This is a genomic window from Acinetobacter wuhouensis (assembly GCF_001696605.3).
Taxonomy (GTDB): Bacteria; Pseudomonadota; Gammaproteobacteria; order Pseudomonadales; family Moraxellaceae; genus Acinetobacter; species Acinetobacter wuhouensis.
In genome coordinates, this window is sequence record NZ_CP031716.1 from 3,457,202 (window position 1) to 3,572,544 (window position 115,343).

103 protein-coding genes, 4 tRNA genes, 1 pseudogene and 1 riboswitch (1 of these 109 cut by a window edge) are annotated in these 115,343 nt (G+C 39.5%); of the genes and pseudogenes, 39 read left to right on the top strand and 69 right to left on the bottom strand.

All coding sequences use genetic code 11. The annotated features are described in order from the left end of the window. The first annotated feature begins 8 nt into the window (after positions 1–8). Entirely contained in the window at positions 9–641 is a 633-nt protein-coding gene (locus BEN71_RS17205; RefSeq protein ID WP_068975068.1) for a riboflavin synthase, read from the top strand. A 58-nt stretch (positions 642–699) separates the two neighbouring features. Here the strand turns inward: BEN71_RS17205 and BEN71_RS17210 are convergent, their stop codons facing one another. From BEN71_RS17210 to BEN71_RS17260, 11 genes are all read right to left on the bottom strand, one after another. Further along, complete coding sequence (locus BEN71_RS17210) at positions 700–1,593, bottom strand: metal-dependent hydrolase (RefSeq protein ID WP_068975067.1); 894 nt, start codon at positions 1,591–1,593, stop codon at positions 700–702. 303 nt (positions 1,594–1,896) lie between these two features. Continuing rightward, a complete protein-coding gene (locus BEN71_RS17215) occupies positions 1,897–3,318 on the bottom strand; it encodes an FAD-dependent oxidoreductase (protein ID WP_068975066.1) in 1,422 nt (473 codons plus the stop codon). 97 nt (positions 3,319–3,415) lie between these two features. Beyond that, positions 3,416–7,891 carry a glutamate synthase large subunit gene (gltB, locus tag BEN71_RS17220; RefSeq protein WP_171405002.1) on the bottom strand — a complete coding sequence of 1,492 codons (4,476 nt, stop codon included), beginning with the start codon at positions 7,889–7,891 and terminating at the stop codon, positions 3,416–3,418. 441 nt (positions 7,892–8,332) lie between these two features. After that, entirely contained in the window at positions 8,333–9,208 is an 876-nt protein-coding gene (locus tag BEN71_RS17225) for a hypothetical protein (protein ID WP_068975064.1), read from the bottom strand. 16 nt (positions 9,209–9,224) lie between these two features. Then, positions 9,225–10,304 carry a 3-dehydroquinate synthase gene (aroB, locus tag BEN71_RS17230; protein WP_068975063.1) on the bottom strand — a complete coding sequence of 360 codons (1,080 nt, stop codon included), beginning with the start codon at positions 10,302–10,304 and terminating at the stop codon, positions 9,225–9,227. 31 nt (positions 10,305–10,335) lie between these two features. Then, positions 10,336–10,878, bottom strand: coding sequence for a shikimate kinase AroK (aroK, locus tag BEN71_RS17235; protein ID WP_068975062.1), 543 nt, complete (start codon positions 10,876–10,878; stop codon positions 10,336–10,338). A gap of 36 nt (positions 10,879–10,914) precedes the next feature. Continuing rightward, complete coding sequence (gene pilQ / locus BEN71_RS17240) at positions 10,915–13,095, bottom strand: type IV pilus secretin PilQ (RefSeq protein WP_068975061.1); 2,181 nt, start codon at positions 13,093–13,095, stop codon at positions 10,915–10,917. 20 nt (positions 13,096–13,115) lie between these two features. After that, the gene (locus BEN71_RS17245; RefSeq protein WP_068975060.1) at positions 13,116–13,646 is read right to left on the bottom strand and encodes a pilus assembly protein PilP; all 531 of its coding nucleotides are present in this window, start codon (positions 13,644–13,646) and stop codon (positions 13,116–13,118) included. Continuing rightward, complete coding sequence (pilO, locus tag BEN71_RS17250; protein ID WP_068975059.1) at positions 13,643–14,374, bottom strand: type IV pilus inner membrane component PilO; 732 nt, start codon at positions 14,372–14,374, stop codon at positions 13,643–13,645. The genes BEN71_RS17245 and pilO overlap by 4 nt, the downstream gene beginning before the upstream one ends. Then, on the bottom strand, positions 14,371–15,006 hold the full coding sequence (locus BEN71_RS17255) for a PilN domain-containing protein (RefSeq protein WP_068975058.1): 636 nt from the start codon (positions 15,004–15,006) through the stop codon (positions 14,371–14,373). The genes pilO and BEN71_RS17255 overlap by 4 nt, the downstream gene beginning before the upstream one ends. Next, positions 15,006–16,064: a pilus assembly protein PilM gene (locus BEN71_RS17260; RefSeq protein WP_068975057.1), complete on the bottom strand. Its 1,059-nt coding sequence runs from the start codon at positions 16,062–16,064 to the stop codon at positions 15,006–15,008. Before BEN71_RS17260 ends, BEN71_RS17255 begins: the two co-directional genes overlap by 1 nt. Before the next feature lie 164 nt (positions 16,065–16,228). Here BEN71_RS17260 and ponA point away from each other — a divergent pair, with 164 nt between their 5' ends. Then, positions 16,229–18,784: a penicillin-binding protein PBP1a gene (gene ponA / locus BEN71_RS17265; protein ID WP_068975056.1), complete on the top strand. Its 2,556-nt coding sequence runs from the start codon at positions 16,229–16,231 to the stop codon at positions 18,782–18,784. A 68-nt stretch (positions 18,785–18,852) separates the two neighbouring features. On the opposite strand, the gene BEN71_RS17270 is transcribed toward ponA, so the two are convergent. From BEN71_RS17270 to BEN71_RS17315, 10 genes are all read right to left on the bottom strand, one after another. Next, positions 18,853–19,656, bottom strand: a complete 804-nt coding sequence (locus BEN71_RS17270; protein WP_068975055.1) for a putative RNA methyltransferase — start codon at positions 19,654–19,656, stop codon at positions 18,853–18,855. A gap of 70 nt (positions 19,657–19,726) precedes the next feature. Further along, positions 19,727–20,845, bottom strand: a complete 1,119-nt coding sequence (gene mraY / locus BEN71_RS17275) for a phospho-N-acetylmuramoyl-pentapeptide-transferase (RefSeq protein ID WP_068975054.1) — start codon at positions 20,843–20,845, stop codon at positions 19,727–19,729. Continuing rightward, positions 20,845–22,254 carry a UDP-N-acetylmuramoyl-tripeptide--D-alanyl-D-alanine ligase gene (locus tag BEN71_RS17280; protein WP_068975053.1) on the bottom strand — a complete coding sequence of 470 codons (1,410 nt, stop codon included), beginning with the start codon at positions 22,252–22,254 and terminating at the stop codon, positions 20,845–20,847. The genes mraY and BEN71_RS17280 overlap by 1 nt, the downstream gene beginning before the upstream one ends. Before the next feature lie 8 nt (positions 22,255–22,262). Then, positions 22,263–23,753: a UDP-N-acetylmuramoyl-L-alanyl-D-glutamate--2,6-diaminopimelate ligase gene (locus BEN71_RS17285; protein ID WP_068975052.1), complete on the bottom strand. Its 1,491-nt coding sequence runs from the start codon at positions 23,751–23,753 to the stop codon at positions 22,263–22,265. A gap of 7 nt (positions 23,754–23,760) precedes the next feature. After that, positions 23,761–25,596 carry a penicillin-binding protein PBP3 gene (gene ftsI, locus BEN71_RS17290; RefSeq protein WP_068975051.1) on the bottom strand — a complete coding sequence of 612 codons (1,836 nt, stop codon included), beginning with the start codon at positions 25,594–25,596 and terminating at the stop codon, positions 23,761–23,763. 9 nt (positions 25,597–25,605) lie between these two features. Continuing rightward, entirely contained in the window at positions 25,606–25,938 is a 333-nt protein-coding gene (gene ftsL, locus BEN71_RS17295) for a cell division protein FtsL (RefSeq protein WP_068975050.1), read from the bottom strand. Further along, the gene (gene rsmH / locus BEN71_RS17300; RefSeq protein ID WP_068975049.1) at positions 25,935–26,861 is read right to left on the bottom strand and encodes a 16S rRNA (cytosine(1402)-N(4))-methyltransferase RsmH; all 927 of its coding nucleotides are present in this window, start codon (positions 26,859–26,861) and stop codon (positions 25,935–25,937) included. Before rsmH ends, ftsL begins: the two co-directional genes overlap by 4 nt. A 153-nt stretch (positions 26,862–27,014) precedes the next feature. Continuing rightward, positions 27,015–27,476 (bottom strand): GNAT family N-acetyltransferase, encoded by a 462-nt coding sequence (locus tag BEN71_RS17305; protein ID WP_068975048.1) that lies wholly within the window; start codon positions 27,474–27,476, stop codon positions 27,015–27,017. A 99-nt stretch (positions 27,477–27,575) separates the two neighbouring features. After that, a complete protein-coding gene (locus BEN71_RS17310) occupies positions 27,576–28,592 on the bottom strand; it encodes a sulfate ABC transporter substrate-binding protein (RefSeq protein ID WP_068975047.1) in 1,017 nt (338 codons plus the stop codon). Positions 28,593–28,889: 297 nt separating this feature from the next. Then, positions 28,890–29,882, bottom strand: coding sequence for a sulfate ABC transporter substrate-binding protein (locus BEN71_RS17315; protein ID WP_068975046.1), 993 nt, complete (start codon positions 29,880–29,882; stop codon positions 28,890–28,892). Between the two features lie 364 nt (positions 29,883–30,246). Between BEN71_RS17315 and BEN71_RS17320 the strand changes: the two genes are divergently transcribed. The 5 genes from BEN71_RS17320 (at position 30,247) to BEN71_RS17340 (ending at position 32,978) form a co-directional block, all read left to right on the top strand. Continuing rightward, positions 30,247–30,555: a hypothetical protein gene (locus BEN71_RS17320; RefSeq protein WP_068975045.1), complete on the top strand. Its 309-nt coding sequence runs from the start codon at positions 30,247–30,249 to the stop codon at positions 30,553–30,555. Positions 30,556–30,721: 166 nt separating this feature from the next. Further along, on the top strand, positions 30,722–32,230 hold the full coding sequence (gene gltX / locus BEN71_RS17325) for a glutamate--tRNA ligase (RefSeq protein WP_068975044.1): 1,509 nt from the start codon (positions 30,722–30,724) through the stop codon (positions 32,228–32,230). A gap of 57 nt (positions 32,231–32,287) precedes the next feature. Further along, a tRNA-Ala gene (locus BEN71_RS17330) sits at positions 32,288–32,363 on the top strand. A 27-nt stretch (positions 32,364–32,390) separates the two neighbouring features. Next, positions 32,391–32,466, top strand: a tRNA-Glu gene (locus BEN71_RS17335). A gap of 170 nt (positions 32,467–32,636) precedes the next feature. Then, positions 32,637–32,978 carry a hypothetical protein gene (locus tag BEN71_RS17340; protein ID WP_068975043.1) on the top strand — a complete coding sequence of 114 codons (342 nt, stop codon included), beginning with the start codon at positions 32,637–32,639 and terminating at the stop codon, positions 32,976–32,978. 39 nt (positions 32,979–33,017) lie between these two features. On the opposite strand, the gene BEN71_RS17345 is transcribed toward BEN71_RS17340, so the two are convergent. After that, positions 33,018–33,986 (bottom strand): cation diffusion facilitator family transporter, encoded by a 969-nt coding sequence (locus BEN71_RS17345; RefSeq protein WP_068975042.1) that lies wholly within the window; start codon positions 33,984–33,986, stop codon positions 33,018–33,020. 370 nt (positions 33,987–34,356) lie between these two features. On the opposite strand from BEN71_RS17345, the gene BEN71_RS17350 reads away from it, so the two are divergent. After that, complete coding sequence (locus BEN71_RS17350) at positions 34,357–35,166, top strand: DUF4198 domain-containing protein (protein ID WP_068975041.1); 810 nt, start codon at positions 34,357–34,359, stop codon at positions 35,164–35,166. Between the two features lie 65 nt (positions 35,167–35,231). On the opposite strand, the gene BEN71_RS17355 is transcribed toward BEN71_RS17350, so the two are convergent. The 4 genes from BEN71_RS17355 to BEN71_RS17370 are packed head-to-tail and all read right to left on the bottom strand — an operon-like array spanning position 35,232 to position 41,613. After that, positions 35,232–38,411: an efflux RND transporter permease subunit gene (locus BEN71_RS17355; protein ID WP_068975040.1), complete on the bottom strand. Its 3,180-nt coding sequence runs from the start codon at positions 38,409–38,411 to the stop codon at positions 35,232–35,234. Beyond that, positions 38,401–39,699, bottom strand: a complete 1,299-nt coding sequence (locus BEN71_RS17360; protein ID WP_068975039.1) for an efflux RND transporter periplasmic adaptor subunit — start codon at positions 39,697–39,699, stop codon at positions 38,401–38,403. Before BEN71_RS17360 ends, BEN71_RS17355 begins: the two co-directional genes overlap by 11 nt. 1 nt (position 39,700) lies before the next feature. Further along, positions 39,701–41,098 carry a TolC family protein gene (locus tag BEN71_RS17365; RefSeq protein ID WP_068975038.1) on the bottom strand — a complete coding sequence of 466 codons (1,398 nt, stop codon included), beginning with the start codon at positions 41,096–41,098 and terminating at the stop codon, positions 39,701–39,703. Positions 41,099–41,157: 59 nt separating this feature from the next. Continuing rightward, positions 41,158–41,613, bottom strand: a complete 456-nt coding sequence (locus BEN71_RS17370; protein ID WP_068975122.1) for a cation efflux protein, CzcI-like — start codon at positions 41,611–41,613, stop codon at positions 41,158–41,160. A 249-nt stretch (positions 41,614–41,862) separates the two neighbouring features. Here BEN71_RS17370 and BEN71_RS17375 point away from each other — a divergent pair, with 249 nt between their 5' ends. Then, positions 41,863–42,216: an SEL1-like repeat protein gene (locus BEN71_RS17375; protein WP_068975037.1), complete on the top strand. Its 354-nt coding sequence runs from the start codon at positions 41,863–41,865 to the stop codon at positions 42,214–42,216. A 353-nt stretch (positions 42,217–42,569) separates the two neighbouring features. Next, positions 42,570–43,457, top strand: coding sequence for an SDR family NAD(P)-dependent oxidoreductase (locus tag BEN71_RS17380; protein ID WP_068975036.1), 888 nt, complete (start codon positions 42,570–42,572; stop codon positions 43,455–43,457). Positions 43,458–43,514: 57 nt separating this feature from the next. On the opposite strand, the gene BEN71_RS17385 is transcribed toward BEN71_RS17380, so the two are convergent. Beyond that, positions 43,515–45,902: a Tex family protein gene (locus BEN71_RS17385; protein WP_068975035.1), complete on the bottom strand. Its 2,388-nt coding sequence runs from the start codon at positions 45,900–45,902 to the stop codon at positions 43,515–43,517. 687 nt (positions 45,903–46,589) lie between these two features. On the opposite strand from BEN71_RS17385, the gene ompR reads away from it, so the two are divergent. From ompR to BEN71_RS17400, 3 genes are all read left to right on the top strand, one after another. Next, positions 46,590–47,354 (top strand): osmolarity response regulator transcription factor OmpR, encoded by a 765-nt coding sequence (gene ompR / locus BEN71_RS17390; RefSeq protein ID WP_068975034.1) that lies wholly within the window; start codon positions 46,590–46,592, stop codon positions 47,352–47,354. Between the two features lie 223 nt (positions 47,355–47,577). Beyond that, positions 47,578–49,038: an ATP-binding protein gene (locus BEN71_RS17395; protein WP_068975033.1), complete on the top strand. Its 1,461-nt coding sequence runs from the start codon at positions 47,578–47,580 to the stop codon at positions 49,036–49,038. A gap of 205 nt (positions 49,039–49,243) precedes the next feature. Continuing rightward, entirely contained in the window at positions 49,244–50,764 is a 1,521-nt protein-coding gene (locus BEN71_RS17400) for an acetyl-CoA hydrolase/transferase family protein (protein ID WP_068975032.1), read from the top strand. A gap of 636 nt (positions 50,765–51,400) precedes the next feature. Here the strand turns inward: BEN71_RS17400 and BEN71_RS17405 are convergent. Continuing rightward, positions 51,401–53,038, bottom strand: a complete 1,638-nt coding sequence (locus BEN71_RS17405; RefSeq protein ID WP_068975031.1) for a GMC family oxidoreductase — start codon at positions 53,036–53,038, stop codon at positions 51,401–51,403. 199 nt (positions 53,039–53,237) lie between these two features. Between BEN71_RS17405 and BEN71_RS17410 the strand changes: the two genes are divergently transcribed. Continuing rightward, the gene (locus BEN71_RS17410; RefSeq protein WP_068975030.1) at positions 53,238–53,657 is read left to right on the top strand and encodes a GNAT family acetyltransferase; all 420 of its coding nucleotides are present in this window, start codon (positions 53,238–53,240) and stop codon (positions 53,655–53,657) included. Positions 53,658–53,716: 59 nt separating this feature from the next. Here the strand turns inward: BEN71_RS17410 and BEN71_RS17415 are convergent, their stop codons facing one another. The 5 genes from BEN71_RS17415 to BEN71_RS17435 form a co-directional block, all read right to left on the bottom strand. Then, positions 53,717–54,988, bottom strand: a complete 1,272-nt coding sequence (locus tag BEN71_RS17415; protein ID WP_068975029.1) for an OmpP1/FadL family transporter — start codon at positions 54,986–54,988, stop codon at positions 53,717–53,719. An 85-nt stretch (positions 54,989–55,073) separates the two neighbouring features. Further along, the gene (locus BEN71_RS17420; protein ID WP_068975028.1) at positions 55,074–55,841 is read right to left on the bottom strand and encodes a class I SAM-dependent methyltransferase; all 768 of its coding nucleotides are present in this window, start codon (positions 55,839–55,841) and stop codon (positions 55,074–55,076) included. Positions 55,842–56,025: 184 nt separating this feature from the next. After that, positions 56,026–56,101, bottom strand: a tRNA-Phe gene (locus BEN71_RS17425). Positions 56,102–56,245: 144 nt separating this feature from the next. After that, positions 56,246–56,321 (bottom strand) — tRNA-Phe (locus tag BEN71_RS17430). A 205-nt stretch (positions 56,322–56,526) separates the two neighbouring features. Next, positions 56,527–56,904, bottom strand: coding sequence for a GNAT family N-acetyltransferase (locus tag BEN71_RS17435; RefSeq protein ID WP_068975027.1), 378 nt, complete (start codon positions 56,902–56,904; stop codon positions 56,527–56,529). 102 nt (positions 56,905–57,006) lie between these two features. On the opposite strand from BEN71_RS17435, the gene hisB reads away from it, so the two are divergent. From hisB to BEN71_RS17455, 4 genes and pseudogenes are all read left to right on the top strand, one after another. Then, entirely contained in the window at positions 57,007–57,600 is a 594-nt protein-coding gene (hisB, locus tag BEN71_RS17440; protein WP_068975026.1) for an imidazoleglycerol-phosphate dehydratase HisB, read from the top strand. Beyond that, positions 57,600–58,217 (top strand): imidazole glycerol phosphate synthase subunit HisH, encoded by a 618-nt coding sequence (gene hisH / locus BEN71_RS17445; protein WP_068975025.1) that lies wholly within the window; start codon positions 57,600–57,602, stop codon positions 58,215–58,217. Before hisB ends, hisH begins: the two co-directional genes overlap by 1 nt. Before the next feature lie 207 nt (positions 58,218–58,424). Then, positions 58,425–58,997 carry a DUF805 domain-containing protein gene (locus BEN71_RS17450; RefSeq protein WP_068975024.1) on the top strand — a complete coding sequence of 191 codons (573 nt, stop codon included), beginning with the start codon at positions 58,425–58,427 and terminating at the stop codon, positions 58,995–58,997. A 25-nt stretch (positions 58,998–59,022) separates the two neighbouring features. After that, positions 59,023–59,204: pseudogene (locus tag BEN71_RS17455) on the top strand (imidazole glycerol phosphate synthase subunit HisH); the annotation flags it as partial. A 42-nt stretch (positions 59,205–59,246) separates the two neighbouring features. Here BEN71_RS17455 and BEN71_RS17460 read toward each other — a convergent pair. Further along, a complete protein-coding gene (locus BEN71_RS17460) occupies positions 59,247–59,825 on the bottom strand; it encodes a hypothetical protein (protein WP_068975023.1) in 579 nt (192 codons plus the stop codon). A gap of 31 nt (positions 59,826–59,856) precedes the next feature. Continuing rightward, complete coding sequence (locus BEN71_RS17465; protein WP_068975121.1) at positions 59,857–60,267, bottom strand: helix-turn-helix transcriptional regulator; 411 nt, start codon at positions 60,265–60,267, stop codon at positions 59,857–59,859. Positions 60,268–60,436: 169 nt separating this feature from the next. Here BEN71_RS17465 and BEN71_RS17470 point away from each other — a divergent pair, with 169 nt between their 5' ends. Then, positions 60,437–61,093: a 3'-5' exonuclease gene (locus tag BEN71_RS17470; protein ID WP_068975022.1), complete on the top strand. Its 657-nt coding sequence runs from the start codon at positions 60,437–60,439 to the stop codon at positions 61,091–61,093. An 80-nt stretch (positions 61,094–61,173) separates the two neighbouring features. Next, a complete protein-coding gene (hisA, locus tag BEN71_RS17475) occupies positions 61,174–61,905 on the top strand; it encodes a 1-(5-phosphoribosyl)-5-[(5-phosphoribosylamino)methylideneamino]imidazole-4-carboxamide isomerase (protein WP_068975021.1) in 732 nt (243 codons plus the stop codon). A gap of 82 nt (positions 61,906–61,987) precedes the next feature. Here the strand turns inward: hisA and BEN71_RS17480 are convergent, their stop codons facing one another. Continuing rightward, a complete protein-coding gene (locus BEN71_RS17480; protein WP_068975020.1) occupies positions 61,988–62,281 on the bottom strand; it encodes an antibiotic biosynthesis monooxygenase family protein in 294 nt (97 codons plus the stop codon). Between the two features lie 139 nt (positions 62,282–62,420). Between BEN71_RS17480 and BEN71_RS17485 the strand changes: the two genes are divergently transcribed. Beyond that, positions 62,421–63,335 (top strand): DMT family transporter, encoded by a 915-nt coding sequence (locus BEN71_RS17485; RefSeq protein ID WP_068975019.1) that lies wholly within the window; start codon positions 62,421–62,423, stop codon positions 63,333–63,335. A gap of 14 nt (positions 63,336–63,349) precedes the next feature. Here BEN71_RS17485 and BEN71_RS17490 read toward each other — a convergent pair whose 3' ends face one another. From BEN71_RS17490 to BEN71_RS17505, 4 genes are read right to left on the bottom strand one after another with little or no spacing between them, the layout of a single operon-like run. Continuing rightward, positions 63,350–63,652 carry an antibiotic biosynthesis monooxygenase family protein gene (locus BEN71_RS17490; protein ID WP_068975018.1) on the bottom strand — a complete coding sequence of 101 codons (303 nt, stop codon included), beginning with the start codon at positions 63,650–63,652 and terminating at the stop codon, positions 63,350–63,352. 17 nt (positions 63,653–63,669) lie between these two features. Then, positions 63,670–64,062 carry a DUF4870 family protein gene (locus BEN71_RS17495; protein WP_068975017.1) on the bottom strand — a complete coding sequence of 131 codons (393 nt, stop codon included), beginning with the start codon at positions 64,060–64,062 and terminating at the stop codon, positions 63,670–63,672. Between the two features lie 33 nt (positions 64,063–64,095). Next, positions 64,096–64,725, bottom strand: a complete 630-nt coding sequence (locus BEN71_RS17500; RefSeq protein ID WP_068975016.1) for a DUF1294 domain-containing protein — start codon at positions 64,723–64,725, stop codon at positions 64,096–64,098. A gap of 40 nt (positions 64,726–64,765) precedes the next feature. After that, entirely contained in the window at positions 64,766–65,716 is a 951-nt protein-coding gene (locus BEN71_RS17505) for a homoserine kinase (RefSeq protein ID WP_068975015.1), read from the bottom strand. Positions 65,717–65,829: 113 nt separating this feature from the next. On the opposite strand from BEN71_RS17505, the gene hisF reads away from it, so the two are divergent. Next, positions 65,830–66,588 carry an imidazole glycerol phosphate synthase subunit HisF gene (gene hisF, locus BEN71_RS17510; RefSeq protein ID WP_068975014.1) on the top strand — a complete coding sequence of 253 codons (759 nt, stop codon included), beginning with the start codon at positions 65,830–65,832 and terminating at the stop codon, positions 66,586–66,588. A gap of 473 nt (positions 66,589–67,061) precedes the next feature. Further along, complete coding sequence (locus BEN71_RS17515) at positions 67,062–67,364, top strand: SEL1-like repeat protein (RefSeq protein ID WP_068975013.1); 303 nt, start codon at positions 67,062–67,064, stop codon at positions 67,362–67,364. Positions 67,365–67,402: 38 nt separating this feature from the next. On the opposite strand, the gene ettA is transcribed toward BEN71_RS17515, so the two are convergent. Continuing rightward, positions 67,403–69,064, bottom strand: a complete 1,662-nt coding sequence (gene ettA, locus BEN71_RS17520; RefSeq protein ID WP_068975012.1) for an energy-dependent translational throttle protein EttA — start codon at positions 69,062–69,064, stop codon at positions 67,403–67,405. A gap of 449 nt (positions 69,065–69,513) precedes the next feature. Between ettA and BEN71_RS17525 the strand changes: the two genes are divergently transcribed. Then, positions 69,514–70,791, top strand: a complete 1,278-nt coding sequence (locus BEN71_RS17525) for an O-acetylhomoserine aminocarboxypropyltransferase/cysteine synthase family protein (protein ID WP_068975011.1) — start codon at positions 69,514–69,516, stop codon at positions 70,789–70,791. A gap of 72 nt (positions 70,792–70,863) precedes the next feature. On the opposite strand, the gene BEN71_RS17530 is transcribed toward BEN71_RS17525, so the two are convergent. Next, on the bottom strand, positions 70,864–71,391 hold the full coding sequence (locus BEN71_RS17530; protein WP_068975010.1) for a hypothetical protein: 528 nt from the start codon (positions 71,389–71,391) through the stop codon (positions 70,864–70,866). Positions 71,392–71,626: 235 nt separating this feature from the next. Next, positions 71,627–72,349 (bottom strand): phosphate signaling complex protein PhoU, encoded by a 723-nt coding sequence (phoU, locus tag BEN71_RS17535; RefSeq protein WP_068975009.1) that lies wholly within the window; start codon positions 72,347–72,349, stop codon positions 71,627–71,629. A gap of 394 nt (positions 72,350–72,743) precedes the next feature. Between phoU and BEN71_RS17540 the strand changes: the two genes are divergently transcribed. The 7 genes from BEN71_RS17540 (at position 72,744) to gluQRS (ending at position 80,352) form a co-directional block, all read left to right on the top strand. Then, positions 72,744–73,817 (top strand): hypothetical protein, encoded by a 1,074-nt coding sequence (locus BEN71_RS17540; RefSeq protein ID WP_086322693.1) that lies wholly within the window; start codon positions 72,744–72,746, stop codon positions 73,815–73,817. 117 nt (positions 73,818–73,934) lie between these two features. Then, positions 73,935–74,945, top strand: a complete 1,011-nt coding sequence (locus tag BEN71_RS17545; protein ID WP_161553513.1) for a hypothetical protein — start codon at positions 73,935–73,937, stop codon at positions 74,943–74,945. A 59-nt stretch (positions 74,946–75,004) separates the two neighbouring features. Continuing rightward, positions 75,005–75,114: riboswitch (TPP riboswitch) on the top strand. A 144-nt stretch (positions 75,115–75,258) separates the two neighbouring features. After that, complete coding sequence (gene thiC / locus BEN71_RS17550; protein WP_068975007.1) at positions 75,259–77,154, top strand: phosphomethylpyrimidine synthase ThiC; 1,896 nt, start codon at positions 75,259–75,261, stop codon at positions 77,152–77,154. A 75-nt stretch (positions 77,155–77,229) separates the two neighbouring features. Beyond that, entirely contained in the window at positions 77,230–77,850 is a 621-nt protein-coding gene (locus tag BEN71_RS17555) for an NUDIX domain-containing protein (RefSeq protein WP_068975006.1), read from the top strand. A 9-nt stretch (positions 77,851–77,859) separates the two neighbouring features. Beyond that, complete coding sequence (gene cpdA, locus BEN71_RS17560) at positions 77,860–78,675, top strand: 3',5'-cyclic-AMP phosphodiesterase (RefSeq protein WP_068975005.1); 816 nt, start codon at positions 77,860–77,862, stop codon at positions 78,673–78,675. A 208-nt stretch (positions 78,676–78,883) separates the two neighbouring features. Next, positions 78,884–79,411: an RNA polymerase-binding protein DksA gene (gene dksA, locus BEN71_RS17565; protein ID WP_068975004.1), complete on the top strand. Its 528-nt coding sequence runs from the start codon at positions 78,884–78,886 to the stop codon at positions 79,409–79,411. Positions 79,412–79,413: 2 nt separating this feature from the next. Beyond that, positions 79,414–80,352: a tRNA glutamyl-Q(34) synthetase GluQRS gene (gene gluQRS, locus BEN71_RS17570; protein WP_086322692.1), complete on the top strand. Its 939-nt coding sequence runs from the start codon at positions 79,414–79,416 to the stop codon at positions 80,350–80,352. A 67-nt stretch (positions 80,353–80,419) separates the two neighbouring features. Here gluQRS and ftsW read toward each other — a convergent pair whose 3' ends face one another. The 9 genes from ftsW to glnK all read right to left on the bottom strand — a co-directional run bounded on the left by ftsW (position 80,420) and on the right by glnK (position 89,475). Beyond that, positions 80,420–81,616, bottom strand: a complete 1,197-nt coding sequence (gene ftsW / locus BEN71_RS17575; RefSeq protein WP_068975003.1) for a putative lipid II flippase FtsW — start codon at positions 81,614–81,616, stop codon at positions 80,420–80,422. A gap of 11 nt (positions 81,617–81,627) precedes the next feature. After that, entirely contained in the window at positions 81,628–82,986 is a 1,359-nt protein-coding gene (gene murD / locus BEN71_RS17580) for a UDP-N-acetylmuramoyl-L-alanine--D-glutamate ligase (protein WP_068975002.1), read from the bottom strand. A 158-nt stretch (positions 82,987–83,144) separates the two neighbouring features. Then, positions 83,145–83,690: a VTT domain-containing protein gene (locus tag BEN71_RS17585; RefSeq protein WP_068975118.1), complete on the bottom strand. Its 546-nt coding sequence runs from the start codon at positions 83,688–83,690 to the stop codon at positions 83,145–83,147. A gap of 119 nt (positions 83,691–83,809) precedes the next feature. Continuing rightward, complete coding sequence (locus BEN71_RS17590) at positions 83,810–84,469, bottom strand: riboflavin synthase (RefSeq protein ID WP_068975001.1); 660 nt, start codon at positions 84,467–84,469, stop codon at positions 83,810–83,812. A gap of 92 nt (positions 84,470–84,561) precedes the next feature. Next, positions 84,562–85,866 carry a DNA adenine methylase gene (locus tag BEN71_RS17595; RefSeq protein WP_068975000.1) on the bottom strand — a complete coding sequence of 435 codons (1,305 nt, stop codon included), beginning with the start codon at positions 85,864–85,866 and terminating at the stop codon, positions 84,562–84,564. Then, entirely contained in the window at positions 85,863–86,990 is a 1,128-nt protein-coding gene (gene ribD, locus BEN71_RS17600; RefSeq protein WP_068974999.1) for a bifunctional diaminohydroxyphosphoribosylaminopyrimidine deaminase/5-amino-6-(5-phosphoribosylamino)uracil reductase RibD, read from the bottom strand. The genes BEN71_RS17595 and ribD overlap by 4 nt, the downstream gene beginning before the upstream one ends. Positions 86,991–87,051: 61 nt before the next feature. Then, the gene (gene nrdR, locus BEN71_RS17605) at positions 87,052–87,516 is read right to left on the bottom strand and encodes a transcriptional regulator NrdR (protein WP_068974998.1); all 465 of its coding nucleotides are present in this window, start codon (positions 87,514–87,516) and stop codon (positions 87,052–87,054) included. Between the two features lie 159 nt (positions 87,517–87,675). Continuing rightward, complete coding sequence (locus BEN71_RS17610; RefSeq protein WP_068974997.1) at positions 87,676–89,070, bottom strand: ammonium transporter; 1,395 nt, start codon at positions 89,068–89,070, stop codon at positions 87,676–87,678. 66 nt (positions 89,071–89,136) lie between these two features. Continuing rightward, positions 89,137–89,475 (bottom strand): P-II family nitrogen regulator, encoded by a 339-nt coding sequence (gene glnK, locus BEN71_RS17615; protein WP_004725283.1) that lies wholly within the window; start codon positions 89,473–89,475, stop codon positions 89,137–89,139. A gap of 288 nt (positions 89,476–89,763) precedes the next feature. Here glnK and BEN71_RS17620 point away from each other — a divergent pair, with 288 nt between their 5' ends. The 3 genes from BEN71_RS17620 (at position 89,764) to BEN71_RS17630 (ending at position 92,085) form a co-directional block, all read left to right on the top strand. Further along, positions 89,764–89,991, top strand: a complete 228-nt coding sequence (locus BEN71_RS17620) for an accessory factor UbiK family protein (protein ID WP_068974996.1) — start codon at positions 89,764–89,766, stop codon at positions 89,989–89,991. A 72-nt stretch (positions 89,992–90,063) separates the two neighbouring features. After that, positions 90,064–91,554 (top strand): YifB family Mg chelatase-like AAA ATPase, encoded by a 1,491-nt coding sequence (locus tag BEN71_RS17625; protein WP_068974995.1) that lies wholly within the window; start codon positions 90,064–90,066, stop codon positions 91,552–91,554. A gap of 18 nt (positions 91,555–91,572) precedes the next feature. Further along, on the top strand, positions 91,573–92,085 hold the full coding sequence (locus BEN71_RS17630) for a GNAT family N-acetyltransferase (protein ID WP_227542629.1): 513 nt from the start codon (positions 91,573–91,575) through the stop codon (positions 92,083–92,085). 64 nt (positions 92,086–92,149) lie between these two features. Here BEN71_RS17630 and BEN71_RS17635 read toward each other — a convergent pair whose 3' ends face one another. Both BEN71_RS17635 and BEN71_RS17645 read right to left on the bottom strand, forming a co-directional pair. After that, on the bottom strand, positions 92,150–92,917 hold the full coding sequence (locus tag BEN71_RS17635) for a TorF family putative porin (RefSeq protein WP_068974994.1): 768 nt from the start codon (positions 92,915–92,917) through the stop codon (positions 92,150–92,152). Positions 92,918–93,393: 476 nt separating this feature from the next. Further along, positions 93,394–94,164: a TorF family putative porin gene (locus BEN71_RS17645; protein ID WP_068974992.1), complete on the bottom strand. Its 771-nt coding sequence runs from the start codon at positions 94,162–94,164 to the stop codon at positions 93,394–93,396. A 308-nt stretch (positions 94,165–94,472) separates the two neighbouring features. Here BEN71_RS17645 and BEN71_RS17650 point away from each other — a divergent pair, with 308 nt between their 5' ends. Next, on the top strand, positions 94,473–95,783 hold the full coding sequence (locus BEN71_RS17650; RefSeq protein WP_068975116.1) for an OprD family outer membrane porin: 1,311 nt from the start codon (positions 94,473–94,475) through the stop codon (positions 95,781–95,783). Between the two features lie 103 nt (positions 95,784–95,886). Here the strand turns inward: BEN71_RS17650 and ppa are convergent, their stop codons facing one another. Continuing rightward, positions 95,887–96,423 carry an inorganic diphosphatase gene (gene ppa / locus BEN71_RS17655; protein WP_068974991.1) on the bottom strand — a complete coding sequence of 179 codons (537 nt, stop codon included), beginning with the start codon at positions 96,421–96,423 and terminating at the stop codon, positions 95,887–95,889. Between the two features lie 96 nt (positions 96,424–96,519). Further along, entirely contained in the window at positions 96,520–96,918 is a 399-nt protein-coding gene (locus BEN71_RS17660; protein ID WP_068974990.1) for an MAPEG family protein, read from the bottom strand. 104 nt (positions 96,919–97,022) lie between these two features. Here BEN71_RS17660 and BEN71_RS17665 point away from each other — a divergent pair, with 104 nt between their 5' ends. Continuing rightward, on the top strand, positions 97,023–97,421 hold the full coding sequence (locus BEN71_RS17665) for a hypothetical protein (protein ID WP_068975115.1): 399 nt from the start codon (positions 97,023–97,025) through the stop codon (positions 97,419–97,421). Positions 97,422–97,528: 107 nt separating this feature from the next. Here BEN71_RS17665 and BEN71_RS17670 read toward each other — a convergent pair whose 3' ends face one another. The 7 genes from BEN71_RS17670 to BEN71_RS17705 all read right to left on the bottom strand — a co-directional run bounded on the left by BEN71_RS17670 (position 97,529) and on the right by BEN71_RS17705 (position 106,262). Further along, a complete protein-coding gene (locus BEN71_RS17670) occupies positions 97,529–99,202 on the bottom strand; it encodes a long-chain-fatty-acid--CoA ligase (RefSeq protein ID WP_068974989.1) in 1,674 nt (557 codons plus the stop codon). 149 nt (positions 99,203–99,351) lie between these two features. After that, entirely contained in the window at positions 99,352–101,571 is a 2,220-nt protein-coding gene (gene parC / locus BEN71_RS17675) for a DNA topoisomerase IV subunit A (protein ID WP_068974988.1), read from the bottom strand. Positions 101,572–101,894: 323 nt separating this feature from the next. Then, positions 101,895–102,272, bottom strand: coding sequence for a lysozyme inhibitor LprI family protein (locus tag BEN71_RS17680; RefSeq protein WP_227542630.1), 378 nt, complete (start codon positions 102,270–102,272; stop codon positions 101,895–101,897). Continuing rightward, a complete protein-coding gene (locus BEN71_RS19400) occupies positions 102,256–103,299 on the bottom strand; it encodes a PAAR domain-containing protein (protein WP_227542631.1) in 1,044 nt (347 codons plus the stop codon). The genes BEN71_RS17680 and BEN71_RS19400 overlap by 17 nt, the downstream gene beginning before the upstream one ends. Before the next feature lie 303 nt (positions 103,300–103,602). Further along, entirely contained in the window at positions 103,603–104,922 is a 1,320-nt protein-coding gene (gene niaP / locus BEN71_RS17695) for a niacin transporter NiaP (RefSeq protein WP_068974987.1), read from the bottom strand. 156 nt (positions 104,923–105,078) lie between these two features. Then, positions 105,079–105,723: a trimeric intracellular cation channel family protein gene (locus BEN71_RS17700; protein ID WP_068974986.1), complete on the bottom strand. Its 645-nt coding sequence runs from the start codon at positions 105,721–105,723 to the stop codon at positions 105,079–105,081. Positions 105,724–105,782: 59 nt separating this feature from the next. After that, the gene (locus BEN71_RS17705; RefSeq protein ID WP_068974985.1) at positions 105,783–106,262 is read right to left on the bottom strand and encodes a YchJ family protein; all 480 of its coding nucleotides are present in this window, start codon (positions 106,260–106,262) and stop codon (positions 105,783–105,785) included. Between the two features lie 131 nt (positions 106,263–106,393). On the opposite strand from BEN71_RS17705, the gene BEN71_RS17710 reads away from it, so the two are divergent. Continuing rightward, positions 106,394–107,152, top strand: a complete 759-nt coding sequence (locus BEN71_RS17710; protein WP_068974984.1) for an SIMPL domain-containing protein — start codon at positions 106,394–106,396, stop codon at positions 107,150–107,152. 122 nt (positions 107,153–107,274) lie between these two features. Here the strand turns inward: BEN71_RS17710 and BEN71_RS17715 are convergent, their stop codons facing one another. Both BEN71_RS17715 and BEN71_RS17720 read right to left on the bottom strand, forming a co-directional pair. Beyond that, complete coding sequence (locus tag BEN71_RS17715) at positions 107,275–107,700, bottom strand: hypothetical protein (RefSeq protein WP_068974983.1); 426 nt, start codon at positions 107,698–107,700, stop codon at positions 107,275–107,277. A gap of 150 nt (positions 107,701–107,850) precedes the next feature. Beyond that, a complete protein-coding gene (locus BEN71_RS17720) occupies positions 107,851–109,428 on the bottom strand; it encodes a TerC family protein (protein WP_068974982.1) in 1,578 nt (525 codons plus the stop codon). 373 nt (positions 109,429–109,801) lie between these two features. On the opposite strand from BEN71_RS17720, the gene BEN71_RS17725 reads away from it, so the two are divergent. Continuing rightward, entirely contained in the window at positions 109,802–110,434 is a 633-nt protein-coding gene (locus tag BEN71_RS17725) for an LOG family protein (protein WP_068975112.1), read from the top strand. A 31-nt stretch (positions 110,435–110,465) separates the two neighbouring features. Here BEN71_RS17725 and BEN71_RS17730 read toward each other — a convergent pair whose 3' ends face one another. From BEN71_RS17730 to BEN71_RS17745, 4 genes are all read right to left on the bottom strand, one after another. After that, complete coding sequence (locus tag BEN71_RS17730) at positions 110,466–110,777, bottom strand: hypothetical protein (RefSeq protein WP_068974981.1); 312 nt, start codon at positions 110,775–110,777, stop codon at positions 110,466–110,468. Between the two features lie 63 nt (positions 110,778–110,840). Next, entirely contained in the window at positions 110,841–111,182 is a 342-nt protein-coding gene (locus BEN71_RS17735) for a GlpM family protein (protein ID WP_068974980.1), read from the bottom strand. Between the two features lie 94 nt (positions 111,183–111,276). After that, positions 111,277–112,074, bottom strand: a complete 798-nt coding sequence (locus BEN71_RS17740; RefSeq protein WP_068974979.1) for a hypothetical protein — start codon at positions 112,072–112,074, stop codon at positions 111,277–111,279. Between the two features lie 231 nt (positions 112,075–112,305). Continuing rightward, positions 112,306–113,040 (bottom strand): hypothetical protein, encoded by a 735-nt coding sequence (locus BEN71_RS17745; RefSeq protein ID WP_068974978.1) that lies wholly within the window; start codon positions 113,038–113,040, stop codon positions 112,306–112,308. A gap of 266 nt (positions 113,041–113,306) precedes the next feature. Between BEN71_RS17745 and uvrA the strand changes: the two genes are divergently transcribed. Beyond that, a protein-coding gene (gene uvrA / locus BEN71_RS17750) for an excinuclease ABC subunit UvrA (protein WP_068974977.1) crosses the window boundary here: on the top strand, positions 113,307–115,343 show its 5' portion. It continues 795 nt past the right edge of the window; 2,037 of the gene's 2,832 nt are visible here — the first part of the coding sequence; its start codon is at positions 113,307–113,309; its stop codon lies off the right edge, out of view.

Sequence of the window (115,343 nt, forward strand, 5' to 3'; positions counted from 1 at the left end):
GTATCAATATGTACACAGGCATCGTTCAAGGCTTAGAAAAAGTTGTCAATATTCAACAAGGTGACAATTTCACGACCTTATACATCTCCAATGAAAATCATTTTTTTGATGATATTTTTATTGGTGCCAGCGTTGCTATTGATGGTACGTGTTTAACTGCGACAGGCTATGATCCTGTTTTAAATATGGTGTCTTTTGATGTGGGTGCATTTACCACTTCATTAACAACATTGGGTTTTTTAAACATTGGAGATGAAGTCAATATCGAGCGTTCCATTAAAGCGGGGATGGAAAATGGTGGACATAACCTATTTGGTCATATCGAAGGCATGGCAAGCATTAAAGATGTGGTACATACAGGTGAAACCGTGCATATCGATCTTGTAATCCCTGACGACAATATCAAATATTTCTTTAAAAAAGGTTTTATTGGCTTACAAGGCTGTAGTTTGACCGTCAACCGTGTTGATCGTAAGACCAATGAAATTTCAGTTGATCTAATACCCGAAACGCTTCGATTGACTACATTTAAAAATGCACAAATCGGCGGAAAGTTGAATTACGAAATTGATCAAATGACCCGTACGATGGTGGATACACTCGAAAGTATCCATGAACGATTAAACAATAAAATGGAATAAAATCTATTTCCCAATAAAAAAGCCAATGATCAACATTGGCTTTCTTTTATTAAATCAATCAACTATAAAGTTGCGGGTGGACTTCCTCCTGGAAGCTTTCCATCCCATATTCATCTGCTAAACGCTCTTTCCAATATGCCACAATTTTTGAATAATCAATTTCATCAGGATGAAAATCAGCTTTGTAATAAGATAGATATTCAGGAATCAGTGAAATCAACATTTTTGAAATCATATAAATTCCAAAAATATTTTGTGGAATTTTCGGTAAGCTTTTTTTCCAGTCCTGCATGAACAGACGTGATGCAGAATAGAAAGTTAAACTCGCAAAACCTGTGGTCACATTACGCATGACTGTACGGCGAGTACGATCATCTTTATACAACGCTTGATACACATCAAAAGCCACTGAACGATGCTCAATTTCTTCGATCGCATGCCAAACCCAGAGTTTAATTGCATCGTCGTCTAAGGTCTGCAACACTTCTGGATGACGCAGAATATAACCACCAAGCAAAGCCGTAAAATGTTCAAATGCTGCGGTTACTGCAAGCTGTAACTTTGGATGTACACTTTTAATAAATGCATCACGACGTCCCAACCATGCTTGGAAACTATCTAAATTATAATCATCACGACGCCAAGCATCATTAAACTCAGTATGAGCTTTGGAGTGCATCGCTTCTTGCCCAATAAAAGCCGCAATCTGAGCTTGCAATTTTTCATCGGTAATTTTATCACGTACATTTCTTACACTATGAACAAAGAATTGTTCGCCGATTGGAAATGTCGAAGACAGTGCTGTGAGTAAATGGGACATCACAGGTGAATTGGCAAAGAAATGTCTGCGAATTTTTTTAGGATTAAAGTCTGGTTTACGAACTTTAATGCCAATGGCTTTAGGACGGTTTAAATATGATTTTTTTTCTGCCGTCGCTTGAACTGTAGACATCGGTCTTATCCTACATTTGTCTGAAATCCATTCTATCTTGGCAGATTCATTTTTTTTGTATATTGCAGAATAAATCACAGAATGGCGAAAATGCTCACATTGTCAATTCAGCCACATCAATTATATCTCATTGTTGTCATTATTTTCATAATAATCATTATTTATTAATATCTTAGTAACTCATCCAAACAAGTAAAATAATTCACATTTTGTCACTAAAACCTACAAACATCCGATAAAACAAAACCCACATTGCTGCGGGTTTTGGAAATGGGTCTTTGGAGTTTAAACGTTATCGTCCAATCAAACGTCAAGGTAATCCAAAATACCTTCTGCTGCTTCACGCCCTTCCCAGATTGCTGTAACAACCAAGTCAGAACCACGAACCATGTCACCGCCCGCAAAGATTTTTGGATTCGAGGTTTGGAATTTATATTGTTGCTTTTCAGCAGCCAGTACACGACCAGAACCATCAAGGTTAATGTTCGCACCTGCAAACCAATCTGCTGGTGATGTGCGGAAACCAAATGCAAGCAATACTGAATCAGCAGGTAGAATTTCTTCAGAACCTGGAATTGGTTCAGGACTACGACGACCGCGGCTATCTGGCTCACTCAATTGAGTGGTCACAAATTTCACACCTGTAACTTTGCCGTTTTCACCCACGATTTCAATCGGTTGACGGTTGAATTGGAATTCAACGCCTTCTTCACGTGCATTTTTCACTTCACGACGTGAGCCTGGCATGTTTTCTTCATCACGACGATACGCACATGTTACAGACTCAGCGCCTTGACGAATCGAGGTACGGTTACAGTCCATTGCAGTATCACCACCACCTAACACGATGACTTTTTTACCTTCAACACTGATGTATTCTGATGGGTCTTTTTCCCATCCTTGAGTACGGTTGACATTGGCAATCAAGAAATCAAGTGCATCAACAACACCATCTAGATCTTCACCCGCAAAACCGCCTTTCATATAAGTGTATGTTCCCATACCCATGAACACAGCATCGTAGTCTGTAAGGAGTTGATCAATAGTGATATCTGTACCAATCTCAGTGTTTAAACGGAATTCAACGCCCATACCGGTGAAAATTTCACGGCGGCGTTTCATTACATCTTTTTCCATTTTAAATTCTGGAATACCGAATGTTAGAAGACCACCAATTTCAGGACGTTTATCAAATACAACCGGTTTCACACCATTACGCACAAGAATGTCTGCACAACCTAAGCCTGCAGGCCCTGCACCAATGATTGCAACTTTTTTATCTGTCCATTTGACATGTGACATGTCTGGACGCCAGCCAAGTGCAAATGCTGTATCGTTAATATATTTTTCAGCATTACCAATGGTCACTGCACCAAAGCCATCATTTAAGGTACAAGCGCCTTCACATAAACGGTCTTGTGGGCATACGCGACCACAGACTTCAGGCAAAGTATTGGTTTGGTGACAAAGTTCAGCTGCTTGAAAAATACGACCTTCTGCAATCAGCTTTAACCAGTTTGGAATATAGTTATGTACAGGACATTTCCATTCACAATACGGGTTACCACAACCTAAACAACGGTGGGTCTGATTTGCTGCCACTTCCGCTGTAAAAGGTTTATAAATTTCCACAAACTCTGCTTTGCGGACATTAATATCTTTTTTCTCTGGATCTTGGCGTGCTACATCCAGAAATTGAAAGTCATTATTTAGGCGCTCTGCCATGTCTCTCTCCGTGGGTGAGCGTGGATAACTTTTCATACACTTCTGTTGTGTATATCGTCTAAGTTATCCACACCTACCTAAAATTTGAGTAGTGGAATTATTGTGGATCTGCTTTAGTTGTTTTCAAAAGCGTTTGCAAATTGGCTGCTTTTGGTTTCACTAGCCAGAATTTACGGCTATAGAAATCAAACTCATTGCGGATCTTATACGCCCAAGCACTACCTGTTTCAGCAATATGTTCATCTAAGATACGAAGTAGGAACTCTTTGTGTTCTTCCATCGCTTCTGTAGAGATACGGTTTAATTCAATCAATTCGTGGTTATAGTAATCGACAAAGTCATTATCTAAGTCAAGAACATAGGCAAAACCACCTGTCATCCCTGCACCGAAGTTATGACCCACTTTACCCAGTACAGTCACGATACCACCTGTCATGTATTCACAACAATGATCGCCTGCACCCTCGATTACAGCAAATGCGCCTGAGTTACGCACTGCGAAACGTTCACCTGCCGTACCTGCCGCAAAGAGTTTACCACCAGTCGCACCATATAAACATGTGTTACCAATGATCGCAGTTTCTTGAGTTTGGAAAGGCGAACCTTTTGGAGGGAAGATCGATACGCGACCACCCGCCATACCTTTGCCCACGTAATCGTTAGCATCACCTTCGAGTTTGATATGCAAACCACCCGCATTCCAAACACCCAAGGATTGACCAGCTGTACCCGTCAAGTTCACCACAACTGGATGTTCTTCCATGCTGAGGTTGCCATAACGTTTTGCAATTTCACCCGAAACACGTGCACCAATTGAACGGTCACAGTTGCCAATAGTGAAGTAGAATTCACCACCCGTACTTGCTTCGATCGCAGGTAACATTTCCGCCACCATTTTCTCTGCAAGAATACCTTTATCGAATGGTTCATTACCTTGTACTTGGCAATATTGCGCCTTACCTTCAGCAGATGGATGCGACTGCAACAATGCACTTAAGTCTAAGTTTGCATGCTTATCTGTTTCACCAGGCAACATTTCAAGTAGATCAGTACGACCAATCAAGTCTTTTAATGATGACACACCCAATGCTGCTAACCATTCACGGGTTTCTTCTGCAATGAAATGGAAGAAGTTGATCAACATTTCAGGTTCACCAATATAGTGTTCCTGACGTAAATGATCTTGTTGCGTTGCAACACCTGTCGCACAGTTGTTTAAGTGGCAAATACGTAGATATTTACAACCTAAAGCAATCATTGGCGTAGAACCGAAACCAAAGCTTTCTGCACCAAGAATGGCTGCTTTAACAACGTCTAAACCTGTTTTTAAACCACCATCGGTTTGTACACGAACTTTACCACGAAGATCATTGACACGAAGTGCCTGATGCGCTTCTGAAAGACCTAATTCCCATGGAGAACCTGCATGGTGAATTGACGATAATGGCGAAGCTGCTGTACCACCGTCATAACCCGAAATGGTAATGAAGTCAGCATAGGCTTTGGCAACACCTGCGGCAATCGTTCCCACACCTGGCTCAGAAACCAGTTTCACAGAAACCATTGCTTGAGGATTGACTTGTTTTAAGTCAAAGATCAATTGTGATAAATCTTCGATTGAATAAATATCATGGTGCGGCGGTGGTGAAATCAAAGTCACACCTGGTACAGAGTAACGTAAACGAGCAATTAAGCCATTCACTTTACCGCCTGGTAACTGACCACCCTCACCAGGTTTTGCACCTTGCGCTACTTTAATCTGCAATACTTCAGCAGAAGTTAAATACGCAGGCGTTACACCGAAACGACCTGATGCAATTTGTTTGATTTTAGAGTTACGGATTGTGCCATAACGTGCAGGATCTTCACCGCCCTCACCAGAGTTTGAACGTCCGCCAATCGTGTTCATCGCAATCGCAATCGCTTCATGCGCTTCAGGTGATAATGCACCCAAAGACATACCCGCAGAGTCAAAACGCGGTAAGATTTCTTCAACTGATTCAACAGACTCTAATGGAATTGAGTTTTCAGTTTTCAATTTCAATAAGTCACGGATCGTTGCAATCGGACGAGTATTTACAAGCTGTGCATATTCTTTAAAGTCAGCATAGTTACCTGAACGTACTGCTTTATGTAAAGCATTAATTACGTCTGGGTTAAATGCATGGTATTCCTTATCAAATACGAATTTCAGCAAACCGCCTTGTTCGATTGGCTTACGAGATTTCCACGCAAGTTCAGCTAATTTTTTCTGATCATTTTCAAGGTCAGCGAATGTTGCACCTTTAATACGACTTGGCACACCTGTAAAGCATTTAGCAACCACTTCATCAGACAAACCGACAGCTTCGAATAACTGACCGCCACGGTATGAAGCAACCGTAGAAATACCCATTTTCGAAAGAACTTTGAGTAAGCCTTTATCAATCCCTTTACGGAAATTGGCCTGTGCATGAATTGGGTCGCCCAACAGCTCACCTTTCGCAATCAAATCATTGATCACATCATAAGCAAGGTATGGATAAATTGCAGTTGCACCAAAACCTAAGATCACAGCAAATTGGTGTGGATCACGAGCAAGTGCCGTTTCGACAATGATGTTAGCATCTGTACGTAAGCCAGCATTGATCAAGTGGTGGTGGATAGCGCCTGTCACCATAGCAGCATTAGCAGGTAAGAAGCCTTGGCGAATCTTACGATCAGAAATCACCAATAATGTTTTACCATCGCGTACCGCTTGTGCTGCTTCTTCACAAATACGTGCAATCGCAGCCTCAAGACCTTCCGCTTCAGGATAATTTAAATCAAGATCAGCAATTTCATACCCTTTACGACCACAGGTACGAATTTGATGCATTTTAGAATTTGACAATACAGGGCTTGAAACAATCAAACGATCGGCATGTTCAGGGCCTTGTTCAAATACATTTTGTTCACGACCAAAACAAGTTTCCAATGACATCACAATCGATTCACGTAATGGGTCAATTGGTGGATTGGTTACTTGCGCAAACTGTTGACGGAAATAATCAGTCACATGACGTACTTGACGCGACAATACCGCCATTGGCGTATCATCACCCATCGAACCTACCGCTTCTTGACCGCTTTCCGCGATTGGACGAAGCAGTTGATCACGCTCTTCAAATGTTACCATAAACATTTTTTGCGCAGCTTTTAGGTCATCACCTTTTAGGCCTTGTTCACATAGGTATTCTTCAAGTTCTGGGCTACCTTGAACACGTACTGAATTTTCACGTAACCATTCACGGTATGGACGCATTTTTTTCAGGTGATTACTCACATCTTTCGTGTCGAGCATTTTACCTGTGTGCGTATCAATCACGAGGATTTGCCCAGGTCCAACACGACCTTTAGAAACCACATCTTCAGGCTCATATCCCCATACACCAATTTCTGATGCAAGTGTGATGTAACCATTTTTAGTAATGACCCAACGTGCAGGACGTAAACCATTACGATCTAGCATACAGATTGCATGACGACCATCTTGGATCACAAGACCCGCTGGGCCATCCCATGCTTCCATATGTTTCGAGTTAAATTCATAGAATGCACGTAAGTCCGCATCTAAAGTCTCAACGTTTTGCCAAGCAGGCGGCACGAGCATACGCAAGGCACGGAATAAATCCATACCACCACATGCTAAAAGTTCAAGCATATTATCCATACTTGATGAATCCGAACCTGTACGGTTCACAATCGGATTCAGCTCAGTAATACCTGGCAATAATGGGTTTTCGAATTTTGGAGTACGTGCGACAGCCCAGTTACGGTTTGCAGTGATGGTGTTAATTTCACCATTGTGTGCCAAATAACGGAACGGTTGTGCTAATGGCCAACGTGGTAAAGTGTTGGTTGAGAAACGTTGATGGAACACCACAATATGTGAATCCAAACGTTCATCAGCAAGGTCTAAATAGAATTCTGCAATGTATGCAGGCATCATCAAACCTTTATAACTGATCACATTCGAAGACAATGTAGTGACATAGAAATATGGATCAGCTGTTAATTTTTCTTCTGCACGGCGACGCGCCATCAATAACTTACGGTTGAATTCAACCTCAGTCACGCCCATTGGACAGTTAACAAAAATTTGCTCAAATGCAGGCAAAGACTGCATTGCAATCGAACCCAATGCTCCATTATTGGTTGGGACAACACGCCAGCCAATCACACGACAACCTTCTTCTTCTATTTCTTTGGTCAACGTTTGTTTTGCATGTGCAGCTAAAGCAGGATCTAAATTTAAAAATACAGTACCGACAGCAAAAATTTCACTCAGCGTAATGTCACTAATTTTTTTTGCTTCTTCACGGAAAAATGCTTTTGGCATAGCCAAGAGTAGACCACAACCATCCCCGGTTTTGCCATCTGCAGCAATACCACCACGGTGCGTCATACAACTTAAACTATGAATCGCGGTCTTGACTAAGTCATGACTTGCATCACCCTGCATATGGGCGATCAAGCCGAAACCACAGTTATCTTTAAACTCATCCGGTTGGTATAAACCTTGAGCGGGAGCTACAGTGTTAGGCGATGGCATGTGCATAGCGTACCCTTCTTTTACATAGGCCCATAAGGGCGAAAAACATTCAAACTCTCAATTACGATTTATCAGTATTTCTAGACCAAGTAATACACTTAGTCAGCATCGTATACCAGTCTGTTTTTTACTTTAATTGCAAAATTGTTTTACCAGTTCCGCACTGAAATAAAGCATCTCAATAGACCAAAATCGCTCACTAACTAAATCAGTTCGCTCCAAAATAGGGACAATCAACTCAATTAGCGCAACAATAAAGCAAAAAATATGCCAACTTATATTTATCCTCACCAAATAACTAAAATATAGAGAATTTATGACATCAGTTTAAAATAGTGAAATTCTAACTCTTATAAAAAGCACTATTATTGTGCAATCTTATATTTATATAACTTATTTCGCTCCATTTTAGAACAAAGAACAACCCAAATCTGGACAAAATTAATTAAATGGATCACTGACCTCATGATCATTCGGTTTTTTCTCAGTAACTTTCTTATCTGATGAACTTTCTTTGGGCACATTTGGTGCTGTTGCCGTAGACTGAGAATTTTGCACATCCAAAACATTCCCAGAAGCATCACGTCGAGTAATCGTTGTTTTTGTCGTTGTCGTACCTGTCGTCGCTGAACCTGTTACAGCAGCCAATGCAGACTTCGCTTGCGCTAATAGTGTTTCATCTACTACAGGAAGTGGCGCAGATTTAAGTCTGACTTCATATAATTTATTGGCACTTGCCATTTCATCTGAACCCAAATCATTCACAAATGATAAATATTTTTCAAACTGTACAGGTTGCGGATGTATGGAAGCAGGTAAATTAAAACCTAACTGCTGTAATTGCGTTTTAGCTTGATCATTACCTTTAAACAAACCATAAGCCAAAACATATTGTTCTGTTTGGTGCTCACCACTTAAACGGAAATAAATAAATTTTTTACGATCGATTTGTTTCTGTAAGAAACTACGAATAACATCTTCATCGGAAGTTTTAAAAAGTTCTACAGTCCAATTTTTCTTATTGTCTTGAAAAAACTTAGTACCTCGAAACTCAGGATCGTGACTGCCTGCTGCAACCATACGTGTAGTCATTTCAAGTGGACGGACTTCATCCATCAAAGCCCCTAAATGTGCAGTTGCAGCGACTTTTTCAGGTTGAATCTGTACCTGTGATTCTTCAATCGGATTGGCAACTGTGACCAATTCTTTGGTATCTGTGGCAATCCAAAAAACAAATGCAACAACAAGGCACAGCAATCCACCAATCAACCAAATATATTGTCGAATATTTTGCCAATTTGTACGAATTGCTGTCATGTGAAACTAACCTTTACTATATTTGATTCGCTAAAATCGCTTGTTTCATCAACTCCACATCAAACTCTTTAGTAATGATGGCTTGTCCGAGTTGCTTCAATAAGATTAAACGTAATTGACCATTTAATACTTTTTTATCATGCGACATATAAGCTAAAAATTCATCCAGTGGAATTTTAGGACATGCTACAGGTAATTGTGCACGTTGTATGATTTTTTTTGTACGTTCTAGATCATTTTGTGAAATCCATCCCATACGTTGAGACAGATCAGCTGCCATCACCATACCCGTTGCAACAGCCTCACCATGAAGCCATTCTCCGTAGCCTAAATAAGACTCAATAGCATGTCCAAAGGTATGTCCTAAATTTAACAGTGCGCGTTCACCTTGCTCTTTTTCATCATTGGCGACGATTCGTGCTTTGTGCGCACACGAGCGATAAACTGCCTCTGCCAATAATTCAGGATCTTGAGCAACTAAGCCATCCATATTCTGCTCAAGCCAAACGAGGAATTCCTCATCACCCAACAAAGCATATTTAATGACTTCAGCTAAACCTGCCGATAATTCACGTGGAGGGAGTGTTTTGAGTTGCGCCATATCAGCTAAAACCACTTGAGGTTGCTGAAAAGCACCAATCATATTTTTACCTAAAGGATGATTAATCCCCGTTTTCCCTCCAACACTTGAATCGACTTGAGATAATAGTGTCGTAGGCACTTGGATAAAATAAACACCGCGTTGAAAACATGCTGAAGCAAACCCAGCCATATCGCCAATCACACCACCACCTAAAGCAAGAACAGTACAATCACGATTAAAGCCTGCCTCAAGGAGTGCATCAAAAATTAAATTGAGATGTTCAATATTTTTATATTTTTCACCATCTGGCAACACACAAACTGATACTTGCTTACCCAGTTGTTCTATCGCTTCAACATAATGTGATAAATACAAAGGCTGCACTGTTGTATTGGTCACAATCATCACTTGTCGCCCATGAATATAGGGTTCTAGCAATTGTTGTGGATTTAAATGACTACCGATAAAAATTGGATAACGACGTTCACCCAGTTCAACATGTAAAGTTTGCATGATCCTGCCAAATTACGATTTAAGTTATTGATTAAGCAATTTCTTTCGAAACGATAAGTTGCAATATTTTATTTGCGAGATCTCTAGCCGCACCTTGGTTGGTTTCAATAATATAGTGCGCCACTTCTCGATAAAGCGGATCTCGAGCTTTAAGTAAGTCTCTTAACTTTTGCTCTGGATTTTCCACTTGCAATAGAGGACGATTTTTATCGCGATGCGTACGTAATAATTGAATTTCAACAGGGGTATATAAATAAATCACGATACCTCTATTTTTTAGATATTCTCGATTCATGATTTGCGTAACTGCACCACCACCAGTGGCAACCACTAGGTTCTTTTGTGATGTTAAATCATCGATGACAATTGTTTCTCTTGTACGGAAACCTTGTTCGCCTTCTTTTTCAAAAATCCAAGGGATAGATGCGCCTGTTTTACGTTCTATTTCATGATCACTATCTAAAAACTCACGCCCTAACAGTTCAGCCAAATGCCGACCAACTGTGGTTTTTCCTGCTCCCATGGGCCCCACCAAATAAATATTTGGCAGGGTTTCAAACTCTTTGCTTGGCAAGGAGTCACCTATCGAATTGCTTTCATTAAAACTATATTAATGATTTCTCGTACGACTGTCATTAACAATTCTAGGTGTAACAAAGATTAATAACTCTTGCTTACTCTCTGTTTTCGCATCTCTACGGAATAAACGCCCTAGATAAGGAATATCACCTAAGAAAGGAACTTTGGTTTGTGTATTGGAAGTCGACTGTTCAAAAATACCACCAAGCACCACTGTTTCACCATTATCGACAAGCACATTGGTATTGATTTCATTTTTATTCAGAATTACTTCACCATTTGGGGCTGTTCCACCACGAGAGTCGCTGGTAATATTCAGTTGCATCTGCACCTTACCATCAGGCGTAATACTTGGTGTCACATCTAAACTCAACAGCGCTTCTTTAAAAGAGGTTGTTGCTGTCGCTGCTCCACCTGCAGTTGACGTAGTTTGATATGGAATTTCTTGACCTGAAGCTACTTTAGCTTTTTGCTTATCTGCTGTCAGTACTTTTGGCGTAGAAATCACTTCACCATAACCATCAGACTGTAATGCAGATAGTTCAAGATCTAACATAAAATCAGACATACTGATTAGACCGAAGGCAATTTTACTTGCGCCCTCAGAGGATACACCTAAATCAACATTAAGATTATCTGGACGAGAAATTGAGTATTTCCCACTGTCATCAGGATCACCCCTTAAATCCCACAACGTTGTTTCACTACCACCAACCAAGAGATCATTATTTCGGGCAGTACCTTGGGATAGAATACCCCATTTCACGCCCATTTCTTTGGTAAAATCAGTCGTCGCACGAACAATACGCGCTTCAACCATCACTTGCTTGACTGATACATCTAATAGATCAATCATTTTACGAATCTGATCAATTTTTTGTGCTGTATCATTAATAATCAGCATATTGGTACGTGGATCAGTTGAAATTGTTCCTCGCGGACTTAACAAAGAGCCGACACTATCACCTAAAGCATCTACACCAGAACCAGAACTTGAAGAAGATGTATTACTATTTTTCCCTTGGACAATCAGCTTTTCAATATCCGCTGCTTTCGCATAGTTCAGTTGCACATATTCTGTTTGTAATGGTGCAAGTTTGATACTTTGAGCATAAGCCTTAGCCTCATCTTCTTCTGCTTTAATCAGCTCAGCAACAGGTGCAATCCAAATCACACTACCATTACGACGTTTATCTAAATTCTTAGTTTTAAGAATAATATCAAGCGCTTGATCCCAAGGTACATCTTTTAAACGAAGTGTAATATTACCTTGTACTGAATCCGCAGCCACCATATTAATGCCTGTAAAATCAGCCAATAGCTGCAACACACGACGTACTTCAATATCTTGGAAATCTAAAGATATTTTCTTACCTGTATACGATTGGCTTGAATTCGGACGATTAATCTTATTTTCAGTAGGTCGCTTTAAACTTACAGTTAATTTATTCTCAGCCTGATATGCCATATATTCATAGCTACCAGAAGTCTGAATCGTGATCACACCATTCGAACCATCATTATAAGCATCAACCGTTGACGCTGGTGTCGCGAAATCATTGACATTTAAACGACGAATCAAATGTGCAGGAATTTTATTCCCTAAAGTACGAATAACAACTTTACTGCCTTGTTGCTGAACATCTACAGGCGTATTTGCCCCTGCCAGACTCACGACAACCTGACCTTCACCAGCATTACCACGCTGAAAACCAATATCAGAAATGCCTTGGCTTTGCTTGGTCACATTCGATGAAGGATAGTTTGGTAATGCTGTTGCTTGATTGGCATTGTTAATTTTTAAAATAAACGTATTGCCTTCAACGCGGGTTGTAAAATCACCACTTTTATTTAAATTCACCGTTAAACGCGAACGTTGATCATCTGCTGCAACATCAACACTTGAAGCTTCATCACTGGCTACAGGAATTGAGGGGTGTGCAATATTTTGTTTGGCACCATCAAAGTCTAAAATAAGACGTGAAGGATTATCCAGTTGATATGCTTGAGGCTGTGGAGGTAAGCCATTGAACATCACACGAATTTCTGTACCTTGCCCTGGTATTTTCATTGGCACGACATTGGTCATGGTTGTTTGTGCCGTCGCAACCTGCATCACTGCAATTGAAACAGCTGCCATAGTAAATTGGCGAAGCTGACTATTCATAAACTTACCATCCCCACAAAAGATACGTTTCAAACCGTTTTTCATTTTTATTCCTTTATTCCGTTTTAATCCACTGGACCAATTAGAACTAAACTGCGTGGTCGCTCAATATATCCATCTCGTCCATCTGGAACAATCTCCAACAAATCAATCCGAGTAGGGGTAATTTCGATAATACGACCCTGATTCATTCCCATATAATTGCCACGTTGTACACGCTCAATTTCCCCATCTGGAGTTTGAATCAAACCAACCGTTTGCCCAGAACCTCCCTTCATACTCCCTTTCAACGACAACGACTCTAGAGGATAACTTTCGAGTGGTTGCGGCTGTCTAGAAAAATTAGGATATACGCGCTTACCTGACATGATTTTTAGTTCATTCGCCAATGAACTTGGTAAAAAAGGGCTACGTAACTGTTGAGCTGAATAATTAAAGCTTGGTACTGGATTAAATGCAGGTGCTGGTTCAATCGGTAATGCGGGTTGATTACGAATATTTGCCATTTCTTGATTTACAGCATCTATACGTGAATCACATCCCACCAATAACATCGCAAATGAAGCACCACAAATTAGTTTAATGTGCTTTTTCATTGTGCCGCCCCTCCTTGCGGTGGTGTCGCTGAGGCATTGGTATTACCTGCCCCTTGTCCATCAGCACCAACATAACGGTAAGTTTTTGCTTTAATTGTATAATCTACAACAGGCACATCTGATTTTTTATCTTGGCTCGGCACACCTGAAATTGTGAAGTCATGCAAAGTTACAATACGAGGTAAAGCAGCAATACTACTGACAAAACTACCAAATGAATGATAATCACCAGTCGCATCAATCGAGATCGGTTGTTCAATAAAGAACTCTTGCTTAACTTCTTGTTCCAATCTAATATTTTTAAATTTCAGACCTGAACTGACACCTGTCACGTTAATATCTTCAACTAGACTTGGAATTTCTGTTTCTTTCGGCAATTGCTCTAGTTGCTGATTAAAATTCGCTTCCATTTGCTGTAGTTGCATTTGATATTGTTGCAAATTACGTAATTTAGAATCTTTTTCTTTAAATTCATTCAGCAAATTTTGTTCAACTGTACGGGCTTGATCAATCGCGTCAAGTTTCGGCTTTATTGCTAAAAAGTAACCTATTGCACAAACCACAAAAAATAAGAATAACCAGCAAGTAATCTTAACCGACCACGGCCAGCTACCATAATTATTCATATCCAGCGTATTAAACTGTTGAAAAAACTTCTCAACGGTCATTTTATTTTTCTTTGGAGCATCAACAGATGAATCTAATTGCTCAAAATCTTCACGACTCATTTTGCCCCCCCAGCAGCTTGTTCAGCTTTCGTTGCATCTCCATCTGCATTAGATGCGATTTCACCCAAATCAACAGTCACCACAAAAGATCCATATGATTCTTCTACTCGTGGAATCACAGAAGTTGGTGCCTTATTTTTATTTTCGTCCGCAGCTAAGAATGAATTCATAAATGCATTACGATACCATTCTGAAGCTTCTAATCCACGTAAAAACTCCGCTACCGTATTTGGACTTTCAGCTTTTCCTTCAATCGTGAACTTATCACCAGCACGACTAAATTTAGTGATATACATTTGTGCAGGGACAACACGTACTAATTCATCCACTAAACGAACAATGACTGGACGCTGACCTTGCAAACCTTGAATTAACTTCATGCGCTCAATAATCGCATTACGACGTTCTTGTAGGCCATCTAAGGTTTTTAATTGTGTATCCAAGTTTTGGTTGGTACTGGTCACCAATTGGTTGGCTTGTTCTTGATCTTCTAGTTTGTGATCAAAATAAAACCATGCCAATAACACTGAAACCAAAGCAACTAATGCAACCCCAACACAAACTGCGACAAATTGTTTCTTTTTCTGCTCTCTTAGCTCATCACGCCAAGGGAGTAAATTAATCTTTGCCATTAATCAAAACTCCTCAAAGCTAAGCCACACGCAACCATCAATGATGGCGCATCATTCTCAATTTTTTTCAAATCAATTTGTGGTGAGAATCCCATTTGCAAGAAAGGATTTGCAATCGTGACGCGGTAGCCTAATTTTTGTTGTAATAATTTAGATAAACCAGGAATATTGGCATTCCCCCCTGCCAATAAAATATGATCAATCTCATTGAATTGAGAAGATGAGAAGAAGAACTGTAGTGAACGCGCTGCTTGTTGAACCACAGCTTCTAAAAATGGCATTAACACTTCAGTTTCAAAGTCATCTGGCAATGTACGATCTTTCTTCGCACGCCCAGCTTCTTCATATGACAAACCATAACGGTTTTGTACGTCCTGCGTCAGTTGCTTTCCACCAAATACTTGTTCACGGGTATAGATAATTTTGCCATTTTGCATGACAGACAAAGTCGTCATGGTATGACCAATATCGAGGATACCCACAAGATTTGCACCAATTGGCAATGTATCTGAGAAAACTGCAAAAGCTCGTTCCATTGCATAACTTTCGACGTCTGCGATTTTTGGCGATAAACCTGCTATTTCTAAAACTTCAACGCGAGATTCAATATTCTCAGCGCGGGTTGCAACCAAGAGTACATTAACGCGGTTTGGATTTGCCAATTTATCATTGAGAACTTCAAAATCTAGGCTAACTTCATCGAGTGGGAATGGGATGTACTGCTCAGCATCCATTCGGATCTGAACTTCCCGTTCTTCATCAGACATGTCTGCATCCATCTCGATGACTTTGTGAATCACCATAGACGTAGGTACAGCAACCGCTACATTTTGCGATTGTGGATTGGCAAGATTCACTGCACGTTCCAATGCATCCGCAACTGCTTCAGGATTAAGAATATTTTTCTCGACCACACTCCCCTCAAGAAGCGGACTTAATCCGTAGCTTTCAACCCAATAACGACCGTTTTTAACAGAGAGCTCTAAAATCTTTACAGTAGTAGAACTAATATCTACTCCTATTAACCCCTTATTTGGCTTACGATATAGTCTAAGCACGATACATTTCCTATTATTTTTTTATCCCCAATAAATAACACAAACCGACTGCATTTGGTCTTAATTTTTTACAGATACAATATCCCATCTAACAATCCGTCAAATGAAAAGTTATACTGACCATCAATTAGTTTGCCATTAGCTATTATTAAAACTTACTTGTTATGAAAAAGCTATCTTGTTCAGGTCATATTCATCCCTTTTTTTTGCTGATTATTATTATCTTAGTCGCAATTCCGATGGGCTTTTATGGAATGTACCTATATATCGCCCCATCGTTACCAGAAATGAGCTCTTTAAAAAAGGCGCCATTGCTTAAACCTTTGCAAGTTTATTCTGCAGATAATCAACTGATTGCTGAATATGGTGGCAAACTTTCTGTGCCCGTTGAGTACAATCAGATTCCACCACATTTCATCCATGCCTTTCTAGCGGCTGAAGACTCCTCCTTTTTTGAACACAGTGGGATCAGCTTTAAGGGTTTAGGACGCGCAGTCAGTGAAACTGTGACAGGCTCAAATGTGCAAACAGGTGGTTCAACCATCACCATGCAAGTGGCAAAAAACTATTATTTATCTCCTGAACGTACTTTAAAACGAAAATTAACCGAAGTATTTTTGGCACGAAAAATAGAACAAAACTTATCAAAAGAAGATATTTTATCGTTATACGTCAATAAAATATTTTTAGGTAAAAATGCCTATGGTATTGCTGCTGCTGCAAAAATTTATTATGACAAAAACCTTGATCAACTCAGTGTTGCTCAAATGGCGATGATCGCGGGTCTACCTAAAGCGCCATCAAAATACAATCCAGTAGTCAATCCTGAACGTGCTTTAGAACGTCGTAATTGGATTCTAGGTCGTATGTTACAGCTCGGGTATTTAAAACAAAATGAATATCAAAAAGCAGTCGCTGAACCAATCAATCTCAGTATGCCTGACCGTGGACTCAGCAATAAATTTCCCTATGTAGGCGAAATGGTTCGTTCAGAGTTGGTTGAGAAATTTGGCGATCAAGCTGTTGATTCTGGTTATAAAGTTTATACAACAATCAATAGCCAACGTCAGCAATATGCAGAAGAATCTGTACAAAAAGGATTAGAGGATTATGACCGTCGTCATGGTTGGCGTGGTGCAGAAGCCCATGATAAACCTTTAAAAGAGTTTATAGCCTATGCTAATACTTTCCCTGCCGAAGTAATAAAAGTAAATAGCAACTCCTTTGAAGCAAAGATGCAAGATGGTTCAACAGTCACTGTGCCATGGTCTGGAATGTCATGGGCAAGAAAATATATTAATGCCAATGCTGTTGGTGGTGCGCCAAGTCGTGCTTCTCAAATTGTCAGCACCAAAGATATTGTGCGCTTACGCCCAAATGAAAATAAAACAGCATGGTCATTGGTACAAGTCCCTAAAGCACAGGGACAGCTCATTGCAATCAATCCTAATGATGGTTCGATTGTAGCCATCGTGGGTGGGTATAACTTCTATCACTCTAAATTTAACCGTGCCTTGCAGGGTTGGCGCCAACCCGGTTCGACCATCAAGCCTTTCATTTATGCACTCGCACTTGAACGAGGTATGACTCCTTATACAATGGTCAATGATAATCCGATCAGTATTGGCAGATGGTCACCTAAAAACTCGGATGGACGCTACTTAGGAATGATTCCCTTGCGTCGTGCATTATACCTCTCTCGTAATACCGTTTCTGTACGCTTATTACAAAGTGTTGGCGTGGAACGCGCTCGTCAATTATTGATGGATTTTGGCTTACAAGAAGACCAAATTCCACGCAACTTCACCATTGCACTCGGTACACCACAAGTACTTCCTGTGCAAATGGCAACAGGTTATGCCACCATTGCCAATGGTGGTTATCGTATTCAACCACACTTTATCAGTCGTATCGAAGATGCCTATGGCAAAGTCATTTACGAAGCAAATCCTGACTATGCCTGTATCCCATGTATCAATCAAAAAGAGCAAACTGTAAAAACAGAAGATGCAGAAGTCACTACTGACGATGAAGTGATTGCAGGTAATACCAATACGGATGATGTACAACCTATTTTAACAAAAGAAGAGCAAAGTAAATATCGCCAAGCTCAACGTATTTTAAAATCACAATCCGCTTTTGATATGGCGAATATCCTTCGTGACGTTATCGTACATGGTACTGGACGTGCCGCATTGAAAATTGGTCGTGATGATATTGGTGGTAAAACAGGAACAACCAATGATGCAAAAGATGCATGGTTTGCTGGTTTTAATGGAAAATTAGTGGCGATCGCATGGGTCGGTTTTGACCAACCTTCAACCTTAGGTCGTCGTGAATATGGTGGTATTGCCGCACTTCCAGTATGGACCAGCTTTATGGGTAAAGCGCTAAAAGGCACACCTTCGGCGTGGGTTCATTTTGATAAAGATGCTAAGGCACCACTTTCACGTGAGCAACGTGGGCAACAAACCCAAGTTGAAGGGCAAAGTAATGAAGCAAGTAAAGAAAGTGGCTCAACTCCACCTTTAGCTCGTCCTATTTACAAACCTGCTCCTGTGACACCATCACGTAATGCTTCAAATGACTTTGATGACCTACCTGACGAGAATGGCGAACAAAAACTAAAACCAACCACTTCAACGCCTCCGACCATGAATCAAGATCATGCAAAACGTGAAAACGACTCTCTAGAGAACTTAATCAATGAAGTTCAATAGTTAAAACTTGAAAATAAAAAACGCCATTTTTGAATGGCGTTTTTTATGACCCAAACAACCCAAAACGATTATCTCTTTTGAAAAATATACATTTGGAATACTGCTTTCAGTTCAGTTTTTTCTTGTTGTTCTAACTTTTTGCGTTTTTCAGGTTTGGCCTTATACGCGTATGGCGTCATTGCAATTAAGTTTTTCAATTGTTCTTGATTCAATTCAAAGACCGACTCAACAATCGGTTGCTCAATCAATTCAAAATGTGCTTTAAGCTGTTCTACGAACTTATGCGGTTCATGTGGCTTCACTTCATCAAATAAACCTTCACGCATGGTATAAAGATGCTCTGGTGCTGGTGTCACCACCATCAAATAGCCTTGAGGTTTCAAAACTCGTAAAATTTCTTCTTGTGGAATTGGACTAAACAAACTGGTGCATAAATCAATTGAATCATCAAGCACAGGCAAAGTTGCCCCCGTCCCCACGACCCAAGTCACATTCTTATTCAATTTTGCAGCAACTTGGACTGCATTTTTAGCAATATCCACCCCCACGCATTGCATCACTTCGCTTTGCATCGCATTGGTGTAATAGCCCTCACCACATCCAATATCGAGTAAATTTTCAATGCGTAGTTCACGGATTTTTTCAACTACTGCCTGTTGCAAGGGCGCATAAAAACCAGCACTTAGAAATGCGCGACGCGCTTGTACTGATTCAGGCGTATCACCTGGATTTTTACTATGTTTATGTTGTACTACATGTAAATTCACATAACCTTGTTTTGCCACATCATAGCTATGCTGATTGACACAGCGCCAAGTTTTATCCGATAAGCTCAACGCCTCACGACATACTGGGCACATTAACAAATTCATAGCATTCTCCACAGATCTTGCACAATAAAAAAAGTCGGCTGAGATGCCGACTTTCTTGTTTTAATTTGGCTTAACGTAATTTTAATGTCATTAGACCTAAAACTACCAGCATAATTGTGATAATCCAGAAACGAATCACCACTTGGGTTTCACGCCAACCTTTTTTCTCATAATGGTGGTGTAATGGTGCCATGAGGAACACACGTTTATTACGCATGCGCAATGAACCGATTTGTAAGAACACGGAAATTGCTTCAACTACAAATACTCCACCCATAATCGCAAAGACGATTTCTTGACGCACCATCACTGCGATTGTACCGAGCATTGCACCTAAAGATAATGCACCTACATCACCCATGAAGACTTGTGCAGGATGTGCGTTATACCAAAGGAATGCCAAGCCTGCACCAATCATTGCGGCACAGATAATGACCAACTCAGACGTATATTTCACATAAGGAATATGCAGATAAGTGGCAAAACGAATATCACCTGCCAAGTAAGCAAATACACCCAAACCTGCTGCAACCAGTACGATTGGCATGATTGCCAAACCATCCAAACCATCGGTTAAATTGACTGCATTCGAGCCACCATTAATCACCAAATAAGTGAAAATAATGAAGCCGATACCAAGTGGAATTGCTGACAATGGGATGCTGAGATTTTTAAAGAATGGAATCAACAAATCCAGCATATTGGCAGTATGTACAGGATTTTCCTGTTGTGTTGCGATGATATATAACGCAATACCTGCACCGAGTGAACCTACAGACGTCCAAAAGAATTTCTTCTTGGCAGGTAGACCCGCATTGTCTTTATAACGAACTTTGATCCAATCATCTGCCCAACCGACCGCACCAAAGATCACCATCACACCGAGTACGATCCACACATAAGGATTGGATAAATCTGCCCAAAGTAAGGTACTGATCCCAATTGAGAGGAGGATCAGAATTCCGCCCATGGTTGGTGTACCCATTTTTTTGGCATGATTTTCAGGAGCAAATGAACTAACTGCTTGACCATATTTTAAGGCTTGTAATTTACGAATCATTACAGGACCGAGCGCCCAACCAATTGCAAGTGCTGTTAAAACACTCAGCAAAGCACGTAATGATAAGTAGCGCACCACTTGGAACGCATTTTCATAGCCTGCTAGGTGTTGAAATAACCAAAACAGCATTAAACTTTCTCCATCAAATCAGCCATCAACGTTTCCATATGGGTATAACGAGAACCTTTAAATAGGAAACTCATGGACTGCGGTTGATGCGTTTCAATTAAACTTAACAACAATGGTAAAGCTTGTTCTTGGTTTAGAAAAGCTTGTAATTTTTTACCGTACTGTGTGCTTCTTGCACCCTCTTGAGTTGCAGGTGCAAATTCACCCACAGCAACCACAAAGTTAATTCCCTTCACCGAAACAAGGTCACGACCTAGCAAATAGTGTTGTTGCGCGGCGGTATCACCCAACTCACCAATATCACCAATCACCATCACTTTGATGCCATCTTGCTGTGCAAGCACTTCACCAGCAGCTCGCATTGAAGTTGGATTGGCATTATAAGTATCATCAATAAATAAATGATTGGCTTTTTGGATAAAGTTTAAACGACCTTTAGCACCTTGTGCAGATTCTAGACCAATCACAATATCATCTAAAGCAATACCAATTGCTAAAGCAAAAGCAGTTGCCGCTTCGGCATTATGAACATTGTGTTCACCTGCAAAAGGTAGATTTACAGTACGAATGCCTTGAGGAGTATTGAGGGTAAATGTTGCAGATTGCGCCTGAAGCTGAATATCTGTTGCAAAAACGTCACCACCTTGACCAAAACTCAATACATGCTCAGTTCTAACTGCTTGGCGAATCGTATCAGTGAAATCATCATGCGCAGGAACAATCGACGTTCCTGCTGGGTCAATATGACTGTAAATTTCTGACTTGGCACGACAAATGCCATCACGCCCACCAAATTCACCCAAATGTGCTGTGCCGATATTGAGAATCCCAGCGACATGCGGTTGCACTAAGTTTGAGGTGTAATCAATTTCACCTTGATGACTTGCACCTAATTCCATCACCGCATATTGATGTTCAGCACGGAGCTCCAATAACATCATCGGCACACCGAGGTCATTATTTAAATTACCACGCGTGATCAAAGTTGGTGCTAAACGTGACAGGATGCTACCAAGCATCTCTTTAGTGGTCGTTTTACCACTACTGCCTGTCAATGCAATCACTTTAAGTTGCGAGTTTTGCGCACGACGATAAGCACCTAAATGACCCAATGCTAACCTTGTATCTGCAACAACAAGCTGACAAATATCAACATCTACTGAATGACTCACGATGGCAATCTGACAGCCATTTTCAGCCACTTGAGCAATAAAATCATGGGCATCAAAGCGTTCGCCTTTGAGTGCTAAAAATGCATCACCCAATTCAGCATGACGTGAATCAGTCAGAATACGCTTAATTTCACCTTGTGGTGCTTTGTCTAAATACCATGAACCTTGAGTCGCTTCAGCAAGTTGTGCTGCTGACCATGGCTCTAAAGGCACAGTACTGGTGGTCGAGGTGTGCATCTCTATTCCTACTGAGCTGGAGAATTTGTTTTACGGGATAACATATTGACTGCGGATTGCACTTCGACCACATCATCAAACCAATGGCGTACACCATCAATTTCTTGATAATCTTCGTGCCCTTTACCTGCAATCACCACAATATCACCTGATTGTGCATGCTTAACTGCATATTTAATCGCTTCACGGCGGTCATGTATTTCATGCACATCGTGTTGACTAAAATCAATATCACGCTTCATATCAGCAAAAATCTGCTCAGGATTCTCTGTACGTGGATTATCCGAGGTGATGATAATTGGGTTGGCTTGTTCCAATGCTGCTTTGGTCATTAATGGACGTTTACCGCGATCGCGGTCTCCACCACAGCCAAATACTGCCCAAAGTTGATTTTCAACATGACGTTTAAGTGTTTTTAAGACTTGAGTGAGTGCATCGGGCGTATGCGCATAATCCACCACAAATAGACGATCTGCATCACGAATCACTTGCATACGACCTGGTGCACCTTTTAATTTAGGTACATCGGCGATCAATTGTTTTAAATCAAAGCCCGCTTGCTCAGCAACGATCAAACTCGCCACAAGATTTTCAATATTAAAATGTCCAAGTAATGGGCTTTGAACTGTAAATTCGCCTTGTTCCGTTTTTAAATGGAAAGTCGCGCCATTCAAACTATATTGAATACCAAACACCTGATAATCAGCTGCTTTAGATGTGGAGTAGGTCAATACTTTCGGATGTGATTGATTGCTACTGGCTGCATCCAACATGATATTGGCATGCGCATCATCAACATTAATCACTGCCACTTTTAAAGAGGCAAATTTAAATAAACGAGATTTGGCTTCTGCATAAGCCTCTAACGTCCCGTGATAATCCAAATGATCACGACTTAAATTACTATAAGCTGCAATTTCAATATCGCAACCATTTAAACGCCCTTGCTCTAAACCATGAGAACTGGCTTCAATCGAAGCAAACTCAGCACCTTGCTTGGCAAAAGCATGTAATAAATTTTGTAAATGCAAAGCATCCAAAGTAGTATGCGATGACGATTCAAGGTTCGGTAAAATACCGTTCCCTGTGGTGCCCATCACTGCACACTTCTTGCCTTGTAACATCACTAATTCAGCAACTAAACGAGAAATTGTGGTTTTCCCATTGGTACCTGTAACTGCAAGAATTCGTGCTGCTTTAACTGGATCAGTCACTTGTAAATATTGCTTTTGCCATTGCCCCATCAAATGACGAACATCTGGACAAACTAAAACAGAATCTAAGCCTAATTCTGTTTCACTGATCACCGCCAATGCGCCTTTATCCAATGCAGTTTGCGCAAATTGCACGGTTTTTTCAGGCTGTGAATAACTGGTCAGCGCAATAAAAATCTGACCCGTTTCAATACGGCGACTATCTAAATTAAATCCTTGAAAAGGTTCAGACATCCAAGCCTGTATATTTTCAACTGGATAAATATCCTGAAAACAAATTGTCATATTCTACCTATTTGGATGCTTTCGCTGTTTCAAGCGGTTTGTCTAAAGGTACGTTCATTAAACGTAAAGATTCTTGCATAATTTTTGCGAAGACTGGTGCGGCAACTAAACCACCGTAGTATTGCCCACGTGGATTTTCCACCACAACAATAATCGCTAAGCGTGGATCACTAATCGGCGCGACACCTGCAAACAAAGCACGGTATTCAGTACTCGAATAGCCTTTATGGTCAGGGCGAAGTTTATGTGCTGTTCCTGTTTTACCACCTACGCGATAGCCTGGGATATTGGCTTGTTTTGCTGTACCGCCTGGCATGGTGACTTGCTCTAACATCAACAAGACATCATCTGCAATTTTAGGTGCCAATACCTGCTTGCCTTTCGGTTGATCATTCAACTTATAAAGGCTTAGAGGATATTCAACACCATGATTCGCCAACATGGCATAACCTTGAGCCAACTGTAAAATGGTTGCGTTCAAACCATAACCATAAGCCATAGTTCCAATTTGAGAAGGATTCAGTTTTTCAGGTGAAACTACCAAACCACCACTTTCACCAGGGAATTTCACAGCCGAACGTTGACCAAAACCAACTCGTCTAAAGAAAGTAGGTAATGTTTCTTTTGGCAATGACAAAGCGATTTTCGCTGAGCCAATGTTCGAAGACTTAATAATCACACCTGTGACTGTTAATGCACCATAATTATGGGTATCACGAATAGTATGCGAACCTAAACGCATTGTGCCTGGTGCGGTACTAATGATCGAATTTGGTGTGTATTTTCCACTTTCTAAACCAGCAGCAATTGTAAATGGCTTCATGGTTGAACCTGGTTCAAACATATCAATTGCCCCACGGTTACGCATGGCATCCTTATTGCTCAAACCGTTCTTATCATTTGGGTTATAAGATGGCCAACTCGCCATTGCCAGAATCTCACCCGTTTTCACATCAACAGCAATTGAAGATGCTGAACGCGCACTATTCGCCACACCAACAGCGGTTAATTCACGATACATAATATATTGCAGACGAGAATCGATACTTAATGTAATGTTCTCCCCCGCTTTTACTTCTTTTACCACTTCAGGCGTATTAATACGGTTACCATGCTTATCCCGCGAAATCTTTTGCTCACCATCTTCACCTGCAAGACGTGTGTTCAACTGCATTTCTAAACCTTCAATCCCAGTGCCTTCACTATTGGTCAAGCCAATAATCTGTGCATTGGGTTGAGGTTGCGGATAATAGCGCTTATAGGTTTTTTCTGCATAAACGCCAGCAAACTTATGTTCTGTTAAAAAATCAGCTTGCGGTGGTGGTACTTCTTTTTTCAAGACTAAATAACGTGAACGCGGACGCTCATACAAACGCTTTTTCAAATCTGCACGATCAATACCAACGACATCAGCCAATTCATCTAAATTTAAATTTTCATCTGGCAACTGTCGTTTAAGTTTACGACTGTTTGGCGTTTTCTTTAATTCTTCAGTAATTTTTTCAAATTGCGCTTTGGTCTCAAAGTATTCACGCGGATCGATCACCACTTTCATAATCGGAGAACTAATCGCCAAAGGCACACCATGACGATCACTAATCACGCCACGCATCGCTTTTAATTTTTCAGAACGTAAAATATTGGCATTGGCTTTATTTTGTAAAAAGTCTTTATTAATCACTTGCACATAAAATGCACGACCAATCAGCCCTACAAAGCATAGCAATACTACGCCCCACATCAAATAAAAACGCCACATATCTAAAGATATTGGATTTTTCCCTGAGATAGACGGCTGTTTTTTACGTGATTGCCGAGTCTGTTTAGTTTGTTTATCTACCATACAGATGCCTTACTTGTTCTGCGCTGATTCAGTTGGTAATGAAATGACAACTGTTTGCGCAGCTGGCGGTGAATACATTCTAAGTTGAGTAACAGCACGTGTACCAATTTGAGCTGTGGCACCAAATGTTTGCTGTTCAATCAACAAACGTCCCCATTCCGCATTGATACTTTCACGTTCACGCATATAACTATTCAAATCACGAAAGTCATGACGATAGGTAAAAACTTGCAAAACCACCATAAATGCACTGATCAACACTGCACTGATCAAAATGCCATAAACAACCACTTTTTTGATTGCCAGTTTATGCTTTGATTCTTCTACAATCTCTTCTTTCATTCTGCGCCTTTTTGTTCTAAGCGTTCTGCTACTCTCAGCCACGCACTTCGTGAACGAGGATTGGCTTTTACTTCTTCCTCACTGGCACGAATTCGTTCTACTTTTTTCAGTCTACGATGATCAATAACCTTTTGTGGTAAACCCCATCCATTATCTTCTGGCAATGTTGATTCTTTTTGAATAAATTGCTTAATGATACGATCTTCTAAAGAATGAAAGCTAATCACTGCTAAACGTGCATTTGATTTTAGCAAATCTACAGCCTGCGGTAAAAAAACATGTACATCATCCAACTCTTTATTGATTTCAATGCGAATCGCTTGGAATGTACGTGTTGCCGCATGCTTATTTTTTTCCCACTTCGGATGAGCAACTTTCACAATTTCAGCCAATTCACCCGTGGTTTTGATATAACCCGCTTGCTTAATGGCTTTGGCAATGCGACGACTATAACGCTCTTCCCCATATTGGAAAATAACATTGGCTAAATGTTCTTCATCTACATCAACCAACCACTCCGCAGCAGTTTGACCTTGGGAATTATCCATACGCATATCAAGTGGTCCATCTTTCATAAAACTAAAACCACGATCTGCTTGATCTAGTTGTGGTGATGACACCCCTAAATCTGCCATGATTCCATCCACTTGATAAATATCTAATTGATTTAATTCTTGTTGTAAATCTGCAAAGCTCGCGTGAATAATTTTAAAACGCGGATCTTCTTTTTCTAACTGATACGCAAATTCTAAAGCTTGAGGGTCTTTATCAAATGCATAAACTTTTGAATTTTCATCCAATTTTGACAGCAACAAGCGTGTATGACCACCGCGCCCAAAAGTCCCATCTACATAAATTCCTGTATTGCGGTCAGCAAGTAAAGCATCGACTGTTTCGTGTAGTAATACAGAAATATGAGACATAAGTATGGTTTCAGTTCAAGCAAAAAAGTAACTGCACATTATTACCTTGTTTTGTCAAAGCTCCAAACGACTTTTTGTAGGAAAATATTACTTTTTATAGAGAAATCCGTTTTAAAAGACAATCCTTTACTATTTTCAGAAATTAAACCACTTTTATTCTGTTTCAAGCGCATGAGTAGATGGACGTCTTTTCAGCATTTTCACATCACCATCCATTAAATGCTCTTGAATATGCCAACCTTGACGAGAGTAGAACGCACAAGCTCGACTACGACCATCTGTCTCTAAGCAAATTTCTGAAAAATGTTGGAATAAAATGTGCTCAACTCTCTCAAGCAATGCTTTCCCAATCCCCTTACCCTCTGCATCAGGATAAACAAACATAGCAAAGACACTCCCCTCTTCTTGATCTGCAATCGCAAACCCACAAACCGATTGCTCAAACTCTGCGACCCAAACGGAAGACTTTTGTTCGATCAAAGCTAAAATCGCCAAATCGGTTATCCCTAATTCAGTTAACTGTTCTTTGGATAAATGATTTTCTTTCACAGCTGTACGAATATCAAAAATTAGCTCAATATCATTTGGTGTGGCTGCTCTGATTTGAATACTCATATTGATCTTATGTATTTAAAAATACACTTAATTTACATAAAAAAGCCTCCTAAATATAGGAGGCTTTCTCTTTGCTAATAAAATTTAGCATTTTGAATTTTAACGTTTTGAATTATAAATCTGGTCAAACACACCACCATTGGCGAAGTGAGTTTGTTGTGCTTTTGCCCAACCACCAAAAACTTCATCAATTGTAAATGTCTTCAATGCAGGGAATTGTTTTGAATATTTCGCCAAAACTTTTGCATTACGAGGACGATAGTAATGACGTGCAGCCATGTCCTGACCGATTGGAGAATATAGATAGTTGATATAGCCTGTTGCTAACCATTTATTACCATTCTTGTTCACTGTTTTATCCACGATTGCAACCGAAGGCTCAGTCAAAATCGACATTGAAGGATAAACAATGTCAAATTTACCACCTGATGCTTTTTTGCTGACCATAGCTTCATTTTCCCATGTCAACAACACATCACCCATACCGCGTTCAGCAAATGTCGTCATTGAAGCGCGAGCAGCTGGATCCATTACTTTCACGTTATGGTACATTTTAGACACAAACTCACGTGCTTTAGCATCATTCCCGCCTGGTTGTTTTAATGCATAACCCCATGCAGATAAATAAATCCAACGTGGTAATCCACCTGTTTTAGGGTTCGGGGTAATAATTTGAACACCTGGCTTCGTTAAATCAGTCCAATCCTTCAAGCCTTTTGGATTGCCTTTACGAACCAAGAACACGACTGTTGATGTATATGGTGCTGAGTTATGTGGAAATTCTTTTTCCCAACCTGCATCAATTTGTCCAGATTTGACGATTTCATTAATATCATTTGCCAAAGCCAAAGTGACCACATCACCTTTTAAACCATCAACCACTGAACGTGCTTGCTTACCTGAACCACCATGTGATTGTTTAAAATCAACAGTGATTCCTGTACGTGCTTTCCAATACGCACCAAATGATTTATTAAATTCGTCATAGAATTCACGTGTTGCATCATAAGATACATTCAAAAATTCACGATCTGCAGCATAAGTCGTTGTCGTTGCAAGATTTAATCCAGTTGCAACTAATGCAGCGCTCAATAAGGCTTTAAACTTAGTTTTCATAATCAAAAATTTAAACCATCTAAAATTATGCTAAATATATGAAATAAGCTGATAAACATCAATTCAAGAAAAAGCCTCGTTTTAACACTCACATTGGATTATTACGATTAATTAATTGTTTTAATTTACAAAAGTATTCAACACCTGATGTTTTTATATTTTATATGTTTTTATTCTTTCTATATGAAGCAATAGAATAAGAAAATTAAAAATTCAAGACTTCTTTAATAAAGAAGCCTTGGGATATTCAAAATGAGTAGAAGAATAGAGAGTAAAGTTTTCTAAAAGAACTCAAGCTTACTTCTCAGCTGTAAATTGATCATAAACCCCACCATTAGCAAAATGTGTTTTTTGCGCTTTCGCCCAACCGCCAAACACTTGATCAATGGTAAATAGCTTAATTTTAGGGAATTTAGCACCATATTTAGCCGTAGCTTTAGCATCACGAGGACGGAAATTATATTTAGCTGCAAGATCTTGCCCTACAGGTGAATATAGGTAATTTAAATAGCCTTTTGCTAAATTACGATTTCCATCTTTATCTACTACTTTATCTACGATTGCCACAGATGGCTCTGCCAAAATTGAAATAGAGGGATAAATGATTTGATATTTATCTTTATCTGCACCAGAAGTTGCAAGGATCGCTTCATTCTCCCAAGACAGCAATACATCACCAATGCCACGATCTGCAAAAGTTGTTAAAGAACCTCGTGCTCCAGAATCTAATACTTTTACATTTTTATAGATATGTTTTACCAGTTCTCTCGCTTTTGCATCATTCCCACCTGGTTGTTTCAGTGCATAACCCCATGCCGACAAATAAATCCAACGTGGTGCACCACCTGTTTTCGGATTCGGCGTAATGATTTCCACCCCTGGTTTGACTAAATCATTCCAATCTTTAATCCCTTTCGGATTACCTTTACGTACTAGAAATACAACAGTAGAAGTATACGGCGCAGAATTATTTGGAAATTCCTTTTGCCAACCTTTTTCAATCAGACCTGCATTGACAATTTCATCAATATCGTTAGCAAGTGCTAAAGTCACTACATCTGCTTGTAAACCATCTACAACAGACCGTGCTTGCTTACCAGAACCACCATGTGACTGTTTAAATTCAATGTCTTGCCCCGTTTTAGATTTCCAAAATTGACCAAAGCTTTTGTTATACTCTTGATAAAACTCACGCGTAGGATCATAAGACACATTTAAAAATTCTTTCGCTGCGTAAGTATTCCCAACAGCAATTAAACTGATCGCTGATAAAAGTAATAATTTTTTCATTTGTTTCTCTTTCTAAGTCATTTCAAAACACTATATTTTTATTATTTCAATTTAACAATCATACATTTATAATTATATTTTCTATATTATTCATAAATTTACATATCTTTTAAAACGCATTAAATATGTTAAAAAAAGATATTTTTTATACATGATTTAACTTAAAATCAATTTCTTCACGATTCATACATATTTATATGCTATCAATATAAAGTATTACATTTCGTTTCAATGATTGTTTTTTAAACATTTTTTGTGTACTATTATTAAAAAATGTGACGTAGTTATACTTTTTGTTAAAAAATTTTGCTACAATCCGCATGTTAAAGAACAAAAATGTCACCATCTAAGGGGAGTTGATGGAATGAACAAACAGTTTCTACACATCTTGGGTCTAAGTTTAGGTCTTGCTGTCATGACGCAAACAGGTCATGCAGCAATTATTAAAGATACCAACAAACCAGTACAATCAACGATTGTAGATGATAAACTTTCACCAATCGAAAAAGCATTAACGCAACAAAAGCGTGGTGAAAATAAATTAATCTCTGACAAAGATCAGATTAAGGTATTGGCTTCAATTAAAAGTACTGCGTCACAAAACTTTTTAGCAGAACAACATCAAAAGTTTTCACGTTTTGTACAAGCTTTGTTCCAACCGCATAACTCTTAATTAACTTATATCATCAATTAAGCATTAATTAATTGATTTAAAAAACTAAATTCTTTACTCCCCAAAAGAATTTCTTAGCCCATTGCTTTATTGGTGAATTAACCCTTAAGCAAATGGGCTTTTTCGTTATAATAGTTTCAATTTACATTCTGAATAATATTTGTTTATGAACGTTCGTACTCGTATTGCGCCTTCTCCAACAGGTTTTCCTCATGTAGGAACTGCTTATATCGCCTTGTTTAACTTATGTTTTGCGAAACAACATGGTGGTGAGTTTATTCTTCGTATTGAAGATACAGATCAACTTCGTTCGACTCCTGAATCTGAGAAAATGATTTTGGATTCACTACGTTGGTTAGGACTCAATTGGTCAGAAGGTCCAGACGTCGGTGGTCCACATGCACCCTACCGCCAATCTGAGCGTATGGGCATCTATAAACAATATGCTTTAGAGTTGGTTGAAAAAGGACATGCATTCTACTGTTTCGCAACCACAGAAGAGCTTGATCAAATGCGTGCTGAACAACAAGCACGTGGTGAATCACCAAAATACGATGGTCGCGGTTTAAAACTTTCTCAAGAAGAAGTTCAACGCCGTTTGGCTGCGGGTGAAGCGCATGTGATCCGTATGAAAGTACCCGAGGAAGGTATTTGTAAATTTAATGATTTGCTTCGTGGGGAAGTTGAGATTCCTTGGGCGCAAGTCGATATGCAAATTTTGCTAAAAACTGATGGTTTACCGACTTATCACCTCGCGAATGTGGTGGATGATCATTTAATGGAAATTACCCATGTCATCCGTGGTGAAGAGTGGATTCCATCTGCACCTAAACATCAGTTGTTATATCAATATTTTGGTTGGGACATGCCAACATTGTGTCACATGCCATTGTTGCGTAACCCAGATAAATCAAAATTATCCAAACGTAAAAACCCAACTTCAATCAACTACTACAAAGACATCGGTGTTTTACCAGAAGCATTATTGAACTACTTAGGGCGTATGGGTTGGTCAATGCCTGATGAAAGTGAAAAATTCACTTTGGCTGAAATGATTGAAAACTTTGACATCAAACGTGTATCACTCGGTGGTCCAATCTTTGATGTTGAAAAATTGAATTGGCTCAATGGTCAATGGATTAAAGCCCTCTCTCCTGCTGAGTTATTAAATACTTTATTGGCTTGGAAATCTGACCGTAATACATTGGAAGAGATTGCTGCTGCGATTCAACCTCGTATTAACTTATTGTCAGAAGCAGTAAATTGGGCAGGTTTTTATTTCAACCAGTTCCCAACTTTAAGCAAAGAGCAGTTTGAAAGTAAAAAATTGTCTGAAGAACAAGTTCGTCAAAGCTTACAATTTGCAATTTGGCGTTTAGAAAGTTTATTCACTTGGAATAATGACACGGTTAGTCAAACCTTGATGGATTTGGCGAATCAAATGGAAATTAAACTGCGTGACTTCATGCCAACGTTCTTCATTGCGATTGCAGGTTCAACCTCTTCAACGCCTGTGATGCAATCTATGGTCACCATTGGTCCTGACTTAACTTTTGCCCGTCTGCGTCATGCACTTGAAATAGTTGGTGGTCCGAGTAAAAAAGAAGCAAAAGTTTGGGAAAAGCTCAATGAAAGCATTAAATTGCCGAAAAATGATGCAGTTGATGAAGCTTAACTGATTTTTTAGTTGACGAGTGCGAGCGTTATCCATAATATAGCGCTCACACAGACTGGGGTCATAGCTCAGTTGGTAGAGCGCTACAATGGCATTGTAGAGGTCAGGAGTTCGATCCTCCTTGACTCCACCATTTAGTTTTACTTGTGTTGCCTCACTTGTCCCTATCGTCTAGAGGCCTAGGACATCGCCCTTTCACGGCGGTAACCGGGGTTCGAATCCCCGTAGGGACGCCATATTCAAGGTGTCAGTACATCTTAATAAAAAACCCAAGCATAGAGACTTGGGTTTTTTATTGCCTGCTTAAAAATAATAGATGCATTCTATTTTCAATATGAAGTGCGTCTTTTTGCATTCTGAAGCAGAACGTTTAGAATAATAGCCAGATTATAAATGTGGAATGACCATGCAATACCAATGTCCAAAATGCCAAAGCCGAAAAATTCTTCCTGTTGCCAGTGCCAATGAACCCGCAGTGCGTCCCGTTGTCCCTAAAAGCTTGGTATTTTTGATTCCGTTAATTTTCATCTTATTGTTATTGGTCGTAATCAGCATTTTTATGTGGATTTTTGGCAATGGTGCAGGTCAAACTTTGCAAATCGCAACAGTGGTCATATTTCTAGCAACAGCAATCGCAGGTGTATTGTTTTGGCGTGATCTACCTGATTTTAAAATTTCTATGCAGTCATTCATGCAAGCCAATAAAACATGGAAATGTCGTGACTGTAGCCATGAATGGCATGTCTAATCTCAATCAATAATTTAATCCATAAAAAAACCATTCACCTTAATGTGAATGGTTTTTTTCATTATGCGTATCGTGATCGTGATTATCATGTTCATCCGCAGCATGCCCTGTCGTACTGTGCGCATGTGCCATACATTCATCATCTTCGATCTGCAAGGTCATCTCAGTAATGCCATGTTCGTGACTGAGCATTTCCATTGCATCCTGATAAAGTGCATTACGGTCTGCATGTGGTGCAAATAAATGTACGGTTAAGTGCACATTCTTTGACGTGATTGCCCAGACTTTCAATTGGTGAATACTCTCCACACCTTTCAGCGCCAGTAAATCATTGCGCAGTTTTTCAATATCAATCTCATCAGGTACACCCTCAAGTAGAATATTGATACTCTGTTTGAGCAAGATCCATGTTCTAGGTAATACCCAAAAACCGATTAATACCGCAATGACCGTATCGACCCACATCCACCCCGTAAAGTAGATTACGACAGCGCCAATAATCACCCCGATTGAACCCACAGCATCGCTTAAAACTTCTAAGTAAGCGCCTTTGACATTCAGACTTTCCTGCGAGCTTGAAAATAAAATTTTCATGGAAATCAGGTTAATGATCAGCCCGATGACCGCAACAATCATCATCCCCATACTTTGAATTTCAGGTGGATGACTGAAACGCTGATAGGCTTCATACAGGATATACATGGCAACCACAAACAGCATGGATGCATTGAACAGTGCCGCCAGAATTTCAAAACGCTGATAGCCAAAGGTTCGTTTATCATCAGCAGGTAACTTGCCGATTTTAATTGCCACCAGTGCAATCGCGAGTGCCGCAGCATCGGTAAACATGTGCGCTGCATCTGAAAGCAATGCCAGACTTTGCGTGATAAAACCTGCAATCACTTCAACGATTAAGAATGTAGTCGTCAATGCCAAAGCAAAAGTCAGCTTTTTGGCATTGCCCTCTGTCACCACTGCATGGCTATGGTCATGTCCGTGCTCACTCATTTTTTACCTCATTATTTTATGTCTTATGATTGATTTAAATTAATAATAGACCTCTTGCGAAAGTTATTTTCGGCGAGATCTGAATCAATATTGAATGTTCCCTCTCCTTTCAGGATGAGAAACTTGGTTTCGCAAGAGGGAGAGGTTTTCTATTTAAAAGCCCTCATCCTAGCCTTCTCCCTGAGCCATATATGGCGCAAGAGAAGGAACTTCCAACATTCTTTTGAATATGTTTTAAATCTAAAATTTGAACATTTTTCGACTTATGCAAGAGGATTAATGATAACCATTATCAAATAATAAAATTCTCATATATACTCCCTCACCAGAAAGCACTTTAGCTCAAACTTTATGCGAGAAGTTACTCCACATGAATAAATATATATTTTCAGTCTTATTACTCAGTTCATTTAGCACGCTAAATTATGCCCATGAACCTTATGTTGCTCCTCTTAGCTATATCACATCAAACACTCAAACTCCTGTGATCAGTGCTTATGCAGAACAAGCACTTCAGCCAGAATATGCATTAAAACAACCCGTTTTCAATATTATTCAGCCTGATCAAAGTAAGATCAGCATTGCTTCTGAGAGCACATTAAAGTCTGCCAACCTGATTGATTTACCTCTCCCACAAAAAGGGACATATCTCATTTCAAGTCAAGTTTCTTTTCCTTTAAAATACGCACTACATAACAAAGAGTGGAAAAGCTTCTTTGACATGCCGGCTGATAAAGCAAAACCGATTAAAGAACGTGACTACGTTATTCCATCTGATTTTAAAAAAGCGCCTACACCTATAGAAATCACACGTGAATGGTCAATCCAAAGTTATATTTCTAAAGAAGAAACATCGCCCATTCAAAGCGCAATTGATTCGCCTATCCAGGTTGAATTCAAAACCCATCCCAACAACATCACAGCGCAACAGCCGATCCAAATCAAAATTACAAAATATGGGCAAAGCTTAAAAGCACCTGAACTTGTTATTCGTGCTCAAGGGCAAGAAGAAGATGAAGCAACCCATGTCACTGTTGATACAAGCGGCTTCGCAACTTTAAACTTCCCACATGCAGGTCAATACCTTGTTGAAGTCAGTGAGAAATCAGATAAAACTGCTAAACCAACCAATCAGTACTACACCATTATTAGCTTAGGTGTATTACCTGCTGTAAAATAAAGAAAATAATTTTACTTGAACCTTTCTCTTTTAGTAAAAGAGAAAGGTTCATTGATTCTAAAGCGTTACTTGATTTTTTTCTCATTCATCCAGCGGTAAATCACCGGCAGAACCACCAGTGTCAACAAAGTAGATGACACAATCCCGCCAATGACTACAGTCGCCAATGGTCGCTGTACTTCCGCACCTGTACCTATTGCCAACGCCATGGGAATAAAGCCCAGTGAAGCCACGCAAGCGGTCATCAATACAGGTCTAAGACGTAAAATCGCACCTTGCCACGTTGCATGGTAGACATCCATTTGCTGACGTAGCTCTTTAATAAAGGTCAGCATCACCAACCCATTCAGCACGGCTACACCTGAGAGTGCAATAAAGCCTACACCCGCAGACATCGACAAAGGAATATCGCGTAACCACAATGCCACCAAGCCACCACACAGCGCAAATGGCACACCTGTAAAGACCAGTAAACTTTCTTTAACGTTATGGAACACTGCCATCAACAAAATAAAGATGGTGATCAGTGCCAGTGGTACAACCAGTTGCATGCGGGCTTTGGCAGACATCAGATTTTCAAACTGACCGCCATAATCCAGCCAGTAACCCGATGGCATTGGCTGTTTGGCTAAAGTGCTTTGCAACTCGGTAACAAATGAGCCCAGATCACGCCCTTCAACGTTTGCAGTCACTACGACCCGACGCTTACCATTTTCACGGCTGACCTGATTGATCCCCTCGATGTTGTCGACTTTGGCTACATCCCGCAACTGAATCAAACCACCATTCGGAATCTGAATCGGCAAACTCGCCAGATGTTCAGGAGTACGCTGTGCATCATCCAGTCGAATGACAAAATCAAAACGACGGTCACCCTGTAAAATCTGTCCGACATTCTGACCGCCAACACTTGTTGCCACCAGGTCCTGAATAGCTTTTACCGATAAACCATACTGCGCAGCTGCTGCATGATTCACTTCGACATTGAGTAAAGGTAAACCTGAAGTCTGCTCCACATTGACCGCTGTTGCTCCTGAAATGGTTTTGATTTTCTGTGCAATGAGATTGGCTTGTTGATTCAGTACCTCCATATCATCACCGAAAATTTTCACCCCCACATCACTGCGTACACCTGAAATCAGCTCATTAAAACGCAGTTCAATCGGCTGTGAAAACTCACTGTTATTACCAGGCAAAGTATCCAGAAATGCGATCATGCGCTGACGTAATTCATCAATCGTCTCTCGCGGATTTTTCCACTGATCCTTTGGTTTTAACAGCAATACCGCATCGGAAATATTCGGTGGCATCACATCGGTTGCCACTTCCGCAGTTCCGGTACGGGCAAAGATCGCTTTAATTTCAGGAAACTCTTTCAGCAATAACTTTTCGGTATTTTCCTGCATCCGCAAGGACTGTTCCAAGCCTGTACTCGGTGAACGCATCTGTTGAACTGCAAAATCACCTTCACTGAGCTGTGGTGAAAATTCACTGCCAATCTGTGTTGCTAAAACACCGGTTAGAAACAAAATACAGACCGCAATCGTGACCACGAACACTTTAAAATCATAAGCTAAATTTAACAGTGCTTCGTATTTTTGCTTTAACCACAGCATCCAGCGGCTTTCGGTTTCCTTAACTTCACCATTTACAAACAGTGCTACTGCAGCAGGAACAAAAGTCACTGACAGAATAATCGCGCCGACCAAAGCCAGAACCACAGTCATTGCCATTGGATGGAACAATTTGGCTTCCACACCTGACAATGCAAAAATCGGCAAATAAACCACCAGAATAATCAATTGCCCGAAAATGAGCGGACGACGTGCCTGTTTTGCTGCAAGAAAGACTTCCTTAAATCGCTCGGCACGGGTCAGTAAACGTCCTTTGGCATGCTGTGCTTCAGCCAGTCGACGGATACAGTTTTCCACGATCACTACTGCACCATCGACAATAATCCCGAAATCGAGCGCACCCAAACTCATCAGGTTGGCACTGATTTTCTGTTCTGCCATACCTGCCAGTGTGAACAACATCGACAGTGGAATCACGCATGCTGTGATTAAGGCTGCACGGAAATTTCCAAGGAATAAAAACAGAATGATAATGACCAGAATCGCTCCTTCTGCAAGGTTCTTCTGTACCGTTTTAATCGCTCGTTCCACCAGATCAGTACGATCATAAACAGTTTCAATCACTACACCTTTAGGTAAAGACTGCTGAACTTCCTTCACTTTGGCATCGACTGCCTTCGCGACTGTTCGGCTGTTTTCGCCCATCATCATCATGGCAATACCGAGTACTGCTTCCTCACCATTGTAGGTTGCCCCACCAGTACGCAGATCATGCCCAATTGACACGGTCGCCACATCTGCAACACGGATCGGGTAGCCATTTTTATTGCTCAGCGTGACATTCTGAATATCTTCAATACTGTTCAGCGTACCTGGTACACGTACCGTGAGTTGCTGACCATTGGTCTCAATAAAGCCTGCACCACGGTTTTCATTATTTTCCGTCAGTGCAGTCTGCAAATCCGACAATGGAATCTGCAACTGTTGCAGACGGCTTAAATCAGGTGTCACCACATAAGTTTTATTGAATCCACCAATCGAGTTAACCTCAGCAACCCCTGCCACACGTTGCAATTGCGGACGTACAATCCAGTCCTGAATTTCACGTAAATCCATCGCTGTATAGGGCGTACCATCAGGCTTTTTCGCATTCGGTTCAGACTTGATCACCCATTGATAAATCTCTCCAAGCCCTGTGGAAACAGGTGACATGGTCGGCGCAATACTGTCAGGTAATTCAGCCTGCGCTTCCTGTAAACGCTGATTGATCTGCTGACGTGCCCAATAAATATCCGTGCCATCTTTGAAAATAATGGTGACTTGCGACAAGCCATAACGGGAAATAGAACGGGTCATTTCCAGTTTTGGCAGACCTGCCATCGCATTTTCAATCGGATAGGTAATTCGCTGTTCCACTTCAAGCGAAGTAAAACCTGTCGCCTGCGTATTGATCTGCACCTGTGTATTGGTAATATCAGGCACGGCGTCAATCGGCAGTTTTTGATAACTGTAAATCCCGACGCCAATCCATGCGACAATAAACAGCATCACCCAGATGGCATTTTTAATCGCAAACTGAATCAGCCGATCAAACAGACCTTCTGGTTTTGGAAGTGCCGATTCTGTATTTAAATCTTCAGTTTTAGCATCAGGAGAATCATTAATGCTCATGGCTCGCTTCTCCTTTTTCCAGTTCAGACTTCAGCAGGAAACTGCCTTGGGCGGCATATTGCTGTCCCTGAGTTAGACCAGACTGAACTTCAATCCACTGACCATCACCTGAAACCTGCCCTAAAATCACAGACTGTGGGCTGAATTCAATTTTTTTATCATGTTCATGCGCCACAAAAACCGCATCTTTACCTTCAATTTTCTGTACTGCACTTTTCAGTACACGAATTGCCTGTGTTGAGCCTGCCTGTTGCAGTTGTACATTGACCATTAAGTTTGGACGCAGTTCAGTTGCATTGGAGAGAACTTTGGCACGAACCTGTAAACGACCTGTCTGTGCATCGGCTTCACTGTTCAGGGTTTGAATCTGTGCTTTAAATGCATTGCCCGTTTGCAAAGATTTAAATTCAATCTGCTGATTCGGCGCCAGAGTGGCAAACTCAGAACTTGGTGCAATAAATTCAAGCCACAACTGATCCAGCTGATCAATAATAAACAGCTGATCCGCCAACTGGACATTTTCACCGATCACCAAGTCTTTCTTACTGATCACACCTGAAATCGGGGCAGTCAGTACATAACGACCATTTGAACCTGAAGAAGCACCAAAGGCAGACAAACGCGCTTTGGTCGCCTGCACCTGTATCTGTGCCTGCTGATAAGCGTTATAAGCACGCTGATAATCCTGCTTGGCAGAAATACCCTGCGACCACAACTGACGCTCACGCTCATAGTCCTGCTTTGCCAGTTGCAGATTGGACTGTGCAATCTGTAAATTGGACTGCTGATCGACCAGATCAGGTACCAGTAAAGTTGCCAGAGCCTGCCCTTTTTTCACATGCTGACCCAGTTCAACACTGACCGATTGCACATGACCACTGAATGCAGGTGAAACGTGCGCTTGACGGTCTGTATTCACGGTTAATTTAGCAGGATAAGACGCTGATTTACTCACAGCACCAACTTCTACTTTTGCAAGTTGCACACCCTGTTCCGCCATTTGCTGTGCAGTCAGACTGATTGCTTCGGCATGACCTTCTGCGTTATCACCACCTTCTTCATGCGCATGATCACCCCCTTCTTTATGATCATGCTCCGCTTCTTTGCCATGCCCTTCACCGGCATGCGCTTCTGATTCACCATGTCCATCCATTTTAGCAGGTTTATTTTTACCTGAAATAAACAGCCCCAATGCAACCAAAGCAGTGATCACCAAAGCGATAATGATCAGCACTGACTGAGAGATTTTTCCATGTTGATTTTTCAAATTGTGTTTTAGATTGAACATATTAATTTCCCTCACTCATTCCACCCACCACAGGCAATGCCTGCGTGTCCTGCCATAACGTCTGATTGATCTGTGCAATCGCATCTTTTGCCATGAGCTGATCTGGTGCTAAACCTAAACTCAGACTTTCGGCTTCAATCGCACGTTGCCAACCATCTTTCAGTAATTGCACCTTACGCAGACGAACCTCCTGCAACTGCAAAGTCGCCTGCTGTACATCGGTCACGGCAAATTTCCCTGCACTAAACCCCATCAGGGTTTTACGCTGAACCTGTGTGGCGAGGGGAATTTGAGACTGATCCACTTCTTTAAACTGCACTTCCAGGCCCTGTAGTTCGGTCAATAGGGTTCCAATCTGCAAAGCATTCTGTTTCAGATAAAATTCCTGTTGCTTGCCCAGTAAATCCTGTTTTGCCTGTGCAATCTCGACACCATACTGCTGACGATTGAAAATATTTAAGGGAATAGAAACCCCCACCACCAAGGCATTTTCAGTCGCTGTTTCAGCTGATCTGGTTCGATTCATGCCTAAATTGACTGTTGGATTTGGACGTGCCGATGCCTTGAGCTGATCAACGGTGGCTTTGGCTTGCAGTACCTGTAACTGACGTGATTTCTCCATCAGATTATCCGCAAGATAAGCCTGCACCTGTTGTGGAGTGGAACTTGGCCACAGTGACTGTGGGCTTAAACCGATACGGATGGACTTATCTGCATCGCCCCAGACATTGGATAACTGCTGTGTTGCCACCTGTAACTGCAAGTCTGCCTGACGGTATAAACGGACATTTTCCGCATGACTGAGCCTGGCACGATCCACATCAACCTGCGCCACACTGCCCGCCTGATAACGTTTCTGAATCGCATTCAGATTTTCTTCACTGACATTGAGCTGTTCACGAACAACATTGCGTTCCAGTTCAAAAATCGCCAGTTGTGACCACAGATATTTCACCGCCAGTTCAAGCTGTGCCTGATAAATGCGCTGATTCAGCACAGTCTGATCTTTGGCAAGTCGTGCCAGCTGCTGTGCAGATTTACGTTCACCAAACAGATCAAGTCGCTGAGAAAGTCCAATCGAAAGCTCTTTTTCTTCGTCTGAGCCAAAGCCCGCCTGCGCTATGGACAACTCAGGATTTATCCACAGCTTTGACTGTTTTATATTCGCATCGTTGATTTTTTGCAGAGTTAGCCACACACCCTGCGACTGCTGATACTGCTCAGTTTTCTCAATTGCCTGTTGCAAACTCAGCTTTTGAACAGATGAATCTGCCCATGCAACCGATGACATTAAACTGATGACAACAGTGCTGAGAATAGAATTCCGTATTTTAAATACAGCCTTTGATCCTGTTTCAGACACAGGTATCTCTTTTTGTATAGATACACTTTTAGACATGATAATGCCCCACTAAAATGAATATTCAGTGGTGGGTCAATATTTTCGGCTACCCCACCTTATAGCGGGGCGGATGCGGGCGGAGGATTGGGTAGGAATAAATCAGGCGACTGGTACAGATTTTTCCAGTCGATAAAGGCAGATTCAGGATAAGCAACAAATTTAGGTTGATCAGCCTGTTGAGACACATCTGCCACGATAAAATGCGCAAATGAAGGCAAATGATCACTGTGATCATCTTCAAGATGATTCAGAAAATCATGTGCTTTGGCATCATTGAGATGATCATGAATGATTGATTGCGATAATTCATCATTGAAAATAGAGGATATCGAATGCTGTTGCTGATCTTGAGTGCAATTCGGGGCAACATGATGTCCAAAATGCGAGGGTATGAGTTTCGCTGTTGTTGATACGGTACTTTCATGGTCGCAAAAAGCCGCTGCCACATTCCACAAACTTTGGAACATGAACAAACTCAATAAGACTGTAATAAAAATACCTGAGCGTTTCACAGGTGCTGCCTGATTCAAATATTTTGTGAATATAGCAAACTTCTCAGCTGTAATAAAATTACATTCTCATTCTTCACTGATATTGTAAAAAAGTATGTTTATTCATCAATACGTAAAAAATGCAATTGACAAATTACATTATATTATTTGCAAAGTTTAAAAAATAAGCTAAATTAACTATATCTAATCAATTTTTTCTGATTAGCAATCTCTTTTTACTTTGTTAATGGATTAGCAAGGAGGTTTTATATGTTGGTACATATTTTTAACCGTTTTTTAGGAGATTCAACATCTCGCCAAGCATTTGAACAAAATGCTTCCGAAGCTGCACTCGAAAAAGCCCAAGCCCATCATTTTGAAGATCAAAATCTAAGTTTGGATGAAATCACCAATCGTAATGCGATGTGGTGTTATCTTCGAGCTGCATTACGTGGAGATCAAGAAGCTCAATATAAAATGGGTCTCAGTTATTTAAATGGTCAACTTGGTTTAGATCGTAGTTATAGTCATGCTGAAAAATGGCTTGAACAAGCGGCACATCAAGGTCATATCTCAGCACAAGAACAACTTAGAAAAGTTTATGACGAACTCGCCTTTTCATAAATCCTAATGATAAATTCTAATTTTTTGACAAACAGAGTTCATTAGAGCTCTGTTTTTTGTTTCTCTGTTCTTTTTATGCCCACATAAATTTAACTGTCTATTTTCCATCCAGAACTTTAATTATTTAACTTTAAACTGGCTCAGTTATATGATAAAAATCACTGAATTAGTTAAAAATAAATAGAGTATTTACTCTAAAAATATTTTGTAAATTCAGATACTTAATACTAGTATTTTTATTTTTTTTGTATATTATTGCGCCCAACAAATATGATCATCTTTTATACAATGCATGGTCAGCTTGAAACAACAAATACAGCACATATTCATTTCAGTTAATCAGGGAAACAGCTATGAATCAAAAATTAGAGCAACTTTTTCAGCAAAAGGTTCAAGGTAAAGTCGCACTTATCACAGGTGCTTCTAGTGGTATTGGTTTAACCGTTGCAAAAAAACTAGCGGCAGCTGGTGCACACGTCCTTTTAGTATCTCGTACTGAAGAAACACTCAAAGAAGTACAAGCTGAGATCCAAGCTGAAGGCGGTCAAGCGGATATTTTCCCGTGTGATTTGAATGATATGAATGCTATTGATGAAGTCTCTAAGCAAATCATTGCATCTGTCGATCATATTGATATTCTGATTAATAATGCGGGGCGTTCAATCCGTCGTGCTGTACATGAATCTGTTGATCGTTTCCATGATTTTGAGCGTACCATGCAATTGAACTATTTCGGTGCTGTACGTTTGGTATTGAATATTTTACCGCAAATGATGGGGCGTAAAGATGGTCATATCATCAACATCAGTTCAATTGGTGTTTTGGCAAATGCAACCCGTTTCTCTGCTTATGTAGCTTCAAAAGCTGCTTTAGATGCGTTTAGCCGTTGTTTATCTGCGGAAGTTCATTCTCACAAGATTGCGATCACTTCTGTATATATGCCTTTGGTTCGCACACCAATGATTGCACCAACCAAAATTTATAAATATGTACCAACGCTTTCCCCTGAACAAGCGGCTGATTTGGTTGCGTATGCAATCGTAAAACGTCCGAAGAAAGTTGCGACGAATTTAGGTCGTTTGGCTTCGATTACTTATTCAATCGCACCTGGTATTAACAATAAACTGATGTCGATTGGTTTTAACTTATTCCCAAGTTCAACAGCATCTGTCGGCGAACAGCAAAAGTTGAATTTAGTACAACGCGCTTATGCACGCTTGTTCCCAGGTGAGCATTGGTAAGATTACTGCTGCAATAAAAAAACCGCCTTTCGGCGGTTTTTTATTTTAAATCAAAGATTACTTCGAACCTTTAATCCCTGCTTGTAGCAATAATGCCCCTAAACCACCAATTTTATTTTCTTGAGGTTTAGCAGCCTGTGGCTTCTTGTCATGACGAGGTGCTTTATCCTTATTATCATGACGTGCATGATTTGGACGATCACCTTGAGGACGTTTGCCTTGAGGTTTACGTTCACCTCGTTGTTCACCATTGGCATTGTTGAACTCACGCTTTTGACGTGGTGCTTTTGTAGGTGCTTCAGAACCTTCTGGACGCATCGACAAATTCACACGATTACGTTCAGCATCAACAGTTAACACGCGCACTTGAACAATTTGACCAGGTTTCACCACTTTATGTGGATCAGATACAAACTCGTTCGCAAGTTCAGAAATATGGATTAAACCGTCTTGGTGTACACCCACATCGACGAATGCACCGAAATTCGTCACATTGGTAATCACACCTTCAAGTTGCAAACCTTCAGTGAGCTGCCCGACTTCTGTGATGTCTTCACGGAACTTTGCAGTACGGAACTCAGGACGTGGATCACGACCTGGTTTTTCAAGTTCGCTTAATACATCTTGAACAGTCGGAAGACCAAATTGATCATTCACAAACTCTTCCGCTTTCACTTGGCGAATAATTTCAGTATTACCAATGATATCTTTCACTGTCGTTGCTTTTGCAGCAACAATGCTATTCACTAAACCATAAGATTCAGGATGCACAGAAGACGCATCTAAAGGCTCTGAACCATCTTGAATACGTAAGAAACCTGCCGCTTGTTCAAAAGTACGCTCGCCTAAACGTGGTACATTTTTCAAAGCTTGACGGTTATCAAAACGACCATTTTCTTTACGGTAATCAACAATTTGTTGTGCGATTGATTTATTCAAACCTGCGATATAACCCAAAATTGCAGGAGATGCAGTATTAACATCAACACCCACCGCGTTCACACAGTCTTCAACCACTGCATCAAGCGTTTTCGCCAAATTAGTTTGGTTTACATCGTGTTGATATTGACCTACACCAATTGATTTAGGATCAATTTTCACAAGTTCAGCCAATGGATCTTGTAAACGACGTGCAATCGAAACTGCACCACGAATCGCAACATCTAACTCAGGCAGTTCAGCAGAAGCCAATTCTGATGCAGAATAAACCGATGCACCTGCTTCAGATACAGAAACACGGGTTAAATTCAGATCTGCATTGGCAGCCATCATTTCAGCGACAACTGCTTCAGTTTCGCGGCTTGCAGTACCATTGCCAATGGCAATCAAATCCACATTGAATTCACGGCAAAGACGTGCAAGCTCAGCGACAGAACCCGCTTTATCTTCTTTTGGTGCAAATGGATAAATCGTACTATGCGCAAGTACATCACCTGAATTTGACACTACAGCCAATTTCACACCTGTACGAATACCAGGATCTACACCCAGTGTGGTACGCGAACCTGCAGGTGCTGAAAGCAATAAATGACGTAAGTTTTCAGCGAATACATCCATTGCTTCTGATTCAGCTGCAAGACGCTTTTCTGTCAATAAAGAATGTTCAATCGTTGGACGAACTTTGCCGAGCCAGAATAATTTTGCAGTTTGTTTTAAGAAATCACGACGTGCTTGTGGTTCAACTGTTTCAAGATCGTATTCTGTTTCAATGCGAATTAATGGCGCTTCATCTTCACCATCCACTTTTAAACCCAATACGTTTTCTTGTCGACCACGTAACATCGCCAATAAACGATGTGAAGGCACTTTATTGAGGTTTTCAGAGAAATCGAAGTAGTCACGGAATTTTTTACCGACTTCTTTTTTCTCATCTGAAGCCACTAGACTTTTTAACACTGCTGTTTTGGCAAATGTTGCTTTTAAGTCTGTGGTCAACGGAATATTTTGCGCCCAATCATCAATAATGATGTGTTGGATGGCATCCAATTGGCTTTCAACATCGGCATAGTCCTCATGACTAAAACCTGCCAATGCTTCAGTTGGATCAACTTGCTCAGCAATGATCTTTTCTGCAATCGGTCCTAAGCCAGCTTCTTTCGCCTTAAACGACTTACTGGTACGTTTTGGACGGTACGGCGCGTAAAGTTCTTCTAATGCATTTTTTGTTTCAGCGCCATTGACACGAGCCAGTAAGTCATCAGAGAGCTTATTTTGTTCTTTTAATGATTCGATTACTTTTTCACGGCGTTCAAATAAATCACGTAAATAAACTAAGCGTGTATCAAGTTGGCGTAATTGGATGTCGTCTAAGCCTTGCGTTACTTCTTTACGGTAACGTGCAATAAATGGAACACTAGAGCCTTCATCTATCAGTTTAATGGCAGCTTCTACTTGGTTTGGACGTACGGCAAGCTCACTTGCCAACTGCTGAACTAAGTCAGTCATCGTGTTTAATTCCACAAGGATATAAGGACTAAAAGTTAGTGATTATAAAGACCAAGACCATAAAATCCACAATTGTTTTGCAAATTAGCAATGAAAAAAGTGATTAAAGTTCATTTTTATTGGTTTTTAATCACGCAAACCCCGATTTCGCTCTCATCAGTAGCATTCAAACAGCTTTGTAAAATAGTTTTTCGAAGATCAGTTTTTGCACTTTTATATGTGCCGTAGCCAAATATTTTTCACTATTGTCAATTTTAAATTGGGAAATAGATTTTTGATTTCTCCATATACATACGCTTGAATAAACATAAAAGTACCTCCATATTCATTACTACGAGCAGATTTTGACCTTTGTTTTTGTAGCAACAGAAATACCTCCAGTTGGCTGTGAACCCCACAATCCACTGTTCAAATATTTCTGATAACAGCAATGACGAATATATCTACCTAAACAAAAACTTATTGTCTAAATACATCAAAGTTTCATTTGCAAATGGTATAGTTTTTTATTTATAAACATAGAATCGTCTCAAATTTTTATAAATTCTTTATAGATGTTGTTTTTTGGTTTCAATACCGCATGAAAATTGTATTTTTGAGCAATTTGATACATAGTCTTAACAAGAGCTTAGGCAGTATACTGAGATTAACGAATATTTATAATTTACAACATTAAGGGAGTGCATCATGAGTTTAGTTGTACCTGCTGAAAATACAGATGTCGTACAAAACGAAACTGACCGTGTCGAACGCATTTTAGTCGTCGATGATGATGTGCGTTTACGTACCCTTTTGCAGCGCTTCTTGGAAGACAAAGGCTTTGTGGTCAAAACAGCCCACGATGCCACTCAAATGGATCGTCTATTACAACGTGAACTATTTTCACTGATCGTTTTAGACTTCATGTTACCCGTAGAAGACGGCTTAAGCATTTGCCGACGTTTACGTTCATCGAACATTGATACACCTGTGATCATGCTCACCGCTCGTGGTAGCGACTCTGATCGTATTGCAGGGCTAGAAGCCGGTGCGGATGATTATTTACCAAAACCGTTCAATCCTAATGAGTTATTGGCACGTATCCGCGCAGTACTGCGTCGTCAAGTTCGTGAAGTGCCTGGCGCACCAAGCCAAAACGTGGAAGTGGTGTCATTTGGCCCTTGGTCTTTAGATCTCTCAACACGTACCTTGACCCGTGAAGGTCAAGTGGTGACGTTGACCACAGGTGAATTTGCGGTTCTAAAAGCATTGGTACAACACCCGCGTGAACCATTGACTCGCGACAAACTGATGAATCTTGCACGTGGTCGTGAATGGGGTGCCATGGAACGCTCAATTGACGTTCAAGTCTCTCGTTTACGTCGTTTGATCGAAGAAAATCCTGCGCGTGCACGCTACATCCAAACTGTTTGGGGTGTAGGTTATGTGTTTGTTCCAGATGGTGCTGAATAAACTTAAAGATGATTCTATAAAATGAATCTGTTTTAAAAATACTGGCATATTCTGATTGGAATATTGCCAGTATTTTTTTAACGTGAAATATTCAAAGGAATATTTGAAAATAAGCATAACAACAAAACAATGTAGATCAATATTTTGATATTGCTATATCCCGATCATCCATTAAACTAAAAAACATCCAATCACACGATATACCAAATATTAGGATTCATCTGTGAAATTAGAACCCATTGACCCGCAAGCATTTACAGACTTTGAAGCATATCAGGAAAGAAAACGTACTCCTTGGGAACGCTTTCTAGACAAAATCAAACCTCGTTCCGCAGCCATGCGTACCACGGTCTTGGTTTTATTTGTGGTATTCTTCAGCTTGTTTATGTCATTGTGGTTTTTTTGGAAAACACTCTATTTACCAGAAATTCAACAACATGCACGCTTTCTAGCGGTTGAGTTGGAAATGATCAACAATCCACGTTTGCAAATTTATCATGATGAAAAACAATTAGATATTGATGAATGGCTGAGACAACGTGTTGGGGTTGAGTATGTTACCGATCCCAAAGATTATCCCAATGTTAAAGAGAAAATCATTGCAGACTTTTTCACCCGTCGCATTGAAAAACAATTGACCAAAGAACTTGATATCAAAAATGTCACCGTCTACTTCCAGTTTAAACCGAGCCCGCGCATTTGGGTGCAAACCCCTGAAATGAATGGTAATTGGGTACGTGAACCACTGAAAACCTATGCAGACTATAGCCCTGAATTGATTTTAGCGTGGTTATTGGGTGTTCCCTTCATCTCAGCAGCCATCATTCTGACGCTTGTACGCCAACTCAATCGCCCTTTACTCCGCCTGCAAAATGCAGCCAATAGTTATAGTAAAACAGGTAAAGCTCCTTATCTCGAAACCAATCATGGACCCCAGGAAATTCGTGAAGTAAACCAAGCATTTAACCACATGGTTTATACACTTGAACAAACTGAACGTGATCGCCAAATTATGCTCGCAGGAATTTCACATGACCTGAGAACCCCACTGACTCGTATTCGTTTAAGTGCTGAAATGATGGCGGATGATGACTTCCTTAAAGAAGGCATGATTTATGATGTCGATGATATGGACGCGATTCTCAGCCAGTTTATTTCCTATATGCGTGATGGTTCAGATGAGGAAGTCCAAGACACCAATATCAATGTATTGTTACAAGAGCTCATAATCCAATTTAAGCCGTTGGATATTCGTTTCACGCCACAAGAACTCCCAACAATTACTGCTCGCTCGCTTTCTTTAAAGCGTTTGATTGGTAATTTAATTAATAATTCTAAACGATATGGTTCAGAACCGATTGAATTGAGTGCTTTTGTTGAAGATGAGCACATTAAAATCTGTGTAGCTGACCATGGTGAAGGTATTCCCGAAGATCAAATCGAAGATTTAATGCAGCCCTTTGTGCGCGGAAATGCAGCACGAACTGTACAAGGCAGTGGTTTAGGTTTAGCCATTGTGAAGCGAATTGTCGATATTCACCAAGGTGAATTGTCAATTTCTAACCGTCCTGAAGGTGGGCTACAAGCAGTTATTTCTCTTCCACTTCATATAAAAATTGAGGAAGAATCAACACCTACAAATCCGATCCAAAAAATCAAACAAACTTTGAGTGATCATTTCTAATGATCGCTCAATAAATCAACATTTGAATTTGTTTATTTATCAAACAGTCACTATTATTTCGTTAATAAATAATAGCTTAAAAACCATCACAAAACTTTATACCCACATTTACTGAAAAAATTAGACCTTAGCATTAGAGGCATGCACAATTTACATTTAGGGCGGTACAATCCGTCTAGTTTTGAACAAGAATTGAGCGTAAACCATGTCTTTAGATCGTATTCGTTTAGCATCACTCCACAACAAAGTGATGAGCGCAGAACAAGCTGCTACCTTTATCCAAGATGGCATGACTGTAGGGATGAGTGGTTTTACCCGTGCAGGTGAAGCGAAAGCTGTACCTTTGGCATTGGTAGCACAAGCGGAAAAAAATCCGTTAAAAATCACATTAATCACAGGTGCAAGTCTAGGTAATGATCTTGACAAAAAATTGACTGAAGCGGGTGTACTTGCTCGTCGCTTACCTTTCCAAGTGGACAACACTTTACGTAAAGCCATCAACAAAGGCGAAGTGATGTTCATTGACCAACATTTGTCTGAAACTGTTGAACAAATGCGTAACCTTCAGTTGAAAAAACCTGATGTAGCTGTGATTGAAGCTGTTGCGATCACTGAAGATGGTGGCATCATTCCAACAACTTCAGTAGGTAACTCTGCTAGCTTTGCAATTTTTGCTGAAAAAGTGATTGTAGAAATCAACACTAACTTAAGCCCTGCTTTCGAAGGCTTACACGATATTTATATCCCTACTTACCGTCCAACACGTCAACCAATTCCATTGACTAAAGTGGATGAGCGTATTGGTACACCTGCGATCAATATCGATCCTGCTAAAATTGTCGGTATCGTAATCAACAGCGAATTGCATGACTCTCCATCTACCGTTGCTGATGCGGATGATGAAACTCAAGGTATTGCAAACCACTTAATCGCGTTCTTTGAAAAAGAAGTTGCAGAAGGTCGTTTACCAAAAGACTTAGGTCCTTTACAAGCAGGTATTGGTTCGATTGCAAACGCAGTACTCACAGGTCTTAAAGAATCTAACTTTGAAGACTTAGTCATGTATTCAGAAGTACTTCAAGACTGTACATTCGAATTGATCGATGCGGGTAAAATGAAGTTTGCTTCAGGTTCATCAATTACACTTTCTGCTAAATATGGCGAAAAAGTATTTAACAACCTTGAACAATACAAAGACAAACTTGTATTACGCCCACAAGAAATTTCAAACCATCCTGAATTGGTTCGTCGTTTAGGCATCATCGGCATCAACACTGCACTTGAGTTCGATATTTACGGCAACGTAAACTCTACTCACGTATGTGGTACAAAAATGATGAATGGTATCGGTGGTTCAGGTGACTTCGCGCGTAATGCGCACCTTGCAATCTTCGTAACGAAATCAATTGCGAAAGGTGGTGACATTTCTTCTGTTGTGCCATTTGCTTCTCACGTTGACCATGCTGAACACGATGTTGACATCCTTGTAACTGAACAAGGTCTTGCTGACTTACGTGGTCTTGCACCGCGTGAACGTGCTCGTGCAATCATCGACAACTGTGCACACCCAATGTACCGTGATGCATTGAACGATTACTTTGATCGTGCATGTGAGAAAGGCGGTCAAACACCTCATATTCTTCGTGAAGCGCTTTCTTGGCACTCTAACTTTGAAGAAACTGGTCACATGTTGACTGCACAAGCTCAAGAGAAGAAATCTGCATAAGATTTTAAATCTGTTGTAGAAATAAGAAACGCCCACAAGGGCGTTTTTTTATGTCTAATCAATAAGATTCGCAATGAACATCACTCCTCTCAGGAGGAGAAACTAATGCCAATCTGTTAAATCAACTTTATATAAATTAGCCTCTTTTGCCTTTTTACACCAGTTGCTTTAAACGAGGTGATGCTATCGTGAGGCGACATGGATGTCGCCGTTGGACAAGGGCGATATGGATATCCCCTTTGTCCAACAAAGGATTTTTGTCACCTTGCGGAATACATTCCTCATCCTTCAAAAGTGAGGCATCGACTACGCAAAGCAATTTAAATTTTTCAATGTATGTCGAGTCTGTGCAAACCTTTAAATTTTAAATTATTTAACTTTGATCGAAAGATATAACTCCGCAAGAAGATGCAGGAGAAATTTAAAATCCCCTCTCTCTAACTCTCTCCCAAAGGGAGAGAGCTTCAATACTTATTGATTAAGAATGATTTTGAATTGATATTAATTCACACTGAAAGTCCCTTCTCCCTGAGCGAAACAAAGCATTGCTTTGTTGAAGTGCAAGACGTAGTGGGAGAAGGTTAGGATGAGGGGGAGAATATCCAATACTGATTGATTAATAAGTGATTTTTTAAACTAAACAACACCCTCTTTTTTCTCAATAAACGCCACACTCGCCTGATCCTCACGAATCATATCGACTGCCTTTTCAGCAATCATGATTGCAGGCGCATTGGTATTCCCATTGACTACTTTTGGCATAATCGACGCATCCACGACACGTAGATTTTTAATCCCATAGACACATAAACGCGGATCAACCACAGCCATATCATCTACACCCATCTTACAACTGCCAACAGGGTGATAAACCGTATCTGAACGATCTCGTAATATTTGCCGAATCTCTTCGTCCGTTTGAATATTAGATGTAAATAAATCTTCTTTAATCATGCTTTTAAAAGCATTCGATTCCATTAACTTTTGGGTCAGCTTAAACCCTTTAACCATTTCCTCTAAATCAGATTCATCACCATAAAAATCAGGATCTATCAGCAATGGATCATCAATACTTGACCCACTGATTTTAATGGTGCCACGACTTTTCGGATTGAGCAGACAAACATGACATGAAATACCATGCCCCGTATGCATTGTACGTGCATGGTTATCGACTAATGCCACTACAAAATGCAGTTGTAGGTTTGGTACGGTTTGTTCATCAGAGCTTTTAATAAAGCCGCCACATTCTGCAAAATTCGTGGTAATCAAGCCACGGCGCTCCTTACGATAGCGCCCAATCTGCTTGAATAAATCAATTGAACCCGCAATAGATAAACCAAATGTACCCTGAATTTCACTGACCTTATAAGCAAAAATAAAATCTGGATGATCATGAAAATTCTTACCCACACCTGGCAGATGCTTTTTCACTTCGATGCCATGTTGCATGAGTTCTTGCTGATCGCCCACACCTGACAGCATTAAGATTTGCGGTGACTGCATTGCGCCTGCACTTAATAAAACCTCACGGCGCGCACGAATCTGTTTGAGTTGCCCATTCTGTTTATACTCCACACCGATAGCCACGCCATTTTCAATCAAAATACGATGAGTTTGCGCATGGGTTTCTACTGTTAGGTTTTTACGTTCACGATGTGGAAATAAATAAGCACGCGCTGAACTACAACGCTCACCATTGATATGTGTAACTTGGTAAACGCCTAAACCTTCTTGTTCAGCACCATTAAAATCATCAAGAATTTTATAGCCTTGCTCTTTTGCCGCAGCGATGTATTTTTCTTGGAGTGGATTATCACTATGTAGATCAATCACGGAGAGTGGCCCATCATTGCCATGATATTGATCTTTTATTCTTTCGTTTTTTTCTGATTTGATAAAATAAGGTAGTACCTCATCATAAGACCAACCTTCATTGCCCAGTGCAGCCCAATCATCATAATCTTGACGATGTCCTCGGATATAGACCATGGCATTGATTGCAGATGAACCACCTAAGCACTTACCCCGCGGTTGATAGCCTTTTCGACCATTTAAACCACGTTGTGGAACAGTTTCAAATGCCCAATTATTGATTTTAGTAGGAATACTAATCACAGCAGCACAAGGTACTTCGACTTTCCAACCATCTCCTGCGCCACCCGCTTCAAGCAAACACACAGATACAGATGGATTTTCTGAGAGTCGCCCTGCCAATACACAGCCTGAGCTACCACCACCAATAATAATGTAATCAAATTCCTGTTGATTCACGTAAAAATCCTTTTCTTGTTTTAAATTATCTTTTCACCATTATGCATATTTTTATTGAATAAAAAATCACTATTCAAAAATTGTTCAACTTTTAAAATACATTCCACAGCATAAATTTGGCTAAAAAATAGACTTATCATGGCTGCATTTTTATATTAATCTGTTGTAAACATTCTTTTAAAACAAGAGATAAAAAGCGATGTTTATCATTAAACAATTTCAAGAAACAGACATAGATGATGTCATTACACTCTGGGAAATCTGTGATCTAACCCGTCCGTGGAATAACCCTGAAATTGATATTTTTAGAAAAGTTGCGCAAAAAGATGGCTTATTTTTACTGGCAGTCAAAGATGATCAATTGATTGCTTCCGTCATGGGTGGCTATGATGGGCATCGTGGTTGGGTCAATTATCTTGCAGTTCATCCGCATGCACAGCGTAATGGTGTCGCAACCGCACTGATACAGCAACTAGAGAAGCGATTAATCGCACTTGGCTGTCCAAAGCTACAACTTCTCATCCGTAAGGATAATATCGACGTACAAAGCTTCTACGAGCAATTGGGCTATGAAGAAATAGAAGTTGTTTGTCTAGGTAAACGATTGATTCAGGATTAAAAAAGGTCAGTGAATACTGACCTTTCTGTGAAGTCGTTGAAATGGAATAGCGCTAAATTTTAGAATTTATACCCATAAGATACACCGAGAATGTCCTGACTCATTTTCAACTTAGATTCTCCACCACCAAAGGCAGGGGAAATCCGACCTGTGACCTCATCCTCTAATGCATGAGTATAAGCCACACTGAGTTCTTGGTGCTGATCAATATGATAAGTTGCCCCGACACTCAGATGATCTTGAATCACACCTGGTGCAAGAATATTTAAGAATGCTTCACTGGATGGGATCGGCTGATCATTGTGGCTATAACCTGCCCTTAAGGTCAGTTTCGGATGTGCTTGATAGCTCACACCCAATTTATAAACATTGATATCTTCCCAACCAAAACCTGGACCTTGATCTGTACCAAAAGCATGCCCTTGTTTTAACTGAGCGACGTCAAATCTATTTCCAACCGCTTTTACATCCGAATAATTAATGCGTTGCACATCAGCAGCAAGGGTTAATTTAGGCGTTACTTTAACAGCCACGCCAATGCCATAACTTTCAGGTACATCAAAGTCACCCTGCTCTGCAAATAAACCTTGATACTTTTCAAAGCGATCGGCATTAATTTTTGAAGAATAATTTGCACCTAAGGTCAAACGATCATCAAAAAAGTTGCCCGCCCAGCCAATACGTGCGCCAATTCCAGTGGCAGAGTCTTTGCCACGATTACTCAGATTTGAACCATCTGCCGAATAACCTGCAAAGGCTGTGATGCCTTTTGCCTCAAAACGTTGATAAAGAATATTGGTGGCGATACCAACTGATTGATTCTCTGCATATTTCCAAGACACTGCAGGAGAAATAAAGACTTGTGTTAAATCTACACCAGCAGTACCTGAATTACCAAATGCTGCAAAGGGGTTATTCTTATAGCCCGTATTCATCCCACCATTGCCATAAATAGCCAAACCTAAAGCAACCTGATCATTGATTTGATGATTCAAAGCTACTTCAGGCAAAACAAAGTATTTACGTCCATTGCCATCATATGAGCCATTGGCATTGGGATAACCTTGTGGCATTTGATTGCCACTGATTTGTGCTGAACGATCTGGTGAAAATACAGTTGCTCCAACATCAACACGACTACCGTTCCAACTCAAGCCAGCAGGGTTGTTCGCAATGGTCAAAGCATCCTGGAATTGTGCGATTGAGGTTCCTGCACTGCCTTGCGCTTTGACACCATAACCATGCATAAAATAGCCTGTCGTTGCAAATGAAGTCGTACTTAATAAAGAGATCAATAAAGTCAGAGATAATTTTTTATGTGAGGCGTTCATAATTTACTTTACTTAAAAATAATATATAAGTAAGCATATTGTTAATCATATATCTTGTAATCCAAGATAAAATGAGATGCTTATTCTATTTCTTCATAAAGCGTCTTTTCTTCACTTGCTTCAGTTTTCCTACTCTGAGGAAAATAGGAAATTCTAAAATCAAATCCTCATGTGCTTCTGTCAACACTTCAGCCAATGCCACCAAAGGATGATCCAGACTTGGATTTTTTTCACAATAATGTTTCACCGCTGACCATGTCGATAAATATTTCAATAATTGTGCTGCTGTCCATTGATACTGCATTTTAAATGCAGGGACCTGTATTTCTTCAAATGGGAAGGGAATGGTCTGATATTCTTCATCAATAAAGCGACGTTCAGCATCCCAATAACCATTGAGTTGCTCACAATACAACCTTTGAACCAAAGCATTGACTGCTTGATTTTCAACTTGAATCAAACCATAGCCGATGACCGCTAAAACACCATCGGGTTTTAAAGTACGGCAGACTTCACGATAAAATGCATCAAAATCAAACCAATGAATCGCTTGCGCAACCGTAATCAAGTCAAATCCTAGTGCAGGAAATGTGGTTTTTTCCGAAGCTTGGACTTGATAGCTGACATTGTCAAAATATGGTGCATGTTGTAATTGTTGCGCACTAATATCTGTTGCAACAATATGATCAAAATAAGGGGCTAAAAGCTGAGTGAATTGTCCAGAGCCCGCACCACAATCCCACGCAAAACCACGTGCAGGAACATGATTTAAAATTTCCTGAATAACTTCTGGCGGATAACTGGGTCGAGCTTGCTGGTAAAGCTGACTACCCGATGAAAATAAATCTTTCATTGTTTTTATAGCTATCTATTGTTCTGAATAAGATTATATTTTACGACATTCACAAAGTTCAATAACCTATTTTGTAAGACAATCTATTTACCTCATCAAAGCTTATTTGCTGATCCACGGCTTTATCAGATCTTAAAAAACAGGCAATAAAAAACCCCAAACAATGTTTGAGGTTTTTTGAATATGGTGGCGAGACCCAGGATCGAACTGGGGACACACGGATTTTCAATCCGTTGCTCTACCTACTGAGCTATCACGCCGATGCGGTGTATTAAGCCGTATCTCAGTGCAATAGTCAATATAAATCATGACTTTTTTACGCAACTTGATTCGAGTGGGTATTTTTTACCCAAAAAAAATCCCTGATGGGATCAGGGATTGAAATCTTGAAGATTTTTTAAATATGGTGGCGAGACCCAGGATCGAACTGGGGACACACGGATTTTCAATCCGTTGCTCTACCTACTGAGCTATCACGCCGATGGGGCGTATTAAACAATTTAATGCTTTTGTCGTCAAGCATTGAACTCCTTTAAAATGATCAATAGTTTATTTTTAAAGCAAAAATGGCGAATTTATTTTAAATACAATGATTTTCTGTATTTATTTTCAACAATCCTGTTATCCAATGATAAAAAAAGCAGCCTATTTAGACTGCTTAAAAACATCCGTTTGAGTAAATCAATTAAATTTTACCCAAATGTGCCAAACAACGGTGGATTGCTCCACAGCCAGGCTCAAATGTTTTCACACCTTTCTCTTCTTCAATTCGACAAACTTCTTCTACTAAGCGTTCAGCAACACCACGTCCACGGTTTGCAGGATGAACCACAATGTTTTCTAAAACTTTGCTTTCTCCCTGTCCCGTACACCATAATGCGCCTATTACTTTGGTATTAAATTCTGCGACATAAAGTAGGGTATAATGTGTTAAGTTTTGCTCAAGTTGTTCTATGGCATCTTTACCATCCCCAAATTCGGGACTGGTGTCATATAATCGCTCAAGCTGCTCGCGAACTTCTTGATTCTCTATTGAAGTTTTAGCATGTACGGTAATAGGCATTGATTAACCCTCCTGAGCAATCTAATATGCTGTCACTTTCGTCACAGCGAAACATCTTTACATCAAACTTTTAATTTTTGACGTTTTTTGAGGAACGTGTCTATGGCTCAACGTATCAGTGAAGTGGTAAGAAACACCAACGAAACTAAAATTCGAGTTCGTGTGAATCTTGACGGTACTGGTCAAGGCACGCTCAATACAGGTGTTCCCTTTTTAGACCATATGATTGATCAAATCAAGCGTCATGGCTTATTTGATATTGATATTCATTGTGATGGTGACTTAGAAATCGACGATCACCACACGGTTGAAGACTGCGGAATCACTTTAGGGCAAGCCTTTGCACAAGCTTTAGGTGATAAAAAAGGCTTACGTCGTTACGGTCATTTCTATGCACCGCTTGATGAATCTTTAAGCCGTGTTGTGGTGGATTTATCTGGTCGTCCAGGATTATTCATGGATATTCCATTTACTCGTGCCATGATCGGTCGTTTTGATGTGGATTTATTCTCAGAATTCTTCCAAGGCTTTGTCAATCATGCACTCATGACTTTACACATCGACAATTTAAAAGGTAAAAACAGCCACCACCAAATTGAAAGTGTGTTTAAAGCATTTGCACGTGCGCTTCGTATGGCATGCGAAATCGACCCTCGTGCTGAGAATACTGTTGCATCTACCAAAGGAACTTTGTAATGACCCGTATTGCCCTTCTTGACTATGGCATGGGAAATCTTCACTCAGCAGCCAAAGCACTGGAACATGTCGGTGCAACGGTTGATGTGACCAATGATCCAAAGCTGATTGCTCAAGCAGATAAAATTGTATTTCCAGGCGTAGGTGCTATGCGTGACTGTATCCAAGGGATGCGTGAAGCAGGCATTGATGAAGTCATTCGCAATGCCGCATTCAACAAGCCTGTACTTGCGATCTGTGTCGGCATGCAAGCTTTGCTTGAAACTTCGGAAGAAAATGGCGGTACTGAAGCACTGGGTATTTTTGAAGGTTCAGTGAAGCATTTTCCTGAAGTTGAAGGTCTAAAAGTACCGCACATGGGCTGGAATCAAGTGCATCAAGCTGATCCAAGCCATCCAATGTGGAAAGATATTGAGCAAGATGCGCGCTTCTACTTTGTACATAGTTATTATGTAGAACCGAAAGATACAAGCTTAGTCGCAGCAACGTGTGATTATGGCTTAGCGTTTTGTACAGCGATTCACAAAGAAAACTTGTTTGCAACGCAATTCCACCCTGAGAAAAGCCATACAGCTGGTTTGCAATTGCTGAAAAACTTTGTGGAATGGGATATTTAATCCACTTATAAAATTTAAAACTGCATAAAAACCAAGTTCATCAAGGGCTTGGTTTTTTATTATTTACGCTTTAAATCCATTTTTGCGTAAATGCCTTGATTCTCATCCATTAAACTTGGCACAATTCAAACTTGCTTTGAACCTTCATTCAAAATCTTAAATTAAAAATACAAGCACTCAAAACGAACTTAGGAATCAATAAAAATAATGTTCTCGCTCAAAACAACTTTAAGCAAATTCAGCACGCCCTTATCGAATAACAGTCATCAACCTTTTAACTTTTCAGGTCGTTTCGGACGTCTATCCTATATTGCTTGGACAATGCTTCTCAGTATTTCCACCATCATCTTGGATATCTATCTAAGCTTCAAACTCTTTAATATTCAGATCGGTGAAAATGAAACACCCACACATCCCAGTTTATTAGAAGCATTTTTGATATTTGTGCTGTTTATTTTCACCCTATATACGTTTTTTATTTTTACCATCCGAAGACTTCATGATTTAAATCGTTCAGGTTGGTTCAGTATTTTACTCCTCGTTCCTGTGATACAAATATTCTTATTCTGCTATCTACTTTTATTTAATGGATCTCGTCAATCCAATAGCTATGGTGAACCAAGAACAACACCGACTTGGGAAAAAGTGATTGCTCTGCTCTCAATCATTTGTATTCCATTACTCGTCATATTCTGTGTTTATATTTTGCATATATCACCTCCAAATCAGCCAATCATTGAATTTGAAGGCTCTCAGAGTGTTGTCTCACAGCATCGCTAGTCTTTAAGCGACAATACACCTTCCAAAGCTCTACTTCGTGCATCGTTATTATGTAAAACCGAAAGATATAAACTTAGTGGCAGCAACCTGTGATTATTGCTTAGAGTTTTGTACAGCGATTCATAAAGAAAACCTATTTTCCATCCTAAGAAAAGTCATACAGCAGGTTTACAGTTGCTAAAAAACTTTGTGGAATGGGATATTTAAAGTTAAAAGTGATTCTGATTTAATATAATCAGAATCATTAAATTATTTCAGACCTTTAACAAAGTTATAAGATAATGTTTTTTCAACATATAAAGTTGCATATGCAATAATCGTATAAACTACCAACATCAAAATTAAGAAAACATCAACTGCTAAGACATTAATTTCAGTAAATAATTTAATATATCCAAATCCTAACATCAGAATAGCGTTAATTAATAAAATTAAAGAACTAGCTCCCGAAGCAATTGAACTAAAAGCCATTATTATAAAAGTTCTATAGCTATATCTTTGTAATCCTTTTTTCTCTGCAATACTCACAAGTATCATAAATATTAAAAAAGCGATCCCCATGAAAACTATTATCCATCCATTACTCGGAATATAAGCATTGATAAAGTTTAATATAGAATTAGCTTTTTCTAAGTTTAGATCACTATTTTCTATTTGTTGCATAAGTATTTCATTATCTGTTTTACTAAGCACATCACTTTTTTTATTTAAAAATCCATCAATTAATCCCCCCAATTTCGAAGAAATAAAAATTAGAAAGAATAGGGTGTATAAAAGATATGTAAACATATAACATAAAAATTCTTTTACTCTCATTAATACAGGCATTTAACTTTATCCACTTTTATTATTTTCATCATTACTCTGTCTGTACAAAACCACCTTCCAATGGCTCAACCGTAATTTTAATATCTGCTTTTAAATTTAAAGCGGCATAACGATCTTTAATTTCTCCCATCAACTGCTCCATCGTCGCTTGGCTTAAATCCACCTCAGATGCCACATAAGCTTTATTGACCAAATCCGCTTGGTCTTGTTGTGTTTGTTGTTTTGATTCACTATTCCAACGCTCGGTCATACCCACCAAACGGGCTAATTCAATTAAGCTTTGTGCACTCGATGGCGTTGAATTTTGCAACCATTTGGTCATCGTGCCTTTCGACGTTTCTAGAATATTGACGACATCACTGGCTTTAATATTTTTATCCTGAATCAATTGTTTTAGGCGTTTTGCACCCTCAATCAAAAGATCATCATCTTTATCAGCCATTGCAACGATTCCTTTATTTTCATCCCACAAAATTACCATCTTTTCGCCAAAGTTTGTTATAACAATATGGTTAAATTTTTCTGTGCTTTTATATGAGCTTTTATCTCAATTCAAACACAGTATTTAGATTGCAGATATGAGATCTGCAAGAAAGTTTAGGGAAAAATTTGTGAACGACCAAGCTCAACATCTGCCAAGTAAAGAACAAATTCTGACTTTCCCACGCTTTCCAAATTTAGCTTTAGACAAAATCATAGTGATTAACCAATTAAAACAATGCCAAGCCATCGAAACTGAGCTAAAAACAGCTGCACTACTCGGTTTTGATACTGAATCCAAACCGACATTTAATAAAGGTGAAATTCAAACAGGTCCTCACTTAATCCAATTGGCAACGGCTGAAAAGGCATATCTCTTTCAGGTTTCATCTGATATTTTAGATTTTTTAAAACCTATTTTCGAAAATCCCGATCAAATCAAAGTTGGATTCGGTTTAAAAAATGATGCGCATTTATTTCGTAAAAAAGGCATTGAACTGAAAAGTGTGATTGAGCTTTCAAAATGCTTTGGCAGTTTTGGACTCAATAATCCTGTAGGGATTAAAAATGCCATCGCGCTGTTATTTCAAATGAATTTTCCTAAAAGTAAATCGGTAAGTACCTCAAATTGGGCACGTAAAAGCTTGACCATTCCACAAATCGAATATGCGGCTGCCGATGCTTATGCACCTGTACTGATTTTTGAAGAATTACTCCGTTTAGGGCTAATTCCACACGATATTCCCAATACATCGCTTAAATTAAGAATTCGCCCGAATAAAAGCTAAAACTATCACTTAGAAATTGATCAATATTTTGCTAAGATTGCACCCAATAAATTCTATGAGATTAGGCAAGGAGCGAAAGCATGCTGATCATCCCTGCAATTGACCTGAAAGATGGCAAATGTGTCCGTTTAAAACAAGGTCGTATGGAAGACGATACCGTATTTTCTGATGATCCTGTGGCAACTGCACAGCATTGGGTAAATGAAGGCGCTCGTCGTTTGCATTTGGTTGATTTAAATGGTGCTTTCGCAGGTACGCCAATCCATAAGCCTGTGGTTGAAGCGATTGCCAAAGCACAGCCAGATCTGCCGATTCAAATCGGTGGTGGTATTCGTTCACTTGAAACAATTGAACACTACTTAGATGCTGGCGTATCTTTTGTCATTATTGGTACAAAAGCAGTGAAAGAACCTGAATTTGTTGAAGAAGCGTGTAAGAAATTTGCAGGTCATATCATTGTTGGCATCGACGCGATCAATGGCATGGTGGCAACCGATGGTTGGGCAAATGTCACTGATGTGAAAGCAACTGATTTGGCTAAACGTTTTGCCGATGCTGGTGTTTCAAGCATCGTTTATACTGACATCGCGCGTGATGGCATGATGCAAGGTGTGAATATTGAGCAAACTGTGCATCTTGCTGAATACTCAGGTCTTCCAGTGATTGCTTCAGGTGGTGTAACCAATCTTGATGACGTCCGTAACTTAAAAGGCAAACATGGCATTTTAGGTGCAATCACAGGTCGTGCGATTTATGAAGGCACATTAAACCTTCGTGAAGCACAATTGTTATTGGATGAGCAAGGTCTTTAAGACTTGTAAATCAAAAAGTTGAGATAGAAAGAGAACTTGATGTTCTCTTTTTTATTGCTTGGAAAATAAAAAATCATGATTGCTAAACCAATGTATTTTCAAAATGTTGCATGCTAATTCTTTCTGCTAAAAATGGTTTCATGGCTAAAAACCATTGTTTAAATTCTTCAGTTTTCATAAATACATCGGTATGCGCTTCAAGACTCGTCCAATGAATTTGTAAAATGTACTGTTGTTTATTTTCAATACCACGAATCAATTTAAATTTTTCACACGCATCTGCATGACGAAAAATATCAGACAATTCATAAAACTTCTTTTCAAAAGCACTTTCTTGCCCTTCGACAATATGAAATACAGCTTGCTCGATCACCATCGCTTATTTTCCTTCTCTCTGTATCCAATACAATTATAGCTGTAATGCTGTGACATTTTAATGATGCTGATATTGCGCAAATTCAACATAAATATTCTGCTTGGCGTAAAATGTCCTCGCCTTTCATCGTTATATATTTATGTCACCAGTTTCTCAATCTATTTTAAGTGCAAAAGCACCTCAAATTGCGCTCATCCTGATTACCATCATTTGGGGTGGCAGTTTTCTAACCGTGCAATATGGTCTGAATTTTAGTAGCCCGATCATGTTTGTCGCTTTTCGATTTATGGCAGCGGCAATTGCTGTGAGCTTGATCTCTTGGAAATATTTAAAAGATTTTAATCGCCAAGAGTTTATCGCAGGCGCTTTAATTGGTTTGGTGATTGCGATTGGCTATGGCACACAAACAATTGGGCTACAAACGATTAGCAGTAGTGAATCTGCTTTTTTAACCGCTTTATATGTACCCTTAGTGCCTATTTTATTGTGGGGCATATTTCGACAAAAACCTTCTATCATGACATGGCTCGGGGTTGTACTTGCCTTTATTGGGCTGGTGTTTTTAACAGGCAATGGTTTCAGCCAAATTCATTTAAATTATGGTCAAATCCTGACTTTATTGGGTTCAATTGCGATTGCACTGGAAATTATTTTGATTGGTTATTTTGCAGGTAAGGTCAACGTTCGACGTGTCACTGTTATTCAATTGGCTTTTGCCTCACTATTCTGTTTTATCCTCACGCCATTTTTAGGTGAAACACAATTGCCCAATTTTCAATGGCAACTCATCGCGGTACTGTGTGGTTTAGGCATTGCCAGTGCATGTATTCAATTGGTGATGAATTGGGCACAACAATCCGTGGATTCGGCTCAAGCTGCGATCATTTATGCTGGCGAGCCTGTTTGGGCTGCACTATTTGGTAGAATTGCTGGAGAACGCTTGCCGATCATTGCGCTATTTGGCGGATTGCTTGTAGTTTTAGGTGTAATTGTCAGTGAATGGAAGCCAAAGTTTTTAAAGAAATCTAAGTGTCTAAATAATCAATCCACATAGCACATCTCTAAATCTTATTTCTTCAATGTTATACACGGTTGATAATATTCAACTGTTGGCATTGGGTCATAAAATGGATGAAGTAATGCTTTCCATTGCTGATATTCAGCAGACTGGCGAAAACCTTCTGTATGATCTTCAAGCGCGTTCCACACCACCATTAGAATATAGCGGTGCTCATCCTGAATATTCTTTAGCAATTGGACTTCATTAAAACCATTCGAAACACTGATAAATGCTGTCGCCTTTTGAAAAGCTTGCTCAAATGCCTGACTTTGCTCAGGCTTGATCTGTAAATGAACATGTTCAATGATCATAACTATGACTCTAAGATTTAAATAGGCAAAGCTTGATCATCATTCAAAGCAATAATGCCTCGAATCGCACGATACACAATCCATATCCACGAAATAAATAAAACAGCAACACAAAATATTGTTGCAGCAAATGCAACGCCTGCAAAGGCATTGGGATTATCTAGAGTAAAAAATAAAAAGAGATAAGGTACAAATGCCAAAACAGTCCAAATGAGATACCACCAAAAGGTACGAATTTGCCATTTAAAATGACTTTCAAAAATCGTACCACGTACAGAATCCAACTTCACGTAGTTGATGATCAACGCAATCACAGCAAGAATTCCCGCTGAAAAAATTGCCACGATGTACAAGATATATAAAATCAAGGTCAGTGATTTACTATTATTGGAATTGCTATAATTGTTCATGCTCACTCCCGATTTGTTGCATGCTTTTCCACTTTAAATTTTAAATACATTTAAAGGAGAAATAAGCCATAAAATCAATAAAATATTAAAAAATATAGTACAGAAATAAATCTTTCTAAAAGGTTGTTTTTGTGTTTTATGTCGTAAACGTTGCTGCGCCAACCATGCAGCGGGCCACCCCCCTAAGAATGATAAAACATGTAGAGTATTTTCAGGGACACGTCTTTGCCCATTTTGAGCAGACTCTTTATCTTGCGCATAGAACCAATAAGTCATCACATTGATAATACTTACAAAAAGTAAAACCATACCATTTAAAAAACCACTTACCGATAGGATTGCCAAAGCCACAATGTATACAACACATAAAATTTGCATCGGTTGTAGCTTACTTGTCGCTTGTGCATTTGATTTTTTAGCAGGTCGCGTTGATTTGGATACAGTCTGACTGGCTTTTAAATAGGTGACTTGTTTGGCTTTGTATCGTCCCTGCCCATCAAGTTGCACTACATATTCCAATGCACAGCCCACGATTGGACGTGGACCTTTTTGCGCAAAGTCTTTGATATGCAGGAACACGCGACCTTTGGATTCATCATTGGGCTGAATAAAGCCATAACCTTTATCATCCAACCATTCCACTAAACGACCTTGATCACGCATGTTCTACCCTACACATTGATATTATTTAAGCAACTACAAATTAAGCAGTTACAAATTTAAGTCTTTCAACCAGCATATTACGCATTTCTAAAGGATTTTTCTGCAAAATATCATCACCAGTACGTCCTTCAGCTTGGTTAATCTGAGCCACTTGTAAACGCATCATCCAGAAACGTCCCGCTGCCATTGCCAAATACAATTCCAAGCACGCTTTTTCATCTGCGGTTAATGGGCGAATCGAAGTATACGCATTTAAAAAAGCCATCGCTTTTTCTTCATTCAAAGTCACTTCAGGATATTCAGTACAGAAGTCATTTAAGGTAATCGCAATATCAAACAACAATTCATCTTGATTCAATTCATAAAAATCTAAGATCCCTTTGAGTTGATTCCCCTCAAACAAGGTATTGTCACGAAATAAATCTGAATGAATAAAACCCTTTGGACGATCTGGATACATCATCGTTAAAGCTTCATACAAGCCTAACAAATTGTTTAATAATGCGGTGTCCGCAACATCCAAAGTCGGTTTAATTTGTCGAGCAACGTTGTACCAATAGGCATGATCACGCGCAGACTGACGTTGTAGTGGAAAGTCTTTTAAAGCAATGTGCATCTTAGCTTGGGCAATGGCGATCTGCTCTACTTGCTCAACGGTCGATGGCATCGGGTGTTTACCTGACATGCGTGGGGCAATTTGAGCAGGCTTGTCTTTTAAAATTTGAATATATTGACCATCACATTTGAGTGGAACAGGAACTGGTAAACCTTGCTCACCTAGACGTTCCAATACAGGAATAATTTCTCCTGCACCTTGCGCATCCATATTTTCAAACAGTGTCAAAACGAACTGTGTCCCATCCGCACAGACCAAAAAATAGTTGGTATTTTGAATACCGCCTTGAATCGGATTCAGCTCAATCACCTCCAATCCATAAGGTGCTGCGAAAGCTTGAACTTCCTGTAAACTCAAAGTGGTATAAACCGACATACAAAACCTGCGAAAAAACTTACATAAGTTTGATAGAATACCCTCTCTCAGGTTTTAGGTGTAGCACCTAGATCGCTCAGATTGATAATCGGCTGTTATTTTTGGAAAAAATTATGCTTGCTAAACGTATTATTCCTTGCCTAGACGTTGATAATGGTCGTGTGGTGAAAGGTGTTCAGTTCCTTGATATTCGTGATGCAGGCGATCCTGTTGAAGTTGCACGTCGCTACAATGAGCAAGGTGCCGATGAAATTACCTTCTTAGACATTACTGCGACATCAAATGGTCGTGATACCACCTATCGCACAGTTGAGCGCATGGCAGAAAGCGTATTTGTTCCATTAACTGTCGGTGGCGGTGTACGTAAAGTTGAAGATATTCGCATGTTGCTTAATGCAGGTGCAGATAAAGTCAGCATCAACTCAGCAGCCGTATTTAATCCTGAATTTGTTCAAGAAGCTTCACAACGCTTTGGTGCACAATGTATTGTGGTTGCAATTGATGCGAAAAAAACAGGCGAGAATAAGTGGGAAATTTTCACCCACGGCGGTCGTAAACCAACAGGCATTGATGCGATTGAATGGGCTGTGAAAATGGCTGACTTCGGTGCTGGTGAGTTACTTGTCACGTCAATGGATGCTGATGGAACTAAAGCAGGCTATGACATTGGTTTAATGCGTCAAATCAATGATCGTGTGACCATCCCAACGATTGCATCAGGTGGTGTAGGCAATTTACAACATTTAGCAGATGGTATTTTACAAGGCGGTGCAGATGCAGTATTGGCTGCTTCTATTTTCCACTTTGGTCAATATACTATTCCCGAAGCGAAAAAATATTTAGCAGAACAAGGCATTGAAATGCGCTTATAAGTTGTTCTCGATCAAAATAGATACTAAAGAGTGTTTTATGACACTCTTTTTTATTGGATAAGTTAAATACAGTTTCTATTGAATAACGCTTTCAACTAAATATCTCAAAAACATCATTGAAGTTATTTTCAAATAACTTCTTACAATTAAATTCAAAGGAAAATTTATATTAAAAATATGAAAATAGTGATAAATATCACAACACTAAAATATAAAACCAAATATATAGCATAATTTCCTTAAAAAATACTCACAGAAAAAGTGTTTCTACTTTTTTAATTGATCATCATCAAAAATCACTATTATCAGGTATTTTAAATTTCATTTAATTAAATTAGTCTTCAATAAATGCTTTATGGTCAATAGAGTAAAAACAAATGGATTTAATAAAAATAATACGGAGGCTTAGAAGCTCAGTGATAGAACATTTCCATCGCCCAGAGCGAGCTCATGTCTTCAATCTATCTGAATCCATGCATATTTACCATCGTGCTACAGGCTATGAGCATTTAGCACTCAACCGACTTTATGAAATTAATTTTGATTCAAAATTTAATGATCAGATCCATAAATACCAACGTAATGCTATTTGGTATTTTTTACATGCTGCCTTAAAAGGCTATAGCACTGCACAATATAAACTCGGCATGCTTTATTTACAGGGACAGCTCGGTTTAGATGCAAATAAAGCCACAGCACAAAAATGGTTATTATTGGCAGCCAATCAAGGGCATGTAGATGCTCAAAACCAACTAGAACGTCTTTACAAGCAATAAAAAAACCAGCTCGTAAGCTGGTTTTTATTTAGATGTAATTAAACACCAATTTTGCGGTATTTTTGACGCTTCGTAACCAAGTCATCACCATCACGTTTTTGACGGTATGCTTCAAACTCAGCATAGTTACCCGTAAAGAATTCTGGTGTTTCACCTTCAAATGACAAGATGTGCGTTGCAATACGGTCAAGGAACCAACGGTCATGCGAGATCACCATCACAGTGCCTGGGAATACAAGAATTGCATCCTCAAGCGCACGTAAAGTTTCGATATCCAAGTCGTTCGATGGCTCATCCAGTAAGATCACGTTCGCGCCCATTTGCAGGATTTTCGCAAGTTGTAAACGGTTACGCTCACCACCTGACAATTGACCTACACGCTTTTGTTGATCTTGACCTTTAAAGTTAAAGCGACCGATATAGGCACGTGATGCAATTTCGTATTCGCCAATCTTTAAGATATCTAAACCGCCAGAAACTTCTTCCCAAACCGTTTTGTTGTTATCCAAAGTGTCACGGATCTGACCGACATAAGCGACTTTAACCGACTCACCAAGCACTACAGTACCTGTATCTGGTTGTTGTTCGCCCGTCATCATACGGAATAGTGTCGTTTTACCTGCACCGTTCTCACCGACAATACCGACAATCGCAGCAGGTGGTACAACAAACGATAAATCTTTATAAAGCGTACGATCACCAAACGATTTGCTGATGCCTTCAACTTCTACAACCTTGTTCCCTAAACGTGGACCAGGTGGAATGTAGATTTCAGACGTTTCATTACGCTGTTGGAATTCACGTGAGTTAAGCTCTTCAAAACGCTCCATACGCGCTTTGTTTTTCTTTTGCTGACCTTTGGCATTTGAACGAACCCATTCAAGTTCTTTTTTCAATGCTTTAGCAAAAGATTCTTCTTGCTTATTCTCTTGCTCTAAACGAGCATTTTTCTGCTCTAACCAAGAAGAGTAGTTACCTTGATATGGAATACCCATGCCACGGTCAAGCTCAAGAATCCATTCCGCAACGTTATCCAAGAAATAACGGTCATGCGTAATCGCAACGATAGTACCTGGGAAGTCTTTCAAGAAGCGCTCTAACCAAGATACAGATGATGCATCTAAATGGTTCGTTGGTTCGTCAAGAAGCAACATGTCAGGCTTAGAAAGCAATAAACGACATAATGCTACACGACGACGCTCACCACCAGACAGCTTAGAAACATCAGCATCCCAAGCTGGAAGGTTCAACGCTGCAGCAGCTTGATCCATTTGGTTGACAATATTATGTGCATCCCAAGCATGGATAATTGCTTCTAACTTCTCTTGTTCTTTTGCAAGCGCGTCAAAGTCAGCATCTTCTGCTGCATATTCAGCAAATACTTCGTCAAGACGTGCCAAAGCATCCAATGGTTCACGTAAACCATCTTCAACGTTACCACGAACGTCTTTTGTTTCATCTAGAGGAGGTTCTTGCTCTAGATAACCGATTTTAATACCGGGTTGCGCACGCGCTTCACCAGAGAAATCTTTATCTACGCCAGCCATAATACGGAGTAAGGTCGATTTACCTGCACCGTTTAAACCAAGCACACCAATTTTCGCACCTGGAAAGAATGATAAAGAGATGTCTTTTAAGATTTCGCGTTTTGGCGGAACCATTTTCGACACACGGTTCATCGTGTAAATATATTGGGCCACGTAGGACTCCTCTATAATGAATAAAAATTCGCAAAATGCGAACAACAAATAAATAGCTAAATGGCGCTAATTATACGCTGAAATGAGATACATTTGTTTAGAATCGTCCAATTTGTATGAGTTATTTTTACCTATCCTTTTAAACACAACATCATTGAGTTTTTTAATCATCACATATTCATCAATTCAATTTTTAAATTATTTTTGTAAATCTTACAGCAATTTAGTGAATTCAAATTAACCCTATCACATAAAATCACACGAACAACAACTGTAATCCTATGACGATATTCATACGCAAACACTTAGAAATAAACGCTTTTCAGTATTCTGCGAATTAAAACTAGCTATATGAAATTTTCAGATAAATATTAATTATTTTTGCGCTTTATTTCATATTCATAAATGCTAAACTGATTTTATATTTAACTCACGAAGATGACGTAACTATGACGTATAAGGATGAAACGCTCGCCATTCATGCAGGTTATTCGCCTGAAACCACCACCAAAGCTGTGGCTGTGCCGATTTACCAAACCACCTCTTATGCTTTTGATGATACCCAACATGGTGCAGACCTGTTTGACCTCAAAGTTCAGGGCAATATCTATACCCGTATCATGAACCCAACAACTGCTGTATTAGAACAGCGTTTAGCAGCGCTTGAGGGTGGCATTGGTGCATTGGCTTTGGCATCAGGCATGTCAGCCATTACTTATTCGATTCAAACCATTGCTGAAGCGGGTGACAATATCGTTTCTGTTTCTACTCTGTATGGTGGCACATATAACTTATTTGCCCATACTTTACCGAAGCAAGGTATTGAAGTACGTTTCTTTGATTATCAGCAACCTGAAAGCTTACGTGATCTGATTGATGATAAAACCAAATTGGTCTTTGTTGAGTCTATCGGTAATCCACTCGGCAATATCATTGATCTTGAAGCGATTTCAAAAATTGCTCATGAATATGGCGTACCTGTGATCGTAGACAATACCGTTGCAACCCCTGCTCTGCTTAAACCTTTCGAGCATGGTGCAGACATCGTGGTGCACTCATTGACCAAATATATTGGCGGTCATGGTAATTCGATTGGCGGTGCGATTGTCGATAGCGGTAAATTCCCTTGGGGTAAATATCCTGAACGTTTCAAAGTCTTGAATACTCCTGATCCGAGCTATCACGGTGTGAATTATGTTGAAGCTTTGGGTGAAGCTGCATACATCGCACGTGCACGTGTCGTGCCTTTGCGTAATACAGGTGCTGCAATCAGTCCACTCAGCGTGTTCTTAATCTTACAAGGTCTAGAAACCTTGAATTTGCGTATGGAACGTCACACTGAAAATGCGCAAAAAGTGGCGGAATATTTAAAAGCCCATCCAAAAGTAAAATGGGTGAATTACGCAGGCTTGAAAGATCATCCACAACACGCTTTGGCACAAAAATATGTCAAAGGCAAACCATCAGGAATCTTATCTTTTGGTGTGCAAGATGGTCGTGAAGGCGGTACACGTTTTATTGATGCCTTACAACTTTTCACTCGTCTAGTGAATATTGGTGATGCAAAAAGTTTGGCATGTCATCCTGCAACAACTACACATCGTCAGCTCAATGAAGATGAGTTAAAAGCAGCAGGTGTGAGTATTGATATGGTGCGTTTATCTGTTGGTATCGAACATATTGATGATTTGATTGCAGATTTGGAACAAGCTTTGGCTCAAGTTTAAGCAACTGATTTAAAAATGTATTTATAAATTAAAAGCCAGTTATTCTGGCTTTTAATTTTTCTAAAGATCAGCCTAAATTTCTTCTTCGAACCAATGTATCATTGCGGTTTGCTCAACAGAAAGATCACCAGAATAAGGCGCTATACAAATTTGAAAATGAATCGCATCTTCATCAAACTCCTCTACCGAGTCTGCATCATCTTTTTCAAAGAGATTACTCACTGTGACCAGATACAAACCATTGCCGAGTTCAACAAATAACTGTTGATTATCCTTACTTGGAATGCGTTCATCCACAAATTGAGCAGCCATGGTTAAATCTGTGTAATTGCTGAGATATAATTTTTGATTGCTAACTTGAATCAACTGTTTGAATTGATGCTGACCTTCTAACAGGTTTACATCCTGAATCACTTCAATATTCCAAACACCACCGCCCCATTCATTGGTTTGCCATAGGATTAAGTGCTGTTGTTGAATTTGTTTTTTGAAATGCTCAATCAGTTGCTCAAATTGCCAATCCTCATCTACAAAAGTTTGGTATCGCTCATTATTTACAATAGCAATAAAGCCATCTTCATCTGAAATCGTCAATTTCATAAAATAAAACACCCTATATATTTTGTTATTGCTTATTGATTCATATCAATTTTATGTATTATTTTTATCATAATCATAGCGATGTGGTCGCGTTTTCTACAGACTTATATAGAAACGCTACACAATACTTAAAGTTTATTACTTACTGTAAAATTTAGATCAATCATAAAAAAAAGACCTAAATTTAGGTCTTTTTCAATATTCTATATGCTACTAGATTCAATATGCTGAAAACTTATTTGCTTTGAACTTTTTGTTCAATTTCTTCAACACTGGTATGACGTACATCAAAACCTTTCGCCATATAAATCACTTGTTCAGAAATATTACGTGCATGATCGCCAATACGCTCTAAAGAACGTAATACCCACATGACATTGATGACACGGCTAATATGGCGAGGATCTTCGATCATATAAGTCATCAACGTACGTGTTGCCGACTGATACTCACGGTCAATATCCGCATCTGCTAACAAAACTTTTAAAGCTTGTTCCGCATCTACACGTGCAAACGCATCCAAAGCATCATGAATCATCACACGCACTTGGTTACCGATATGACGTGTTTCCATATAACCACGTGGTGACTCCCCCTCTTCACACAAGGTCTGTGCAATGCGAGCAATTTTTGCTGCTTCATCACCAATACGTTCTAAATCGGTATTGGCTTTACTCATGGCAATCACCATACGTAAATCAATTGCGGCAGGATGACGACGTGCAAGAATCAACGTTAAAGCTTCGTCAATTTCACGTTCATAACGATTGACTGTATTGTCTTGAAATTGTACATCAATCGCTAAGTTCGCATTGGTATCTAATAAAGCATGCACAGCATTTGCCACTTGTTGCTCGACCAAGCCACCCATGGTCATAAATTTGGTATTCACATCCTGCAAATCTTCATTGAATTGAGAAGAAATGTGATGATTTAATACAGGATTACTTGGGCTCAAAGCAGATACTCCACAGACTACAACGCATTTTTTATTAGGCTTACTATTAAACCATATCAATTATGAATCTTTTATGACAATGGGTTTTCTTTTAGATGAATTTTAAATTCACTTTAGATAAAACCAAATCAATCCAGTCATTCCAAAACAGTGTTGATTCTAGTTTTAAGCATTCTTCCATCTCAAAGTGCTTAGTTAAAATCTGTTGTTATACACTTTGTTCTGGAAATCTGAATTGAACCAATATATTGATCAAATTTCTTTAAAAAAATACGACTTTCCGCTAAAACAGTAACGATTCATTATCAGAAAACTACAAAACATTTCATTCATTTAGAATCTTTTCAGCGACAATACTCTCGTTCTCCACTCGGTTTTTGTTAATGCCTGATAGATGAAATTTCCACGCGATATCACCCGTTTTTTGCTCTGTAGCTTACTCATTGTATTGAGTGGGATTGTAGTTGTCGCGTGTCAAAAACCTGCTGCGGATATTGTACATGAATCCAAAAAACCTCAAGCTGAAACAAAGCCTATTCCCGATTTAACCCAAATTTGCCAAAACTTAAAAAAGGAAATGCTTGCGATTAATGCACAAAGAACAACTTTGGCGATTGAGCAAGTCAATCAAGATATACGTATGTGCTTACCGCTCATGAAGCCTACTGAGCAAAAGGAGTTAATGGCTTTATCAAAAAAAATGTATCAACAATTTTTGCACATTGAGCGCAGTTCCGAACAACAGCAAGCATTTGAAAATTATGTTTTAGATCAAACGACCTATCCAACCATTCAACAAAGTCAATTTGAGCAACTACATATTCGAGATCAATATTTATTACGTCATAAAGGACAGGCATATATCGAGTTGGTTGAGCAAGCGGATAATAAAATTGTCTATCGTCGCAGCCCTCAATATTTGGCAAAAGTTTTTGCGCCCTATTTGTCTAGTTCAGATAAACTTTTTATTGAAAGTCTAGCGGATCAAAACACCCAACCATTGTTTAAAAATAATAAATTAAATATTGATGCGATCGAAATTGCCAAACGTGCTCAATTTTGGCAGAACTATGTACAAAACTCCTCAGACAGCACTTACCTAAGAGATGCTGTATTTTTAAGAAATACCTATAGTAGTCTATTATTTTTAGGTTCAGAAACATCTCCGATTGCTATTAATTTTGAATCACCTGCGGATATTGATGTGGCAAATTGGTCTGTGATTGAACAGCTTGCTAAAAATGAAGATGGAGAACTTTCTAAACAAGCTAAAAAATTTGTTCAATTCGTCAATATGAGTGCTGAACAGAGGCTAGAAAAAATTCAACTGAGCACAAAAGAACAAAATAAACTTGCGGATCACCCTCAAGGTTTAGCTTTATCTCAAATCAATCAGTATTTAAATTTAACGCCGATCAATCTAAAACAAACCAAGAAAGATTGTTTTAGTGACGCTGTTTGTACTTAGGCTTGTTTTGACGTTTTATTTTTATTAGGCTTAACGCCAAATTAAACTGATAACAAAAGCAATTTTATGAATCTATTTCAAAACACACTAGCGGTGACAGCTATTTTAAGTTGTCTTATGTTTACCGCATGTCAAAAACATGAAAACCAACAAAAAAATGATTCGAATCAAGCTAAAACAGCAACAGAGAAAACAGCTGATCGCACAGAGATTTCAGCATTTCCGCAAGACTGCAACAGTATTGATACTGCCATTCAAACATTAAAGAAAACCTATTCACCTGAAGATTTAGATGCTTTAAATCAGCTTTTTAAAAAATGTTTACCCGATGTACCCTTAGAAACACGCTATCAATGGTTAGCACAATCTGAGCAAGTATATACAGCTCAGATCAGTAAACTACCTAAAAAAGTTCAAGACTATGTCACTGAAATGTCTGATGATGTTGGTACTTTAGATCAAAAAGCACTTGCTCAACTTTATAAAAAGATGACACCTCAAGAGCAATATGTAGCTAAAAATCAAAAACAACTCTTTTTATATCAATACAATGAGGGTGAAGGTTATTATTCTGTTAGCCAAGATCCTCGTTATGCATTCGAGATTTTTTCACCATCTTTACCCGAAGCTGACCAAGTTTACTTAAAAGAAAGTTTGAAACAGGATGAAGCAACTGGTGGTTCTATTGATAAAGATGCAGGACTATCTGTTTCTTTTACTCAATTAGGTGATTGGATCATTTTTTGGGAAAATTATTTAAAACAATATCCAAAAAGCCATTTCTCCTCTCAAGTTCAAAACTTAATCAACCTCTATCAAAAATACTTATTTGTAGGTTTAGAGAATACCCCTGTCTTTGAAATTGAAGAATACACCGTAAAATTAGATCCTGACGCAGATAAAGCTATTCATAAGCTTGCCAAGACCAACTCACCTTCCGCTGAAAAAGCCAAGAAGTTTTTGAATTATTTCGACAATTATAAATTTGCAGAAACGCCTTATGATGAGAAAACAGGCTCTCAATCTGATTATAATTTATTTATGAATGAAACACTTGAAGGCGTGAAGCGGTTTGAACAAAACTATTCCAATGATTTATTTAAGCTACTCAACTTGCAATCCTCTTAAATCTAGCTAAATCATACAATTTGCAAATCTAATTCTGAGCAAATGTGATAATATTTGTCCATCGCTTGACGGAGCGCGAGTATTTCCTCGCTGAGATCATCTAATGAAGATGAGTACCGTTGAACCTGATCAGGTTAAAACCTGCGTAGGAATCAAGCCAGTCTAAAAACAGAACGCTCCATATTTAGCTATTTATGTAGAAATACCTTTTATTCACTCCATAAAACTGTGAATAAATGTCAAAAAATAGACTAAATCGCCATCGTTTTTGGTCGTGCTTGATTCGTTGATGTCATTCATAAGGATCATTGCAATGAACCAATTAACGAATCTATCCCCTGTTGATCAACTCGCTCAACATGAACAAGAAGCTAAAGATCTCACTCGAATTTTACCTGCATCTAAAAAAGTCTATATCCAAGGTTCACGCCCAGATATTCAAGTGCCGATGCGTGAAATTGAACTCACGGATACGCCTACAGGCTTAGGTGGTGAAAAAAATCTACCAATCATGGTCTATGACACATCGGGTGTGTATACCGACCCGAATGTGCAAATTGATCTGAATAAAGGTTTGCCAAATGTCCGTGAAACATGGATTGCGGAACGTGAAGATACTGAACGCTTAGACACGCTCACTTCTGCTTTTGGTCAAGAACGCTTAAAAGATATTCGTACTGCTGAAATCCGTTTCGCCCATATTCAAAAACCACGTCGTGCTAAAACTGGCAAAAACGTCTCGCAAATGCATTATGCCAAACAAGGCATTATTACCCCTGAAATGGAATACATCGCGATTCGTGAAAACCAACGCCAGCGTGAAGGCGTAGATATGCGTCAACATGCAGGACAGAACTTTGGCGCACGTAATCTGATGGAAATCACACCTGAATTTGTCCGTAAAGAAGTGGCTGAAGGTCGTGCCATTATCCCTGCCAACATTAACCACCCTGAATGTGAACCAATGATTATTGGGCGTAACTTCCTAGTAAAAATCAATGCCAATATTGGTAACTCTGCACTCGGCTCATCTATTGATGAAGAAGTATCAAAAATGACGTGGGCAACCCGCTGGGGCGCAGACACCATCATGGATTTATCGACAGGTAAAAATATCCATGAAACCCGTGAATGGATTATCCGTAACTCACCAGTGCCAATTGGTACTGTTCCGATTTATCAAGCTTTGGAAAAAGTCGATGGCGTGGCGGAAGATTTAACCTGGGAAATTTTCAAAGACACGTTGATCGAGCAAGCTGAACAAGGTGTGGATTACTTCACCATTCATGCAGGCGTATTATTGCGTTATGTACCAATGACAGCAAATCGTTTGACAGGGATCGTGTCGCGTGGTGGTTCAATCATGGCGCAATGGTGTTTGGCACATCACGAAGAAAACTTTCTGTATACCCATTTCGATGAAATCTGTGAAATCATGAAAGCCTATGACGTATCTTTCAGTCTGGGGGATGGTTTACGTCCAGGTTGTATTCAGGATGCCAATGATGAAGCGCAATTCTCTGAACTGCGTACTTTAGGTGAATTAACCCATCGTGCTTGGAAACATGATGTCCAGGTGATGATCGAAGGTCCGGGACATGTACCAATGCACATGGTCAAAGAAAATATGGATCTGCAACTGGAAGTCTGTCAGGAAGCACCATTCTACACACTTGGCCCTCTCACCACAGATATTGCACCTGGCTATGACCATATTACTTCTGCAATTGGCGCAGCGATGATTGGCTGGTATGGTACTGCGATGCTGTGCTATGTCACACCGAAAGAGCATCTGGGCTTGCCAAATAAGAAAGACGTCAAAGACGGTATTATCACCTACAAAATTGCGGCGCATGCAGCAGATCTTGCGAAGGGTCATCCAGGTGCGCAAGTTCGTGATAATGCGCTCTCTAAAGCACGTTTTGAATTCCGTTGGGAAGATCAATTTAATTTGAGTTTAGACCCTGATACGGCACGTTCCATGCATGATGAAACCATGCCCAAAGAAGCGCACAAGTCAGCGCACTTCTGTTCAATGTGTGGTCCTAAGTTCTGTTCTATGAAAATCACTCAGAACGTGCGAGATTATGCACAAAATCAACAGAATGCAGAACATTCTATAAATAATGAATCTGTTATAGAAGATGGTCTCAAAACTATGAAAACCGTTTATCAGGAACATGGGCAAAAGTTGTACCATAAAGTGTAAAGACTAAAAAAACTATTGCCTTTCAATATTTCTCAGTTAGGATGAAATGAATATGTTTCATCTTAACTACTTCATATGAGCATTATTCAGCAAGCAACCTACACCCATCACGATGTAGACATTCAATCCCGTGAACATGTTTTTAAAGGCTTTGTTCAGGTTGAAAAAGTGAGCTTGCGACATCGACTATTTAATCAAACAGAATATACACCTGTCATCCATCGTGAGTTGATTCGTCGCAAAGAAGCTGCTGGCGTGTTAATTTACAATGATCAACAACAAAAGTTTGCATTGATTGAACAATTCCGTGTCGGTGCAATGAACGACTCTATTTCACCTTGGCAACTTGAAATTATTGCAGGTGTTTTAGATGGGGATGAATCGCCAGAGACCTGTATTCGTCGAGAAAGCCTCGAGGAATCAGGATGTGAATTAGATCATGTTGAGCTGTTATTTAGCTTTTATCCATCTGCAGGTGCATGTGATGAAATTTTCCATCTTTATGTCGCTCAAGCAGAACTGCCAGATGAAGGTGGAATCTTTGGCATGCCAGATGAAGGTGAAAACATCAAACTACATATTATTCACTATATTGATTTAAATTTATTATTACAAAGTGACCGTTTACGAAATGCACCTGTGATCATGGCTTTACAATGGTTAAAGCAACATTTGCATACTGTAGAGAATGTCTAGGGGAAGGACATGAACGCAGAGAAATTACAACTGACCGAATTTCATAAAGATAGAGTGATTATCCAAATTACGGATACACACCTCATGGATCGACCTGAAGCTGAATTTGTCGGGATTAATCCTGAGGAAAACTTTCATGCTGTTATGGACGATATCAAACAACAATATCCTCATATTGATGCGATTGTACATACAGGCGATCTTGCGCAGGCAGCTTTTCCTGAAACCTATGACCGTTACATCAATTATATGAAAGCATTTGGTGTCGATTTTTATCATATTCCGGGCAATCACGATAACTTGCGTTTTTTCCCTTTTCATACACCAGAACCTAGCCCTGCTGTGATCAGCATTGGACAATGGCGAATCATCTTGCTGAATAGTGCGGTGAGTGGGCAGACGGATGGGCATATTCAAGATGAACAATTGCTTGAATTAAAAAAAATATTAGCACAATTACAAGATTGTTTTGTCATCATCGCTTGTCATCACAACCCTTTTGAGATGAAGTCAAAATGGTTAGATCAGCATAAATTAAAAAATGTAGATGAATTAAAAGCAGTGCTTGAACCTTTTCAAAATATCAAGGCATTGATTCATGGTCATGTCCATCAAGAATCACATAATGAATGGAATAGGATTCCCTTTATTTCAACACCTGCAACATGTGTGCAATTTAAGCCTTTGAGCCAAGAATTTGCATTTGACCAAATTGCTCCTGGTTACCGTTGCTTACATTTAAAAGCTTCTGGTGAATTTGAGACAGTTGTGCATCGTTTAAAAAATTTTAAAGTTACAATTAATGAAGAAATTTCAGGTTACTAGCTTTTCATTTTGATCTTTTTCCATTAAGTTATTCGTCCGATAAGATATGCAGAAAGTCGAATTAGGGGCTAGGTGACTTTCATCTTTGTAAAAAAATCTATATGATGACGCCCCCAATAGATCCGTTCTATTGGTAGTGATAAAAAAACTTGCATATCACCATATTTTTTGCGTATAGATAATACGTATATGATGAGGAATGCCCTTTATGGCGAATGACAACCAAAATCAAGTATTGGACGAACAAGTTGATCTTGTAGATGACAAGTCTGCAAAACGTACGCGTAAAACCAAGCCAAAGACAACTGAAGGTGGATCTACAGCAAGTCTATTTGGCATCGAGCCTTATCAGCCTAAGAAAAATGAAGAATACATGTCTGAGGGGCAACTCGAGCATTTCCGCAAAATCTTATTGGCGTGGAAAGCAGAATTAATGTCTGAAGTAGATCGTACTTTAAACACCATGCAAGACGAATCTTCATCTTTGCCTGATGTAAATGACCGTGCGACACAAGAAGAAGAATTTGCAATCGAACTGCGTACCCGTGACCGTGAACGTAAACTCATTCGTAAAATTGAGCAATCAATTGAAACGATTAAAAATGATGATTACGGTTTCTGTGAAACGTGTGGTATCGAAATCGGTTTACGCCGCTTAGAAGCGCGCCCAACTGCAACTTTATGTATCGACTGTAAAACACTTGCAGAGATCAAAGAGAAGCAAAATAACGGTTAATTGTGACTGTTAATGATATCTCAGCCAAGCACAGCTTGGCTCTTGCGCAGCGGCAAAGCGATGCTTTGCTTAATCGCTGCTCATATAAGGGACGGTTCGCGCCATCGCCAACCGGCCCTTTGCATTTTGGATCACTGATCACTGCGGTTGCAAGTTATTGCGATGCCAAAGCACACAACGGTCAATGGATCGTTCGTATCGAAGACACCGATATTCCTCGAATCTATCCCAATAGTGAACAACACATTCTGCAATGCTTAGAAGCATTTGAATTTGAATCTGATGTTGAAATCATTTATCAACGTCAACGCTTAGACATCTACGAATCGGTTATCGAACAACTCCAACACAAAAAATTAGTCTATGCATGTGAATGCACCCGAAAAATGCTCGGTTCAAATCATATTTATGCAGGGACTTGCCGAAAGAAATATTTAGATTTTCAAGACCAAGCTATTCGTGTCAAAGTCGATGATCAATTGATTCGTTTTGAAGATCGCTTACAAGGTCAACATTGTTCTAATCTTCAACATGACTTAGGTGATTTCGTTTTAAAACGACGTGATGGCATTATCAACTATCAACTGGCTGTAGTGGTCGATGATTACCTGCAAGGCATGACCCATGTGGTACGTGGTGCAGACTTACTGGATAATACTGAACGACAAATATGGCTTGGACAATGTCTGAGCTATCCTCCACTGGAATATATGCATTTACCACTCGCCATGAATGAGCAAGGGCAAAAACTATCAAAACAGAACCTTGCTCAAGCCATTGATCCTCAACATGCCCCAGAATTGCTTTTACAAGCGATTACAGCACTTGGGCAAGCACCTGTTGATCTTGATCAGCCAAATCAAATGCTTGCTCAAGCAAGCGCACAATGGGATATTTCACGTATTCCAAAAGGGACTGAGATTCCTGCAATTTATAAATAAATTTTCCCATTAAAAAAGCCATTTGCGAACAAATGGCTTTTACATTTTCCACGTCTAATCAATAAAATTAGAAACTAGACTCTTCTCTTGATGGATTGGCAACTTTGGTCGATGCATCAATTTTTAAGATTAAACTAATCATCACCGCACACATAATCAAAGATGAACCACCATAACTAATAAATGGTAAAGTCAAACCTTTGGTTGGGAGCATCCCCATATTCATTCCTGCATTCACCAAAATTTGTAGCAAGAAAATGATACTGATGCCATAAGCCAAATAGCCTGCACGTAAATATTGATGATTCAACGCACGCTGACCAATTTTAATACAGCTAATCACCATCGCAAAAGACAACACTAAAACAGTGCTAATTCCGAAGAAGCCAAACTCCTCACCAAGAATTGCCAACATGAAGTCCGTATGTGCCTCTGGAAGATAAGACATTTTCTGAATACTATGCCCGAGTCCAACTCCAAACCATTCACCACGCCCAAATGCCATCAATGCATTGGACAACTGATAGCCTGACCCTAGAGGATCTGCCCATGGGTTTGAGAATGACATCAAACGCTCATAGCGATAAGGTTCAAATACAATTAAGAAGACAAATGCAATCAGAATCGCCCCAAAAGCAAAACCGAATTGAATCATCGGTGCGCCAGCCAAGAAGAATACACCCAGCATGGAAACTGCAATCACCACAGTTGCCCCTAAATCGGGTTCAGCAATAATTAGCCCCACCGTCAATAGCATCACCACACCCAGTCGAATCAAACCTTTAACATTATTTCGAACTTCTTCAGCACGGCGTACAACATAATCCGCAGTAAAAATCGTCATCATCACTTTGGCGACTTCGGTTGCCTGTAATGTAAAACCACCGACCCGTATCCAACGGGTAGAACCATTAACTTCGGTTCCCACCAGCAACACTGCAAGCAATAATCCTATCGTGATTAACCACAAAGGGAATGTATTATTAAACCAAATATTTAAAGATACCCGATAAGTAATCACTGCTGCGACCAGTGCAACGACGATTGAAATTGCATGACGAATCACGTAATGGAATTCATTTTCATGCATTCTTTCTGCATAAGGCATAGAGGCCGAAGCCACCATCACCGTACCAATACATAACAGCGAAATCACACAGAAAATAAGTACATTCCGTGGGGTAATTTCCGCTGGCACTTTAGGCAGCCAGCGGTCATAAACTTGATTAATTTTACTTATAGTCGTCTGAGCTAACCCAGCCATACTTACATTCCTTATGATTCTTTTTGCTCTAAAGCATTTACATATTCAACAAAGCGATGACCACGCTGAGGATAACCTGTAAACATATCAAAACTTGCACATGCGGGTGATAATAACACTACATCTTGTGCATGCGTATTTTGTCGACAAAGTTCAACTGCTTCTTGCAATGATTCTGCATGAATCAATGTTGTTGTTCCTTCGATTGCCTTTTCAATAATAGGACGATCTTCACCAATTAAAACCGCAACTTTGGCATATTTTTGTAGTGAATCACGCAAAGCCGTAAAATCTTGCCCTTTACCTTGACCACCAAGAATAATAGCAACTTTGCCACCTTGCGCTTCGATCGCAGCACCAAGACCATCAATCGCAGCTAAGGTTGCCCCAATATTCGTCCCTTTAGAATCGTTATAATAACGTACACCATCGACTTCTTTGACAAACTCACAACGGTGCTCTAAACCTTTAAAGGTTTTTAAGGTTTCAAGCATTTTATCTAAAGATAAACCAATCGCCTCACCCAATGCTAAACACGCTAAGGCATTGGCAACATTATGTGTGCCTTGAATATACATCTCTGAGCTTTTCAGTAAGCGCTCACGACCACGCGCTAACCAAATCGTTCCATCATCATCTTTTAAAACCCCAAATTGATTGAGATCAGGTGCATTTAAGCCAAAGCTTTGCATTGGTGTAACATCAGGTACAAGTGGACGTGTCAGTGAATCATCACGGTTAAACACCACTTTTTTAACACCTTGGAAAATACGGTGTTTTGCAGTGTGATAACCAAACATATCACCATGACGGTCTAAATGGTCTTCACTCATATTTAAAACCACAGCCACTTCTGCATTGAGATTCGACGTGGTTTCAAGTTGGAAGCTTGAAAGTTCTAAAATATAAACATCAGGATGATCATGAGTTAAATCTAAAGCTGGACGACCTAAATTCCCACCGACAGCAACATTCACACCTGCTTCTTGTGCCATTAGACCGATTAAGGTCGTCACAGTACTTTTCGCATTTGAGCCTGTAATTGCCACAATGGGTTTATCTGTTGCACGGCGTAAAACCTGAATTTCACTAATAACAGGAATGCCTTTGGCGATCGCAGCTTGAATTTCAGGAAGTTTTGGATCTAGTCCTGGGCTGATGATAATTTCTTCAGCTTGTAATAATAATTCTTGGTCAAAATGTCCAAAACTGGTTTGCACATCAGCAGGGATTTTGTCATGCCCTGGCGGAACTTCACGAGAGTCAGTGACTGCAACACGGTAGCCTTTTTCATGTAGAAAATTTACAGCTGAAACACCCGAAATTCCAAGTCCAGCCACAACTTTTAAACCACCACGTTGTATTAACATTTTTGCCCACCAGCATTCAGATTTTAAAACTTGCAAAATGTTAGCACTTTGGCGATTTGAAAGCTTTTTCTGTTTTCACTTTCTGGCTATTTTTTTGTGTCAGTGCGTAAAAAAACTGTCATAAAAATATGATGTGGCTCAAACGATCTTTCAAAGTCTTAAATCGAATTGAGAAAGAGTGAAAATAAATTCCCTGCACCAAAACCAACACCGAGTAATAAAGCAATCCAAATCCACCCACCCAGGACGTTATACAGCATAAATACTGGCATTTTCATATGCCCTGCACCTGCCGCAAAAGGTGCAAAAGAACGAACAAAGGGAACAAAACGTGCAACTAGAATGGTTTTACCACCATGCTTTTTAAAATAATGATTGGTCTTTTGAATATATTCAGGCTTAAACCAACGTGAATGTGCATGGAAAAATTTAAAACCTAAAACACGACCCGTATAATAATTCACCATATAGCCAAGAATGGAAGCAATGATCAGTAACACGCCCATATAATGCAAATGCACATCATCAGCAGTTGAGCACAATGCACCGATGGCGATCAGCAAACTATCCCCAGGTAGAAAAAACATAAATACTGAGCCTGTTTCTGCAAAAATAATCAGAAACAAAATGGCATAAATCCACAGCCCATAATTTTCTAAAATCGAAGGAAGTAATTGTTCTAAGTGAAGTAGAAAATCAATCAAACCCAATGCTCATTGTGAATATCGAGCCTATATTAGCTTAAAATTCGCCAATAAATATTAAAAAAGCCTAAATAAATTAGGCTTTTTCTACACGGAATACTCAGAATGAAATGAATTTATTATTTTAAAAAGCCATGCTCTGCCAAAAAATCCATGCTTAATTTTGACTCTGCTTTGGGTTCAGCTGCCTTATCACCTAGCAATAAACGCTCAATATAGCGGGCTAATACATCGACCTCTAAGTTCACCTTCGTACCAACTTTCCATGTGCCGATATTGGTACGTTCAGCGGTATGTGGAATTAAATTTAAGCTTAATACGTTGCCATTCAAATGGTTAATCGTCAGGCTAATCCCATCTACAGTAATTGAGCCTTTTTCAGCTAAATATTTGGCAATTTCAGCAGGTGCGGTGACTTCAAAATAAAGCGAACGTGCATCTGAGCGAACCACAGTAATTTCACCCACTACATCGACATGACCACTGACAATATGTCCACCAAAACGCGTGGTCGGCAACATGGCTTTTTCAACATTGACAGGCTGACCCACTTTCCAACTCGCTAAAGTTGAGCGATTCAAGCTTTCACGCGATACATCAGCCGCATACCAGTTTTCACCCCAGTCGATCACCGTCAGGCAAATTCCGTTGGTTGCGATCGAATCACCCAAATGCACATCAGACATATCAAGATCAGTTTGAATACGTAGACGAACATCACCGCCTACACTTTGCAAGCTTTCAACTTTACCTAAACTTTCAACAATGCCCGTGAACATAATTTTATCCTGCCCTCAATCATTGAGGAGTTTTAGCTAATGTTTCTATTTTACTGTGTCTGATGAATCTGTCTAATTAGACAGAAGAAATATTACCACAATGCCAACTGCGTACTCACACCAGACGTATCCACACCACCCAATTCAGCAAAATGATAAAGCTGACCAAGTAACTGTCGCAATGGCGGTCCAGACTTAGCATGAGTATCCGTAATCACAATAAACTCAAGTACACGTGCACGCTCAGATTGACGCTGTTTACTCACTCGATAACGTGGCACATCTTGAGTCAATAAAGTCACCTTGCCACGTTTTAAATTGGCCGCCAACAAATCTTTGGCTTCAATATTTCCATCAGTTGAATAACTAGTGAGAATATAACGTGCATTGATGGTTTCCAATAAACTCTCATAAGCTTCTTGTGCATGCTTAGAGGAGTTATATGGACTTGGACGCTCTTTACGCCATGCACGGTCAATTCCGCTCTTAAACCCTTTGGTATCAGGTGTCGGTAAATCGACTTGATCCCATAAAGTTAAAGAATTGAGTACATGATAATTACTGCTGTACGCATGTTGATTATATGGTGGATCGAGATATGCAACATCGACTTCAAAACCACTCATTTGATTCGCCAAATGCTGTGCATCTACACACCACATTTCCGCCATTGGTGTTTTTTGTTTGGTATCACCGACTTCGCTAAAACGACTTGGGGTTAACCACAACAAAGATTCAATCCGTTCTAAAGCAGTTTGGGTCTTGCCACCCCAGCCATGATGGAAACTTTTAAATACACCACTGGTATTACTGACAAAACTGGCTGAATAGAGTAATGGCGCAAGTAAAGCACTCATTTCGACATCATCAATTGCGCCTTGAGCTTGCCATGTTGCAATCTGCTGACGAATGGCATCAATCCGCATGCCATTACGACGTTTAAAGAATAAACGGTCACGTGCAGGATCGTAGATTTCATCATTACGTGGGCAAAGATTATGCGTCACCCAACCTTTAACTTCAGGTAAGCGGTTTAAATAATCAATCGCTTTTTGATAACCGCCTAATTCTTTAAATGCAGGTGCATCAGTACATGCAAGAATGGCATGATTCAATGCATGGCTATAGGGTTCCCAGTCATTGGCAATCACACGATAACCATTTTGACGCGCTAGACGTGATACCACGCCACTGCCTGCAAAAAAGTCAGCGAAAATTGGCGCACGCTTCCCTTTCGGATTCAACGTCCCCGTAATTTCCAAGGCTTCCAGAATCAGATGCAACAAACGGCGCTTATTTCCTAAATAAGGAACAAGCTGATGAAAAAGGTATTCATCTGTCGTACGCGCAGCATGACGACGTTTGTGATAAACCGATGTAGGTGACTCTGAATTCATACTGACTCTTGTGACGGGATAAGTCTTAAGCGAATGTCATCACCAAACTGATGTACATCTGCAAGCTTAAAACGTAATTGTTGTGCCATGCTTTCAAATTGCGCATTGAACATAGCACGTGCCGATTGACCCAATAGGGTAGGTGCAACATAACTGATCAATTCATCGACCAGTTTTTCCTGCAAAAATGCAGTAGATAATGTCGCACCTGCTTCAACCAGCACATCATAAATTTGAAAATCTTTTAAAGTTCGAAGCAAATCATGTAACGACTGGACTTCTAATTGTACCACGCCTAATTCCGCCAGTTCCTGACGAAATGGTCCCATGACCATCACTGTATCAGGTTGTTTAAGAATTTGAGCACTTAAAGGTAAACGTCCTTGACGATCTAAAATCACCCTTTTCGGCTGAACAATAGTGTCAAGATCAATTACTTTTCCATCAACATCAAACAATGAACGGACATTGAGTAATGGATCATCTACAAGAATAGTTTCAATTCCTGTAATGACTGCCCCTGAAATTGCACGCCAATGTTGCACATCTTGACGAGATTCAGCACCTGTAATCCACTTAGACTCACCAGAAGCCATTGCAGTACGACCATCTAAACTTGATGCAACTTTTAAGCGCACATAAGGCATATTACATGCCATCGCTTTTAAAAAGCCTTTATTTTGCACTTCTGCTTCGGCAGTACACACATCTGTAATAACGTGAATCCCTGCTTGGCGCAAAATTTCGATGCCTTTTCCTGCAACAAGCGGATTTGGATCTGCACATGCCACCACAACTTTAGCCACACCTGCTTCAACCAGGCCTTTGGCACACGGCGGTGTACGTCCATAATGCGCACATGGCTCTAAAGTCACATAGGCGGTTGCACCACGAGCTTGCTCACCTGCTTCACGCATCGCAAACACTTCTGCATGTGAACCACCGACAGGGGCTGTTGCACCACGTCCAACAATCACTCCATCTTTTACAATGACACAACCGACAGCAGGATTAGGACGAGTTCGGTAAATTGCTTTCTCAGCCTCAGCAATGGCTTGACGCATCCAAACCTGATCCTCACTTAAGGCATCATTGTGTTTAGAATCTAGCGCATACTCAGACATATAATTCCTAATGAATATTGATCAACAATCGTACAGGGCAATATTAACAATAATTTTTACATCAATGATCTTTACCATGATCTTGCATTTGCTCGATCTGATCACGGAACGCATTGATATCTTGGAAATCTTGATACACCGAAGCAAAACGCACATAAGCCACATGATCCAATGCAAACAATGATTTCATGACAATCTCACCAATGGTACGTGAGCGAACATCACGCTCCCCTAAACGGCGAATTTGTAGTTGAATATCATTAATCACTGTTTCAATCTGCTCTTGCGTGACTGGTCTTTTCTGCAAAGCATGCATTAATGAACGACGTAATTTGGCTTCATCAAACGGTTCATTTTTACCATCAGACTTGGTCACACGAGGCATCACCACCTCATAACTTTCAAATGTGGTAAAACGCTCACCACAACTAATACATTCACGACGTCGACGAATCTGACTCCCTTCGGCAGCCAAACGCGAATCAATCACTTTACTATCTGCGGCGTTGCAAAATGGACAATGCATAGTGGTTTAATTGAGCAAAATTGATGAATTTACCTAGTGTAGCAAAAAAACTAGATTTTGTTGAGCATTTCGCAAGATATGGAAAAAAAACAGCCCTTATGGGCTGTTTCATACTATATATAGTTATTATTCTGATTTTAAATTTCCATATCCATTTGATTATTCGATGCGTTCGCCATGTTGACTCAAATCTAGCCCCATACGTTCATCATCTGATTCCACGCGGATGCCGATTACTACATCGATGATTTTAAGTAGGATGAAAGTTACAACACCCGAGTAAGCAATCGTTGCCAATACACCTTCAACTTGTACCCATAATTGGTGGGTCATGCTTGCAGGCGCTTTATCTCCCATGATGAATGAGCTTGCGAATACTGCTGTTAAGATTGCACCGACGATACCACCGACACCATGTAAGCCGAAAGCATCTAAAGAATCATCTGCTTTAAGGATACGCTTAAGACCTGAGATTCCCCAGAAACATACCACACCACCAATTAAGCCCATGATGAGTGCGCCACCGACAGTAACGAAACCTGCTGCTGGTGTGATCACCACTAAGCCTGCTACAGCACCTGATGCAGCACCGAGGACTGAACCTTTACCACGAACAATCTTTTCAACCACGAGCCATGCAATCGCTGCCGCAGCTGCTGCCACTTGTGTAGTCACCAATGCATAGGCTGCTGAACCATTTGCACCTAAAGCAGAACCACCATTGAAACCAAACCAACCGACCCATACAAGGCTTGCACCCAATACAGTTAAAGTTAAGTTGTGTGGCGCCATAGATTCTTTGCCTAGCCCCATACGCTTACCCAGTAAGTATGCAGCGACAAGACCTGCTACACCTGAGTTAATATGAACCACAGTACCACCTGCAAAATCAAGCGCACCATCATTCATGAGCCAACCACCACCCCATACCCAGTGCGCGATTGGTGCATACACCACAACCACCCAAATGGTAATGAAAGCAATCCAAGCACTAAACTTCATACGATCAGCCACAGAGCCACTGATAATGGCAACGGTAATAATCGCAAAAGTCATTTGGAAAATAACAAAGAGAATTTCAGGAATCGTGCCACTGAGTGCATCTGTGGTAATCCCTGAGAGCATGATTTTATCTAAACCACCGATAAAAGCATTACCAGAGCCAAATGCAAGTGAATAACCAATCACGACCCAAACAAGACTCACAATCGCCGCAGCTGTAAAACTGTGTGCCATTGTGGAAAGAACATTTTTCTTACGTACCATACCACCGTAGAACAAAGCCAAACCCGGAATGGTCATCAATAAAACCAGTGCTGTAGACACTAAAACCCAAGCCGTATCACCAGTATCAGCCTTAGCCTCTTCGGCAGGCGCAGGTGCAGCCGCTTCTACAGGAGCCACTGTTGCAGTTGGTTCAGTCGTAACAGCTGTAGCTTCGTGTGCTGTTGCTACAACTGAAGAAGCAGGTTCAGCTACGTTTTCTTCTGCCCACGCAACTGATCCGCCAAGAAGTGCGCCAGACAGGCTGAGCGCTAATAGCATTTTTTTCATTCGTATCCCCCAACCAAATTTTTGAGTTATGTATCGATATACATAACTAGCAACCTTCGTGCCAAGTTAAACAGCGTCTGGACCTGTTTCACCTGTACGAATACGAATCACTTGTTCTAAATTCGTTACGAAAATTTTGCCATCACCGATTTTGCCAGTACTCGCAACACGAGTAATCGACTCAATCACTGAATCCACCATGTCATCACTGATTGCGATTTCAATTTTTACTTTAGGTAAAAAATCAACCACATACTCAGCACCACGATACAGTTCAGTGTGCCCTTTTTGACGACCAAAACCTTTCACTTCGGTTACGGTAATCCCTTGAACGCCTATATCAGAAAGTGCTTCACGCACGTCATCCAATTTAAACGGTTTTACAATTGCAGTTACGAGCTTCATATTGTTTTCCTTCGGCTTATTTCACCAGTAAGGTTTTATGTTCAATTTTCATGCCAATTTCATTAACGGTTGGGGTTGTTAAATCAATTCGCATGTAATGCCTTTATAACCTATTGTATATACTCAGGTGAAGTTGCCAGCTAAAAAAACTCACAATAATCATCAATTTTTAACTTTAATTGTTTATTTCTATCGGTATTCTTTGCCGATGATCAGCTAAATTAACTTGAGTAAAAATAAAGACAGGATGTTACACTAGCCCAAGCAACTAAACCCTTTGGATTCCTCATGATTGAAACACTACTACAAGCAATTTTGGAACAAATCGACCAACCTAAGAAAGACATTGAACACAACTTACGTGCTTTATTAAATGAAGCCGTCGCAAAAATGGATATTGTGTCCAAAGATGAAATTGAGCGTCAAAAAACTGCACTAAATAATGCCAATCTTCGACTCACTGAACTTCAACAACAGGTTCAAGCTTTAGAAGAATTGATTAAGAATAAAAAATAATTCAAATTTGCACATTTTTAGTGCAAAAATCACAAATAATGATTAAAAATAAAGCAAAATGGAACAATAAGAATGTCTTTAGCCAAAATTTATACCCGAGGACTACTCGGGTTGCATGCGCCACTCATTGAAGTTGAAGTCCATGTTAGTGCTGGCCTTCCCTCATTAACCATTGTTGGACTTGCAGAAGCTGCTGTTCGTGAAAGTAAGGATCGTGTTCGATCTGCCATCATCAATAGCGGTTATCAGTTTCCAACCAAACGCCTGACGATCAACCTTGCACCCGCAGATCTGCCTAAAGATGGTTCACGCTTAGATCTACCTATTGCACTAGGAATATTGATTGCCACAGGTCAACTGCCTGAAGGGGTGACTGATGATTTTGAATTTATTGGTGAATTGGCACTCGATGGTCATTTAAGACCTGTCACAGGAACACTCACCATTGCCATGGCTTGTCAAATGGCAAAACACCAACTGATGTTACCCAAAGAAAATGCAGATGAGGCTGCGCAACTTCCTGAGTTTCAAGTGTTTGCAGCCACACATTTAAAGCAAGTCTGCGATCACTTTCTCACTAGTCAGAAGATTGATGCATCGGTTTCGACAAAAACCACTTTTGATAATCAGTATAAATTTGACTTAGCAGATGTCAAAGGTCAACTGCGTCCTCGACGTGCTTTAGAAATTGCTGCGGCAGGTGGACATTCTATTTTATTCAAGGGCCCACCAGGTACTGGCAAGACCTTACTCGCCTCTCGTCTTCCAAGTATTTTGCCTGCACTTAATGCACAGGAAAATTTAGAAGTTGCCAGCATTTATTCGATTGCCAATTCGCAACACCAATTTGGACAACGCCCATTCAGAGCACCTCATCACACTGCATCCGCAATCGCACTGGTCGGTGGTGGCTCAAATCCTAAACCTGGTGAAATTACTTTAGCGCATTTAGGCGTTTTATTTTTGGACGAATTGCCTGAATTTGACAAAAAAGTTTTAGAGGTTTTAAGACAACCTTTAGAATCCAAAGAAATTGTGATTTCTAGAGCCTCACGTCAGATTACCTTTCCTGCTAATTTTCAATTGATTGCTGCGATGAATCCCTGCCCTTGTGGTTATGCCTTTAATCAAGACAGTCGTTGCCAATGTTCTGCTGAATCCATTAAACGTTATCAAGGGCGAATTTCAGGACCGTTGCTTGATCGGATTGATTTACACATTGATGTACCACCACTAAAAGCACAGGAATTACAAGATCATACCCCTGTTGAAAACTCTGCCACCGTTCGAGAACGGGTGATTCAAGCTTTTGACTTTCAAATTCAACGCCAAGGCAGTTTAAATCACAGCTTATCGCCCAAAGATTTAGAAAAATTTGTAGTGCTGGATGAAGCCTCTAGAAAAATGATTGAAATGGCACAACAACGACTTAATCTGTCTGCACGTGCTTATCATCGTGTATTAAGAGTTGCCAGAACCATTGCAGATTTAGCACAAAGTGATGACATACAAAGCGCACATTTAACAGAAGCCTTGTCCTACAGAAACCCGCTACAGTCTTAACCGAGAAGCTCTATTAAAATGTTGCAAGATTTAATATTACGTAATGAAAAAGTTGAAGATATAGAACCTATTTTCAAACTAACAAAGTCTGCATTTGAACATGCAGAACACAGTAGCCGCACTGAACAATTTATTGTCAGTGCATTAAGAAATGCACGGAAATTGACGATTTCACTGGTGGCGGAACTCAACCATGAAATCATCGGGCATGTGGCAATTTCCCCTGTTGAAATATCTTCTGGTGCGCAAGGTTGGTATGGTTTAGGTCCAATTTCGGTTGCACCAGAATATCAGCAACGCGGTGTGGGAACAGCATTAATGAAACAAGTAATACAGCAACTTCAACAGCTTGATGCTGCGGGCTGTGTACTATTGGGTGATCCTCATTATTATGCAAAATTCGGTTTTAAACCGCATAAAAACTTAACATTGGCGAATGTTCCTGCTGAATATTTTCAAGTTTTAGCATTTAAGCAACCTGTTCCACAGGGCGAAGTGAAATATCATGCCGCTTTTGAGGCAACCGAATAATTCTTTTCTAAATTTTAAACATAAAAAAGGTGACCATTCGTCACCTTCTTCATTTTTATCAGTCTTAGAAAGCTTTGGTTAAGGTAAATACAGCGCCAGTTTCTACAGCACGTTTTTGAGCATGACTTAAACCATCTGTCTCTGTATTTGTTCCTATTGCTGCCAATTCTGCTGTCACAGTTGGAATTGATTTCAGTGTATAAGTCACACCAACTTTCCAATCTACATAATTGTCATCACCATTGAAGCTATATTTATCTTCATCTACAGTGGTATAACCGACATTGGCAACACCACCAAAACCTGTCGCCCCAAAAGGCACTGAATAACCAACATTTATATTCCAGCTATCTGCCTTAACACCTGCATAATCATTGGTATAGTTAATATTAGTGAGAATACTATCACCCTCAGTAAGCGCATTTTTGAAGGTTAATTTTCCGTATAATTCTGCCCAATTTAGATCACTTGCACTCGGATAGTTATAATACCAAACACCTACATCTAAGACGGGTTTGCTTGCAAAACCATCTAAAGTGGTTGAATAACCAATGAAAGGATCAATCTCTAAGTGTGGATCTGGAGTCCCAAAATTAACATTTGAACCCCACAAACCACCATATACACCCGAACTATGCGACAACGTAAAACCTGCTTGTACAGCTGGATCATTTTGAGTTTGTGTAATCCCACGGAAACGGTAGTCACTGGTGACGGCTGCACTGCCTGAAAAACTTACACCTAATTTTGAAAGTGCAGTATCTTCCGCCATCGCCATTGTTGCTGTAGACGATAAAACTGCCAATGCCAGTGCTTTAGTCGAGAATTTCATCTTGAGTGCTCCCCCATCATACGATGTTTATTTGTTATGCTAAAAATTGATGAACTCCCTATGCATTTAGCAATTGCCATGCCAAATATGAGAAAACACCTCTTAGTTAACTGATATGAAAGACTTAATTTACTGATATTTAATGTTTTAAATTTTGATTTTCGATTTTCATTGTTTAACTGTTGAATAGCATCAATCTCTTTCAACACGAGGCTAAGTTGATTCATGGTGTCCTACTTTGGGTCTACTTTTCACTCAAAATAGTATGGAAAACCAATGCATAAATTTGCTATCACAAGAATGTATAACTGCGTAAAAAGATCATTAACTTTATAAAAGCGTGGTTTGGATAATAATTAGAAACAATATGTGCTGTTTTTGCTCATAAAAATAAAGCATCTTAAAAAATGCTTAAAAAAAGTGCATATCGTTTAAATATGCACTTTATAAAAATTTGCTTAGAAAGCTCAGTTTAATTAAAAGCTATAATTTAAGCCCAATACAGCATTGTCATCAAAATCCTGACCTAAACGATCTTCGCCACCGATCACATAATCAAATGATGCTGTCACACCTGTATCCGCAATCGCTTTACTCACACCAATACGCGCTTCGTTAAAGGCAAAGTCCTGTGTGGTTTGAATCAGACTATCATCACGACTACTGTTATAAGCAGAACCACCAATAGATGCATTCAAGATAAAATCTTGAGGCAATGCATGACTATAACTTGCGCTTAAATATACATCCCCAGCATTACCAAAAGAAGCATCTGCCAATAACACCGAGGCATCAAGACTCACATCTTTATATGCAAGTTCTGCCAATACATCAAATGCTGTGGTACGACGATGCTCATTGCCCTCACCGTAAATAGAGCCACCATTTTGATACACATAAGCTGTTGTTTGAACTTTATAGCTCCAGTCTGAATTGATTTGTTGAGCATAAGCTAGATAGAAATCATGTTCAAAACCATGATCACGACGCTCATCTGTCGCATCATAATCCAAAGTCGATCCCCAATAACCTACACTCACACCACTTTTATGTGCATAGTCCAATCCACCCTGTACGGCAATATCATCATTCTCGACACCACCACGGTAGACATATTTTGAAACGAGCCCAATATTTCCTGATACAAGACCATTTGCAACGGAAATGTTTGATTCTTCAGCACATACCGCAGCTGAAGCTATACATAAAGGCACAGCCCAAAACAGTGGAGAAATAATTGAGTTCATGATATCGAAATAGCAGGAGAATAAGAAAGCGCAATTTTACCGATTTTTTGAATGTTGGGTAAAAAATAAATCATTTAATTCACAATTTCTGAGATATATTTGATATTGCTCATTTTTATATAACCCAGTGGCTTATTAAGCATTTTTTCTGATAAACAAACAATTAAATATTCAAGAATATTTATGACAAAACTGAAATATTTTTAACCAAAATGATGCCCTTTTTATCGAATAAATATACAATTCACACACAAATTGCACTGAATTTATCAGGCAATGCCAAAATCTCTCGCTTACGAGGCAAAAAAATGCTTAAAGCAACAAAATTAACTTTAGCAGTACTCATCAATGCTGCAATTATCTCACCTGCATTTGCTAGCGAACAAAGTGAAGCAAAAGGTTTTGTAGAAGACGCTGAAGGTTCAGTTCTGTTCCGTACCGGTTATATCAGCCGTGACTATAAAGATGTAACACCTGGCAAAGATAGAAGTTCATTTGCAGAATCTGCAATCATTAACCTTGACTCAGGCTTTACCCAAGGTATCGTAGGTTTTGGTGCGGGCGTTGTTGGTGACGGTTCTTTTAAAATCGGGAATAACAACCATGCAGGGAACAATATGATTCCAACACATGGTGGTCAAGATGCAAATGGACGTGTTGATGCTTATGACCATTGGGCTCGTGGTGGTGCAAACGTAAAAGCACGTTTCTCAAATACGACTGTACGTTATGGTACTCAAGTTTTAGATCTCCCTGTACTCGCAAGCAATACAGCTCGTATGGTTCCTGAATATTTTGAAGGTACTTTGATTACTAGCCATGAAATTAAAGACTTAGAGTTAGTCGCTGGTAAATTCACTAAGAACCAATACTCAGACCAAGTGATTACAGATGGTCGTCATTTAGATAGTGCTGTAGTTTGGGGTGCTAAATATAAATTTGATGATCAACTGACTGCTTCTTATTATGGTTTAGATTCTAAAAATGCTTTAGAACGCCATTATATCAATGCAAATTATAAATATCCTTTAGCAAATCAAAACTCTTTAACTTTTGATTTCAGTGGCTATCACACTGAATGGGATAAAGACGGCTCTACTTATTCAACATTACCAAATGTTGCTCCAGAAGATCGCTCAAATAATATCTGGGCACTATCAGGTACTTATAACCAAGGACCACATACTGCAATGTTGGCTTATCAACAAAACACAGGCAATACAGGTTATGACTATGGTGAAAATGCTGATGGCGGTCAGTCTATTTATCTACCTAACTCATATTTGTCTGATTTTATTGGTAACCATGAAAAATCAGTACAACTCCAATATAACTTAGACTTAGGTGCTTACGGTGTGCCTGGTTTAAATTGGACGACTGCTTATGTTTATGGCTGGGATATCAAAACCACTGACAAGGGTATCCTAACTGATGACAATGCCAAAGAAAGTGAGTTCTTTAACCAAGTAAAATATACAGTTCAATCTGGCTTTGCTAAAGATATAAGTTTCCGTGCTCGCTATTCACATCTACGTGCAGATCAAACATATAACAATGTTTACATGCCTGACACCAATGAATGGCGTTTATTCTTAGATATTCCTGTGAAATTATTTTAATTTCTGATCAGAATAGATAAGTCATAAAAAAACCTGCATCATCTGATGCAGGTTTTTTTATTGAGTTAAGGTTCAAAACCCTCACTCAAATTCTGATCTGGAATTATTTATTTGCCGCTTTATAAGCTTCGATTGAGTCAAGAACTTCTTGTTTTGCAACTTCAGAACCTTCCCAACCGCTGAGTTTAACCCATTTGCCAGCTTCAAGATCTTTATAGTGAGCAAAGAAGTGTTCAACTTGTTTGATCAATAATTCGGGAAGATCTGTATATTCTTGAACATCTTTATAAATCGGTGTTAATTTATCATGTGGAACTGCGATCAATTTCGCATCTACACCACCGTCATCTTCCATGTTCAATTTACCCACTGGACGGCAACGAATCACTGAACCTGGCTCAACTGGATGTGGCGTTACAACCAATACATCTAATGGATCGCCATCTAAAGATAATGTATTTGGTACATAGCCATAGTTTGCAGGGTAGAACATCGCTGTACCCATGAAACGGTCTACAAATAACGCATCAGAATCTTTATCAATTTCGTATTTAATCGGAGCTGCATTTGCAGGAATTTCGATAATTACATAGATGTCATTTGGGGCATCTTTACCAGCAGGGATATTGCTATAGCTCATAGGATACTCTTTCAAGTGAGGTCTTATTTAAAATCGTGCCGATTATAACGCTAAATGAAGTCAACTGATAATGAATTGCGTTAATCTGCAGCAGACTTACATCATCCGAACAATCATTAACAATAAAATAATCGGGCATGCCATCGACAAAGTCCAAATAATTGAACGTAATGTCGCCAAATTGGCTAGATAACAAATCCCGTAAATAATCCGTAAAATAATATATGCCATACCCAACATCATGATGAGATATTGTGAGACCACCATATATTCTGCCATGAGAATTGCAGCAATAAATAAAGGAAGACTTTCAAAACTATTCTGTTGTACTGCATTGGCACGTGCTGCCAAGCCTGTGGTTTTGGCTAAAAACTCACGCGGATTTTGATTATCTGCAATTTTAAAGCCACCAGATAGTTTGGCAATCGCCATAAAAACATAAGGAAGTAAGCAAGCAATTAAAATTAAATATATGATGCCATCTATCCCAGACATGATTTTTTTCTCATGAAGTATCAATGCGGTTATCATAGCATGGCATGAACAAAATAATTTTTTGTTCCAGACAGAGATTTGCAAAATTGTGTAGTGAGGACAATATCGTGCAACAAGATCAAAAAGAGTTGTTTGAGGTTTTAGAAAAACAACGTCAACAACAGGCTGAGATTGACCGTATATTGAAGATTGTATTGCCGATTTTGGCTTTTCTACTGTGTGTGATTTGTGCCAATTACAACTGGCAATCGACCGTAGGCACGCTCATCGTTTTAGTTGTGGCTTTTCTTGCTGTTGGCATTAAACGTATGAATTTATATTTATGGCTAGCGATCATTGCGATTTATTGTCTAGTTGATATTTATTTGAGTTATGGAACCATTCAGCCGTCTGCACTTGGACGTCAAATGGGTACCATGCTGACCTTTACAGGTATTGTTGGTATCAGTCGCCCATATATTGATGGTTGGTTTATCCGCTCTAAGAACAATCAAATTCTTTAATCATCATACTAAATTTAAATTTAATGTTCATTGCGTATTGATCATTAATACATTTGAACCACACAAAATAAAGCACCCATTGTGGGTGCTTTATTTTTATTTATAAATTACTTACGTAAATCTTTACGTAGGATTTTACCCACGTTTGATTTCGGTAATTCATCCATAAACTCAACATAACGAGGACGTTTATAGCCTGTTAAGTTTTCTTTCGCGTACTCAAGCACTTCTTCTGTTGTTAAAGATGGATCTTTTTTCACCACGAATAACTTAGGTACCTCACCCGACTTCTCATCAGGTACACCAATCGCAGCAACTTCAAGCACTTTAGGATGTTTCGCAATCACTTCTTCAATTTCAGAAGGATAAACGTTGAAACCAGATACCAAAATCATGTCTTTTTTACGATCTACGATTTTGAAATAACCGCGTGTGTCCATTACACCAATGTCACCGGTACGGAAATAACCATCCGCAGTCATCACTTTGGCAGTTTCATCAGGACGGTTCCAATAGCCTTTCATCACTTGAGGACCACGGATCGAAATTTCACCCTGCTCACCTTGAGCCAAGTGATTACCATCATCATCCAAAATCGCCACATCTGTTAATGGAAGTGGAACACCGATCGTGCCACTGAACTCAGTTGTTGCAGGCGGGTTTGCTGTCGCTACAGGTGAAGTCTCAGAAAGACCATAACCTTCGATAATGATCGTTCCTGTAACCTTTTTCCACTCTTCCGCAGTTGATGGCAATACAGCCATACCACCACCCATTGCCATTTTCAATTTACTGAAATCTAGCTGACGGAATTCTTCGTTATGTACTAAAGCATTGAATAACGTATTTACCGCAGGGAAGAAACCTGGTTGATACTTACGTAATTCCTTAATCACGGCAGGTAAATCACGTGGGTTCGGAATCAAGATATTCGCTTGACCTTTGTACATGCCGTACATCGCACAAACCATGAATGCAAAAATATGATATAGCGGTAAAGCACAGAAGATACGGTCATCTTTCGCACCATCTCCCGCACCAAATTTACTTTGGAAAATACCATCACATTGTAACAAGTTCGCCACTAAATTACGGTGAGTTAGTTCAGCGCCTTTCGATACACCTGTAGTACCACCTGTATATTGCAATACAGCAGTATCACTCAACGTCATACTTGGGCGTTTATAATTACTTGGGCTTACTTTCGCTAAAGCAGTATTAAATTTGACGTGACCTGGAATATTCCAATCTGGAATTTGTTTACGTACTTTACGCAACACAAAGTTAACCAGTGTCCCTTTTAACGTACCGAGCATATCCCCAACTGAAGCAACAACGACATGCTTCACAGGTGTTTTACCTAAAATTGCTTGGTAAACAGTCGCAAAGTTTTCAACGATCACTAATGCTTCTGCACCTGAGTCATTGAGCTGATGTTCTAATTCACGTGCGGTATATAGTGGATTGACATTCACCAATACCAAACCAGCACGGAACACTGCCAAAGCAACCACAGGATATTGAAGAACGTTCGGCATCATCACAGCAACACGTGAACCTTTAGCCAAACCTAAACTTTGCAAATATGTTGCAAATTTACGGCTTGCAAGTTCAAGCTCACTGAATGACATCACTTTATCCATGAAGATAAAGGCATCTCGTGAACCAAATTTTTGGAAATTACGCTCAAAAATATCAATAAGAGAGGTATTTTCCTGTGGCAATTCTACTGTCTCTGGAATCCCAGTCTTTTGGTATTCAGCGAACCAAATCTTTTCCATAATGCCTTAATCTCCAATCAGTAATCCTTAGTTTTAAACTGTTTTTCTCTATATCGAACATAATTTTTTAGCTTGTTTGTGTTCAATATTGCATCCATCATTCCGAATACATTGCATATATAACGTATTTTGATCAATGGATGCTAGTTTTATCTTTGAATCAACAGTTTATTTGCTTTTTGATAGCCACGTGGTAAGAGTTGACCTTTCGATGCACGCTTACCGATATATTTCTGTAAATCATCACCTTTTAGTTTTAATTGTTGCTGTCCTGCAAGCACTTGAATTATTTCATCTAAATTCAAAGTTAGCATAAACTGAATCTGTTCATCAGCCTCAAGTTGTATCAACTTATTACCTTTCCCTTTATTGAGTGTTGGCAATTCTGACAAATCAATTAAAAGTAACCGGCCCCCTGAACTGAGTATAGCCAAATGCGTATGATTTTCAATCACTTCAATTGGCATCGCTTTAGCATCATCCGCGACAGTCAAGAATGTTTTACCTGCCTTCGCATTGGTATCTAGTTGTTTTGCTTGAGATTTAAAACCATAACCTTTGGTACTCACAGCAATAATTTCTTTTTCCTCATCCTCCACAAGGACTTGCATAAAACTCACACCATTGGCTGGAGCAAGTTTTGAACTCAACGGTTCACCTAAGCCACGTGCTGAAGGTAAACTATTAATCGCCAAGGCATAACTTCGCCCAGTTTCATCCAAGATGTAGACTTTCTGATTGGATTTACCTTGCGCTGAACTGAGGTACTGATCACCTGCACGGAAATTTAAATTCTCGGCATCAATATCATGACCTTTGGCAGAACGAATCCAACCTGCTTCAGATAAAACCACAGTGACCGATTCGGCAGGAACGAGATCTTGCTCACTGATTGCATGCGCTTCTTCACGTAAAACAATTGGGGATTTACGATCATCACCAAATTTTTTCGCATCATCTTTAAGCTCTTCAATAATTAAAGACTTTAAAGATTCAGGATTTGCCAATTGTTCACGAATCACCGCTGCTCTCGCTTCCAGTTCTTCTTGTTCACGGCGCATTTCCATTTCTTCAAGTTTTGCCAAATGGCGTAACTTCAGTTCTAAAATGGCTTCTGCTTGAATTTCATCAATATTAAAACGCGACATCAACACAGGTTTAGGCTGATCTTCTTCACGAATAATGCGAATCACTTCATCAATGTTCAGATAGGCAATGATTAAACCACCAAGAATGTGCAGACGTTTTTCAATTTTATTTAAATGATATTGCAGGCGACGTGTGACAGTATGTTTACGAATCTCAATCCATTCTAATAATATTCTGCGAATTGATTTCACTTGTGGACGACCATCTGCGCCAATCATGTTCATATTGACACGATAGCTAGACTCTAAATCAGTCGTTGCAAATAAATGACTCATCACAGCATCGGCATCGATACGATTTGAACGCAGTACAATGACTAAACGAGTTGGGTTTTGATGATCTGATTCATCACGTAAATCACTAACCAAAGGCAATTTCTTGGCTTGCATCTGATCTGCAATTTGCGAAATGACTTTTGAACCTGAAACTTGATATGGTAGTTCCGTGATCACGATTTCATTTTTTTCAATCGTATAAACTGCACGAGTACGATAGCTTCCACGACCCGAAATTTGAATTTTTAATAGTTCTTCTTTTGAAGTAATAATTTCAGCTTTGGTTGGTAGATCTGGTCCTGGAATGTATTCTGCAACCTTCTCATCACTCAGATCAGGTTTACGGATTAAAGCAATCGTACCTTTGACCACTTCACGTAAATTGTGTGGTGGAATATCCGTTGCCATCCCGACAGCGATACCCGTTGTTCCGTTTAATAGAATATTCGGTACACGCGCAGGTAAACTCACAGGTTCTTTCATCGTACCATCAAAGTTATCTTGCCAGTCGCAGGTACCTTGACCCAATTCTGAAAGTAGTAAATCACTATATGCTGATAATTTTGCTTCGGTATAACGCATTGCCGCAAATGACTTAGGATCATCAGGTGAACCCCAGTTGCCTTGCCCTTCAATAAATGGGTAGCGATAACTGAAAGGTTGCGCCATCAACACCATTGCTTCATAACAGGCTAAATCACCATGCGGATGGTATTTACCCAACACATCACCGACCGTACGTGCAGATTTTTTGGGTTTGCCACTTGGTTTTAAACCCAACTCGCTCATTGCATAGACGATACGGCGTTGTACGGGTTTTAGACCATCACTGATATGGGGCAATGCACGATCCATGATTACGTACATGGCATAGTTGAGATAAGCTTGTTCGGTAAATTCTGCTACAGAACGATTCTCTGTTGCTTGATGCGCAAGGCTTGTCATAACAACCTTTAATCCTAAGTAAATGCGTTTTAAATATTTCTAAATCTAAGTTCTTATGCTAAGTCGCAGGGTCAGCCTATACAAGTGTAAGTATGTGCTTCAACGACAATTTGCGTCTTTAGAAGTTTCTAATGTCGTAAAATTATCCATTTTTAAGGAAATGAGCAACTGATAATTTTAATTGGATGAAAATACAAAATGAAATCCAATAATTAGAAATTTATCAAAGACTGTAGCACTATTTTTTAAAATGTAAGAATTTACAGACTCACCAAACTCTCAACAAAGGGAGGAGACTCCTCCCTGATCGAGCTAAATTAGGTTTACTTATATTTTTTTAAAAATTTAATACGATCATTAGTCATATCAATTTCACATTGCATAGCATCAAAGTGGCTTTCACGTCCGTAATTAGCTTCATCCACTACGCATTTACTTTCTTTCTCTTTAATCCAGTTGCGCTGTAATCGCTGAAGCTCTTCCTTTCGGTTTTTTTTTAAGCCAGCCATCTTTTGTTTATAAGCTGTATTGAGCTTTTTGTCTGCAGTCTTATATTCGTCAATATAGCAACCTAAAATGTCATTATGCATTGTACTATTTGGGACACATTTAACTTGATAGTCGGCATCAGCAAATGTCAATGTGCTACCAAACAACATGATTAAAATGAATAAATAAGCTTTACTATTTATAACAGTCACACTTCAACCCCTTTTCAAATATATCAGCTTCGTCTCTGCGTCGTTTCCCTACACCACTGTTTCCATTGGGTCCTGTTTTATTCCAAAGCTTCGACATATCTCTAAAAATATCAGGGATTTTTTCAGGAGTGGTAGCTTCTAAAGCTTCTTTAATCTGACGCATGTGTTTTCGTGTTATTCCACCATTTTTTGGCTCTGTTAATCCTGGTCCACGATTGAATACAAGAGAAAGTAGGACACCTTGGCAGTGAGGGTGGAGTTTTAATGCACTTGGATAAATAGAGAGTGTTTGATTTGCATATCTTGTTTTAAGCACTGTAGCTAAATGCAGTCCTTTTTCCTTTGTGATTGTTATATCTAATAATTGAGGAACTAAAGCCCTTGCTGCTGCTCCTTTCTTTCCTTGGGCTTTTAGTAATCTTTCAATCTGAGCTTCAGTATAAAATGGTCCTAGATCAGCTTTAATTTGCGTTGCTGATTGTTGACCAAGATCATAACCTATAGCCAATGTTACACCGCTAAGGTCATCGCCTGGTTGATAAGGCTTTGGTTCAAATTTTTCATATTCCAGAATTTTTTTCCACATTTCCATTGAAATGATATATGGACCAGGTGTTGAATTAAAACTAACAGTTTCTACAACACACTCCGGCGCACAAGGATCCTTCTTTTTATCAGTATCATCTACCAGACTATTAGTTAAATTTTGTTGAGAAATGACAGGCTGAAGATTAGAGACTATAGAAAGTAAGTTAGAGCTACCATTATCGCCCACAGTTAAATGTTGATCACCGATACATTTACAACCACAAGACAAAGGAGAATTATGCTGTGCCGCTGGCTTACCCATCACAATCATATGATTATCACCAGAAACAATCGTAGAGACACACTTATGTTTTGGACAAGTTGCTTTGTCTCCAACACAAGCAATGGGTTTACCCTCAATCAAAAAAGATGATTGACCAGAAATAACTTTTCCCCCACCTGTTGTAGGTGAACCTAAAGTAATATAAGGAGTTGCCATAGCTTTTTCCTTTCATTATATTTTGTTATAAAATATCAAAATAGATGCTATAATTTTTCTTCTATAGATAGATTAAAGAGTTTTGATTCTACTAACTAATTATTTTAGCATTGTATAATGTTTTTACTTTCCACCCTTCAACTTATTCTAATCTAGATAAAACTCATAATTACGAATTAATCTATTAACCTAACAACAAGTAAGCAAATAGAACATTTCTAATTTGTAACTATCTGCCATAAAGTCGTTGACGAGAACCTGTAAAAGTAAGGAAATTCTAAATAACAATTTCCTTACTTTGAATTACAACCCCATCTCTTCCAAAGTCTTGCCTTTCGTTTCTTCACCCAGAATTAGAATGACTAAAGCAACACCAACAAGCACCGCAGTAAACATCATAAATACAGCACTAAAGCCATTTGTAGCAACCATCATATGGGTCACAACCAATGGTGCAACAATACCGCCCATGCGCCCAATCGCCGATGCCCAACCCGAACCAAAAGCACGAATATTGGTTGGATATTGTTCAGGTGTGTAAGTATATAATACACCCCAAGCACCCAAGTTAAAGAACGACATCAAACACCCCCACAACATGATCATACTGACTGACGTGGCTTGCCCGAAGAAATAAGCTGATACCGCACACATGCCAATAAAGCCTGCCAAAGTCGCTTTACGACCTAACTTTTCCACTAACCAAGCAGCTGCGACATAGCCTGGAAGCTGTGCCAAGATCATGCCGAGCACATATTCAAAGGACTGCACGATGCTATAACCTTGTTTGACCAATAAACTTGGTAGCCAAGTGAAAATACCGTAGTAGGAAAATACAATCCCGAACCAAATCAGCCACAGCATCAAAGTACGTTTAGCAAAAGGATTTGACCAAAGTTGTGAAAATGATATGTTTTGTTTTTCCGCCACAGGTTTGACTTCAATGGTTTCAATCACTTCCACACCACATTGACGTTCAAGCTTTTGTACCAATGCATGTGCTTCTTCGATGCGTCCACGATTGATCAAATAAGGAACTGATTCAGGGACTTTTTTCAGAATCATAAACACATAAATCGCAGGCAAGCCACCGATCAAAAAGGCAATATGCCAACCATAATCAGGAATTACAAAATAGGAAATTAATGCAGCAACGAGCCAACCTAGGCCCCAAAAGCTTTCAAGCAATACAATAAAACGACCACGTACATGCGCAGGGATATATTCACTCACCAAAGTCACAGCAACAGGCAACTGACCACCCAAGCCTAATCCGACAATAAAACGAAACACCAATAGCCATGTTAAGTTTGGTGCAAAAGCACATAAAGCCGTCGCAATACTATAAGTGACTAAAGTAATTGCAAAGACTGTCCGACGACCAATACGATCTGCCAAGCCACCTGAGAATACCGCCCCGATTGCCATACCGACAAAACCGATCGATACTACCCAGCCTTTTTCAGATGGCGTCATTTGCCATTCTTCTGCCATTTTGGTGAGGATAAAGGAAATCAGACCTGTATCCATGGCATCGAACATCCAACCGAGTCCGATTACCCATAGCAAGGTATAGTGAAATTTTCCAATCGGTAGGCGTTGTACGCGTGAAACTAAATCCATAATCGTGCTCTATGAATATGCTGTATCAGGTGAAAGGGAGATGCTGCCTTCACAACAGGATTTATAATTGTATTCATTATTATAAAAGTTCTGACTTTGATCTAAATCAGAACTCGGTATCTATCATTTAAAAGCTAAACTTTTTATTCGGCTAAATCAAGATTCATCTTTTGATGATGCAGATTGTTCATCATCATCTTTATAGATAAATTTCGGCATTTCCAAACCAAAATAAATCGCAATACAGCGTAGTGAAAAACCAAAAACCAAAGTCGAAATCACCGTCACTTCTAAAGACAATCCGACATCCATACAGAACCAATAGAAGATCACCGCAACAAATGAAATTGAGGCATAGAGTTCACGGCGGAACACCAAAGGCACATCATTACACAGAATATCACGCAGAATACCGCCTGAAACCCCTGTCAATACACCTGCAACCGCAGAAACAACAAAGCCATGTCCCATATCTAATGCGATCTGACAACCAATGATGGTAAATCCAATCAAACCCAAAGCATCAAGCAACAGAAAGATAGAGTGTAAATGCTTCATCCATTTAGCAATTAGGATGGTGACAAATGCAGCTGCACAGGTGAGTACCAAATATTCAGGATGCTTGACCCAAGTCAGTGGATAATGCCCAAGCAATACATCCCGCACTGAGCCACCGCCAAGTGCTGTCACACAGGCAATCAAAACCACGCCAAACCAGTCCATACTACGCCGACCCGCTGACAAAGCTCCTGTCATGGCTTCAGCCGTAATTGCAATAATATAGATGACTAATAACAACATTGCCCTTCTTCCGCTGAGGGTTATCGATGCGCGTATTCTAAGTCAAATTGCATGAAAAGTTACAGATATTGTGCGCAACATTGCTTAAATTTTTTACCTGAACCACAAATACACGGTTGTTTCATCGTGATCTGCTGATCTGTGGTTGGATCTAGGAAAAACCACGTATTATCAAATTTTACAAAATGTGAAACTTCATGATGAATTTGTAGAGATTGATCTGCTCCATCCAAGGCTGAATAATGTGCTTTAAATTCAACTTGAGCATGGTTTTTATCGAGTTTTTCTTGGGCTTGTACAACTTCAAGCTTTAACCACTGATTGGCTTTACTCCAATCTGCAATGGCTTTGGCATCCAAAGCTTGTTGCTGCCCAAGCGCAGTCGTTTTGACAATATAATCAATCTCTTGTTTGGCAAATGCACTATAACGTGAACGCATCAATTGTGCTGCTGTTTCAGCTTTTTTCTGACCTAAATGTAGAGCTTGGCAACATTCGCTATAAAGTTCAGAACCACAGGGGCAAACAAGATTAGACATGAAATTACTCAAATAAATTTGAATGTAGTTTAACAAAAACCATCATTTATAGTTGGTCAACAAACTCGCCTTGACACACTTTTAAATTCTCAATATAACTTGAATCAATAATAATTTTAGAAATATCAAAAATGGAAAATAAAACCATTACATCTAAAAGCTTATGGGTATTTGCATTCATTCTCAGTCTAGGCTTTGTGATCTCTGCTGCTGTGATCGGTTATGCCTTAAAGCAATCCAATCGTTCACAAAACTCGATCAGTGTAAAAGGTCTTTCCGAAAAACCAATCAAAGCGGATTCGGCACGTTGGGAAATTAACGTTCAAACACCTACGGCTTCAAATAGTATTCCTGAAGCTTATCAATTGCTTGATCAAAATCTTAAAACACTACAGGCTTTTTTTGTAGAGCAAGGCTTTAAAGCCACTGACTTACAACAAGGCAATAAAAGCTCTCAAGCCTATTATGAAGAAGTACAAGATGAGGAAGGTAAGACTCGACGTGAGTTTCGTGGTTATATCGCGATGCAATCTATTGTAATCAGTAGTCGTGATATTCAAAAAATAGAAAAAGCCGCAAAAAATGCGTATTTACTCGATGAAAAAGGTCTTTCGATTGAGCAAAAACCTGAATATCTGGTGTCTAATTTAGAAGAAATTAAAATGTCGTTGATTGCCAATGCAACCAAGAATGCACATAGCCGTGCCAATGAATTTGCCAAAGTTGGTGGTGTAAAAGTCGGTACAATGCGCTCAGCAAGTCAAGGCGCTTTCTATATCTTGCCTGAAAGTGGTTCTGATGATGACAGTGACTATGGTGGTGCTTATGACAAAGCAACCATTAATAAAATCGCGCGTGTTGTTGTGACCATTAACTATGCAATTGATTGATTAAAAATAATCTTATTTTCAATACAAATATTATTGATGTAGAAAATAATAGAGGCTCTGAAAATCGATTAATTTAATTTTGTGTTTTATTTCACATAAGCCCATTATTTTAGATTATTGTATTAATGAGCACAAAATTTATATCCAAAATGATTAAGACACACCTTGATTCCTTTAAGTGAGTAATCCATACACCCTTTATGAATACACTTATTCTCTGAAAATCCTTCATGAGCTAAAACCACTAAGAATTGCTTAATGCTGTTTATTTGATTTTGGCTTAGTGTTTGCTTTATATCTATAAGTTTTATTCCAAAAATAGGGTTAGTTGGTGTGTCTGGATAACATTCAAAATACCAAGGTTGCTGACATTCTACACAGGCATAATAAAACTCACCATAATCAAATTCTGGTTGTGCTTTCTCACAAGGAATACTTTCAAGTATGTAATTAGGAAAGCTATTTTTCACATCATAGTTTTGACTAAAAATATCCAAAAAGCTATTAGGACATACAAAAAAACTACCTACAGAATGACATTCACACATAGTTTTTGTTCTTTAAAATTTATCTAAAATTAACTTCATACACCTTATGCGAAGTACAATTTATTAGTCAAATTATTTCAATAGCGTGAGAATCTTATAAACAAAAAAAGCCAGTCTTTCGACCAGCTTCTTCACTATTTTAAATGTGGGTTAATCGTCTTCCGACTGTTCCAATGCCTTGATATGCACCTTCTCAATCTTATGACCGTCCATTGTCACCACTTCAAACTCATAACCATCTGCTTGAAGTTTAGAGCCATTTTCAGGTAAACGACCTAAATGGAATAACAAGTAACCTGAAAGTGTTGAATATTCTTCAGAATCATTGACTAAATCACGACCTAAAAGCAATGAAACATGACGAATATCCGTTGAGCCTTCAAGCATCAATGAACCATCTTCAAGGCTTTCCGCAGCAGCTTCGAGTTCATCTTCATCAGGGAACTCCCCTGCAATCGCTTCAAGCACATCAATCGGTGTTGCAATCCCTTCAATCGAACCATATTCATTCAGGACAATTGCCATTTGCAACGGTGCTTGGCGAAGCTGTTCCATCACCATCAACACTTGTGCATTTTCATGGACGATTACTGGCTCACGTAAATGCTTTTTAAAATCTAAAACACCCGTTTCAATATAATCATTCAACACTTTATGAGTTAAAACAATCCCTTCAATATTGTCCAATTCACCACGCGCCAGAATTAAACGTGAATGTGACATCTCCATTAAATTTTCTTTAATGGTTGCTTCATCTTCATCTAAGTCTAGCCATTCCAATTCAGGGCGTGGGGTCATCACAGATTTTACAGGGCGTTCAGATAAACCAAGAACACCTTGTACCATGACACTGTGATATGCACCATTTTCATCGTCAAACATTTCATCTGCAAGCGCTTGCGTTGCGATCACATCATCCACTTTACCACTTTGATTGTCAGCAGATTTACCACCGAGCATTTTCAAAACAGCCGAGGCAGTACGAAAACGTAAGTCTGTAGTAGTGACCATTTTCTCTTGGTTTTTACGCATGGTTTGGTTCATAAACTCGATCAGCACCGAGAAACCAATTGCTGCATATAAATAGCCTTTTGGAATGTGATAACCAAAACCTTCCACGATGAGCGAGAAACCGATCATCATCAAGAAACCAAGACACAGAATCACCACAGTCGGATGTTTATTAACAAAATCCATCAAGGCTTTGGATGCCCACAGCATGATCCCGACGGCAATCACAACTGCAATCATCATGACTGAAAGGTGTTTCACCATTCCCACAGCAGTGATCACACTATCCAAAGAGAATACGGCATCTAAGACTACAATTTGGACGATCACCATCCAAAACGCAGCATGGACAGGATTTTCTTCTTTGACGGCTTGCGCACCTTCAAGGCGCTCATGCAATTCCATTGTCCCTTTAAACAATAGGAATACACCACCAAACAGCAGGATCAAATCTCGCCCTGAAAATGGATGATCCATAATATGGAACAAGGGTGCGGTAAGCGTGATCACCCACGCAATTGAGGCAAGTAACACCATCCGCATACATAAGGCGAGTAATAGCCCAATGATACGTGCTTTATCACGTTGTTCAGGTGGAAGTTTTTCTGCAAGAATTGCAATAAAAACAAGGTTATCTATACCTAAAACAATTTCCAGTACAACCAGTGTCGCAAGACCGACCCATGCAGAAGGATCAGACATCCATTCAAGAATCATTGACCTTGCTCCATTGAAGATGTGCAATTGCGAGTTTCAGCATATGTGAACTGTAAATTTCGAATTTGATTAGATAACTTTAGTTTATTTTGAAATATTTTTTTGTCTAAAGATTGTGCATTTTCGGAGCGACAACAACCACTACCCATGATGATTCATTTATTGAGAAACAAGCTTCAAGTATAGGTAATTTTGCTAAAAATTTCATCTCATTTATCATGTTTTATATGAACTTTATATGAAATAGCAATAGATTCATCGTGATACATATCATTGCCAAATCAATCACGATTCAACATGTTTTTGTCATATTTTTGACTTAGAGTAGTAGAAACACATAAGAACATGATAAGTTAAGGTGAAAAAATAAATGATGAATAGCGTACTCCCTGTAATGAAAAATGAAATGCTTGAATTAGATCAACCCACTCGTAAAGCAACGCAATGCCTCATCGCACTATATTGTGGCTCCCGCTTTGGCAATAAACCGATTTATAAAGACACAGCAATAGATTTGGCGAAAGGTATCGCAGAACATGGTTTTGGCATCGTCTATGGTGGTGCAAGCATTGGCTTAATGGGTCAAGTTGCTGACACAGTGACGGAACACGGTGGTGAAGTGGTCGGGGTAATTCCAGAATTTATGCTGGACTATGAAATCGCACATAAACAATTGACTGAACTACACATTGTACAAAGTATGCATGAGCGCAAAGCCATGATGGCAGAGCGTGCCAGTGCATTTGTCGCCTTACCTGGTGGATTTGGAACTTTTGAGGAAATCTTAGAAATCGCGACATGGGGACAACTGAATCAGCACCAAAAACCGATGATGCTTTACAATGTAAATGGTTTCTATGATCACTTAATTGCACAACTCGATCATGCAGTGGAAGAGGGTTTTTTACCGCCTCAGCATCGCGCGAAATTGATTGTTTGTAACAATGCCAATCAAATTTACAATGCGATTAAAAACTTAGAAGCACCGAAACATTTTATTGTATAAATATTCAAAATAGCAGGTGAAAGCCCATCTTTTACCTGCTCATCCACAGCGTTAAAACTAACAATAGCCCCCCTGCAATCATCAGCCCCCAATACAGCAAAATAAATACTTTGGCTTTGCGCAAATGTAGATGATAATTAACCGTCTTATCCCAAATAATTTTATATTTTTTTTGACCTTGTTGTCCCCATACGTATCCCATGTAGTCCCAATAACCTAGAACTACGTTTTTCTCACGCAAATATTTATACAGATGATAATCCACAAAACAAAAAATGATCATGGCGCTTAAAAAGCACAACAGCATCAGTAGTGGCAACATATCAATTAGCAGTTCTTTCATTTCATTATTTTCTATATCTGTATTTTTAGAATATTTAGAAATTGCTCATTGCAATATTGACCATTAATTGTGAAACATCTGCCAACCATAAATCAAACCTGCTGCAGCCACGATCCAACATAGTGTTGCAACGCCAAGACAAGACCACATCGACAATTTTGTTGCGAGTAAATAGACCACAAGTAAATAAATAAAATAGGGAATCAGTGACCATAAGCCAAACAATGCCGTTTGCTTTAATGCATCTCCACCCTTCTCTTGCGATACAATCACATGGGCAATCAAGGCAAAAGTTGGAAATAACGGGACTAAACCTGCAATATAAAATGCCTTACTTTTAGAAAGAATCGAAATCAACAAAACCACTGCTGCGCCGATGACACATTTCAAAAACAAAGACAGCATTTATACCTACTCAGCAATAAAACCAATGGACTGAGTGTAGTGAATTTAAGGTATAAAAGCTAAAAAGTTTGAATGATAAGTTGCTATATTTTGCTTAATAAGCACGTTTGAATTTACGACGATTGATGAAAGCAAAAATTCCCATCACAACAGCACCCAAAACAAAAATAACCAATTTAACTTCTATTCTACTCAAGTGATATGCTGAACGTTCAGATTCAGACGTCAAAGGCACTGCCATTGGCGCTTTTACCGCTTCCCCTGTAGCAGTTGCAGAGTTCTCTAATGAAGTTGTATAGGATGAGGCTACATTTTTGAAATTTAATTCACTGAGCTGAGTAGGCTTAGCACCTTTACCCACCAAGACATACGCCGCAACAATATCAAAATCGACTGGATTTTCAATCTTGAACTGAACCTTGGTTGGCTCATAACTATTATATTCAGGAATCCAATCATTTACTTGGCTATAAATACGAACTGTATCTGTTTTTTCTAGTACAGGATCTTCGATTAACATCACTGACATTTCATCAATAATCGAAGTTAATTTTTTGAATTGATGAAAAGAATATTGTGAAGTTTGCTTCAAATTTTCAGCAATCAACTGCTGATGGATCGAATGTTCACTGGCATTGGTTTTATCCAATAAACCTTGATTATCAATAATAAAGTCAACTTTAGAAGTTAATCCTGGGTAATTTTGACGTCCAATCAAATAAACTGCTGTCCAGATCTGATCACTCGCGTGTACATTCTCCAAATTGACTTCATAAAACTGATTTGGTTTCACATTTAAGACTTGCTCAAAAAGGACAGGCGAAGCATTCTCTGCAAAAACATTGCCAGAAAATATAAAACAAATTATTGCAATCACTTTCTGCATATTCATTTCAACCCACCATAAGTGCGACTTAAGTCACAAATATTATATATTAAGTATCCAAATTTGCGTATGCTACTTGTCTAACAATCAGATTTTTAAGATAAATGGAGAAATTTATAGCTACCAAATTCCGCCCTACTCTCTTCGATTTATACAAAATTCAAAATCCCTATTTTTAAGTATTTGACTGTTTTAAAAATGTCGAATCGTCAGTCTTCTCTTTACACTCAATCCATACTAATCACGGCGAAATTTCCCCCAAAGAACGAAAATCATTACAGCAGCAATTACAAAAAAAATTAAAAATCTAGCTTCCATTTTTGCCATCATCGAATCTGGACTTTTAGATGCATTGCGGAACTGTTGCTGTCTTTCCTCAGCACTCATATTGTTATTTTGTAGCATCAAATCCATGACTTGTTTCGGCTTATCACCCTCTCCCACAATCATATAGATCGCAAGTGGCTCAAAGCCTTGTTGTTCAGGAACAGCAATACTTAGTTTAAAATTTTCTACACCATACTCAGGAGCCCAGTCCATAACTTGCGCATAAGTACGGATGACATCTGCATCTTTTACAAACGGATCTTCAATTTCTTTACCTGTTTGCTCTTCGATTTCATCAGCAATATCATCAAATTCTTTCAGTGAAAACTTTTTGCGTAATGGCAAATCATCCGCAACCAAAATCGTTTGATTTATTTTTTCAGTTGGGCTGGCTTTATTGATCAAGCCCTCTGGTAAGATCACCAAATTCATCTGTGCTGTACGATTTGGAATCGTCTGCTTCCCGACCACATAAATTGCCGTCCATGCCTGCGTACTTGGAGAAACATCGGTAAATTCCATTTCTGCTGCATGTTCTTGATCTAGCTTTAAAAATTGTTCAAAAGTCACAATTTTAGTTTTGAGTGCAAACACATGTACGCTCAACATTAACCCTAAAGCGAATGCGAATATCTGTTTCAGCATGGCAACCCTGATTTATAAAGTATTTTATTATCAATAAATTATAAGCAAGACATTGATATATAAGAATTAGACCTTGAATATTGGCTGAATATAATTATAAATATATGAATTAAATCATTTTATGTGAAATTTTAAGCAATTCCGCTTGCTTTAAATGGTCAGTGAAATGACATAATTTGTCGCTTAAAAACTATTTTTTACAGCTTGAACAAAATTAAATCGCTATCATATACAACCTAAATTTGCACAATTCCGAGAAAGTCTTTATGAGCCAAAGTCATATCCGTATTCGAGGCGCACGTACCCATAATTTGAAAAATGTGTCTCTCGATATTCCACGCGACAAGTTTGTGGTGATCACGGGACTTTCAGGCTCTGGAAAGTCATCTCTGGCATTTGATACTTTATATGCCGAAGGTCAGCGCCGTTATGTAGAATCCCTTTCCGCATACGCACGTCAATTCCTTTCACAAATGGAAAAGCCAGAAGTCGATTCGATTGAAGGTTTAAGCCCTGCGATTGCGATTGAACAGAAATCGACAAGTCATAATCCACGTTCAACCGTGGGAACCATTACTGAAATTTATGACTATTTACGTCTGCTCTATGCACGTGTCGGAACACCGTACTGTCCTGAACATGATCTACCAATGGTCGCACAAACTGTTTCGGAAATGGTCGATGCTGTCAAAGGTCTAGAAGAAGGTACAGCCCTGATGTTGCTTGCACCTGTGGTGCGTGAGCGTAAAGGTGAATACAGCAATCTGTTTGATCAATTACAAAGTCAGGGTTTTGTCCGTGCCCGTGTCGATGGTGAAGTGATTGACATTGACACACCACCTGAACTCGATAAAAAGAAAAAACACACCATCGAAGTTGTAGTCGATCGTTTTAAAGTCCGTGATGATCTCGGTAACCGTATTGCGGAAAGTTTTGAAACAGCATTACGTTTAGGTGGCGATATTGCGATTTTATCATGGATGAATGGCGAACAGCCTGAGCGTGTCTTTTCAGCAAAACACTCCTGCCCTGAATGTGACCGTGCTGTTGCAGAGTTAGAGCCTCGCCTGTTTTCATTCAACAATCCATTCGGTGCATGTCCAACCTGTGATGGTTTAGGAACACGTAGCCATTTCAGTGCAGAAAAACTGATTCCAAGCCCTGATGTATCGATCAGCCAAGGTGCAATCCGTGGTTGGGATCGTCAACGCCCCTATTATTATTCAATGATTCAGAAAGTTGCCGATCATTTTGGTTTTTCATTGGATACACCGTGGAATGAACTGGATGCCGACACCAAAAAGAAATTTTTATACGGTACAGGCAAAGAAAAAGTCGACTTAAGCTACATTGATGAACGTGGTCGTAAACACAATCGTGTACAGCCTTTTGAAGGAATTTTGCCACATCTGGAACGTCGCTATCGTGAAACTGAAAGTAACTATGTCCGTGATGATTTGGCGCAGTATTTATCCAATGCTGCCTGTGATGCCTGCGGTGGTTCACGTCTGAATGAAATTTCACGTCATGTTCGCGTTAAAGACAAAACCATTGCACAGATCACGAAGATGTCGATTGGCGATGCGGAACATTATTATCAAGATTTAAATCTTGAGGGTGCAAAAGGCGAAATTGCCGATAAAATTTTTAAAGAAATCCGTGAGCGTCTGCACTTCCTTGTTTCTGTCGGTCTGAACTATTTAAGTCTGTCGCGTTCTGCGGAAACCCTTTCAGGCGGTGAAGCACAGCGTATTCGTCTGGCTTCACAGATCGGTGCAGGTTTAATGGGCGTGATGTACGTCCTCGATGAACCGTCGATTGGTCTGCATCAGCGTGATAATGATCGCTTGCTTGAAACTTTGGTACGTTTACGTGACCTCGGCAATACTGTACTTGTTGTTGAACATGATGAAGATGCGATTCGTGCTGCTGACCATATTATTGATATCGGTCCTGGTGCAGGCGTACATGGCGGTCATGTGATTGCCGAAGGGACTTATGATGAAATTCTGGCAAATAAAGAGTCTTTAACAGGTCAATATCTGTCAGGAAAATTAAAAATCGAAGTGCCGAAACAGCGTACTCAACCGCCTAAGCCTGATGAAAAAATCAAGCTCATGGGTGCATGTGGTCATAACCTGCAAAATGTCGATTTAACTATTCCGCTTGGCATTATGACTTGTGTGGCAGGTGTTTCAGGTTCTGGTAAATCAACCTTAATTAACCGTACTTTGTTGCCGCTTGCCGCAACGCAGTTGAATGGTGCAACCACGCTAACTGCTGAAAAGTTTGATTCAATTGAT

Coding starts and splice junctions, on each gene's coding strand:
- BEN71_RS17205 (WP_068975068.1), top strand. CDS start 9: ATGTACACAGGCATCGTTCAAGGCTTAGAAAAAGTTGTCAATATTCAA.
- BEN71_RS17210 (WP_068975067.1), bottom strand. CDS start 1,593: ATGTCTACAGTTCAAGCGACGGCAGAAAAAAAATCATATTTAAACCGT.
- BEN71_RS17215 (WP_068975066.1), bottom strand. CDS start 3,318: ATGGCAGAGCGCCTAAATAATGACTTTCAATTTCTGGATGTAGCACGC.
- gltB (WP_171405002.1), bottom strand. CDS start 7,891: ATGCCATCGCCTAACACTGTAGCTCCCGCTCAAGGTTTATACCAACCG.
- BEN71_RS17225 (WP_068975064.1), bottom strand. CDS start 9,208: ATGACAGCAATTCGTACAAATTGGCAAAATATTCGACAATATATTTGG.
- aroB (WP_068975063.1), bottom strand. CDS start 10,304: ATGCAAACTTTACATGTTGAACTGGGTGAACGTCGTTATCCAATTTTT.
- pilQ (WP_068975061.1), bottom strand. CDS start 13,095: ATGAAAAACGGTTTGAAACGTATCTTTTGTGGGGATGGTAAGTTTATG.
- BEN71_RS17245 (WP_068975060.1), bottom strand. CDS start 13,646: ATGAAAAAGCACATTAAACTAATTTGTGGTGCTTCATTTGCGATGTTA.
- pilO (WP_068975059.1), bottom strand. CDS start 14,374: ATGAGTCGTGAAGATTTTGAGCAATTAGATTCATCTGTTGATGCTCCA.
- BEN71_RS17255 (WP_068975058.1), bottom strand. CDS start 15,006: ATGGCAAAGATTAATTTACTCCCTTGGCGTGATGAGCTAAGAGAGCAG.
- ponA (WP_068975056.1), top strand. CDS start 16,229: ATGAAAAAGCTATCTTGTTCAGGTCATATTCATCCCTTTTTTTTGCTG.
- BEN71_RS17270 (WP_068975055.1), bottom strand. CDS start 19,656: ATGAATTTGTTAATGTGCCCAGTATGTCGTGAGGCGTTGAGCTTATCG.
- mraY (WP_068975054.1), bottom strand. CDS start 20,845: ATGCTGTTTTGGTTATTTCAACACCTAGCAGGCTATGAAAATGCGTTC.
- BEN71_RS17280 (WP_068975053.1), bottom strand. CDS start 22,254: ATGCACACCTCGACCACCAGTACTGTGCCTTTAGAGCCATGGTCAGCA.
- BEN71_RS17285 (WP_068975052.1), bottom strand. CDS start 23,753: ATGACAATTTGTTTTCAGGATATTTATCCAGTTGAAAATATACAGGCT.
- ftsI (WP_068975051.1), bottom strand. CDS start 25,596: ATGGTAGATAAACAAACTAAACAGACTCGGCAATCACGTAAAAAACAG.
- ftsL (WP_068975050.1), bottom strand. CDS start 25,938: ATGAAAGAAGAGATTGTAGAAGAATCAAAGCATAAACTGGCAATCAAA.
- rsmH (WP_068975049.1), bottom strand. CDS start 26,861: ATGTCTCATATTTCTGTATTACTACACGAAACAGTCGATGCTTTACTT.
- BEN71_RS17305 (WP_068975048.1), bottom strand. CDS start 27,476: ATGAGTATTCAAATCAGAGCAGCCACACCAAATGATATTGAGCTAATT.
- BEN71_RS17310 (WP_068975047.1), bottom strand. CDS start 28,592: ATGAAAACTAAGTTTAAAGCCTTATTGAGCGCTGCATTAGTTGCAACT.
- BEN71_RS17315 (WP_068975046.1), bottom strand. CDS start 29,882: ATGAAAAAATTATTACTTTTATCAGCGATCAGTTTAATTGCTGTTGGG.
- BEN71_RS17320 (WP_068975045.1), top strand. CDS start 30,247: ATGAACAAACAGTTTCTACACATCTTGGGTCTAAGTTTAGGTCTTGCT.
- gltX (WP_068975044.1), top strand. CDS start 30,722: ATGAACGTTCGTACTCGTATTGCGCCTTCTCCAACAGGTTTTCCTCAT.
- BEN71_RS17340 (WP_068975043.1), top strand. CDS start 32,637: ATGCAATACCAATGTCCAAAATGCCAAAGCCGAAAAATTCTTCCTGTT.
- BEN71_RS17345 (WP_068975042.1), bottom strand. CDS start 33,986: ATGAGTGAGCACGGACATGACCATAGCCATGCAGTGGTGACAGAGGGC.
- BEN71_RS17350 (WP_068975041.1), top strand. CDS start 34,357: ATGAATAAATATATATTTTCAGTCTTATTACTCAGTTCATTTAGCACG.
- BEN71_RS17355 (WP_068975040.1), bottom strand. CDS start 38,411: ATGAGCATTAATGATTCTCCTGATGCTAAAACTGAAGATTTAAATACA.
- BEN71_RS17360 (WP_068975039.1), bottom strand. CDS start 39,699: ATGTTCAATCTAAAACACAATTTGAAAAATCAACATGGAAAAATCTCT.
- BEN71_RS17365 (WP_068975038.1), bottom strand. CDS start 41,098: ATGTCTAAAAGTGTATCTATACAAAAAGAGATACCTGTGTCTGAAACA.
- BEN71_RS17375 (WP_068975037.1), top strand. CDS start 41,863: ATGTTGGTACATATTTTTAACCGTTTTTTAGGAGATTCAACATCTCGC.
- BEN71_RS17380 (WP_068975036.1), top strand. CDS start 42,570: ATGAATCAAAAATTAGAGCAACTTTTTCAGCAAAAGGTTCAAGGTAAA.
- BEN71_RS17385 (WP_068975035.1), bottom strand. CDS start 45,902: ATGACTGACTTAGTTCAGCAGTTGGCAAGTGAGCTTGCCGTACGTCCA.
- ompR (WP_068975034.1), top strand. CDS start 46,590: ATGAGTTTAGTTGTACCTGCTGAAAATACAGATGTCGTACAAAACGAA.
- BEN71_RS17400 (WP_068975032.1), top strand. CDS start 49,244: ATGTCTTTAGATCGTATTCGTTTAGCATCACTCCACAACAAAGTGATG.
- BEN71_RS17410 (WP_068975030.1), top strand. CDS start 53,238: ATGTTTATCATTAAACAATTTCAAGAAACAGACATAGATGATGTCATT.
- BEN71_RS17415 (WP_068975029.1), bottom strand. CDS start 54,988: ATGAACGCCTCACATAAAAAATTATCTCTGACTTTATTGATCTCTTTA.
- BEN71_RS17420 (WP_068975028.1), bottom strand. CDS start 55,841: ATGAAAGATTTATTTTCATCGGGTAGTCAGCTTTACCAGCAAGCTCGA.
- BEN71_RS17435 (WP_068975027.1), bottom strand. CDS start 56,904: ATGCCTATTACCGTACATGCTAAAACTTCAATAGAGAATCAAGAAGTT.
- hisB (WP_068975026.1), top strand. CDS start 57,007: ATGGCTCAACGTATCAGTGAAGTGGTAAGAAACACCAACGAAACTAAA.
- hisH (WP_068975025.1), top strand. CDS start 57,600: ATGACCCGTATTGCCCTTCTTGACTATGGCATGGGAAATCTTCACTCA.
- BEN71_RS17450 (WP_068975024.1), top strand. CDS start 58,425: ATGTTCTCGCTCAAAACAACTTTAAGCAAATTCAGCACGCCCTTATCG.
- BEN71_RS17460 (WP_068975023.1), bottom strand. CDS start 59,825: ATGCCTGTATTAATGAGAGTAAAAGAATTTTTATGTTATATGTTTACA.
- BEN71_RS17465 (WP_068975121.1), bottom strand. CDS start 60,267: ATGGCTGATAAAGATGATGATCTTTTGATTGAGGGTGCAAAACGCCTA.
- hisA (WP_068975021.1), top strand. CDS start 61,174: ATGCTGATCATCCCTGCAATTGACCTGAAAGATGGCAAATGTGTCCGT.
- BEN71_RS17480 (WP_068975020.1), bottom strand. CDS start 62,281: ATGGTGATCGAGCAAGCTGTATTTCATATTGTCGAAGGGCAAGAAAGT.
- BEN71_RS17485 (WP_068975019.1), top strand. CDS start 62,421: ATGTCACCAGTTTCTCAATCTATTTTAAGTGCAAAAGCACCTCAAATT.
- BEN71_RS17490 (WP_068975018.1), bottom strand. CDS start 63,652: ATGATCATTGAACATGTTCATTTACAGATCAAGCCTGAGCAAAGTCAG.
- BEN71_RS17495 (WP_068975017.1), bottom strand. CDS start 64,062: ATGAACAATTATAGCAATTCCAATAATAGTAAATCACTGACCTTGATT.
- BEN71_RS17500 (WP_068975016.1), bottom strand. CDS start 64,725: ATGCGTGATCAAGGTCGTTTAGTGGAATGGTTGGATGATAAAGGTTAT.
- BEN71_RS17505 (WP_068975015.1), bottom strand. CDS start 65,716: ATGTCGGTTTATACCACTTTGAGTTTACAGGAAGTTCAAGCTTTCGCA.
- hisF (WP_068975014.1), top strand. CDS start 65,830: ATGCTTGCTAAACGTATTATTCCTTGCCTAGACGTTGATAATGGTCGT.
- BEN71_RS17515 (WP_068975013.1), top strand. CDS start 67,062: ATGCATATTTACCATCGTGCTACAGGCTATGAGCATTTAGCACTCAAC.
- BEN71_RS17525 (WP_068975011.1), top strand. CDS start 69,514: ATGACGTATAAGGATGAAACGCTCGCCATTCATGCAGGTTATTCGCCT.
- BEN71_RS17530 (WP_068975010.1), bottom strand. CDS start 71,391: ATGAAATTGACGATTTCAGATGAAGATGGCTTTATTGCTATTGTAAAT.
- BEN71_RS17540 (WP_086322693.1), top strand. CDS start 72,744: ATGAAATTTCCACGCGATATCACCCGTTTTTTGCTCTGTAGCTTACTC.
- BEN71_RS17545 (WP_161553513.1), top strand. CDS start 73,935: ATGTTTACCGCATGTCAAAAACATGAAAACCAACAAAAAAATGATTCG.
- thiC (WP_068975007.1), top strand. CDS start 75,259: ATGAACCAATTAACGAATCTATCCCCTGTTGATCAACTCGCTCAACAT.
- BEN71_RS17555 (WP_068975006.1), top strand. CDS start 77,230: ATGAGCATTATTCAGCAAGCAACCTACACCCATCACGATGTAGACATT.
- cpdA (WP_068975005.1), top strand. CDS start 77,860: ATGAACGCAGAGAAATTACAACTGACCGAATTTCATAAAGATAGAGTG.
- dksA (WP_068975004.1), top strand. CDS start 78,884: ATGGCGAATGACAACCAAAATCAAGTATTGGACGAACAAGTTGATCTT.
- ftsW (WP_068975003.1), bottom strand. CDS start 81,616: ATGGCTGGGTTAGCTCAGACGACTATAAGTAAAATTAATCAAGTTTAT.
- murD (WP_068975002.1), bottom strand. CDS start 82,986: ATGTTAATACAACGTGGTGGTTTAAAAGTTGTGGCTGGACTTGGAATT.
- BEN71_RS17590 (WP_068975001.1), bottom strand. CDS start 84,469: ATGTTCACGGGCATTGTTGAAAGTTTAGGTAAAGTTGAAAGCTTGCAA.
- BEN71_RS17595 (WP_068975000.1), bottom strand. CDS start 85,866: ATGAATTCAGAGTCACCTACATCGGTTTATCACAAACGTCGTCATGCT.
- ribD (WP_068974999.1), bottom strand. CDS start 86,990: ATGTCTGAGTATGCGCTAGATTCTAAACACAATGATGCCTTAAGTGAG.
- nrdR (WP_068974998.1), bottom strand. CDS start 87,516: ATGCATTGTCCATTTTGCAACGCCGCAGATAGTAAAGTGATTGATTCG.
- BEN71_RS17610 (WP_068974997.1), bottom strand. CDS start 89,070: ATGAAAAAAATGCTATTAGCGCTCAGCCTGTCTGGCGCACTTCTTGGC.
- glnK (WP_004725283.1), bottom strand. CDS start 89,475: ATGAAGCTCGTAACTGCAATTGTAAAACCGTTTAAATTGGATGACGTG.
- BEN71_RS17620 (WP_068974996.1), top strand. CDS start 89,764: ATGATTGAAACACTACTACAAGCAATTTTGGAACAAATCGACCAACCT.
- BEN71_RS17625 (WP_068974995.1), top strand. CDS start 90,064: ATGTCTTTAGCCAAAATTTATACCCGAGGACTACTCGGGTTGCATGCG.
- BEN71_RS17630 (WP_227542629.1), top strand. CDS start 91,573: ATGTTGCAAGATTTAATATTACGTAATGAAAAAGTTGAAGATATAGAA.
- BEN71_RS17635 (WP_068974994.1), bottom strand. CDS start 92,917: ATGAAATTCTCGACTAAAGCACTGGCATTGGCAGTTTTATCGTCTACA.
- BEN71_RS17645 (WP_068974992.1), bottom strand. CDS start 94,164: ATGAACTCAATTATTTCTCCACTGTTTTGGGCTGTGCCTTTATGTATA.
- BEN71_RS17650 (WP_068975116.1), top strand. CDS start 94,473: ATGCTTAAAGCAACAAAATTAACTTTAGCAGTACTCATCAATGCTGCA.
- ppa (WP_068974991.1), bottom strand. CDS start 96,423: ATGAGCTATAGCAATATCCCTGCTGGTAAAGATGCCCCAAATGACATC.
- BEN71_RS17660 (WP_068974990.1), bottom strand. CDS start 96,918: ATGTCTGGGATAGATGGCATCATATATTTAATTTTAATTGCTTGCTTA.
- BEN71_RS17670 (WP_068974989.1), bottom strand. CDS start 99,202: ATGGAAAAGATTTGGTTCGCTGAATACCAAAAGACTGGGATTCCAGAG.
- parC (WP_068974988.1), bottom strand. CDS start 101,571: ATGACAAGCCTTGCGCATCAAGCAACAGAGAATCGTTCTGTAGCAGAA.
- BEN71_RS19400 (WP_227542631.1), bottom strand. CDS start 103,299: ATGGCAACTCCTTATATTACTTTAGGTTCACCTACAACAGGTGGGGGA.
- niaP (WP_068974987.1), bottom strand. CDS start 104,922: ATGGATTTAGTTTCACGCGTACAACGCCTACCGATTGGAAAATTTCAC.
- BEN71_RS17700 (WP_068974986.1), bottom strand. CDS start 105,723: ATGTTGTTATTAGTCATCTATATTATTGCAATTACGGCTGAAGCCATG.
- BEN71_RS17705 (WP_068974985.1), bottom strand. CDS start 106,262: ATGTCTAATCTTGTTTGCCCCTGTGGTTCTGAACTTTATAGCGAATGT.
- BEN71_RS17710 (WP_068974984.1), top strand. CDS start 106,394: ATGGAAAATAAAACCATTACATCTAAAAGCTTATGGGTATTTGCATTC.
- BEN71_RS17715 (WP_068974983.1), bottom strand. CDS start 107,700: ATGTGTGAATGTCATTCTGTAGGTAGTTTTTTTGTATGTCCTAATAGC.
- BEN71_RS17720 (WP_068974982.1), bottom strand. CDS start 109,428: ATGATTCTTGAATGGATGTCTGATCCTTCTGCATGGGTCGGTCTTGCG.
- BEN71_RS17725 (WP_068975112.1), top strand. CDS start 109,802: ATGAATAGCGTACTCCCTGTAATGAAAAATGAAATGCTTGAATTAGAT.
- BEN71_RS17730 (WP_068974981.1), bottom strand. CDS start 110,777: ATGAAAGAACTGCTAATTGATATGTTGCCACTACTGATGCTGTTGTGC.
- BEN71_RS17735 (WP_068974980.1), bottom strand. CDS start 111,182: ATGCTGTCTTTGTTTTTGAAATGTGTCATCGGCGCAGCAGTGGTTTTG.
- BEN71_RS17740 (WP_068974979.1), bottom strand. CDS start 112,074: ATGAATATGCAGAAAGTGATTGCAATAATTTGTTTTATATTTTCTGGC.
- BEN71_RS17745 (WP_068974978.1), bottom strand. CDS start 113,040: ATGCTGAAACAGATATTCGCATTCGCTTTAGGGTTAATGTTGAGCGTA.